Source organism: Nocardiopsis sp. KDC1DS13DA1 (assembly GCF_055632325.1).
On the sequence record NZ_JBVMUY010000035.1, the window covers coordinates 166,199 to 280,691 of the forward strand.

Annotated in this window: 96 protein-coding genes, 1 tRNA gene, 1 pseudogene and 1 riboswitch (2 of these 99 cut by a window edge); of the genes and pseudogenes, 52 read left to right on the plus strand and 46 right to left on the minus strand. The window is 72.0% G+C overall.

Features of this window, described 5'->3' with window-relative positions:
- On the plus strand, nt 1-62 hold the final stretch of the coding sequence (ispF, locus tag ACTVAJ_RS23580) for a 2-C-methyl-D-erythritol 2,4-cyclodiphosphate synthase (protein ID WP_470390535.1). The gene continues 409 nt to the left of window position 1, outside the view; 62 of the gene's 471 nt are visible here — the last part of the coding sequence; its start codon lies beyond the left edge, outside the window; its stop codon occupies nt 60-62.
- Nucleotides 63-253: 191 nt separating this feature from the next.
- A complete protein-coding gene (locus tag ACTVAJ_RS23585; RefSeq protein WP_470390418.1) occupies nt 254-1,276 on the plus strand; it encodes an endonuclease/exonuclease/phosphatase family protein in 1,023 nt (340 codons plus the stop codon).
- 15 nt (nt 1,277-1,291) lie between these two features.
- On the opposite strand, the gene ACTVAJ_RS23590 is transcribed toward ACTVAJ_RS23585, so the two are convergent.
- On the minus strand, nt 1,292-3,019 hold the full coding sequence (locus ACTVAJ_RS23590) for a DUF2637 domain-containing protein (protein WP_470390419.1): 1,728 nt from the start codon (nt 3,017-3,019) through the stop codon (nt 1,292-1,294).
- 270 nt (nt 3,020-3,289) lie between these two features.
- On the opposite strand from ACTVAJ_RS23590, the gene cysS reads away from it, so the two are divergent.
- The 3 genes from cysS (at nt 3,290) to ACTVAJ_RS23605 (ending at nt 5,897) form a co-directional block, all read left to right on the plus strand.
- On the plus strand, nt 3,290-4,684 hold the full coding sequence (gene cysS / locus ACTVAJ_RS23595) for a cysteine--tRNA ligase (protein ID WP_470390420.1): 1,395 nt from the start codon (nt 3,290-3,292) through the stop codon (nt 4,682-4,684).
- A gap of 114 nt (nt 4,685-4,798) precedes the next feature.
- Nucleotides 4,799-5,758, plus strand: coding sequence for a 23S rRNA (guanosine(2251)-2'-O)-methyltransferase RlmB (gene rlmB, locus ACTVAJ_RS23600; protein ID WP_470390421.1), 960 nt, complete (start codon nt 4,799-4,801; stop codon nt 5,756-5,758).
- A 66-nt stretch (nt 5,759-5,824) separates the two neighbouring features.
- Nucleotides 5,825-5,897, plus strand: a tRNA-Thr gene (locus tag ACTVAJ_RS23605).
- A gap of 432 nt (nt 5,898-6,329) precedes the next feature.
- Here the strand turns inward: ACTVAJ_RS23605 and ACTVAJ_RS23610 are convergent.
- Nucleotides 6,330-6,554, minus strand: coding sequence for a hypothetical protein (locus ACTVAJ_RS23610; RefSeq protein WP_470390422.1), 225 nt, complete (start codon nt 6,552-6,554; stop codon nt 6,330-6,332).
- Nucleotides 6,555-6,679: 125 nt separating this feature from the next.
- Between ACTVAJ_RS23610 and ACTVAJ_RS23615 the strand changes: the two genes are divergently transcribed.
- The 6 genes from ACTVAJ_RS23615 (at nt 6,680) to ACTVAJ_RS23640 (ending at nt 21,637) form a co-directional block, all read left to right on the plus strand.
- The gene (locus tag ACTVAJ_RS23615) at nt 6,680-7,876 is read left to right on the plus strand and encodes an AfsR/SARP family transcriptional regulator (RefSeq protein ID WP_470390423.1); all 1,197 of its coding nucleotides are present in this window, start codon (nt 6,680-6,682) and stop codon (nt 7,874-7,876) included.
- Between the two features lie 247 nt (nt 7,877-8,123).
- Nucleotides 8,124-17,309 carry a DNRLRE domain-containing protein gene (locus tag ACTVAJ_RS23620; protein ID WP_470390424.1) on the plus strand — a complete coding sequence of 3,062 codons (9,186 nt, stop codon included), beginning with the start codon at nt 8,124-8,126 and terminating at the stop codon, nt 17,307-17,309.
- A 49-nt stretch (nt 17,310-17,358) separates the two neighbouring features.
- Entirely contained in the window at nt 17,359-17,916 is a 558-nt protein-coding gene (locus tag ACTVAJ_RS23625) for a hypothetical protein (RefSeq protein ID WP_470390425.1), read from the plus strand.
- Between the two features lie 381 nt (nt 17,917-18,297).
- The gene (locus ACTVAJ_RS23630; protein ID WP_470390426.1) at nt 18,298-19,518 is read left to right on the plus strand and encodes an ISAs1 family transposase; all 1,221 of its coding nucleotides are present in this window, start codon (nt 18,298-18,300) and stop codon (nt 19,516-19,518) included.
- 364 nt (nt 19,519-19,882) lie between these two features.
- Complete coding sequence (locus tag ACTVAJ_RS23635) at nt 19,883-20,107, plus strand: hypothetical protein (protein WP_470390427.1); 225 nt, start codon at nt 19,883-19,885, stop codon at nt 20,105-20,107.
- Between the two features lie 450 nt (nt 20,108-20,557).
- Entirely contained in the window at nt 20,558-21,637 is a 1,080-nt protein-coding gene (locus ACTVAJ_RS23640) for a PQQ-dependent sugar dehydrogenase (RefSeq protein ID WP_470390428.1), read from the plus strand.
- A gap of 353 nt (nt 21,638-21,990) precedes the next feature.
- Here the strand turns inward: ACTVAJ_RS23640 and ACTVAJ_RS23645 are convergent, their stop codons facing one another.
- Entirely contained in the window at nt 21,991-22,161 is a 171-nt protein-coding gene (locus ACTVAJ_RS23645; protein ID WP_470390429.1) for a hypothetical protein, read from the minus strand.
- A 120-nt stretch (nt 22,162-22,281) separates the two neighbouring features.
- The gene (locus ACTVAJ_RS23650; RefSeq protein ID WP_470390430.1) at nt 22,282-23,139 is read right to left on the minus strand and encodes a haloalkane dehalogenase; all 858 of its coding nucleotides are present in this window, start codon (nt 23,137-23,139) and stop codon (nt 22,282-22,284) included.
- 287 nt (nt 23,140-23,426) lie between these two features.
- On the opposite strand from ACTVAJ_RS23650, the gene ACTVAJ_RS23655 reads away from it, so the two are divergent.
- The 4 genes from ACTVAJ_RS23655 to ACTVAJ_RS23670 all read left to right on the plus strand — a co-directional run bounded on the left by ACTVAJ_RS23655 (nt 23,427) and on the right by ACTVAJ_RS23670 (nt 26,931).
- A complete protein-coding gene (locus ACTVAJ_RS23655; protein ID WP_470390431.1) occupies nt 23,427-23,963 on the plus strand; it encodes a rhodanese-like domain-containing protein in 537 nt (178 codons plus the stop codon).
- Between the two features lie 203 nt (nt 23,964-24,166).
- Nucleotides 24,167-25,195: a 2-hydroxyacid dehydrogenase gene (locus tag ACTVAJ_RS23660; RefSeq protein ID WP_470390432.1), complete on the plus strand. Its 1,029-nt coding sequence runs from the start codon at nt 24,167-24,169 to the stop codon at nt 25,193-25,195.
- On the plus strand, nt 25,192-25,923 hold the full coding sequence (locus ACTVAJ_RS23665) for a hypothetical protein (protein WP_470390433.1): 732 nt from the start codon (nt 25,192-25,194) through the stop codon (nt 25,921-25,923). The genes ACTVAJ_RS23660 and ACTVAJ_RS23665 overlap by 4 nt, the downstream gene beginning before the upstream one ends.
- A 207-nt stretch (nt 25,924-26,130) precedes the next feature.
- On the plus strand, nt 26,131-26,931 hold the full coding sequence (locus tag ACTVAJ_RS23670) for an AfsR/SARP family transcriptional regulator (protein WP_470390434.1): 801 nt from the start codon (nt 26,131-26,133) through the stop codon (nt 26,929-26,931).
- Here the strand turns inward: ACTVAJ_RS23670 and ACTVAJ_RS23675 are convergent.
- The 6 genes from ACTVAJ_RS23675 to ACTVAJ_RS23700 all read right to left on the minus strand — a co-directional run bounded on the left by ACTVAJ_RS23675 (nt 26,873) and on the right by ACTVAJ_RS23700 (nt 30,976).
- The gene (locus tag ACTVAJ_RS23675) at nt 26,873-27,403 is read right to left on the minus strand and encodes a S26 family signal peptidase (protein ID WP_470390435.1); all 531 of its coding nucleotides are present in this window, start codon (nt 27,401-27,403) and stop codon (nt 26,873-26,875) included. The two genes, ACTVAJ_RS23670 and ACTVAJ_RS23675, sit on opposite strands and share 59 nt — an antisense overlap.
- The gene (locus ACTVAJ_RS23680) at nt 27,400-29,307 is read right to left on the minus strand and encodes an ABC transporter ATP-binding protein (protein ID WP_470390436.1); all 1,908 of its coding nucleotides are present in this window, start codon (nt 29,305-29,307) and stop codon (nt 27,400-27,402) included. Before ACTVAJ_RS23680 ends, ACTVAJ_RS23675 begins: the two co-directional genes overlap by 4 nt.
- On the minus strand, nt 29,300-29,860 hold the full coding sequence (locus ACTVAJ_RS23685; RefSeq protein WP_470390437.1) for a TlpA family protein disulfide reductase: 561 nt from the start codon (nt 29,858-29,860) through the stop codon (nt 29,300-29,302). The genes ACTVAJ_RS23680 and ACTVAJ_RS23685 overlap by 8 nt, the downstream gene beginning before the upstream one ends.
- Complete coding sequence (locus ACTVAJ_RS23690) at nt 29,748-30,413, minus strand: MauE/DoxX family redox-associated membrane protein (protein ID WP_470390438.1); 666 nt, start codon at nt 30,411-30,413, stop codon at nt 29,748-29,750. Before ACTVAJ_RS23690 ends, ACTVAJ_RS23685 begins: the two co-directional genes overlap by 113 nt.
- Before the next feature lie 59 nt (nt 30,414-30,472).
- Nucleotides 30,473-30,646, minus strand: a complete 174-nt coding sequence (locus ACTVAJ_RS23695) for a hypothetical protein (protein ID WP_470390439.1) — start codon at nt 30,644-30,646, stop codon at nt 30,473-30,475.
- Between the two features lie 159 nt (nt 30,647-30,805).
- Nucleotides 30,806-30,976, minus strand: a complete 171-nt coding sequence (locus tag ACTVAJ_RS23700; protein WP_470390440.1) for a hypothetical protein — start codon at nt 30,974-30,976, stop codon at nt 30,806-30,808.
- A gap of 519 nt (nt 30,977-31,495) precedes the next feature.
- Here ACTVAJ_RS23700 and ACTVAJ_RS23705 point away from each other — a divergent pair.
- Nucleotides 31,496-32,095 carry a DUF4352 domain-containing protein gene (locus ACTVAJ_RS23705; protein WP_470390441.1) on the plus strand — a complete coding sequence of 200 codons (600 nt, stop codon included), beginning with the start codon at nt 31,496-31,498 and terminating at the stop codon, nt 32,093-32,095.
- A gap of 78 nt (nt 32,096-32,173) precedes the next feature.
- Here the strand turns inward: ACTVAJ_RS23705 and fusA are convergent, their stop codons facing one another.
- The gene (fusA, locus tag ACTVAJ_RS23710; protein WP_470390442.1) at nt 32,174-34,267 is read right to left on the minus strand and encodes an elongation factor G; all 2,094 of its coding nucleotides are present in this window, start codon (nt 34,265-34,267) and stop codon (nt 32,174-32,176) included.
- Between the two features lie 216 nt (nt 34,268-34,483).
- Here fusA and ACTVAJ_RS23715 point away from each other — a divergent pair, with 216 nt between their 5' ends.
- Complete coding sequence (locus tag ACTVAJ_RS23715; RefSeq protein WP_470390443.1) at nt 34,484-34,978, plus strand: FBP domain-containing protein; 495 nt, start codon at nt 34,484-34,486, stop codon at nt 34,976-34,978.
- A gap of 90 nt (nt 34,979-35,068) precedes the next feature.
- Here the strand turns inward: ACTVAJ_RS23715 and ACTVAJ_RS23720 are convergent, their stop codons facing one another.
- The gene (locus ACTVAJ_RS23720; protein ID WP_470390444.1) at nt 35,069-35,263 is read right to left on the minus strand and encodes a DUF1918 domain-containing protein; all 195 of its coding nucleotides are present in this window, start codon (nt 35,261-35,263) and stop codon (nt 35,069-35,071) included.
- A gap of 260 nt (nt 35,264-35,523) precedes the next feature.
- Here ACTVAJ_RS23720 and ACTVAJ_RS23725 point away from each other — a divergent pair, with 260 nt between their 5' ends.
- The gene (locus tag ACTVAJ_RS23725) at nt 35,524-36,453 is read left to right on the plus strand and encodes an ABC transporter ATP-binding protein (RefSeq protein ID WP_470390536.1); all 930 of its coding nucleotides are present in this window, start codon (nt 35,524-35,526) and stop codon (nt 36,451-36,453) included.
- Nucleotides 36,450-37,280, plus strand: coding sequence for an ABC transporter permease (locus ACTVAJ_RS23730; protein WP_470390445.1), 831 nt, complete (start codon nt 36,450-36,452; stop codon nt 37,278-37,280). The genes ACTVAJ_RS23725 and ACTVAJ_RS23730 overlap by 4 nt, the downstream gene beginning before the upstream one ends.
- A 108-nt stretch (nt 37,281-37,388) precedes the next feature.
- Here the strand turns inward: ACTVAJ_RS23730 and ACTVAJ_RS23735 are convergent, their stop codons facing one another.
- From ACTVAJ_RS23735 to ACTVAJ_RS23745, 3 genes are all read right to left on the minus strand, one after another.
- Nucleotides 37,389-38,657, minus strand: a complete 1,269-nt coding sequence (locus tag ACTVAJ_RS23735; protein ID WP_470390446.1) for an alpha/beta hydrolase family protein — start codon at nt 38,655-38,657, stop codon at nt 37,389-37,391.
- A gap of 163 nt (nt 38,658-38,820) precedes the next feature.
- On the minus strand, nt 38,821-39,516 hold the full coding sequence (locus tag ACTVAJ_RS23740; RefSeq protein WP_470390447.1) for a response regulator: 696 nt from the start codon (nt 39,514-39,516) through the stop codon (nt 38,821-38,823).
- Nucleotides 39,517-39,525: 9 nt separating this feature from the next.
- Entirely contained in the window at nt 39,526-41,175 is a 1,650-nt protein-coding gene (locus ACTVAJ_RS23745; RefSeq protein ID WP_470390448.1) for a sensor histidine kinase, read from the minus strand.
- A 104-nt stretch (nt 41,176-41,279) separates the two neighbouring features.
- Here ACTVAJ_RS23745 and ACTVAJ_RS23750 point away from each other — a divergent pair, with 104 nt between their 5' ends.
- A complete protein-coding gene (locus ACTVAJ_RS23750) occupies nt 41,280-42,557 on the plus strand; it encodes a hypothetical protein (protein ID WP_470390449.1) in 1,278 nt (425 codons plus the stop codon).
- A gap of 13 nt (nt 42,558-42,570) precedes the next feature.
- Here the strand turns inward: ACTVAJ_RS23750 and ACTVAJ_RS23755 are convergent, their stop codons facing one another.
- Complete coding sequence (locus ACTVAJ_RS23755; protein ID WP_470390537.1) at nt 42,571-43,449, minus strand: alpha/beta fold hydrolase; 879 nt, start codon at nt 43,447-43,449, stop codon at nt 42,571-42,573.
- A gap of 206 nt (nt 43,450-43,655) precedes the next feature.
- Between ACTVAJ_RS23755 and ACTVAJ_RS23760 the strand changes: the two genes are divergently transcribed.
- A complete protein-coding gene (locus tag ACTVAJ_RS23760) occupies nt 43,656-47,042 on the plus strand; it encodes an ATP-binding protein (protein WP_470390450.1) in 3,387 nt (1,128 codons plus the stop codon).
- On the opposite strand, the gene ACTVAJ_RS23765 is transcribed toward ACTVAJ_RS23760, so the two are convergent.
- On the minus strand, nt 47,029-48,669 hold the full coding sequence (locus ACTVAJ_RS23765) for a nucleotidyl transferase AbiEii/AbiGii toxin family protein (protein ID WP_470390451.1): 1,641 nt from the start codon (nt 48,667-48,669) through the stop codon (nt 47,029-47,031). The two genes, ACTVAJ_RS23760 and ACTVAJ_RS23765, sit on opposite strands and share 14 nt — an antisense overlap.
- A gap of 75 nt (nt 48,670-48,744) precedes the next feature.
- Nucleotides 48,745-49,335 (minus strand): TetR/AcrR family transcriptional regulator, encoded by a 591-nt coding sequence (locus ACTVAJ_RS23770; protein WP_470390452.1) that lies wholly within the window; start codon nt 49,333-49,335, stop codon nt 48,745-48,747.
- A gap of 81 nt (nt 49,336-49,416) precedes the next feature.
- Here ACTVAJ_RS23770 and ACTVAJ_RS23775 point away from each other — a divergent pair, with 81 nt between their 5' ends.
- The gene (locus tag ACTVAJ_RS23775) at nt 49,417-50,307 is read left to right on the plus strand and encodes an oxidoreductase (RefSeq protein ID WP_470390453.1); all 891 of its coding nucleotides are present in this window, start codon (nt 49,417-49,419) and stop codon (nt 50,305-50,307) included.
- Between the two features lie 98 nt (nt 50,308-50,405).
- Here ACTVAJ_RS23775 and ACTVAJ_RS23780 read toward each other — a convergent pair whose 3' ends face one another.
- Nucleotides 50,406-53,066, minus strand: a complete 2,661-nt coding sequence (locus tag ACTVAJ_RS23780; protein ID WP_470390454.1) for a penicillin acylase family protein — start codon at nt 53,064-53,066, stop codon at nt 50,406-50,408.
- Between the two features lie 228 nt (nt 53,067-53,294).
- Here ACTVAJ_RS23780 and ACTVAJ_RS23785 point away from each other — a divergent pair, with 228 nt between their 5' ends.
- From ACTVAJ_RS23785 to ACTVAJ_RS23805, 5 genes are all read left to right on the plus strand, one after another.
- The gene (locus tag ACTVAJ_RS23785; RefSeq protein ID WP_470390455.1) at nt 53,295-55,085 is read left to right on the plus strand and encodes an immunity 49 family protein; all 1,791 of its coding nucleotides are present in this window, start codon (nt 53,295-53,297) and stop codon (nt 55,083-55,085) included.
- A gap of 71 nt (nt 55,086-55,156) precedes the next feature.
- The gene (locus tag ACTVAJ_RS23790) at nt 55,157-55,960 is read left to right on the plus strand and encodes an SAM-dependent methyltransferase (RefSeq protein WP_470390456.1); all 804 of its coding nucleotides are present in this window, start codon (nt 55,157-55,159) and stop codon (nt 55,958-55,960) included.
- 92 nt (nt 55,961-56,052) lie between these two features.
- Nucleotides 56,053-56,523, plus strand: a complete 471-nt coding sequence (locus tag ACTVAJ_RS23795) for an RrF2 family transcriptional regulator (protein ID WP_470390457.1) — start codon at nt 56,053-56,055, stop codon at nt 56,521-56,523.
- A 112-nt stretch (nt 56,524-56,635) separates the two neighbouring features.
- Nucleotides 56,636-57,859 carry an MFS transporter gene (locus ACTVAJ_RS23800; RefSeq protein ID WP_470390458.1) on the plus strand — a complete coding sequence of 408 codons (1,224 nt, stop codon included), beginning with the start codon at nt 56,636-56,638 and terminating at the stop codon, nt 57,857-57,859.
- Between the two features lies 1 nt (nt 57,860).
- Entirely contained in the window at nt 57,861-58,256 is a 396-nt protein-coding gene (locus ACTVAJ_RS23805) for a RidA family protein (protein ID WP_470390459.1), read from the plus strand.
- Nucleotides 58,257-58,319: 63 nt separating this feature from the next.
- On the opposite strand, the gene ACTVAJ_RS23810 is transcribed toward ACTVAJ_RS23805, so the two are convergent.
- Entirely contained in the window at nt 58,320-58,751 is a 432-nt protein-coding gene (locus tag ACTVAJ_RS23810) for a hypothetical protein (protein ID WP_470390460.1), read from the minus strand.
- Nucleotides 58,752-58,886: 135 nt separating this feature from the next.
- A complete protein-coding gene (locus ACTVAJ_RS23815) occupies nt 58,887-59,402 on the minus strand; it encodes an ATP-binding protein (protein ID WP_470390461.1) in 516 nt (171 codons plus the stop codon).
- 341 nt (nt 59,403-59,743) lie between these two features.
- Between ACTVAJ_RS23815 and ACTVAJ_RS23820 the strand changes: the two genes are divergently transcribed.
- Nucleotides 59,744-60,481, plus strand: a complete 738-nt coding sequence (locus tag ACTVAJ_RS23820) for a GntR family transcriptional regulator (RefSeq protein WP_470390462.1) — start codon at nt 59,744-59,746, stop codon at nt 60,479-60,481.
- 161 nt (nt 60,482-60,642) lie between these two features.
- Here ACTVAJ_RS23820 and argS read toward each other — a convergent pair whose 3' ends face one another.
- Both argS and ACTVAJ_RS23830 read right to left on the minus strand, forming a co-directional pair.
- Nucleotides 60,643-62,373: an arginine--tRNA ligase gene (argS, locus tag ACTVAJ_RS23825; protein ID WP_470390463.1), complete on the minus strand. Its 1,731-nt coding sequence runs from the start codon at nt 62,371-62,373 to the stop codon at nt 60,643-60,645.
- 90 nt (nt 62,374-62,463) lie between these two features.
- Nucleotides 62,464-63,009: a class IV adenylate cyclase gene (locus ACTVAJ_RS23830; protein WP_470390464.1), complete on the minus strand. Its 546-nt coding sequence runs from the start codon at nt 63,007-63,009 to the stop codon at nt 62,464-62,466.
- Between the two features lie 202 nt (nt 63,010-63,211).
- On the opposite strand from ACTVAJ_RS23830, the pseudogene ACTVAJ_RS23835 reads away from it, so the two are divergent.
- Together ACTVAJ_RS23835 and ACTVAJ_RS23840 are read left to right on the plus strand one after the other, a co-directional pair.
- A pseudogene (locus ACTVAJ_RS23835) lies at nt 63,212-63,454 on the plus strand (glutamate--tRNA ligase family protein); the annotation flags it as partial.
- A gap of 83 nt (nt 63,455-63,537) precedes the next feature.
- On the plus strand, nt 63,538-63,672 hold the full coding sequence (locus tag ACTVAJ_RS23840; protein ID WP_470390465.1) for a hypothetical protein: 135 nt from the start codon (nt 63,538-63,540) through the stop codon (nt 63,670-63,672).
- A gap of 52 nt (nt 63,673-63,724) precedes the next feature.
- On the opposite strand, the gene aspS is transcribed toward ACTVAJ_RS23840, so the two are convergent.
- The 8 genes from aspS to ACTVAJ_RS23880 all read right to left on the minus strand — a co-directional run bounded on the left by aspS (nt 63,725) and on the right by ACTVAJ_RS23880 (nt 76,167).
- Entirely contained in the window at nt 63,725-65,047 is a 1,323-nt protein-coding gene (gene aspS / locus ACTVAJ_RS23845; RefSeq protein WP_470390466.1) for an aspartate--tRNA(Asn) ligase, read from the minus strand.
- A 966-nt stretch (nt 65,048-66,013) separates the two neighbouring features.
- A complete protein-coding gene (locus ACTVAJ_RS23850; RefSeq protein WP_470390467.1) occupies nt 66,014-67,021 on the minus strand; it encodes an SRA domain-containing endonuclease in 1,008 nt (335 codons plus the stop codon).
- A 72-nt stretch (nt 67,022-67,093) separates the two neighbouring features.
- Nucleotides 67,094-68,116, minus strand: a complete 1,023-nt coding sequence (locus ACTVAJ_RS23855) for a nitronate monooxygenase (protein WP_470390468.1) — start codon at nt 68,114-68,116, stop codon at nt 67,094-67,096.
- Between the two features lie 81 nt (nt 68,117-68,197).
- Nucleotides 68,198-68,812 carry a TetR/AcrR family transcriptional regulator gene (locus tag ACTVAJ_RS23860; RefSeq protein WP_470390469.1) on the minus strand — a complete coding sequence of 205 codons (615 nt, stop codon included), beginning with the start codon at nt 68,810-68,812 and terminating at the stop codon, nt 68,198-68,200.
- Between the two features lie 10 nt (nt 68,813-68,822).
- Nucleotides 68,823-71,342 carry a PEP/pyruvate-binding domain-containing protein gene (locus ACTVAJ_RS23865; protein ID WP_470390470.1) on the minus strand — a complete coding sequence of 840 codons (2,520 nt, stop codon included), beginning with the start codon at nt 71,340-71,342 and terminating at the stop codon, nt 68,823-68,825.
- The gene (locus ACTVAJ_RS23870; protein ID WP_470390471.1) at nt 71,339-72,832 is read right to left on the minus strand and encodes an MFS transporter; all 1,494 of its coding nucleotides are present in this window, start codon (nt 72,830-72,832) and stop codon (nt 71,339-71,341) included. Before ACTVAJ_RS23870 ends, ACTVAJ_RS23865 begins: the two co-directional genes overlap by 4 nt.
- Before the next feature lie 173 nt (nt 72,833-73,005).
- Entirely contained in the window at nt 73,006-75,225 is a 2,220-nt protein-coding gene (locus ACTVAJ_RS23875; protein ID WP_470390472.1) for a hypothetical protein, read from the minus strand.
- A gap of 84 nt (nt 75,226-75,309) precedes the next feature.
- Entirely contained in the window at nt 75,310-76,167 is an 858-nt protein-coding gene (locus tag ACTVAJ_RS23880; protein ID WP_470390473.1) for an MBL fold metallo-hydrolase, read from the minus strand.
- A 190-nt stretch (nt 76,168-76,357) separates the two neighbouring features.
- Here ACTVAJ_RS23880 and ACTVAJ_RS23885 point away from each other — a divergent pair, with 190 nt between their 5' ends.
- From ACTVAJ_RS23885 to ACTVAJ_RS23900, 4 genes are all read left to right on the plus strand, one after another.
- A complete protein-coding gene (locus tag ACTVAJ_RS23885; protein ID WP_470390474.1) occupies nt 76,358-77,113 on the plus strand; it encodes an SDR family NAD(P)-dependent oxidoreductase in 756 nt (251 codons plus the stop codon).
- Nucleotides 77,114-77,204: 91 nt separating this feature from the next.
- The gene (locus tag ACTVAJ_RS23890) at nt 77,205-77,675 is read left to right on the plus strand and encodes a VOC family protein (RefSeq protein WP_470390475.1); all 471 of its coding nucleotides are present in this window, start codon (nt 77,205-77,207) and stop codon (nt 77,673-77,675) included.
- Between the two features lie 47 nt (nt 77,676-77,722).
- On the plus strand, nt 77,723-78,481 hold the full coding sequence (locus ACTVAJ_RS23895) for a MerR family transcriptional regulator (protein ID WP_470390476.1): 759 nt from the start codon (nt 77,723-77,725) through the stop codon (nt 78,479-78,481).
- Between the two features lie 189 nt (nt 78,482-78,670).
- Nucleotides 78,671-80,299: an AMP-binding protein gene (locus tag ACTVAJ_RS23900; RefSeq protein ID WP_470390477.1), complete on the plus strand. Its 1,629-nt coding sequence runs from the start codon at nt 78,671-78,673 to the stop codon at nt 80,297-80,299.
- A 124-nt stretch (nt 80,300-80,423) separates the two neighbouring features.
- Here ACTVAJ_RS23900 and ACTVAJ_RS23905 read toward each other — a convergent pair whose 3' ends face one another.
- Together ACTVAJ_RS23905 and ACTVAJ_RS23910 are read right to left on the minus strand one after the other, a co-directional pair.
- Complete coding sequence (locus tag ACTVAJ_RS23905; RefSeq protein WP_470390478.1) at nt 80,424-80,708, minus strand: HPr family phosphocarrier protein; 285 nt, start codon at nt 80,706-80,708, stop codon at nt 80,424-80,426.
- 37 nt (nt 80,709-80,745) lie between these two features.
- Nucleotides 80,746-81,687 carry a 1-phosphofructokinase family hexose kinase gene (locus ACTVAJ_RS23910; RefSeq protein WP_470390479.1) on the minus strand — a complete coding sequence of 314 codons (942 nt, stop codon included), beginning with the start codon at nt 81,685-81,687 and terminating at the stop codon, nt 80,746-80,748.
- Nucleotides 81,688-82,002: 315 nt separating this feature from the next.
- Between ACTVAJ_RS23910 and ACTVAJ_RS23915 the strand changes: the two genes are divergently transcribed.
- The 6 genes from ACTVAJ_RS23915 to ptsP all read left to right on the plus strand — a co-directional run bounded on the left by ACTVAJ_RS23915 (nt 82,003) and on the right by ptsP (nt 87,789).
- On the plus strand, nt 82,003-82,764 hold the full coding sequence (locus tag ACTVAJ_RS23915; RefSeq protein WP_470390480.1) for a DeoR/GlpR family DNA-binding transcription regulator: 762 nt from the start codon (nt 82,003-82,005) through the stop codon (nt 82,762-82,764).
- Between the two features lie 66 nt (nt 82,765-82,830).
- Nucleotides 82,831-83,937 (plus strand): mannitol-specific PTS transporter subunit IIC, encoded by a 1,107-nt coding sequence (gene mtlA, locus ACTVAJ_RS23920; protein ID WP_470390481.1) that lies wholly within the window; start codon nt 82,831-82,833, stop codon nt 83,935-83,937.
- A 27-nt stretch (nt 83,938-83,964) separates the two neighbouring features.
- Complete coding sequence (locus ACTVAJ_RS23925) at nt 83,965-84,273, plus strand: PTS lactose transporter subunit IIB (RefSeq protein WP_470390482.1); 309 nt, start codon at nt 83,965-83,967, stop codon at nt 84,271-84,273.
- Nucleotides 84,263-84,706, plus strand: a complete 444-nt coding sequence (locus ACTVAJ_RS23930) for a PTS mannitol transporter subunit IIA (protein ID WP_470390483.1) — start codon at nt 84,263-84,265, stop codon at nt 84,704-84,706. Before ACTVAJ_RS23925 ends, ACTVAJ_RS23930 begins: the two co-directional genes overlap by 11 nt.
- Nucleotides 84,707-84,811: 105 nt before the next feature.
- Nucleotides 84,812-85,852 carry a zinc-dependent dehydrogenase gene (locus tag ACTVAJ_RS23935; protein ID WP_470390484.1) on the plus strand — a complete coding sequence of 347 codons (1,041 nt, stop codon included), beginning with the start codon at nt 84,812-84,814 and terminating at the stop codon, nt 85,850-85,852.
- Between the two features lie 143 nt (nt 85,853-85,995).
- Nucleotides 85,996-87,789: a phosphoenolpyruvate--protein phosphotransferase gene (gene ptsP, locus ACTVAJ_RS23940; RefSeq protein WP_470390485.1), complete on the plus strand. Its 1,794-nt coding sequence runs from the start codon at nt 85,996-85,998 to the stop codon at nt 87,787-87,789.
- Nucleotides 87,790-87,886: 97 nt separating this feature from the next.
- Here the strand turns inward: ptsP and ACTVAJ_RS23945 are convergent, their stop codons facing one another.
- Complete coding sequence (locus ACTVAJ_RS23945; protein ID WP_470390486.1) at nt 87,887-88,528, minus strand: TetR/AcrR family transcriptional regulator; 642 nt, start codon at nt 88,526-88,528, stop codon at nt 87,887-87,889.
- Between the two features lie 141 nt (nt 88,529-88,669).
- On the opposite strand from ACTVAJ_RS23945, the gene ACTVAJ_RS23950 reads away from it, so the two are divergent.
- On the plus strand, nt 88,670-90,271 hold the full coding sequence (locus ACTVAJ_RS23950) for a DHA2 family efflux MFS transporter permease subunit (protein WP_470390487.1): 1,602 nt from the start codon (nt 88,670-88,672) through the stop codon (nt 90,269-90,271).
- 75 nt (nt 90,272-90,346) lie between these two features.
- Here the strand turns inward: ACTVAJ_RS23950 and ACTVAJ_RS23955 are convergent, their stop codons facing one another.
- The 4 genes from ACTVAJ_RS23955 to argJ form a co-directional block, all read right to left on the minus strand.
- The gene (locus ACTVAJ_RS23955) at nt 90,347-90,886 is read right to left on the minus strand and encodes a GNAT family N-acetyltransferase (RefSeq protein ID WP_470390488.1); all 540 of its coding nucleotides are present in this window, start codon (nt 90,884-90,886) and stop codon (nt 90,347-90,349) included.
- A 59-nt stretch (nt 90,887-90,945) separates the two neighbouring features.
- Complete coding sequence (locus ACTVAJ_RS23960) at nt 90,946-91,386, minus strand: hypothetical protein (protein ID WP_470390489.1); 441 nt, start codon at nt 91,384-91,386, stop codon at nt 90,946-90,948.
- Nucleotides 91,387-91,499: 113 nt separating this feature from the next.
- Nucleotides 91,500-92,489 carry an RNA polymerase subunit sigma-70 gene (locus ACTVAJ_RS23965; protein ID WP_470390490.1) on the minus strand — a complete coding sequence of 330 codons (990 nt, stop codon included), beginning with the start codon at nt 92,487-92,489 and terminating at the stop codon, nt 91,500-91,502.
- 60 nt (nt 92,490-92,549) lie between these two features.
- Nucleotides 92,550-93,707 (minus strand): bifunctional glutamate N-acetyltransferase/amino-acid acetyltransferase ArgJ, encoded by a 1,158-nt coding sequence (gene argJ, locus ACTVAJ_RS23970; RefSeq protein WP_470390491.1) that lies wholly within the window; start codon nt 93,705-93,707, stop codon nt 92,550-92,552.
- 168 nt (nt 93,708-93,875) lie between these two features.
- On the opposite strand from argJ, the gene ACTVAJ_RS23975 reads away from it, so the two are divergent.
- The gene (locus ACTVAJ_RS23975; RefSeq protein ID WP_470390492.1) at nt 93,876-94,910 is read left to right on the plus strand and encodes a serine hydrolase domain-containing protein; all 1,035 of its coding nucleotides are present in this window, start codon (nt 93,876-93,878) and stop codon (nt 94,908-94,910) included.
- Here the strand turns inward: ACTVAJ_RS23975 and otsB are convergent.
- Together otsB and ACTVAJ_RS23985 are read right to left on the minus strand one after the other, a co-directional pair.
- Entirely contained in the window at nt 94,879-95,706 is an 828-nt protein-coding gene (gene otsB / locus ACTVAJ_RS23980) for a trehalose-phosphatase (RefSeq protein ID WP_470390493.1), read from the minus strand. The two genes, ACTVAJ_RS23975 and otsB, sit on opposite strands and share 32 nt — an antisense overlap.
- A 167-nt stretch (nt 95,707-95,873) precedes the next feature.
- Nucleotides 95,874-96,158: a DUF3263 domain-containing protein gene (locus ACTVAJ_RS23985; RefSeq protein ID WP_470390494.1), complete on the minus strand. Its 285-nt coding sequence runs from the start codon at nt 96,156-96,158 to the stop codon at nt 95,874-95,876.
- 301 nt (nt 96,159-96,459) lie between these two features.
- Between ACTVAJ_RS23985 and ACTVAJ_RS23990 the strand changes: the two genes are divergently transcribed.
- Both ACTVAJ_RS23990 and ACTVAJ_RS23995 read left to right on the plus strand, forming a co-directional pair.
- Complete coding sequence (locus tag ACTVAJ_RS23990) at nt 96,460-97,689, plus strand: S8 family serine peptidase (protein WP_470390495.1); 1,230 nt, start codon at nt 96,460-96,462, stop codon at nt 97,687-97,689.
- A gap of 180 nt (nt 97,690-97,869) precedes the next feature.
- Nucleotides 97,870-98,505, plus strand: a complete 636-nt coding sequence (locus tag ACTVAJ_RS23995; protein ID WP_470390496.1) for a GrpB family protein — start codon at nt 97,870-97,872, stop codon at nt 98,503-98,505.
- A gap of 111 nt (nt 98,506-98,616) precedes the next feature.
- Here ACTVAJ_RS23995 and ACTVAJ_RS24000 read toward each other — a convergent pair whose 3' ends face one another.
- The gene (locus ACTVAJ_RS24000; protein WP_470390497.1) at nt 98,617-100,053 is read right to left on the minus strand and encodes an alpha,alpha-trehalose-phosphate synthase (UDP-forming); all 1,437 of its coding nucleotides are present in this window, start codon (nt 100,051-100,053) and stop codon (nt 98,617-98,619) included.
- A 295-nt stretch (nt 100,054-100,348) separates the two neighbouring features.
- Nucleotides 100,349-100,491, plus strand: a riboswitch (SAM riboswitch).
- A gap of 13 nt (nt 100,492-100,504) precedes the next feature.
- Here ACTVAJ_RS24000 and thrC point away from each other — a divergent pair.
- The 3 genes from thrC to ACTVAJ_RS24015 all read left to right on the plus strand — a co-directional run bounded on the left by thrC (nt 100,505) and on the right by ACTVAJ_RS24015 (nt 102,869).
- Nucleotides 100,505-101,764 carry a threonine synthase gene (gene thrC, locus ACTVAJ_RS24005; RefSeq protein ID WP_470390498.1) on the plus strand — a complete coding sequence of 420 codons (1,260 nt, stop codon included), beginning with the start codon at nt 100,505-100,507 and terminating at the stop codon, nt 101,762-101,764.
- 87 nt (nt 101,765-101,851) lie between these two features.
- Nucleotides 101,852-102,130: a ubiquitin-like small modifier protein 1 gene (locus tag ACTVAJ_RS24010; RefSeq protein WP_470390499.1), complete on the plus strand. Its 279-nt coding sequence runs from the start codon at nt 101,852-101,854 to the stop codon at nt 102,128-102,130.
- A 154-nt stretch (nt 102,131-102,284) separates the two neighbouring features.
- A complete protein-coding gene (locus ACTVAJ_RS24015) occupies nt 102,285-102,869 on the plus strand; it encodes a PadR family transcriptional regulator (RefSeq protein WP_470390500.1) in 585 nt (194 codons plus the stop codon).
- An 8-nt stretch (nt 102,870-102,877) separates the two neighbouring features.
- Here ACTVAJ_RS24015 and ACTVAJ_RS24020 read toward each other — a convergent pair whose 3' ends face one another.
- Nucleotides 102,878-103,891, minus strand: a complete 1,014-nt coding sequence (locus tag ACTVAJ_RS24020) for a hypothetical protein (protein ID WP_470390501.1) — start codon at nt 103,889-103,891, stop codon at nt 102,878-102,880.
- Between the two features lie 223 nt (nt 103,892-104,114).
- On the opposite strand from ACTVAJ_RS24020, the gene ACTVAJ_RS24025 reads away from it, so the two are divergent.
- From ACTVAJ_RS24025 to groL, 3 genes are all read left to right on the plus strand, one after another.
- Nucleotides 104,115-105,086: an ATP-binding cassette domain-containing protein gene (locus ACTVAJ_RS24025; protein WP_470390502.1), complete on the plus strand. Its 972-nt coding sequence runs from the start codon at nt 104,115-104,117 to the stop codon at nt 105,084-105,086.
- Entirely contained in the window at nt 105,083-105,898 is an 816-nt protein-coding gene (locus ACTVAJ_RS24030) for an ABC transporter permease (protein ID WP_470390503.1), read from the plus strand. Before ACTVAJ_RS24025 ends, ACTVAJ_RS24030 begins: the two co-directional genes overlap by 4 nt.
- Nucleotides 105,899-106,218: 320 nt before the next feature.
- Nucleotides 106,219-107,850, plus strand: a complete 1,632-nt coding sequence (gene groL, locus ACTVAJ_RS24035) for a chaperonin GroEL (RefSeq protein WP_017599315.1) — start codon at nt 106,219-106,221, stop codon at nt 107,848-107,850.
- 250 nt (nt 107,851-108,100) lie between these two features.
- Here the strand turns inward: groL and ACTVAJ_RS24040 are convergent, their stop codons facing one another.
- A complete protein-coding gene (locus tag ACTVAJ_RS24040; RefSeq protein ID WP_470390504.1) occupies nt 108,101-108,481 on the minus strand; it encodes a hypothetical protein in 381 nt (126 codons plus the stop codon).
- 405 nt (nt 108,482-108,886) lie between these two features.
- Here ACTVAJ_RS24040 and ACTVAJ_RS24045 point away from each other — a divergent pair, with 405 nt between their 5' ends.
- On the plus strand, nt 108,887-109,174 hold the full coding sequence (locus ACTVAJ_RS24045) for a ribbon-helix-helix domain-containing protein (protein ID WP_470390505.1): 288 nt from the start codon (nt 108,887-108,889) through the stop codon (nt 109,172-109,174).
- A 283-nt stretch (nt 109,175-109,457) separates the two neighbouring features.
- On the opposite strand, the gene ACTVAJ_RS24050 is transcribed toward ACTVAJ_RS24045, so the two are convergent.
- The 3 genes from ACTVAJ_RS24050 to ACTVAJ_RS24060 are packed head-to-tail and all read right to left on the minus strand — an operon-like array spanning nt 109,458 to nt 113,873.
- Nucleotides 109,458-110,213 (minus strand): SAM-dependent methyltransferase, encoded by a 756-nt coding sequence (locus tag ACTVAJ_RS24050; protein ID WP_470390506.1) that lies wholly within the window; start codon nt 110,211-110,213, stop codon nt 109,458-109,460.
- Between the two features lie 52 nt (nt 110,214-110,265).
- Nucleotides 110,266-112,140: an ABC transporter ATP-binding protein gene (locus ACTVAJ_RS24055; protein ID WP_470390507.1), complete on the minus strand. Its 1,875-nt coding sequence runs from the start codon at nt 112,138-112,140 to the stop codon at nt 110,266-110,268.
- On the minus strand, nt 112,137-113,873 hold the full coding sequence (locus ACTVAJ_RS24060) for an ABC transporter ATP-binding protein (RefSeq protein ID WP_470390508.1): 1,737 nt from the start codon (nt 113,871-113,873) through the stop codon (nt 112,137-112,139). Before ACTVAJ_RS24060 ends, ACTVAJ_RS24055 begins: the two co-directional genes overlap by 4 nt.
- A gap of 153 nt (nt 113,874-114,026) precedes the next feature.
- Here ACTVAJ_RS24060 and ACTVAJ_RS24065 point away from each other — a divergent pair, with 153 nt between their 5' ends.
- Nucleotides 114,027-114,493, plus strand: the 5' portion of a protein-coding gene (locus tag ACTVAJ_RS24065; RefSeq protein WP_470390509.1) for a lysostaphin resistance A-like protein. The gene runs 421 nt beyond the window's last position; 467 of the gene's 888 nt are visible here — the first part of the coding sequence; its start codon is at nt 114,027-114,029; its stop codon lies beyond the right edge, outside the window.

Consider the following 114,493-nt stretch of genomic DNA (forward strand, 5'->3'; position numbering starts at 1 on the left):
TGACCGGGCGCGGCGAGGGTATCGCCGCCGTGGCCACGGCCCTCTGCGCTCCCCTGGACTGAACCACGCGCAGGACCCGCGGGCCCGCGTCCCCGATCCGGGACGCGGGCCTTCGCGGTGCGCGGGCGGACGGGAGCGACGGCGTCGAACACCCCGCCGCTCGGGTAGTCTCCGGCACGCCCGCCGCCACGGCGGCCCATCCCCCACACGCAGCGCCGCGCGGCCCGGGCCGCCGCATGACCAGGGGAGGGCCATGACGGACGTCGACGACCGGGTGCCACCCGAACCGTCACCGGAGCGGTCCGGCCGGGCGGCGGAGGCGTCCCGGAGGATCCGCCTCCCGCTCGGGAGCCACGAAACCTGGCGGCGCGGCAGGCTCCTCGCCGGGGTCACCGTGCTGCTCGCCCTCCTCCTGGCCGTCCCCGCCCTGGTGCCCAACGCCCTCGGCCGTGCGGGCAGCCTGTTCGAGACCGTCCTGCCGTGGTTCGGCCTGGCGGTCCCGGCCGCCGCCGCGGCGGCGGCCCTCCGGCGCTCGGCCGCGGCCGGGCTGGCCGCCCTGCTGCTCGCGGCCGTGTGGGCGGGGGCGTTCGGCGGCCTGTACCTGCCGTCGGGTCCCGGCGTCGAGCCGAACCTGACCGTCGTCACGCACAACGTCGGCGCGGCCAACGGCGACCCGGAGGCGACGGTCCGGCAGGTGCTCGGCGCCGACCCCGACCTGGTCGCCCTCCAGGAGGTCACCTGGGAGGCGGACGCGTCCTACGCCCGGGCCCTCGGATCCGAGTTCGGGTACTCCGACCGGTGGGGCACCGTCGGGCTGTGGAGCCGGTACCCGATCACGGACTCGCGGTCCCTCGACCTCGGTCTGGGATGGAACCGGGCCATGCGCGCCGAGGTGGACGGCCCCAACGGGGAAATCGCCGTGTACGTCGTGCACCTGGCGTCGGTCCGGCTGGGCGGCGCCGGGTTCGACACGGCGCTGCGGAACCGGGGGATCGCGGCACTCGCGGACGCGGTCGCGCGGGAGCCGCTGGAGCGGGTCGTGGTGATGGGCGACCTCAACGGCAGCACCGACGACCGCGCCATGGCGCCGCTCACCTCGCGGCTGACCGCCGTGCGGGGCGCCGGGGGAGACGGGTTGGGGCTGAGCTGGCCCGCCGGGTTCCCGCTGGTGCGGATCGACCACATCCTGGTCCGCGGAGCCGTCCCCACCGAGACGTGGTCGCTGCCCAGGACGGGCAGCGACCACCTGCCGGTCGCGGCGCGCCTGCGGTTCTGAGGCCCCGGACGGTGGTCAGTCCCCCGGGGGGAGCGGTTCGCTGCGCACACGTCCGGAGGGCGGCCCCGGGGTCAGGTCGGGTATCGGGGAGCGGCGCGGTTTGAGCACCATCGGCCGCTTCTCCAGCGGAGGCCGGCGCCCCGTGTCGGTCGCGGCCGGTTCGGCGGGCGGTGCCACGCGTTCGGGGGCGCTGCCGGAGTCCGGCGCGGGGTCCGGCGGGAACTCCCGGACGGCCTCCTGGGCGAACTCCGGATCGGGGTCCGCCGTGAACTCCGGGTCGGCGGCCGGGGCGGCGGAGCCCGGGGGCACGGAACCGATCCCGAAGGCCGCGCGGACCTCGGGTCCGGTGTCGTGGTCGAGCACGGGGGTGGGCTCCGGAGGCGCGTCCGCGTCCCCGTCCGGGGTCTCCCCGGCGGGCGGGCCGTCGTCCTCCGGTGGCGTCCACTCCGGCGGAACGTAGTCCGTGAGCGCGTCGTCGTCGGGTGCGTCGGCGGGCGGCTCCCACAGGGCGGTGTCCGGAATCCGCGGATCCCCGACACCGCGGGGCCCGTCCTCCGGTTCCGCGGAGACGGGTTCCACCTCCGCACGGACGGCCTCGGGCGCCACGGCCACGGCCACGGCCGCGGACTCCACGGCGACGGATTCCGGTTCCGGTGCCGTCGGACCCCCGTCCCGGGCGTCGACCGCGTGCCCGGCGTCCGCGCCGGGCCCGGGATCGGCGACCGCGGCCTCGGCCTCGTCACTGACGGGGTCCCCGGGAAGGGCGTCGTCCTCGAACCCGTCGTCCGGCCGGTCGGTGTCCGGCGCGTCGGGCCCACGGGGGCCGGCCGGGGGCGCGGCCCCCGGAACCACCGGGACCTCCACGCCCGCCCGTTTGATCGGGTTGGTCCCGGTCCGGGTGCGCCGGGGCAGCGGAGCGGTGGCGGGCCCGGGAAGGCCGGTACCGGTGGGGGACTCCTCCGGTTCCGGCTCGGGCGCGGGGACGGCGGGTGACACGGAGACGACCTCGGAGAACTCGGGGTCCTCCCGTTCCCCGGCTCCGTCCAGCTCCAGCGGGGGCGGGGTCCGGTCGTGCGCGGGCGCGCCCCCGGACGCGTCGTCACTCCCGTCGCGGTCGGGTGCGACGGGAGCGGGGCCGAAGTCGAGCAGCCGGGTCGTGAGGTGGTCGTCGTCCGGTCCGGTGTCGTCGAGTTCGGACGGTGACACCGCGCGGCCGTGCAGCACCGTGGCCCGGTCGGCCGAGGGCCGGGGACGAGGGGGCGCCGTGCGGCGGCGCCGACGGATGTGCGCGCGGACCGTCATCCACAGCAGGAACGCGATGAGCAGGGCGGCCAGCGGGGCGACCGCGACGATGACGTTGGCGACCCCCTGGTGCACGGTCCCGACCAGCCCGAGGTTGCTCAACACCATGGCGGTCGCTGCCACCAGGATGAGCACGGGGATGAGCACGAGGTCGACCCACGCGCGGTCGCGGGGGTGCGCCTCGCGCAGGACGTAGCTCACCCAGAACGCCATGAGCAGCAGCAGGGTGTAGGTCACCGGGAACACGTGGGCCAGGGGACTGCCCTCGTGCCCGCCGTACTCCGCGAAGCGGAAGACACCGTTGTAGGAGATGACGAGGGCGCAGACGGCGATGAGGCCGACGAACAGCGCGCCACCGACGAGAGCACCGGCTCCCGCGCCGCGGCTCGCGGGTCGAGCGTTCCGTGTCCCTGTCTCGGGGGCTTTGTCGTAAGGGGCCATCGCAACCGCAGCGTAGCCGAGGAAGCCGCGCGAACACGAGATTCCGGCCGATCACCGCCCTCCTCCGGCGGCGCGGCGGGGCGGACGCGCCGCCACGGTGCCCTGATGGCCGTGGGGGACGGGCTTCCGCGCCCGGAAATCTCACATCAGGGCGGCTGTAATACGGCTCATCACATATGTGCCATGAAGCATGTCCGGGAGGGGCACAAGCCCGACAGGGTTGGTGGTTTGTGATCCGCGCGTGAGGGGAAAGCGGTTACGCTTGACAACGTGAGTCTGCGCTTCTATGACACCAGTGCCCGGCAGGTCCGAGACTTCGTCCCCCTCCGCGAGGGGTGTGCCTCGCTGTACCTGTGTGGTGCCACAGTGCAGGCACCACCGCACATCGGCCACATCCGCTCCGGCGTCAACTTCGACATCCTGCGTCGCTGGCTGACCTATCTCGGCTACGACGTCACGTTCTGCCGCAACGTCACCGACATCGACGACAAGATCATCAACGTCGCCGCCGCCGAGGGAGTGCCCTGGTGGAAGGTGAGTGAGCGCAACCAGCGGGCGTTCACCGAGGCCTACGACATCCTCGGCTGCCTGCCGCCCACCGTCGAGCCCCGGGCGACCGGCCACGTGCCGGAGATGATCGAGCTCATGCGCCGCCTCATCGACGCGGGCCACGCCTACCCGGCCGACGACGGCTCCGGTGACGTCTACTTCGACGTGGCCTCCTACGGTGCCTACGGCGAGCTGTCCAACCAGCGGCCGGACCAGATGGAGGACTCCGCGGAGGAGGGCCGGGGCAAGCGCGACCCGCGCGACTTCGCGCTGTGGAAGGGCGCCAAACCGGGTGAGCCCAGCTGGGACACCCCGTGGGGCCGGGGCCGTCCGGGCTGGCACCTGGAGTGCTCGGCGATGGCCACCAAGTACCTCGGCCCCAGCTTCGACATCCACGGCGGCGGCCTGGACCTCATCTTCCCGCACCACGAGAACGAGCTCGCCCAGTCCCGCGCCGCGGGCGACGGCTTCGCGCGCTTCTGGCTGCACAACGGGATGCTCAGGGTCGGCGGCGAGAAGATGGCCAAGTCGCTCGGCAACTCGATGCGCGTCCCGCAGATGGTCCAGAAGGTCCGTCCGGTGGAACTGCGCTACTACCTCGGCCAGGCGCACTACCGCTCCGCGATCGACTACTCCGAGGAGGCGCTGCAGGAGGCCGCCGCCGCCTACCAGCGGATCGAGGGGTTCCTGACCCGCGCGGTCGAGGTGGTCGGCGAGGTCGTGCCCGCCGCCACCGTTCCCGCCGGGTTCGCCGCGGCGCTCGACGACGACCTCGGTGTGCCCCAGGCGCTGGCCGTGGTGCACGGGCACGTGCGCGAGGGCAACACGGCGCTGGCCGCCGGGGGGAAGGACAAGGTGGCCGAGCTCGCCGCCGAGCTGCGCGCGATGCTGGGGATCCTCGGCGCCGACCCGCTCAGCGAGCGGTGGGCCGGCGGGGACGCCGGGCTGCGCGAGGTCGTCGACGCCCTGGTGGCGGTGGCGCTGGAACAGCGACAGGCGGCGCGGGGACGGAAGGACTACGCGGCGGCCGACGCGATCCGCGACCAGCTCGCCGAGGCGGGTGTCGTGGTTGAGGACACGCCGCAGGGGCCCCGTTGGGACCTCAGGCACGGATGACCCGGACGGTGGCGCGTCGGCACTAGTCTGGAGGTTTGCCACCGCTGGTGGCGGATCCGCCGGACGCCGACACGCTTCCGGCATGCTCGCGAGACGTACGGGGAGGCGGCGGACATGCCGGCGAAGAAGAGCAAGAAGGGCCCGACCAAGGGCAGCGGCGGCAAGGGGCGGCGCTCGCTCGAGGGCAAGAGCGGCACCCTGCCCGCCGAACAGCGGCACTGGTACGAGGGCAAACAGCGATCCCGCGCGGCCAAGCGGGCCCGCACGGCCGGTGAGCAGATGACGGCGGGCCGTCCGCAGCGCCGCTCCTCCGACTCCGACCTGCTGGTGGGCCGCAACCCGGTCGTGGAGGCACTGCGCGCGGGCATGCCCGCCATCCGCCTGTTCCTGGCCAACAGCCTGGACCCGGACGAGCGGGTGACCGAGGCGGCGCGCCTCGCGGGCGACCGGGGCGTCGAGGTCGTCGAGGTGACCCGCACCGAGCTGGACCGGCGGTGCGAGAGCAACGGCCAGCCGGGCGCCGCCCACCAGGGGATGGCGCTGCATGTGCGCCCGTACCGCTACCTGACCCCGGAGGACCTACTGGACCGGGCGCTGGAGTCGGACACGGCGCCGCTGATCGTCGCCCTGGACGGCGTGACCGACCCGCACAACCTCGGGGCGGTCGCGCGTTCGGCGGCCGCGTTCGACGCGCACGGCCTGGTGATCCCGGAGCGCCGGTCGGCCAGCGTGAACATGACCGCGTGGAAGACCTCGGCGGGAACCCTCGCCCGGCTCCCGGTCGCGCAGGCCACGAACCTGACGCGGGCACTGGAGGGCTTCAAGAAGGCGGGGCTGTTCGTCGTCGGCCTGGACGCCGGGGGCGACACCCGACTGCCGGAGCTGGAGCTGGCGACGGGGCCGCTGGTGATCGTCGTGGGGTCCGAGGGCAAGGGCCTGTCGCGGCTTGTGCGCGAGTCGTGCGACGTGGTGGCGAGCATCCCCATCGGCGGCGCGGAGTCGCTCAACGCCTCGGTGGCGGCGGGAGTGTCGCTGTACGAGGTCGCGCGCAGGCGCGGAGCCGGATCCGAGTAGGCCGCGCGGCTCAGGAACCGGTACCATTCGGATGGACGCTCCGAGGCCGGACGGCCTCGGACGCCCGCCAGCGTAGCTCAATTGGCAGAGCAATCGCCTTGTAAGCGATAGGTTAGGGGTTCAAGTCCCCTCGCTGGCTCTCACTATGTCTGACCTGGGACATCTTCAGGCGGAGCCGCTCGGCTGACCGCCGGACTACCCGGCGAGCAATCTCCTGTGGGCACCAAGCGCGTACGCCGGGGACCGCGCGACATGGCCGCCGGACCCCCGAAGCCCCACGTCGACTCCTTCGTCCTCACCCTGCGCGCCGCCGGGCGCAGCGAGCGCACCGCCACCATGTACAGCGAAGCGGTCCGGTGGTTCGCCGCCGAGCACTGGGGAGATCACCTACATCCTGACCACTCGGCCCCACGAACCCGCTGCGCCGAAGGAAGGGGAAGCGGAGAGCACCGAGCCAGTCGCTGACGAGGGGCCGAAGACCGATCCGCAGGGTGACGGAGGGTTTCATGGTGGCGAGCTGATTGTGGGAGCTGTCGTCGGGGGAGCCGCGGGAGTGATTGCGGGACGGCTGTCAGTGCCTGGCCGATGCGAGCGGAAGCCGAGGAAGGAGCAGGACGAGGGCGAGTCCGCTGACCTTGTCGAGGACGAGGAGCTTGACGGCGACGAGGTTCTGGGCAGTTCGGTGCCCGTCACCCGGGACACTGACAGAGGCGTGATCAGCGCGGAAGGGCACGTCCGGATCGCTGACAGCCTCAGCGTCAGCGCACGCACGGGTCTCGGCATCACGGGTGCTCACGCGGTGGGCGTATGCGCCTCTCTCATCGCCCGAGCCGTGGCCTCGCCGAAATCCGGGTCATCACCACCCGCCAAGTGATGGCTGAGGCGGGAGCACCATCGAATGCGTGCGTGCCCGGTGTGACCGTGAGCGCTGACACCGCAGTCGCCATCACGGAAGCGGAGCTGGCCAGCATCTCCGCGGCACCACGTGAGCAGGGGGAGGAACGGATTCTGTTGCTGGTGAGTGCTCCCGAACATGCCCTGGTCCGGGACCGACTGCTCACCCTGGCGCAGGCGGATGAGGACGATGTCCTGGTGGTGACCCTCGGCGCGGAGACAGGGTGCACGGAGGCGGTCTGTGACTCCTTCGACGAGGTCAGCGTCACCGCGCCGGACGGGAGCACGGCCACCTACATGGACCTGCGCTTCCTCCATATCGACCAGGCCACCTTGGCCGCGCATTTCATCGGGGAGGGTCAGGTACCGGAACCACCGCAACCAGAGCCGCAGGGCGCGGAGACGTCGGACGAGGAGGAAGTCCCACCGCAGCCCGAACCGGATGAGGGACAAGCCGCCCCGAGTTCGGCCCCGATGACGAAGGTGGACATCCGGCTCTTCGCACCGCACCCGCACATCAGCGTGGTGGGAACCGGCATCGGCCAGCGGATGCGTTCGTCATCCCGAAGGATGCTCGCCTACCTGGCACTTCATCCACGTGGGGTTGGCACCGAGCCCCTGACGGACGCGCTGACCCCCGACAGCACCGAGAGCAAGGCCCGGGCGCTGCGCAACACCGCGTCCAGCGACGTCCGCCGCGTCGTCCGCGACGCACTGGGAGACCCCGAAGCGGAGATCCTCCAGGTGGACTCGGGACGCCATCGGATCCGGCAAGAGGCCGTCGACGCGGACGTGTGGCGGTTCGACGCCGCGATGAAGACGGCAGGCGAGGCTGCGGACGCTGGGCCGCGTGAGGAACACCTGCGCCTGGCCTCAATCGAGTGCGCGCCGGTCCTGCTGTCTGAAGTCGACTTCCCGTGGATTGAGGAGAAGCGGCAGGCGTACCGGCGAGCCGCAGCCGACTGCTTCGTGAGCCTGGCGAAGACAGCCGAAACCCCTGAACAGGCGCTGGCCTGGCTCGAACGCGCGCGCGAGTCCGATGACCTGAACGAAGCTGTCTACCAGGAGATCATTAAGGTCCACGCGGCGCTGGGCCGCCCGGACGCGGTGCAACGCACCTTTCAGGACCTCTCTGAACGTCTCAAGGCCATGCGTGCTCGCCCGAGCGCCACCACGAACAAGCTCCTCCACACCCTGACGACGGACGTTGCTCTCAGTGAATAAATCCTGGCCTAAACCTTGAAGGGCTCTGTTTCTGGGTTACACAGAGGTCTCGCTGTGGGAACAGTGATGTTTATGTGCTTCGCGAGGTCTTGTGTACTGAGTTCCACCTTCTGCTAGTTTTGCCCTGGTTCTGTCAGTTTTAGATGGCGTTCCGGATCTGCGGGCTTTGGGGGAAGCGTGCGCACCATTTGGGGATGGTGTGCTTGCCGCTCCTGGTTCGCTTTGAGTGATCCGGAGGTGACCGGTCGTGCCGACCGGCCAGCAGTCGTTTGTGCGCGCGGTGTTTCAACGCATCGTCTCTCGCCGTGACTCCAACAAGCCGTTGCGCTCACGTGCGAAAAGCACGCTGCTGAAATTCACCGCAGTTGGTACTGGGCTTGTTCTCCTACTGTCAGACTCCGTCTCCTCCGTACCGATGTACACCGGCATGCCGCGCCTCACCCCGGTGTCCGCTGCGGACGTGGTGACCCCAGACCAGGGCGACGGTTCTGCTGACGGTCTCTCGCACGAGGCCGACAGCGCGTTGATCGAGGGCACCTCGACCGGCCAAGGGCCGGACGTGGATCCGCCCGACGGGGCTCTGCCCCAGGAATGGCCGAACCTGCCCGAAGACGCGGACACGCTCGCTCCTCCGGACCCGGAGCCTGCGGGTCGCACCGTGGAGGAGGAACCGGAGCCTGAGGTCACGGGCTTCGACCCGGACACGAGTGAGGAACTCGTCGAGGAGCGCGACGAGCATTCGCGCACGTTCGAGAACGAGGACGGCACTCTCTCCACCGACTTCTCCCTGGAGCCCCTCCACTTTGAGCAGGAAGACGGCTCATGGGAGGAGATCGACCCCAGCCTCGTCCCTGAGAATTCTCTGACCTGGACCAACTCCGCCGACTCCAGGGAGGTGGACTTCGCCGCGAGCGCTGACGCGGACGCGCTCGCACACATGGAGCTGGACGAAGAACACAGCCTGTCCTTCTCCCTCGAGGGCGCTCAAGGAGCTCAGGGTGAGGTGTCGGAGGACGAGCCCGACACGATCGTCTACCCCGAGGCGCTGCCGGGAGTGGACATCGAGCTGACGTCGCTGATCGGTGGAGCGGTCAAGGAAACCATCTGGCTTCAGGAAGCTCCCGTGACACAGGACGGTGCACGTTGGCGCTTCCCTCTGGAGCTGGGTGTCCTGGACCCGGTCCAGCTCCAGGACGGCAGCATCGACCTTGTCAACGCCGACGGAGACACGGTCGGTCACATCCCCGCCGGCTACATGGAGGACTCGAACCGGGATCCCCACTCCGGGGACGGTGCCTTCTCCGAGGCCGTGGAGTTCACCCTCATCGAGGAGTCCGACGGATGGGTCCTGGAGGTGGTCGCCGACTTCGAGTGGCTCACTGACGAAAACCGCGTCTACCCGGTCGCGGTGGACCCCACGTCGACCTGGAACTACAACGCCTCACAGGACACCTACGTCCAGAGCGGCTACAACACCTCCCGCTACACCGAGCAGCAGCTGAAGGCCGGAACCTATGACGGCGGCTCTCACCGAGCCGCCTCGTACCTGCGGTTCAACGCGATGGTCGACGAGTTGAGCGACCACAAGATCTTCGGGGCCAAGCTCTACCTGTTCAACCACTGGTCCTACTCGTGCACGCCGAGTCCGGTCTACGTGCACGAGGTGACCCAGTCCTGGTCCCAGAAGTCCATCTCCAACTATCCAGGACCGTCCTACAACTCCACCCCTCTGGGAAGCGAGAGCTTCGCGCGTGGCTGGATGCCGATCGGCGCGAGCTCCAGTTCCTGCCCCGCTCGGTACGAAGGCATCGACCTGGGAACGGGCGGCCGGGACCTGGTCCAGGCATGGGTGGACGGGGACAAGCCCAACCACGGCCTCAGCGTTCGGGCCTCCGCCACCGACAGCAACGGCTGGAAGAAGTTCGGCAGCCGGGAGTCGTGGGGCGCGCCGTACATGACGGTCACCTACAGCCCCTACCGAGCTGACTACGAGTTCGTCACCTCGCCGCCGGAGTTCGACCCGGCGCCCCACGCGAACCGTGGTACCTCGGTTGACGTCCAGGTGACCAACCGCGGCCACGAGACCTGGACCCCGGACAACGGCTACGAGCTCAGCTACCAGGTCTTTGACCAGGACGGGAACCGGGTCTACCACATCGCGCCCACCACCCCCATGCCCACGAACGTGGCGACGGGGGAGGCGGTGACGGTCAACGCCACGATCGATCCCCTGCCCCCTGGCACGTGGACCATCAAGTTCGACATGACCCACGAGGCTCAGTCGTTCGCGGCCTGGGGTGTCCCCAGGACGGCACAGGTGAGTCTGGAGATTCCAGACCTACCCCCACAGCTCCTGGACTACAGCCCCCGCGACGGTGCCCGGGTCGCGACGCTGACCCCGGAGTTCACCGCCCTGGGACAGAACAATGACGCCTGGCCGACCGAGGGCATGGAGTTCTGGTTCAACTTCTGTGACGGCGAGTGGCCCGACTGGGAGTGCGTGGACTCCGGGTGGCAGACAGAGACCTCCTGGCAGTTGCCCGACGGACTCATGGCGTGGGGCAACCAGTACTGGTGGAACGTCTTCGTCCGTGACGGAAGTCAGGAGGTCGAAAGCGGCTGGCTCCGGCTGATCGCCGACCCCGACCAGCCCGCCGTCACCTCCAATCTGTCCGGTAGTGACCCGGATGGGTATGGCACCGTCAACGCGCTCATCGGCAACTACACCCAGACCGTCACCGACGCTGTTGTACCGACCGTTGGTCCGCCGCTGAGCATCACCCGTACCTACAACTCCTCGAACCCCCGACAGGACGGCATTTTTGGTGCTGGCTGGTCCACCCGGTTCGACATGGACCTGGTACGCGACGTGGATGGCACCGGAAACGTCGTGATCACCTACCCCAACGGCAGCCAGCACCGGTTCGCGCGCAACGCTGACGGAAGCTTCACACCCCCGCCCGGTATGCACGCGGTACTCGCCGAGACGGCCACCGGTTGGCAGCTCATGGACAAGGCATCCACCTCCTACGTCTTCGATGACACGGGGCGTCTCCTCGAAGTCACCGATCACCAAGGCCGGTCCCAGAACATCGCCTACGACGCCTCCGGCGACATCTCCACCGTCACCTCGGACGGAGGCCGGTCACTCGACTTCGAATGGCAGAACGGCCGCGTCACCAGCGTGACCGCCCAAGGCGACGAGACCAGCGCCCAGTGGACCTATACCTACGACGGGCAACGACTGACCCAGGCCTGCAACCCCGAACTCGAGTGCACCACCTACACCTACGCGACGGGGTCGCACTACCGGGCCGCGGCCATGGACGCCAACCCCTACGGCTACTGGCGCTTCGAGGAGGGCACGGGCGAAACCTCGGCCAACGAGGTCCCGACTCAGCTTGGGGGTGAGGACGCCGAGATCACCGGTTCGGTCCTCGGCGCCCAGGGCGCGCTCGCGGGTATTACCTCCAACGCTCTGGCCTCAGGGCAGGGAGCCTACGCCGAACTCCCCAACTCCATCCTGCACCGCGTAGGCGCGCGCATCACCGTGGAGGCGTGGTTCTCCACCACCGCCCAGGGCACGGTCATCGGAGCCCTGGACAAGCCCACCGACCCCACCCAGCGCACACAGCTCGTCTACGTGGGCAACGACGGCAAACTCCGCGCCCAGTTCTGGACCGCTGACGGTGTGGACCCCATCACCACCGCACAGGCGGTCAACGACGGACAGTGGCACCACGTCGCCCTGACCTCGGACGGCACCTCCCAGACCCTGTACCTCGACGGTGAGGAGATCGGGTCGAAGACGGGACAGGTCGAACACCGCGACACCCGGTTCGTCTACGTCGGATACGGCATGGGCAACAGCGGGTGGCCCGAGACCCTCCCCTCGCTGGGAGACTTTCCCTTCGAAGGGCAGATCGACGAGGTCGCCGTCTACCAGCGCCCTCTTCACCCCGACACCATCGCTCTACACCACACTTCGGGCGTGGACCCTGCGGACCGGCTAGACACGGTCACCTCACCCGAGCTGAACCAGATCGCCGACCTGTCCTTCGACGAGAGCACGTCCCGGGTCAGCATCCACACCGACCACAACGGCGGTAAGTGGCTCTATTCAGACCTCCACTACACGGGTGATGTCAACAACGAGGAACCCGAGGTCACCGCCGAGGTGGCGATCACGGACCCCAGAGTCGAGCCTTCCGCGACCCGCTATGACGCGTTGGCCGGATACCGCAGAGTCGGGGACGTCGACCAACTGGGCCACGAAACCACCTACGCCTACGACACAGGCGGCTTCCTGGTGGCGACCACCATGCCCAGTGGCGCCCAACTGCGCTTCTACAACGATGAACGAGGCAACCGGATCGGGCAGATGAGCTGCCGGGACGTGGCCGCCACCAACTGCTCCTGGGAGTGGTTCGGCTACCACCACAACCCGGATGACCCCTTCGATCCCCGCAACAACCAGCTCACCGCACACCACGACGCCCGTTCCGCGGACCTGCTCGATCCCACCTACCGCACCTGGTGGGCCTACGACACGCACGGCAACCAGGTCTCCGAGACCAGCCCGGCCACCGCGGACTTCCCGGACGGCCGCACGGTCCGCTACTTCTATACCGACGGCACAGAGGAGGCCACCGGCGGCGGAACCGTTCCGGCGGGACTCCTGGCCGAGTCCTGGGACGCAGACGGAGGCACGACCCGCTACTCGTACAACGGCCATGGTGACATCACGTCGGTGACAGAGCCCTCCGGCCTGGCGACCGAGTACACCTACGACGGCCTCGGGCGCGTACTGACCACCACGGTCACCACCAGTGACCACCCGAACGGCATCACGACCACTCGGACTTATGACGACGCCGGGCGTGTGCTCACCGAGACGGGGCCGGCGGTCACCAACGAGCTCACGGACATCGCCCATCAGGCGCGGACCAGCTTCGTCTACGACAAGGACGGCAACGTCGTCCGCCAGGCCGTCAGTGATCTGACCGGCGGTGAGCCCGACCGAACCACGCTGTTCGCCTACAACCAGTACGGACACCTGGTCGCCCAGACCGATCCCGAGGGCCGCACCGAGCACTTCGGCTACGACTTCACCGGTGCGCAGACCTACCACCAGGACGCGTCCGGAACGGAGTTCCGGACCACCTACACCGCGCGCGGACACGTGGCTGAACGCACGATCGAAGGATGGGTCGGACACCCCGACGAGGACAATGCTCCAGCACAGCTGGTGCTCGAGTCCAACGCCTACGACCCGGACGGCCGCTTGGCCTCCACCACCGACGCTGTCGGACGCACCACCGCCTACACCTACTACGCCGACGGGCTTCCCGCGCAGACCATCGCGGTTGGGGCGATGCTCAACGACGCCAACGAACCGCGCGACGTGGTCCTGGAGGAGTACACCTACGACGCGGCGGGCAACCCCGTACGCACAGTGACCAACGACGGGGCAACCCGCGTCGACATGGTGTGGAACGCCGACTCCCGCCTCGTCAGCGAAACCCTCGACCCGGAGGGGCTCGCGCGCGTCACCTCCCACACCTATGACGGACGTGGCAACACACTCTCGATCGCGCTGACCGATCCCACCGGTCGCACTGAGCAGACCCGGTACGCCTACGACGCCGGCGGCCGCGTGATCGAGGAAGCGGTGCAGATCAGCGGTGGCGAGCTCGTCACCAGCTACGATGTCAACGAACTCGGACTGGTCACGGCCGTCACGGACCCGCGCGGGAACGAGGAAGGGGCCGACGCTTCCGCGTTCACGTCGCTGATGCGCTACGACGAACTCGGTCGACTGGTCGAGGAACAGCTTCCGCAGGTCGACATCGAGCACTACGGTGAGCCGACGGTCACCGAGCGTCCCACCAGCAGGTTCGGTTACGACCTGGTCGGCAACCTCACCCACCAGCAGGACGCCGAGGGCAACACCTCCGTCTTCGGCTACGACCTCGTCGGACAGCAGACCGACAGCCAGGCACCGAGCTTCACCGGTGCGGACGGCACCCAGATCACGCCTCAGGCGCAGACCACCTACGACGAGCTCGGCCGTATCGCTACGCAGATCGACGCGCTGGGCAACACCCGCACCTACACCTGGGACCAGCTCGGCAACCTCGCCGGTATCACCGATCCTCCGCTGAACGAGGGCGCCGAGCCTGGGCAATGGACGTTCGTCTACAACCCCGTGGGGGAGCTGCTCGCCACCACGAATCCGGTGGGCGCGCGCATCGAGGCCACGTACGACGACCTGGGCCGCCAGGTCACCGATACCCAGATCGAGCGCATCCCCGCTGCCGCGGCGTACACGACCAGGTACGCCTATGACGCCATGGGAAACACGACGTCCGTCACGGATCCTCTCGGCAACACCACCGCTAGCACCTACAACGCTGTGGGAGAGCTGGTCTCAACCACCAACCCGGTGGGGGAGACCACCAGCTTCGACCACGATCTCGCCGGGCGGACAAGCACGGTCACCGACCCTGTAGGCACCCAGGTCATCTCGGAGTTCGACCTGGCGGGGCGCCAGACCCGTACCGCGGTCCTCGCCCAAGACGGCACGGAACTTCGTGCGCAGAGCGTGACCTACGACGCAGCAGGACTCCCTGTCTCCGAGACTGATCCTCTCGGGAACACGGTGACAACGGAGTTCGACGCCCTTGGGCAGCCGACCAGCCGGGTGGAACCGGTCAGCGACACCGAGACCATCACCACCACCTTCGGCTATGACTCCCTTGGGCAGCAGACGCGTCTCACTGACGGTAGGGGTAACAGCACCCACACGACCTACACACCCAGCGGTCAGGTTGAGCAGCTGATCGAGCCCGCGACCGCTGCCACGCCAGCCGAGAGCGACCGCACCTGGACCACGTTCTACGACGCGGCGGGCAACCCGGTCCAGCAGCACGTTCCCGGTGGTGTCGTACGCCAACGCGAGTTCACCGCCCTGGGTGGACTGTCCAGCGAGAGTGCGACCGGAGCCGAAGCCACGACACAGGACCGCCACATCGGCTACGACCAGATGGGGCGACCCACGTCGATCGGCACCGCCAACGGTGGAGCGATCGAGATCGTCTACGACGACCGGGGAAACCAGGTCCAGTTCCTGGGGCCGAACACGGTCTCCTACGACGGCATGACACCTGGAACCACCATCAGCTTTGATGGCGCGGGACGCGCGACCACCCGTCTGGACCTGACGGGGACCACCACGTTCGGTTATGACGCGGCCGGTCGGGTCATCGAGCACCACGATTCGGTCACCGGTGAGGATCTGTCCATCGCCTACGACCAGGCGGGACGGACTGAGTCCATCACCACTCAGGACGGCACGGTCCGGAACTTCACCCATGATCCATTGGGCCAACTGACCGAGGACGTGCTCACCTCACCCTCGGGGGAGAGGCTTCTCGGAACCACCTACACCTACGACGCGGCCGGACGCATCACGGCGCGGACGACGGAGGGTGTGGCTCCGGCAGGAACGCACAAGTTCGACTACGACTACGCCTCACGGCTGACCTCGTGGACCGCTCCCGGCGGTGAGATCACCGAGTACGAATGGGACGCCTCCGGAAACAGGGTCCGAGAGGGTGACGAGACCTTCGCGTTCGATGAGCGCAACCGCCTCGTCTCCTCCAGCGGTGGAGACACCTGGAGCTACACACCACGTGGAACGGTCAGCTCCCAGTTCGTCGACGGTGGACTGCGTACCCCGGAGTTCGACGGATTCAACCGAATGGTCAGCTCTGGTGACGGCTCCGGTGAGTATGCGTACGACGCTCTGGGCCGCCTTGCTGAACGCACCACCTCCTCGGGTACGGAGTGGTTCGTCTACGCCGACCTCGAGAACGACCCCATCGCGGTTCTGGACGGTACGGAGACAACGGTCGCCCAGTACGGCCGGGACCCCTACGGCCAGGTGGTGAGCGTCTTCGACCGAGGCCAGAATGCGGCGTTGGCGTACAACAACTCGCACGGCGACCTGGTGGCGACCTACACCGGCACCGGGACGGTTACGAGTACAGCGGATTTCGGTCCCTTCGGCGAGCAGCTGGGAGCATCCCCCGTCGCGTCAGTGGGTTACCAGGGGGAGTGGACCGACCCGGCAACCGGTGACGTGAACATGCACGCCCGCTGGTACCAGCCGGGGAGCGGACGGTTCGCCTCCCGGGACACGATGACCCTGGAACCGAGCCCTTCGGTGCAGGCGAACCGGTACACGTACGGCAATGCCAATCCGGTGCTGTACACAGACCCGACAGGGCACAATCCCATCGCTATCGGGCTGGGAGCTGCTGCATTGTTGGCATTTGCATTTGCGGTAGCCACCGCAACTACAACTACGACCACCTATGCCCCACTTCCTAATTCGCCGTTCCCGAATATTTGGGAGCCGAAGAGGCCCGTGCCTGTGCCTCCGCCCGTTCTTCCGAACTGGGATTGGAATCTCAGAAATCACGCGCAAGGTGGGTCTAAGTACGGCAGTTCGCGCAAAATGAATAAGTTTAACCCCCGCGGTAAGGAATTTTCATGGAATGGGGGGAAGGGTTGGGGTGTCGGTTTGGTTGGCAAGGGGCCTGCTGGTGGTGGCAATGGCGGCGGTGGGGGTGGTGTCGTCCTCACGGCCTACGGGTTCAAGGCTGGCCGCTACGGCGCCTTTGTTGACACGGGATATGAAAATATCTTTGTCCTTCTTGTCGATCCTCGAAAGGAAATCCTTGAGGATATCCTGAACACCCCTCAGGAACGCCCGCCCATGGCCCCTGTGGCCTCCCAGGATGATGTTGCTAAGTATCGAAAGCGACGCGAGGAGGCCATTTCTGTCAATGGGCAAATTTCCTTTGATGTTAGCGATTACGATGGATACAGCGAGACGCTAAGCGGTCTGGATGGCGTTGCTGGGTTCGACGTCAAAAATGACGATGGTGAATGTCAATCTTTTATTGAACTCAGTAAGATCAATGGCAATCGACAGCGGGGAACTGCAGTCGGCCGGTTCTGCGGAAGTCAGGATGTTAATAGTGGACCTAGGTATGAGCCGAAGAATGATCCGCCTGGGTACGTTTATAATCAGGATAATAGGGCGCATTTGATTGCCAGTAATTTCTTTGGGTCTGGCCAGGATGAAAATGTTGTGGCCACCTACGCTCGGACCAACACCTCTGGCATGGGAACGGTTGAGCGCAGAGTCGCGACTATTCTGAGAGATAATCATGAAGTGATCTACGTGGTTACTCCCGTCTATGAAGATTCGGAAAATCGACCATGGGGTGTGCGCATGACTGGCATTGCAAGCAATGGGCAAACTTGGGACCATTGCATCCTGGATAATAACAAGTACTTCAAGACTGGTGGTAGAGTTGACGGGAGTGTATGCGAAGGCCCCAAGCCCGAAGATTTGTTCTGACTTTTAGGTGGCGAGGTGTGATATGGAATCCGTGAATAGAATTATCGACATGATCGGGGAAAGTGTAGTCCCCGAGAAGGAGCCGATCTCGTGGGAAGTACAGGAACAGTCGCTTGGATTGCTTCTTCCTCAGGACTACAAGGAGTTGGTATCCAAGTACTTCACCGTGAACCTGGGTCCCATTTCCGTTGTGACGCCGCGTGCGGGGACTCCTGGGGAACCGGACCTCTTGGCGGCTACAAGAGATAGCGAGATCATTTTCAGGGATTTCTTTATAGACGATCCCGATGAGGTTGCTGAGCCGAGGAGGCGCGATGGTTCGCCTCTCGCATCCCATCCTCAGGTCTTTGATTTCTATCCGAAGCTTCCAGGCCTATTGAAGTGGGGAATGGATTATTTGGGGGGTAGTTACTATTGGTACGTGGAGGGGGCGCCTGAGGAGTGGCTGATCGTGGCGCAGGCGAAGGAAGGGTGGTGGGATGGACATAGAATGTCCATGAGTGAATACTTGCATGGCATTGTATCCAGGACTCTGGAGTGCGATGTTGCCCCAAGAATGTTCAATGATGATAGAATATTCGTTGAGTGGCCTTGGCCCAGGGATTAGAAGGCACCTTCTTCTTTGGTGAGATTGGCCTAATCTTGCTCGGGCGGTTGGCCATATTGAAGAAGAAATCAGGTTGCTCAGAGATGTATAACTTCTTTTTCCTTTGCTTTCCTCTTGTGGGTGAAGGGATTGTGTCGTGTGCTCTGTCAGGGGTCCAGGGCCCCGGAGTTCTCGCGTTTTGCCGGGAAACGCACGAACGCCGGACCTGGACGGTTCGCACGGGCATGACCGGGTTCTGACATACGAAAACGGGCACGGGTCTGAAGGATCATGGAGTTGTCGAGAAACCACGATCCGTAAGGCCACATGCCCGCTGTGTCACCCTCCCGTACTCCGTGCTTCTCCTCAACCTCACCCGCGCAACCACCCACTCCCGCTCTGATGGACCACCTGGCCACCATCGACGCCCCCCGTGATCCACGCGGTCGCCGCTACGGCCTACCCACCCTGCTTGCCCTGTGCGTGTGTGCCCTGACCAGCGCGGGCCACGACACCACCTGCGCCATCATCGAATGGGCCCACAACGCACCCCGCCACACCCTGCTCGCCCTGGGCCTGCCCGTGTGCCCCTTCACCAGGCGGATCCACATCCCCGACGAACACACCCTGCGCAACCTCCTCACCCGCCGGAACCCCGCCCAGCTCACCCGCGCCGGCCTCGCCTGCCTGGACATGCGCACCCCACCCGAGAAAAGCTCACCCCGTACCCCCACCGGGGCACCCGAACGCAAACACCGCCGCTCCCACCACCAGTACCGGCACCGACCCCCGCACCAGGCACCCCGCCGCACCGCCTACGCCGCAGACGGCAAGACCCAACGCGGAGCCCGCGCACGCAAGGGCCAACGCTCCACGTCGGTGGTCTTCCACGCCGCCCGCCACCACGACGCGGCCGTGGTGGCCAGCACCCCAATCCGGAGCAAGGGCGCCGAGACAGGCGCCTTCACCACCCTGCTCGACCAGCTCGACGACGAACGGCTCCAGGGGGCACTGGTTGCCGCCGGTGCCCTGCACACCGTGGCCGACCACGCCACCTACCTGCGCGAACGCGGAGCTCACTACCTGATCTACGTCAAGGGCAACCGCCCCACGCTGCACGGCCAACTGGCCGCCCTGCCCTGGGAGGAGTTGCCCCTGGCCCATACGGAGGGGCCCGTGCACGCGCACGGAAGGGAAGAGCGCCGGGCTGTGAAGGTCGCCGCGGTGGACGGGCTGGCCTTTCCCGGGGTGTGTCAGGTGGTGCGCATCGAGCGTCACCGCCGCAGGCACGGCACCGCCAAGGGCAGCCGTGAGGTGGTCTTCGCCGTCACCGACCTGGACGCCCACCAGGTCTCACCCGCGGAACTGGCCGCCCATACCCGCGGGCACTGGACGGTGGAGAACCGAGTGCACTACGTGCGGGACGTGACCTTCAAAGAGGACGCGCGCCGCACTCGTACCGGGGCCGCCCCGGTCGTGCTGGGGTGCCTGACCGATATCGTCCGCCAGGCGTTGGCTGCCACGGGGTGGAAGAACCTCGCGTCAGGGCGCAGAGCCCACACCGATCCGGACAGGGCTCTCGAACTCCACGGCATCAGCCGAGACCAGCCTGTATGGATCTGAAACGCGAGAACTCCGGGGCCCTGGTCAGGGGTCGGTGAGGGGTCGTTCGAAGGGTGCCCCGTCCAAACGCTGACATAGCACGTCGGGTGGGGTGCTGAGGGGCGTCTGCGCAACCCCGACATATATACCTTTCGTGGGTCTCTGCTCTTCGTTGGCGGGGTGGGGCGGGCGACGGGGCGAGGTTGTCGGGGAGCCGGTGTCCAATCCGGGGTCGTGGGTGGCTTCTTTCTGGGGTGAAGGACGTTGTCGCCCCGGAAGGTGTGAGCTGATGCGGCGCTTGGACGAGAGCAGGCGGTGCCAGCATGAGCCGCGGCTGTACGCGGTGGGAGGACGAGGTCGCCGCCGGACGTTCGGACTGCGGAGCGTGTGTTCGCAGGCTGAGGGAGCCGCGCTGCGGGTCGCCGGACACTCCGAGTACCTGGCGCTGCTCGACGATCTGCGCAGGCTCGCCTCGTACCTGGAGGCGAACCCGGATCTGCCGGTGAGTGAGATGACGCGGGTGGAGGCCGTCTACGTCACCGAGGGGTGCGACGGTCACCAGCAGGACGCGGTCGCGCGTCTGGCGGACGCGATGGTGGCGGCCCGGTGATCGCGGCCCTCACGCTGATCGTCCCGATCCTGCTGCTCGTGACACCGTCCAGCCACCACCTGGGCTCACACGAACGCGGTCTCTGCCACCCCGTGGTCCCGGTGCTCTTCCACCCGGGCGATCCGTTGTTCCGCAACGAACAGGCCGACTCCTGGACGCGGGAGCAGTGCGCGGTCGCCCGCCGGGAACGGGCGGTGCTGACGCTGCTCTGGGCCGCACCGACCGTCCCCTCGGGGCGTTCGGCGTGTGGGGGCTACTGTTCCGGCGGCGGTCACCACGGGCGTGGGTGTTGCGTTCCGTCGAGCCTTCACGGTCATGCGGGCAGCGCGTCCGCCAGGACATCGGGGAACCCTGGCGCGCGCTGACGATATCTGCCCGTCGGTCGCGCTTGCCGGTGCTCCCCCGAGGGGCTGATCCTGGTCGTACGGAACCCGCCCCGGGAGGTGCGCCATGGACGTCCGGCACGGTGCCGCCGCGGTCGCCGCGGTGGCTGTGCTCTCCGGTTGCGCGCCGGGTGAGGGGGGCGACGGCGCGACCGGGACGCCGGGCCTCGGCGACGGCGTCGAGGTGGCCACCGGGCTCGACATCCCGTGGGGCCTGGCCTTCCTGCCGTCCGGCGACGCCCTGGTGTCGGAGCGGCACACCGGCCGGATCCTGCGGGTGACGCCCGACGGCGCCGAGCCGGAGGAGGTGTACGAGGTGCCCGGTGTGGCGGGGCCCGAGGGGGCGGAGTCCGGCTGGGAGGGCGGACTGATGGGGCTGGCGGTGTCACCGGACCACGCGGAGGACGGTTACGTCCACGCCTACCTCACGACCGGGGAGGACAACCGCGTCGTGCGGTTCCGGCTCGACGGGGGAGCGCCGGAGGTCCTCTTCGACGGCATCGCCAGGAACAGGTACCACGACGGCGGCCGGATCGCCTTCGGCCCGGACGGGATGCTCTACGTCGCCACCGGCGACGCGGGTCGGCCGGGCCTGGCACAGGATCCGGACAGCCCCAACGGCAAGATCCTGCGGCTGACCCCGGACGGGGATCCGGCACCCGGCAACCCCACCCCCGGATCCCCCGTGTTCAGCCTCGGACACCGCAACGTCCAGGGCCTGGCCTGGGACGACGAGGGGCGGCTGTTGGCCACCGAGTTCGGCCAGGACGCCTTCGACGAGGTCAACCTGATCGAACCGGGCCGCAACTACGGCTGGCCGGAGGTGGAGGGGACCGGCGGCACCGACGGCGGCCGGTTCACCGACCCCCTGCTCACCTGGACGCCCGACGAGGCCTCACCGTCCGGGGCCGCCGTGGTCGGCGCCACCCTGTACGTCGCGGCGCTGCGTGGTGAGCGGCTGTGGGCGGTCCCGCTGCAGGACGGCGGTCTGGGAGAGCCGTCCGCTGAGCTGGAGGGGCGGTACGGCCGACTGCGCACGGTCGGGGAGGCGCCCGACGGGGCGCTCTGGCTCACCACGTCCAACACCGACGGCCGGGGGGACGTGCGCGGTGGCGACGACCGGATCGTTCGCTTCGAGGTCTCCTAGGGTGGGTCCGCGGCACACGCTCCAGCCGCGATGGGCCGCGGGCAGCAGGGGGCTGTCGCCGTGGTGCGCCAGGACCAGCTCGCGGGTGACCCGGGCCAGCCGACGGGCCCGGCCGGGGTCGAAGGTGTCCAGGGACAGGTCGACGGGCCGCCCCCGGTCGACACCGGTCAGCCGGTCCCGGGGAGGGGCGACGATCCCCCTCGCCGGTTGCCGGAGGTGGGCGGTGCCGCCGAGGGTCCTGGTGAACCCGGGGTGGTGGAGGACCACGCGCGCCGCGCTGCTCGGTGCGTCGGCCAGGGACCTGCCGAGGAGGTCGTTCGCCCGCCCCGCCTGGAGCTGGGCGCGGATCGTCCCTACCCGCGTTCCGCCTGGAGGTCGTCGAAGTCCGCCCGGCCCGCCCGGAGCCCCGCCCCGGCGACGTCGACGGTCACGGGGGACGGGCTGGTCTCCTCCCTGGTCACGTTCGTGGAAATGGCCTGGCGCTGGTCCTGGGCGGACCGGATCCTCTCCGGGGGGACGTCCACGACGCGGGGGACCCCCTGGCGGAGGGCGAGGCCGACGCCGACCTGCGGGACCTGGTCCGGTGGATCGACCCGGAGGCGGAGTTCGCGGACGGGTTCCCGTTGGTGGAGTTCCTGTAATTGCTACCGGAGGCCGTGGCGGTCCGCCCACGCGGCGATCGCCGCTCCGATGGCCTCGGGCCGGTCCTCCGGTGCGTGGTGCCCCGCCGGCCCGCAGTGCTCCCTCTCCAGCGCCGCCATGTGGGACGCGCACCAGGCGGCCATCTCCTCGGTGACGAGCAGTGTCGGGGAGGAGTCGAAGGTCAGCAGGAGTTTGGGCACGTCGTCGCTGGCGCCGAGCCAGTCGCGATAGCCGTCGAGCCGCTCGGCCACGTCGGTCGGCTCACCGTCCAGGGGGAGGGAGCGGGCCCACGTGAGCAGCGGGCGCCGACTGTCCGGGGTCGGGTAGGGGGCCCGGTACGGCGCGATCTCCGCCTCGTCCAGCGGGTTGAGGACGCCGCGGGTGAAGGCCGCGTCCACGAGGTCGTTGCGGCTGAGCGCCCTCTGCCCTCCCTCCGGGGAGCGCAGGGTCTCGAAGCGCTCACGGGCCGGTGCGCTCAACTCCGTCCAGGACATCGGCCGGATGACGGTCTCCATGAAGGCGATACCGAGTACCCGTCCGGGGTGCCGCGCGGCCAGGTCGAACGCGAGCGCCCCTCCCCAGTCGTGCCCGACCAGTACCACCCGGTCCAGGTCCAGTGCGTCGAACCAGGCGTCGAGGTAGCGCGCGTGGTCGGCGAACCGGTGGTCCCCGCCGGGCTTTCCGGACCTCCCCATGCCGATCAGGTCGGGGGCCAGCAGGCGTCCGGGGGCGCCGAAGGCGGGCAGGACCCTTCGCCACAGGTGGGACGAGGCGGGGTTGCCGTGGAGGAAGACGACGGGCGTCCCCTGCCCGGTCTCCTCGTAGTACATGGCCGAGTCGTGGACGTCGACGAAGGGCATGTGCGCTCCATTTGTTAGTATTTCTAACGTTTGTTTCTCTAACGAATATAGGGCGGGGGAGAGGCCGACGCAAGAGACCGGCCCCGACACGTGACCGTCCCGCCGGGCCCCCGGGGCGGCGGAGGCCGACCGGGGGCGGATTCCCCGGCCCGCGTCCGCCGAGTCGGCACAACCCCTGACGAGCGGGTGCAACCCCGGTAATCTGGGACGACACGCGTGGACGGGGCCGGGCCCGGCGAACCCCGCGGACCCTGACCGCGTCCGAGGCCCACGTCTGGAGTTCCCCCATGCCCGGCACCTCGCCCGTCATCGGAGTCGCCGCCGTCCGCGCCCTCCTGGCCGCCGACTCCGACACCCTGCTGGTGGACGTCCGCACGCCCGCCGAGTTCGCGGGCGCCCGCATCGACGGCGCGGTCAACCTTCCCTCGGGAGAGCTCGACCGCCACCTGGACCGGCTCACCGCCGACCCGGGCCGCCGCCTCGTCCTGGTCTGCCGGTCCGGTGACCGCGCCACCCGGTGCCGGGACGCGCTCGCGCGGGCCGGTCACACCGGCACGCTGGTGCTGGACGGCGGCATGGCCGCCTGGGTCGCGGCGGGGGCACCGGTGGTCGGCGCCCCGTCGCGCTGGTCCCTGGAGCGGCAGGTGCGCCTGGTCGCCGGAGGCCTCGTCCTGACATCGGTGGTCACCGGCGTGTGGTGGCCGCCCGCCGTGTGGGGCGCCGCCCTCATCGGCGCCGGGCTGGTCTTCGCCGCGCTCTCCGACACCTGCGGTATGGCGATGCTGCTCGCCCGGCTCCCCTACAACCGACCGGTCCGCCGCTGACCCGGCGGCGCCGGACCCGATCCCGCCGCCTCCGCGTGTCACCGTGCGTCATCGCATGTCAGAGGGGTAACGGTGGGTGCGGGATGTGAACCTCCGGGGCGGAGTGTCCGTCCTAGACGCCAAAGGCACACCGGGGAGGGCGCGGGACGCGTGCCGACCCTCCCCGAGCAGCGGCTCCATGGAAGCCCGGAGGTCCACGCCGAATGAACCCCCCTCGTCTCGTGGTACTGAGCCGTCGCGGAAGGGACGCGCTCCTTCCCGAACACTGGACGGAGATCGAACGCTTCGCGCACACCACCGTCGTGCGGACCGACACGGCCCCCGACCGGGAGGAGGCGGTCCGCCTCCTCGCCGACGCCGACCTGCTCGGCGCGACCAACCTGTGTCTGCCCGGGATCGACGCCGACCTGCTCGACGCCCTGCCCCGGCTGCGCGGGATCGTGCTGTACGCGACCGGCTACGACCACCTCGACGTCCCGCTGCTGAGATCGCGCGGCGTCGGGCTGTCCGTCCTGCCCGACTACGCGACCACGGCGGTGGCCGAGCACTGTCTGGCGATGCTCTTCTCCCTGGCCACCCGCCTGCACCTGGCCAACGACCGCAGCCGCGACCGGATCGGACCGGGCGTCTCGCTGCGCGGTGTGGAGCTCTCCGGGCGGACGCTGGGCGTCGTCGGGATGGGGCGCATCGGCCGTGCGGTCGCCCGCCGGGCCCGGGCCCTGGGCATGGACGTCATCGGCACCGACCGCGACCCCGGGACGGCGGCGCGCGCACGCGCGGACGGGTTCACCGTGGTGGACGCGGACCTCCTGCTCTCCCGCTCCCAGGCGGTCGCCGTGTGCGCGAGCCACGACCACGGGTCCCCGCCCCTCCTCGGCCGGGCCGAACTGGCGGCGACGCGTCCGGGCGCGCTGCTGGTCAACGTGGCCCGCTCGGCCCTGGTCGACACCGACGCCGTCCTCGACCGCGTGCGCTCGGGGCACCTGCGGGGGTACGCGGTGGACGACACCGTGTTCGACCCGGTCCGCGACGCCGACGTCCTCACCGAGGGCCGTGTCCTGCAGACCGGGCACAGCGCCTGGTGGCGGGACGAGACGCTGGACCGCGGCGCCCGGATGTGGGGCGAGCGGCTGGCCGCAGCCGTGCGGGGCCGACCGAGGGACACGGTGACCTGGCCCGCCGGGGGCGCCGCGGCGCCGGTGGGCAAGCTCGCCCGGGAGGTGGTCGCGTGAGGCGGGCGCGCGTGCGGCTGGTCCTGTGCCTGGCCGCGGTCTGGCTGCTGGTCCCGGTGGTGCTCGCCGCGGCCCGCTGGCCGACGTACTGGGCCTGGATCGCCCCGGAGCTGACCCCGATGACCTGGGTGCAGAGCGTGGCCCTGGTGCTCGCGGGGGTCGGCTGCACACTGGTCGCGCTGGTGCTGGCCCGGGCCGGTGAGCGACCGCGGTGGATCTGGCCGCTGCTCGGCGCGGGCTTCCTCGCCCTGGCCGTGGACGAGCGGTTCGCCCTCCACGAGCGCGTGCGCGACGGCTTCCTGGCCCCGCGCGGCGTCACGGTCCCGTTCCTGCCGTGGGTGGCCCCCGGCGACTTCCTGATGCTGGCTGTGGCCGCGGTCGGGCTCGCGCTGCTGCCCTCGGTGTGGCGGGCGGTGCGCGGCGACCGCGCCTCCGCGGGCGCGCTGGCCGTGGGTGTGGTCCTGGCCGTCACCGCCGTGGGCATGGACTCCATCGACCCCGCCACCTGGAGCGTGGCGGCCGAACGCGTGCAGCAGTCCCTGGAGGAGGTCATCGAACTGGCCAGCGGACTGTCGTTCCTGGCCGCGGTGGCGCTGCGCCTGCTCGGGCTCCTGGACGTCCACCTCGCGCCGGCGCCCGGGGGCTCCCGGCCGCCCGCACACGGTACCGGGGGCACGGCGCCCGCCGGCGGAACGCCCGAGGGGGCGGGGCCCCGGGCCCGGGCCTGAGCGGGCCGCACCGGCGGGCCACCCGTCTCCGGCGGGCGGCCCGCCGCGTGCGGATCGTCACGGGAGGATCACGAAACCGGCGTCGACGCTGGAAAAACTGCGATGTACCGTGCTTGGGAGCGCTCCCAGAGTACCCGGAAGCATCGCGCCGTCGTACGTCGACATGCCCCGAGGCCCGTCTGCGCGACCGATCCCCCAGAAGGTCCCATGGGACTACTCCTCGGCTTACTCGGTCCCGTCCGCCTCCTCGACGACCCCTCCGCCCCCTCACCCGGAACACCCAAACTGCGCGCGCTCCTGACCGCGCTGGCGCTCCAACCGAACCAGGTGGTCCCCCTCGACCGCCTCGCCGCGGCCCTGTGGGAGGAGTCGCCGCCCCGCTCCGCGGTCGCGAACCTGCGCACCTACGTCAACCGGCTGCGCACACGCCTGCCCTCCGCGCACTGCTCGGCCGACCGGGTGCGGCTGGTCGCCAGCCCGCCCGGCTACATGCTGCGCGTGTGCCCCCGTGAACTCGACGTCCTCGCCTTCGCCGACCTCCACCGGCGCGGCCGTCACGCCCTGGCGGAGGGAGACCCGGAGACGGCCGTCTCCCTGCTGTCCGCGGCCCTGGACCTGTGGCGCGGTGCCGCGGCCGAGGACGTTCCGCGCGTTCCCCGGCTCGCCCCCCGGTTGGACGCGCTCGACGAACAGAGGTGGAGCGCCGCCGAGGACCTCGCGCGTGCCCGGCTCGACCTGGGGACCGACCCCGATCTCGTCACGGACCTACGTGCTCTGGTGGCGGACCACCCGTTCCGTGAGCGCCTGTGGTACAGCCTCATGCTCGCCCTCTACCGCTCGGGCGGGGTCTGCTCGGCCCTGGAGGCCTACCGCTCGGCCCGGCGGACCCTGGCCCAGCAGCTGGGGGTCGAACCCGGGCCGGACCTGGTCCGCCTGCACCGCGCCATCCTCAACCGCGACCCCGGACTCGGGGGGCCGAGGGAGGAGGCGGGTCTGCTCTGGCGCTGACCCCCGTGACCGGAGCCGTGCGTCGGCCGGTCACGCGTCTGCGGACGGTGCCCAGGACCCGGTCGCCGGGGACGGGACCCCACACACGCGAGTCGGTGCTGCTCCCGGTGTTGTCCCCCAGGACCACCAGGTGCCCGGGCGGCACCGTGCGGCCGCCCTCCGCGGGCACGCCGTCGGGGACCGGGTCGCCGGGCAGCGCCGCCACCCGTTTGACCACCCAGGGCGTCACCGGCCCCAGGAGCAGGCGCAGGTCCGGCAGGTCGTCGGTCGCGGGGCGGCCGAGGACGGCCACGTCCCCCACCCGCAGCCGCATGGCGGGGACCCGGCGGACGAGCACCCGGTCGCCGTGGTCGAGCGTGGGCGCCATGCTGTGGCCGACCACCTCCACGATCACCAGGGTGCGGTTGAGCCACAGCAGCACACCGGCGGGGACCGCCACGGCGACCCCTGCCACGAGGGCCCGGACCGTCACGGCCGCCCCACCTCCCGCACGGGTTCGGCGCCGGGCTGGTAGCCGCGGGCCTGGAGGCCGAACAGGCGGGCGTAGACCCCTGCCGCGGCCACGAGTTCGTCGTGGGTGCCGGCCTCCACCACACCGCCCTCCTCCAGGACCGCGATCCGCTCGGCCTCCCGGACGGTGCCGAGCCGGTGCGAGATGAGCAGGCTGGTCCGCCCCCGGCGGTGGGCGCGCAGCCCGGCGTGGATCTCGTGTTCGGCCTCGGCGTCCAGCCCGGAGCTGGGCTCGTCCAGGACCAGCAGGTCGCGGCTCCCGCGCAGGTAGGCGCGGGCCAGGGCCAGGCGCTGCCACTGTCCGCCCGAGAGCGGGACGCCGTTCTGGTCGCCGTCGTTCTCCTCGTCCGAACCGGGGAGGTCGAAGAACATGCGCGAGAGCAGGGTGTCGTAGCCGCGGGGCAGGCCGGCGACGACGGGGTGGGCGCCGGCGCGTTCGGCCGCGGAGCGGATCAGGTCCGCGCGCCGGTCGGCGGAGGTGCCGGGGTCGGTGAGGACGTCGACGTCGCCCAGCCCGATGTTCTCGGCGGCGGTCAGGTCGTACTCCATGTAGTCCTGGAAGACCGCGCCCACCCGGCGGCGCAGTTCCGCCGGGTCCATGTCCCGCAGGTCCACCCCGTCCCACAGGACCGCTCCGCGCTGGGGGTCGTACATGCGGCACAGCAGTTTGACGAGGGTGCTCTTGCCCGCGCCGTTGCGGCCCACCAGGCCGAGCGACCCGCCGTGCGGGATCACCAGGTTCACCCCGCGCAGGACCCAGGGGTGCTCGGGGGAGTAGCGGAACCACACGTCGCGGAACTCGACGCCGCGGCGCAGCGGGGGGACGGGGGCGGGGTCGGCCCGGACGGCGAGGTCGGGTCCGGCGTCCACGACCCGCAGGTAGTGGTCGAACATCAGCAGCTGGTTGTGGGCGAGGGCGACCTGGCGCACGAGCTGCACCAGAGCGCCCTGCACCCCGGCCACGGCGGAGACGAAGAGGGTGAGGTCACCGGGTGTGAGACGGCCGTCGACCGCGGCCAGGACCGCCCAGACCAGGCCGCCGCCGGCGATGGCGGCCGACACCAGGCCCAGCAGGGTCTGCGCGGACAGCTCCCGCAGGTCCATGCGGCGGCGCTGGGCGTTGGACTCCACGCGCTCCCGGCCCATCCGGTCCCGCAGGTACGGTCCGACGCCGAACAGGCGCAGTTCCTTGGCGGCGCGTACGTTCGACAGCAGTTCGCGGAAGAAGAACTCGCGGCGCTCCACGGGGCCGATCCGCCACATCATCCTGGCGCGTTCCCCGGACAGCCGCAGTTCCACGGCCAGGGTCGGCAGCCCGGCGGCCAGGACCACCAGTGCCATGAGCGGGTTGATCACCAGGAGCGAGGCCACGAACCCGGTGACGGTCACGATGCCGCTGCCCAGGGAGAAGACTCCGGAGACCACCTGGCTGGGGGTCTCTCCGCCGGACTGCTGGGCGAGCCGCAGCCGGTCCAGGAACGCCGGATCCTCGAACCGGGCCAGTCCGGTGAAGCGTTCCGCCGCCCGGAACAGGCGGTCCTGGGAGTGCAGACCGACCCGGCGGGTGATCTCGCCCTGCGCGTACTGGGAGGCGAAGGGGGCCAGGACGGTGACCAGGCCGGTTCCGGCCAGGGCCAGTCCCAGGACCAGGACCCGGCCGGTTCCGGCGCCGGAGAGCAGGTCGAGGATCAGTTTGGTCAGCCAGGCCACGACCACCGGTGCGGTGGCCTGGGCCAGGGCGAGCAGGCCCAGGGCGACCAGGAGATGGGGTCCGGTGCGCCACGCGAGCGCCAGGGCGGAGCCCGCTCCGCGCAGGGAGGCCCGGACGCCCCCGGAGAAGCGCCGCTCGTCGGTGGAGTCAGACACCGGCCAGGGCCTCCACGGCCTCGACGCTGTACCCGCTGGCCAGGATCCGTCCGTCGGTGTCGGCGCGGGCCATGGCGGGGAACCCGTTCACCCCCAGGGCACGGGCCACGGCGGAGTCGCTGTGGGACTCCCGGACCACACGGGCCACGGGGGCGAGCGCACGGACCTCCTCGGCGGCCTCGTCGGCGTCGCCCACCACGACGGCCAGCACCCGGTCCCTGCCGCCGGGGAAGGAGCCGGCCAGCTCGGTGAACAGGGGGAGCTGCACGGCGCAGGCGGAGCAGCCGGGGGAGAACACCCCCACCAGGGTCTCGCCTTGCTTCAGGGTGTCGCGGCTCACCGGGGCCCCGTCGACGGTCGCGGCGGAGAAGTCCCCGACCCGTTCGCCGGGCGGGAGCATGATCGGACCGGGCGGACCGGAGGCGGAGGAGCGCAGTTGCTCAACGAGTTCGGTGTGCTCCCTCAGACGCCGGATCACGCCGACGGTGAGCAGGATGTTCAGCAGGCACAGAGCTCCGATGAGGGCGGACAGCGTGATGGCGAACACGGTCATGGGGGGTGGTGCTCCTGGGGGTGAGGGGGGAGAGCGACAGCACGATGTCGTCGAGCAGGACGACGACCAGGCCGGCGAAGGCGCCCGCGGCGGCGGAGGCCGCCGCGGGTCCGGGGCCGGGGAGGGGGACGGCCGCGAGGGCCGGGGCGAGTCCGGCCGCGGCGGCGGTGAGGAGGGTGAGGTTGCGTACGAGGTGGATCGGTCGCAGCGGAGCCCGGGCGGCGCCGAAGCAGTGGCAGGCGACGCGTCGGCCGCCGCGCAGGGCACGGGCCACGGCGACGGTGAACGCCGTGAGCAGGAGCGCGGCCGCGGCCAGGCCCACCCGGGCCGTGGCGGGGACGAGCAGGAGGAGTACCGTCCCCGCCTCCGCCGCCACGAGGACGGCCGCGAGCCGGCGGGCGGCGGGCGGGGTGGCGGCCGCCCACCGGGGGGCCAGCCGGCGCACGGAGGACACGAAACCGTCGAAGGCCGCGCGTCCGCGTGTCTTGCCGATCGCGGACGCGCAGAACACGAGGGCCAGGAGGGCCTGGCACGCGACCTGGACGTGGGACATCGGCGGGTACCCCCGGTGGACGGGCCCCGGTCAGGGGCTGGTCAGGGCTCGTGAGCGGTTCAGCAGAGCCGGTAGCTCGTGCAGGAGACGGGGGTGGAGCCGGGCGGGTCGCAGCAGTAGCGGCAGGCCGGGCCCGAGTACTCGTACCAGCAGTAGGGGTTGGCGCGGGCCTTGGTCTGGGGGACGACGAGGCTGAGCAGCCGGTCGCCCAGCGATCCGATACGCGTGGACATGGGTTCCCTTCCGGGGCGCGGAACGGGTGGCCGCGCCCCCGACCGCTGTGCCGTCCAGCGGTCGTCGGCCACGCTAGGAAGCGGGCCTACACGCGTGATACACGCGTGATACAAGTGCTGGTCGTGGTGGGTGTGTCCGAGGGGAGGGCCCGGACGGCCTCAGCAGTTGTTCACCGACCACGGTCCGCACGAGTACGTGGAGTTGACGCAGCAGGTCCGGCAGACGACGCGCCCGTCGTGGTTCGTGCGCTCCTTGTAGCAGAAACCGGCGCTGGCCTCGGCCTTGGGGACGACGCGGGCGAGCAGGCGGTCGCCCAGTGATCCGAGCATGGGGTCCTCCGTAGGTGTTGGGGCGGCCGGGGAGGGCCGCGTGGGGTTGACGGGTCCGGTGTCCTCGGTGACCTTCGGGGAAGGGGCCGGGCGGCCCCTCGGGGTTCCGGGCCGTCCGCACCGGATCCGTGGCGGCCGCCGCCCACGCTAGGAAGTACGCCTACACGCGGGATACACGTGCGATACAGGGGCTGCTCACCGCACACGCGAGCGGCCCCGGCCGGTGGGCGCGCCCGTCGGCGTCGATCCCGCACCCCCTCCCCCAGGCCGGTGGCGTCCGGTGACACGCCCGGGCTCCCCGGACCGGGCACCGTCGGACGGGTGCGGGGCGCGGGTCCGTTCCGCTGGTAGGCGTAGTGGGATAAAGCATGATTCAGGTGGGTTCGTTCCTTTTGCTGTGGCGGACGCATGTCCTGTCCGCTACCGTCGGCACAGCCACGCGCTCCCGCTTCCGCGCCTGGTGACCCCCTCGCGGTTGCCGTTCCGCCGCGCCCCAGCGCCCGCACGAAGGAGTGACACGTGTCCTATCCGCCCCAGCAGCCCCCGTACGGCCCTCCGCCGCCGCCCCCCAAGCAGGGCATGTCCACCGGCGCGAAGTTCGCCATCTTCGGCTGCGGCGGGTGCCTCGTCCTGGTGATCATCGCCGTCATCGCGCTGTTCGCCCTCGGCCTCTTCGCGGCCTCCGAGGTGAACACCACGCCGCCCTCCTCCGTGGAGGCGAGCAGCTCCGAACAGGCCGCCGAGGAGCCCGCTGACGGCACCGCCGAGGAGCCCGCCACGGAGTCCGCGGTCACCATCACCGCCACCGACGCGGGCACGGTCGGGGACACGATCGACGACACCGTCTACACCGCCATCGACATCGAGGTCGTCAACGGCTCCGACGAGCCGATCGACGTCAACCCGATCAACTTCTCCGTGGTCCTGGCCGACGGAACGGCCGCCAGCGACTGGGCGGATGCGATCTTCGCGGACATCGACCCGCTCGAGGCGGTCACCCTCCAGCCCGGCGAGCGGACGAGCGGTCAGATCGCCGTCGTCGGCGAGGTGGACCCCGCCAGCGTCGAGATGGGGGACATCCTCGGCCTGAACGACCCGATCGTCGCCGACGTCCAGTAGCGGTCCCGCGCGCACCGGCCGCCCCACCCGCGGGTGGGGCGGGCCCCGGTCCGGTGGATCCGGGGCCCGCCCGGGTCGTCACGCCCCGGGAACCGCCGGGCGCGCCTCGGCGTAGGAGTCGAACTCCATCGTGAAGCCCGCCCTGCCGGAGGTCCGGCCGCGCAGGTCACCCACGTAGCCGAACGTCTCCGCCATCGGCACCAGCGCCGACACCACCTTCGCGCCGTACCGGTCCGACAGGGCCCGCACCCGTCCCCGACGGGCGTTGAGGTCGCCGATCACGTCGCCCATGTACTCCTCCGGGGTGGTGACCTCCACGGCCATCACCGGTTCGAGGAGGACCGGCTCCGCCAGTGCCGCCGCCTTCCGGAAGGCCGCCGCCCCGGCGATCCGGAACGCCAGGTCGGAGGAGTCCTCCGAGTGGAAGTCCCCGTCGAGCAGCGTCACCCGGACACCGGTCATCTCATGCTCCGAGAACACGCCGGCCAGCATCGCCTGGCGGCACCCCTCGTCCACGGCCGGGACGAACTCCCTGGGCACCCGTCCTCCCGTCACCGCGTTCACGAACTCGTACCCGGACTCCAACGGCTCCAGGGCGACGCGCACGCGCGCGTACTGCCCCCTGCCGCCGGACTGCTTCCGGTGGGTGTACTCGACCCCGGTCACGGACCGCCGCACCGTCTCGCGGTAGGCGACCCGGGGCCTGCCGATCCGGGCCGCCACCCGGTGCTCGCGCAGCATCCGGTCGACCTGGATCCGCAGGTGCAGCTCACCCATCCCGCCGATGACGGTCTGGCCGCTCTCGGCGTCGGTGCGCACCCGGAAGGAGGGGTCCTCCTCGGCCAGGCGCACGATGGCACCGGAGAGCCGGTCCCGGTCGGCACGGGACTCGGGCTCGACCGAGACCTCGATGACCGGATCCGGGAAGTCCATGGACTCCAGTACGACCGGGTGCTCCGGGTCGCACAGGGTCTGACCGGTGGCGGTCCGCCTCAGCCCCATGACGGCGACGATGTCCCCGGCACCGGCTGACGCGATCTCCTCGCGCTTGTCGGCGTGCACGCGGTAGATCTTGCCGACGCGCTCCCTCCCTCCCGTCACGGGATTGTGCACCCGGACGCCCGTGCCGAGCCGTCCCGAGTACACACGCACGAACGTGAGCCTGCCCAGGTGCGGGTCGCCGCTGATCTTGAAGGCCAGGGCGGCCAGCGGCGCGTCCTCCGACGGCTCCCGCGCGACCGCCGTGCCGGGATCGTCCGGCAGGTGACCGTGCGCGGCACCGGCGTCCACCGGGGAGGGCAGGTAGCGGACCACGGCGTCGAGCAGGGGCTGGACGCCGATGTTCCGGTACGCGCTGCCGCACAGCACCGGCGTGACCGTGGTGTCGCCGCCGACGGAGCCGAGGGTGGCGCGGCGGACCGCCGCGTGCAGCTGCTCCTGCGTGGGTTCCACACCTTGGACGTACAGCTCCATCACCTCCTCGTCGTGTTCCGCGACCGCCTCCACCAGACGGGCCCGCCACTGTCCGGCCTCGGCGGCCAACTCGTCCGGGATGTCCGCGACCTCGAACCGTTCGCCGTGCCCGTCGTCCTCGGTCGACCACACGAGCGCCCGCATCCGGACGAGGTCGACCACACCGCGCAGGTCCCGCTCCGCGCCGATCGGCAGGTGCAGCACCAGCGGCGCGGCGCCGAGCAGCGCGGAGATCGTGTCGACGCAGCGCGCGAAGTCGGCGCCGGCGCGGTCGAGCTTGTTGACGAAGCACACGCGCGGCACCCCGTAGCGGTCGGCCTGGCGCCACACCGTCTCCGACTGCGGCTCGACACCGGCCACGCCGTCGAACACCGCGACCGCCCCGTCGAGGACCCGCAGGCACCGCTCCACCTCGACGGTGAAGTCGATGTGGCCGGGGGTGTCGATGATGTTCACGCTGTGGTCGACGCCCTCCACCGTCCAGTGGCAGGTCGTGGCGGCGGAGGTGATGGTGATCCCGTGCTCCCGCTCCTCGGGCATGAAGTCCATGGCGGTGTCCCCGTCGTGGACCTCGCCGACCCGGTGGGAGACGCCGGTGAGGTAGAGGACGCGCTCGGTGGTGGTCGTCTTGCCCGCGTCGATGTGCGCCATGATCCCGATGTTGCGGACCGCGGCCAGTTCCTTGTGCTGGATGGCCATTCGCTGTTCCGTCCTTTCCGGTTTCGGGTGTGGCGGCGAGCGCGCGCAAGCATGGGGACCGTCCGTACGGTCCACCGCCTGGCGGGAGCGTAGGCGCCGGAGTGAGCGCGGTTCCACTGGTTTTGCGCCGCCCCGGGGCGGTCCGCGCGCGGGGCGGCGCCGACGCGCCGAAAACCCGTTGCCCCGTGTTTTGGCAGGTTGTTAGCGTCGGTGGACATGAAGGCCCTGACCGAGCGGGACATCCGCGCATCATTCATCAACTGCTCCAAGGGGGAGGCCACACGCCTGGCCCTGCCCCGGGACCTCGCGGAGCGTCCCTGGGACGACCTGGACTTCCTCGGCTGGCGCGACCACACGGCACACGAGCGCGCCTACCTGGTCGTCGAGGGAGGGGAGGGTCCGGTGGGGGTGGCACTGCGCATCGTCCCCGCGCGCGACGGGGTCCGCCCGACCCTGTGCTCGCTGTGCCTGACCACCCACCGGGGCGGGGGCGTGACCCTCATGTCGGCGCCCAAGGCCGGGAAGGCGGGCCGCAAGGGGAACACGGTCGGGCTGCGCATGTGCGCGGACTTCGCCTGTTCGCTCTACATCCGGGGGCGCAGGGAGCCCGGTCCCGGGGGAGGGCGGATCGTGGAGACGCTCACCGTCGAGGAGCAGGCCGCGCGGGCGAGGGAGAACCTCGGAGGGTTCCTGGACCGGCTGCGGGCCTGAGGCGGGCGCAACCCCGGGTGAACGTCGTGGAGGGTCGGCGGGCGTGACACCCGCCGACCCCCGGTGTGTCCGGAGGCCCGGTGCGGGGTGTCAGTCCCTCGGGAAGCGGGGCTCCACGATGGTGTTCGGTCCCGGGTAGATCAGCCGCTCCTCACCGTCCGGGAACCGCACGACGTACGGTGGCCCGTCGTTGGCGCCCCGCACGTCCACGACCCTCCCGCTGTGCTGCCCGTCGCTGCTGGCGACGCCGTGCGTGTGCACGTAGTCGCCGATCTTCGCCTTCATGCCGCCCCCGTTCGACGTCGGCCGCCCCGGCGCCGCCGCCGACCCCGGTCACCGGCCGTAACCAGGACCTACCCGGTTCGGTGAGCGGCCGAACCGTGCCGGTTCGGGTGCGTGGTCCCGGGGCGGCGGCGCCCGGTCCGGGCGCGGGACCGCGTCCTAGGCACAAGTGCGTAGTCGGCCGCGGACGAAGCGCCGATGTGCCGCCCCGGGGCCGATCCCTAGCGTGGTCGCACCACAGGCGACGACACAGGGGAGCGATGGTGCTCACGTTACGAGGACTGACCAAGCGCTACGGGGAGCGGACCGCCGTCGACGGCCTCGACCTCACCGTCGAACCGGGCCGGGTGACGGGCTTCCTGGGGCCGAACGGGGCGGGGAAGTCGACGACCATGCGGCTCCTGCTGGGGCTGGCGCGGCCCACGTCGGGCGAGGCTCTGGTCAACGGCCGCGCCTACGGGCGGCTCGCGGAGCCCGCCCGGGAGGTCGGGGCCCTGCTGGACCCCGAGGCAGCCCACCCCGGCCGCACGGCCCGCGCCCACCTCACGGCCAAGGCCCTGGCCTGCGGGGTTCCCAGGAAGCGGGTGGACACGGTCCTGGCCGAGGTCGGACTGACCCACGCCGATCGGCGTAGGGTCGGCGGCTACTCCCTGGGGATGCGGCAGCGGTTGGGGGTCGCCGACGCCCTGCTGTGCGACCCCGGCGTCCTGATCCTCGACGAGCCCGTCAACGGCCTCGACCTGGACGGCGTGCGCTGGATCCGCGACCTGACCCGGCGGCTGGCCGACGAGGGGCGCACGGTGTTCGTCTCCAGCCACCTGATGAGCGAGATGGAGCGGGTCGCCGACCACCTGGTCGTGCTCGGCCGGGGGCGGCTGATCACCGACGCCCCCATGGGCGAGGTCATCGCGGCCTGGTCGCGGACCCACGTGGTCGTGCGCACGCCCGACGGCGGGGCGCTGGCGGAGGAGCTGGAGCGGTCGGGGCCGGACACGCGGGTCGAGCGGGCCGAGGACGGCGCGCTGCGCGTGTTCGGGCTGTCGGCGGAGGAGGTGGGCGACCGGGCGTACGTGGCGGGCGCCCGGCTCCACGGCCTGTACCCGGCGGAGGCGTCGCTGGAGCAGGCCTACCTGGAGCTGACGGACACGGCGGTCGAGTACGGGTCGGGGACGGCGGAGCGGAGGGCGTCGTGAGTACGGTGGAGCGGACGCGGACGGAGAACGGGGCGGTCGGGCGGGGCACGGCGCGGGGGCGGCTCCTGCGCGCGGTCGCCGCGGAGTGGGTGCGGCAGGCGTCGTTGCGGTCCACGTGGTGGTGCGCCGCCGCGGCGGTGGCCGGTATGGGCGCGGCCGCGGCGCTGCTGGGCTACTCGGCCCTGGAGCGGATCACCGAGGGGGAGGCGGCCAACCCCCTCTCGTACGTCCAGCTGACCTCGCAGGGCCACTACTACCTGGTGCAGTTCGCCGTGCTCACCCTGGCCGCGCTGGCCGCCACCGGCGAGTTCGGCAACCGGAGCATCACCAGCACGCTGCTGTGGACGCCGCGGCGGGGGACGGTGCTGGCCGCCCGCACGCTGGTGACCGCCGCGCTGGCGTTCGTGGTCGGGGCGCTCGCGACCGTGTCGGGGGTGGTCGCCCTCGCCGCGTTCATCGGCGCCCACGTGAGCGTGGACGTGCCCGAGACACTGGCGACGGCGCTGAACGCCGGGGTGTGCATGGCGCTGTTCGCGGCGCTCTTCGTCGGGCTCGGGACGGCGCTGCGGAGCACGGCGGGCACGATCGCGGTGGGGTTCCTGCTGCTCATGGGGGTACCCCTGATCATGCAGCTCTCGGGTGCGCAGCTCCTGGACGACCTGGCCGCGCTGCTGCCGGGCCTGGCCGGGATCGAGTTCTACGCGGGCGGTGACGTCGGCTTCTACACGGCCCCGCACGACGGCTCCGTGAACGTCGCGGCGGTGGTCGGCTGGGCGGCGGCCGCGCAGATCGTCGGGTACACGGAGCTGCGGAACCGCGACGTGTGAGCCCGGGCCCCGGAGCCCGTCCGGGAACGGACGGGAACACCCGGGAACGGAGGTCCCGGCCGCCCGCCCCGCGGAGGGACGGGCGGCCGGGACCCGGCGCGTCCTGCGTCAGTCGACGAACTCCATCACCGGGTACTCCGGGGAGGGGCCGTCCAGCAGGGGCGCGTCCTCCCCGAGCAGGTGGGCGTCGAAGAACGCGCGGATGTACGCGCGCTGGGCGTCGACGGACTCCCGGGGGTCGACGGTGCTGACCCCGCGCGCGACGGTGCCCGACCAGGGTTCGTCGTCCGCCGGGTGGAGCCGGGTGAGCTCCGGGATGCCCCACTGGTGGTCGGTGTAGCTCATGTGCTCGCCGTCGGGCATGTACAGCTCCAGGAAGGGGCCGGTGGACGCCTCGCGGAAGAGCCGGAGGTCGGGACTGTGCTCGCTGGTGTGGGGGTACTCGCGGTCGCCGGAGACGCCCGCGCCGAGGTACGCGAACGGCCGGTCCACGCCGCGCGTGGTGGAGTCCGCCCACACCTCGTCCCCGACGTGGTAGCCGATGCTCCCGTCGAGGTCCATCCCGGCGTCGACGCGGTCGTCGACCAGCATCACCTCGGCGGTGGTCAGCCCGCCCGCGGAGTGGCCGAACATACCCAGCCGTTCGGTGTCGAGCGCGTCCGGCAGGCCGGGGGGGAGTTCCTCCGCGACGGCGTCCGCGCCCCCGTCCGCGAGGTCGTCCAGGGTGTCCAGGACCAGGCGCGTGTCGGCCACCCGCACCCCGATCGCCTGGCGGTAGGTCTCGGTCCCCAAGTCGGGCGCGCTGCCGCGCAGGACCCGTCCGTCGGGCAGGTCGACGGCGAGGGTCTCGTAGGGGTGGTCCGTGGACACGACGACGTATCCGTGTGAGGCCAGCTCCTCGGCGTTGGCGGTGTTGAGCAGCCGGGACATCCCGAACCCGGGCGAGAACAGCACGACGGGGAGCGGGCCCGCACCGGAGGCGACGTCCGCGTCGGCGAGCGCGTTGGCCCGGGCGGCGTCGTAGTCCACGGCGGAGCGCGGGATGCCGTACGACTCGAACCCGGCGGTGAGGGCCTGACCGAGCGAGGGGGTCAGGTAGGGCGCGCGCTCGCCGTCCGGTTCGGCGGGGTACCAGAAGCTGAGCATGAGGTCCCGGTCCGTGGCCCCCTCGACCCAGGGGTGCCCGCGCCCGGGGTCGACGAGGTGGACGTCGGCCCGGCCGACGGCATGCGGGCCGGCGGGCTCGGGCGGGGCGGGGACGACGGTGCCGGGGTCGGTCGCGGTGGCGTAGGCGGTCGGGACGGACAGGCAGAGGGCGAGCGCGAGGGCGGCCGCTCCGTAGGCGGTCGCCCGCCGCGGGCTGGTGTCGGTGGTCATGGCGGCATCGTCGCGGCGGGAGCGGGCCGGGCACATCGCCAGGACGGTGGCGGGCGGCTAGGCACAAAGGGGTAGGCGTCCGGCTCTGGACGGAGCCGCCGTCCGCCGGAGGCCGCGGACCGGGGGCGGCGGTTCGGACGGCGCGTCCGGCGGACGGTCCCGGTCAGCCGACCAGCCCCGCCTCGTAGGCCAGGATCGCCGCCTGGACCCGGTTGCGCACGTCGAGCCGGGCCAGGATCGACCCCACGTGCACCTTCACGGTGCCCGAGGCGATGTCCAGCCGCCGGGCTATCTCGTCGTTGGCGGCCCCCTCACCGACCAGCGCCAGCACTTCGCGCTCACGCCGCGTCAGCACCGCGACCCGGTCGCGGGCCGCGGCAGACCGCGACATCCGGGGGCCGGTGGCGTCGAGTTCGTCGATGACCCGGCGCGCGACCTCCGGCGACAGGTAGGCACCGCCCCCGGCGACCGCGCGCAGGCCCTCCACCAGCTGTCGGGGGTCGCCCGTCTTGAGCACGAACCCGCTCGCGCCGCCGGAGAGCGCGCGGGCGATGTAGGCGTCCTCGGAGAACGTCGTGAGGATGACGACCGCCGTCTCCGGGTACCGCGCGGTGATCGCCTCGGTCGCGGCCAGGCCGTCGGTGCCGGGCATCTGGACGTCGAGCAGCGCGATGTCCGGGCGCGTCGCCCCGACCAGCGCGACCGCCGCGTCGCCGTCCTCGGCCTCGCCGACCACCTCGACACCGGGCACGGCGGTGAGGATCGCGCGCATGCCCGCCCGCATCATCGCCTCGTCGTCGGCGACGACCACGCGCAGCGCACCGCCGTCGGCGCCGTCGGTTCCCTGTGTCCCGGACACGCGGACAGCCTACTGCTCGCGGTCGATCTCGGCCTTGTCGACGAGGACCCCGTCGGCGAAGCACAGGCGGTAGACCGGGGGCAGACCGTTCTCCCAGCGCGCGAGGTAGAAGCGGCAGTCCGCCCCGGCCGGTTCCGGCGGCGGGTCGTCGACCGAGTCCGCCGGGTAGGCGAACCTCGGCAGCTCCTCCTCCACCGCCGACCGGAGGTCGCCGACGGAGAGGCGCCCGTACCGTTCGGGCGGCAGGACCGAGTTGCCGCCGACCCACCCCAGTATCAGGAAGCCCGCGCACGCCACGGAGAGACCCAGGGCCGCGGGGACGGCCACGGCGGTGACCAGCAGGCGGCGGGAGTGGTCGCGGGCCTCGGCCTGGAGGCGGCGGGTCCGGGTCCCGTCGGCGAGGGCCGTCTCCGCGCCGTCCGGGGAGTCCGGGCCGTCCGAGGTGTCCGAGGCTTCCGCGCCGGTGTCGGGCACGGCCGCGCGGACCTCGAATCCGCCGCCCCGGGGCCCCGCCCCGAACCGGCCTCCCGCCCCCTCGACGAACGCGCGCAGCCCCGCCAGGCCCGAACCGGCGGCGTCACGCCCGGGTACGACCGACGCCCGGTCGGAGCCCGTGTCCTCCACACGGACCCGGACGCCGTCCCGGTCCCGCAGGACGTGCACGGTCACCTCCGCGCCGGGCGCGTACTTGGCGGCGTTGGTCAGGGCCTCCTGGACCACCCGGTGCACGGCGCGGCCAGCGCGGGTCGCCGGGTCGGGGTCGGGTCCCTCGCGCAGCAGGCGGACCGACAGCCCCGCGTCCGCGGCCCGCTCGACCAGTGCCGGGACCGGCTCGGGCGGGGGCGTCCCGTCCGGGCCCTCCGGCCCGCCCCGCAGGACGCCGATGATCTCGCGCAGCCGCATGTTGGCCTCGTGCGCGGACGCGCGCAGCTCGGCGGCGGCGCTCCGCCGCCCGGATTCCTCGGAGCCGTCGTCGGCGGTCATCTCCAGTGCGGCGGCGCGGACGGCGATCAGGGCGAGGTCGTGGCCGAGGGAGTCGTGCATCCGCGCCGCGATGCGGGCGCGCTCGCGCAGCCGGGCCCGGTCGGCGTCGGCGGCGCGGGCCCGCTCCATCCGTTCGGCCACGTCCCAGCCGCCCCGGGTCAGGCGTCCGTACCACCGCCGGTACCGCCCGAACAGCCACGGGGCCGCCACCGACAGCGTGACGGCCAGGGCGCCGCCCATCCAGTCGACCAGGCCGGTCAGGACCGCCCGGGTGTCGTGGTCGAACGCCACCGCCGAGGCCACCTGGACGGCGAGCGTCGCCAGGACGGCGGCCCCGTTCATGGTCGCGACCGGGCCGACCCGTCCCGAGCGGTGGCCGGTGAGGAACGCGAACACCGCCACGGAGAGCAGGGGGGTGAGCACCCCGGAGGCGAGGCCGATCCCGGAGGCGGTCATCTCGACCGTCGCCGCGGCCAGTACGACGCCCAGGGCGGTGTGCGGCCAGCGGCGTGACGTGTACGCGGCCGCGGCCAGGGCGAGGACGAGCGCGCCCGCCTCGGCGGCGTACGACCCGCCGCGCAGGCCGCCCAGTTCGACGACGGTGACCGTGCCGAGCACCACCCACAGGGCGGTGTCGGCGACCGGACGGATCCACCAGCGCCGTGTGTCGAGCATGGCCTCAGGGTAGCCACGCGCGTCGGCTCCGGCCGAGATCCGGGTGTCGCAGGAGAGCGGTAGGAAGGGATGCCGACGCGGAGAAGAACCATGGGGGAGAGCACGTGCCGAACCGATTCCACAGCCCGGGACGGTCCGAGGACCTGCCCGACCCGACGGTGCTCTGGGGGCTGGGGACGCTGACGGCGGCCCTGGCCGCCGGGAGTGACGACTTCTTCCCCGAGTACCGGCGGTTGACCGACGACTCCCTCTACATGGAGGACGGCGGTGGCAACTGGTGGCGGTTGGCGCGGGTCGAGGGCGGTCGGTTCCTCCTGCTCGGGTGGGACCGCACCGGAAGTACGGACAGCGGCCACCGACGGCCGGTCGACCTGTTCGCCGAGGCTCCGGAATGGCTTCCGTGGCCGTGGGTGGAGCAGGTCGAGGGAGAACGGGCCGTCGGTTTCGCCTACTGGTGGGACGGGTCGTGGGGACGGGCCCCGTACCCGGACGGTCTGGACGAGGACGGTCTGGGCATCATGATGCGGAGGTACTCGTCCCTGGACGCGGCGGTCGAGGACCTCGCGGACGTCGTCGACCAGATCGGTTTCTCCTACGAGACGGACGAGGACACGTGGCCCGGGGCCGACGAACTCTCCGCGATGGTCAGGGTGGTAGCCGTGCCCGTCATGGCCGGGCGGGTCGGTTCCGGCGATCTGGCGCCCCTGGCCGTCCTGCTCAAGGAGAGCGAAGCGGGTTTCGACGTGGACGCGGCGATGGCGGTGTTCGCGCGAGCCGGGCTGACGGAGGAGGAACGCCCCCTCCCGGAGGTGCCCGCCGGGAGCGGGCGTCCCGCAGACCGTCCGGGCCCCTGGGCGATCAGCCTGAACGAGTGGCAACACCTGGTGGCGCCGGTGGCGCGCGCCGCCCGGGAGTTGGATCGGCCCGCTCCACCGGAGACCGATCAGCTGAAACGCCTGTGCGGCGCCCTGAGCGATCTGGCGAAGAACCACGGCGGCCCGGTCACCTACTCCGCGACGTGCCTGGAGATGGCGGCCAGCCCACTGTTGGTGGACGACGCGGGTACCCGGTTGGAGGAGTTGAGGGGGATCGAGGGGATCCCCTTCGACCTGCGCCGTACCGAAGGACATCCCGAGCGGGGCATGTGGTTCTTCCTCCGCGTGCGCGCCACCGCCGACACCGTGGAGGTGGAGCGGGCCTACGACCACTGGCCGGAGTGGGGCGGGCGGTTCGCGGTCGGCGGGGGTGTCCCGATCGGGGACGTCCGGGCCGAGATGGCCCGCCGCGCCCCCGAGTGGCGGCCGGACTGGGTGTGGCTGCTCGACGACGCCATCCCCCTCGACCCGCCCGCCGACCCGTTCGTCCGGCCCGCCCGCGGATGAGAGCCCGGTCGGCTCAGCGCGCCAGGAGGGCCCGCAGCGCCCCGACGACCTCGGCCGGTGCCTCCTCCGCCATGAAGTGGCCGCACGAGACCGTGGCGTGGTGCAGGTCGGCGGCCCAGGCGCGCCACCGGGCGGCGGCGTCGAACCCCAGCGCCGCGCCCCAGTCCTGCTGGAGCACCGTCACCGGCATGGCCAACCGGTTCCCCGCCGCGCGGTCGTGCTCGTCGTGCCCGACGTCGACGCCGGCCGAGGCGCGGTAGTCGGCGACGATCGAGGGCACCGCCGCACGGCACGCCCGCAGGTAGGCGTCGCGGACCTCGTCGGGGATCGCCTCGGGGGAGTTCGACCAGACGTCCAGGAAGTGACCGAAGAACGCGTCCGGGGCCGCACCGATCATCTCCTCCGGCAGGCCGGGCGGCTGCGCCATCAGGTAGAGGTGGAACCCCACGGCGGCCGACACACCCTGCATGACGTCCCACATGTCCAGGGTCGGCAGGACGTCCAGCGACGCCAGGTGGGTGACCGTCTCCGGATGGTCGAGCCCGGCGCGGACCGCCACGAGGGCGCCCCGGTCGTGGCCCGCCAGGGCGAACCGGTCGTGGCCCAGGGCGCGGGCGAGCGAGACGACGTCCGCCGCCATCGTGCGCTTGGCGTAGGCGTTCCCGTCGGTGTCCTGCGGCTTGTCGCTGTCTCCGTACCCGCGCAGGTCGGGGCAGATCACGGTGTGGTCGGCGGCCAGGTCGGCGGCGACGTGCCGCCACATCAGGTGGGTCTGGGGGAACCCGTGCAGCAGGACGACCGGGCTGCCCGACCCGCCGACGGCGGCGTTCAGGGCGACCCCGTCCGCCACGGGTACGCGCTGGTAGTCGAATCCGCTGATCGTCGGTTCCATCATGGCTCCTCGTGGTGTCGGCGCCGCTTGGTCCGGCGGCGTGCCACGATCCTGCGCCGGGCGGATCAGCACCCGGTCAGCGGCGGATCAGCGCCGCCGGGGCGCGGGCCGCCGGGCCAGGCGGGGATAGGTTGGGGACCGTGGTCCCTACGGTGCGCCTGCGGCGTACGGTGCGGACCGGAACACGGGGCTGTACGGGGGTGGTCGTGTCGTCGGTGACGTTCGGAGTGCTCGGGCCGATCGAGGCGGCCGACGAGCGCGGGCCGATCAGGCTCAGGGGGGCGCGGCACCGGGCGGTCCTGGCGCGGCTCCTGGTGGCCCGGGGACGGGTGGTGCCCGTGGAGCGGTTCGTCGACGACCTGTGGGACGACCCCCCGCGCGGCGCGGTCGGCGCGATCCGCACGTTCGTCGGGGAACTGCGCCGGGCGCTGGAACCGGACCGGCCGCCCCGGGCGCCCGCGCGACTCCTGGTCACGGTCGGCCCGGGGTACGCGCTGCGCACCCCGCCGGAGTCGGTCGACGCCCGGCGCCTGGAGAGTGCTCTGGAGGCCGCGGGACGTCTGCTGGAGCACGGGGACGGGGCGGCCGCCCTGGCCGAGGCCGACGGGGCCCTGCGCCTGTGGCGCGGTCCCGCCTACGCGGAGTTCGCCGACGCCGACTGGGCGCGCGCCGACGCCGCCCGACTCGGTGAACTGCGGACACTGGCGGTGGACCTGAGGGCGCGGTCGCTGCTGGCGCTCGGACGGGCGGCCGAGGCCGTACCCGACCTGGAGGCGCAGACCACCGGCCACCCCTGGCGCGAGGAGTCCTGGCGGCTGTTGGCGCTCGCCCTGTACCGGTCCGACCGGCAGGGGGACGCCCTGGCCGCCCTGCGCCGGGCGCGGGCTGGGTTGGCCGGGGAGCTGGGTGTGGACCCCGGCCCCGGGCTGCGGAGCCTGGAGACCGACATCCTCACCCGGGCGGCGGTCCTGGAGGGGCCGCGGCACGCGACCTCCGAACGGCTCCCGGCCGGTCCGCCCGCGGTGCGCGGCCCGGCCGGTTCGGTCGGCCCGGGGGGACGGCCGTTCGTCGGCAGGGACGGGGAGATGGCGCGGCTGGTGGAGGTCGCCGACGGGGTTGTGTCGCGTCGGGCGCTCGGTGTCGCCCTGGTCTGCGGTGACGCGGGCGAGGGCAAGACCACGCTGGCCGAGGCGCTCACCGCGCGGCTGGAGGGGCGGGGGTGGACGGCGGCCTGGGGGCGCGGCCCCGAGCAGGAGGGCGCGCCCGGCCTCTGGCCGTGGACCCAGGTGCTCACCTCGCTCGACCGGGCCGGGCACCCGACGCCGCCGGAGGTCTCCCGGACCGTCGGGGACCCGGACCGGCTGACGCCCGGGGAGGCGGCTGCCGCCCGGTTCCGCGCCCACCGCGCCGTCGCCGACCACCTGGCCCGGGTCGCCGATACCGCGCCGCTGCTGCTCGTCCTCGACGACCTCCAGTGGTCGGGCGAGGAGACGCTCTCCCTCCTGGCGTTCCTGGCGGGTGCGGGGGTCGCGGCGCCCGTCGCGGTCGTGGGCACCTACCGGGCCACCGAGATCGGCCCGTCCCTGACCGAGGCGCTGGGGCGGCTGGCCAGGGCCGAACCGGCCCGCGTCCACCTGGGCGGGCTCGACGCGACGGCGGTCGGGGAGATCCTCCGCGCCACCCTGGACGGGCCGGTGGACGCCGCCACCGTGCGCGCCGTCCACCGGCGTACCGGAGGCAACCCGTTCTACACCGGGGAACTCGCCCGCCTGCTCCGCGACGAGGGGCCCGCCGCGCTGGAGGCGGTCCCCGCCGGGGTGCGGGACGTGGTCCGCCGCCGTGCCACCCGGCTCCCGGAGGCCGACCGGGGCGTTCTCCGCCAGGCGGCGGTGGTCGGCCGGGAGGTCGACACCGACGTCCTGTCCGCCCTCGCCGGGGAGGAGGAGGCGCTGCGAGCGGTGGAGTCCGCCGAGCGTGAGGGCCTGATGGTGGCCGCCGGACCGGAGCGGGCGCGGTTCGCGCACGACCTGGTGCGGGACGCGCTCCGCGAGGAGGTCGCCGGCGTCCGCCGGGCCCGCCTGCACGCGCGGATCGCCGAGGCGGTCGAACGGCTGCGCCCCCACGACGTCGACGCCCTCGCCCACCACTACGTGCGCGCCGGGAGCAGCGCCGAGCCGGGGAAGGCCGCACGGTACGCGCGTGAGGCCGCCCGGCGGGCCGAACGGGACTTCGCCCCGCACCAGGCGGCCCGTCTGTGGCGGGAGGCGCTGGCCGCCCGCGACCGGGGGACCGGTGCGGGCGCCGCGGAGGGCGGGGGCGACACGGACGGTACGGACACCGAGCCCGGTAGCGTCGCGCGGGAACGGCTCGACCTGGTCATGGGGCTGGTCCGCGCGCTCGCCTTCACCGGTGATCTGGAGGGCGCCCGCCGCCACCGGGGCGAGGCGGCCGCAATGGCGGAGGAACTCGGCGACCCCCTCCAGACCGCCGCCGTCCTCGGGGCGTTCGACGTCCCCGCGATCTGGACCGCCAACGACGACGAGGCCCTGTCCCGGCACGTGGTGGCGGCGGCCGAGCGCGCGCTCGCCGCTCTCCCGGAGCGGTACCGGGCGCAGCGCTGCCGCCTGCTCGCCACCGTCGCGATGGAACTGCGGGGCGTCCCGGGCGGGCGGGGCCGTTCGGCGGCACGCGGGGCCGAGACGCTCGCCCGTGAACTGGACGATCCGGAACTGCTGGCGTTCGCGCTCAACGCGCGGTTCATGCACTCCTTCGAGCGGGCGGGGCTGGCCGGTGCGCGGGCCGACCTGGGAACGGAACTGGTCGACCTCGCCCGACGGCACTCCCTGGTCGGTTTCGAGGTGCTGGGCCGCCTCATCCTGCTCCAGGCGCACGCGGCGCTCGCCGACCTGGACACCGCCGACGAGCACGCCGCCGCCGCGGACCGGCTGGCCCGGGAGTACGGGATCCCGCTCGTGGGCGTGTTCACCGAGTGGTACGCCGCCCTGCGTCTCGCCCTGGCCGGGCGCGTCGGCGAGGCGGAGGCGGCGTACCGGTCCGCGTCCGCGGGGCTGCGGCGGAGCGGTATGCGCGGGATGGAACGCGGACTGCTGCCGTTCGCCCTTCTCTGCCTGCGGATCCAGACCGGTGAGGGTGCCGGGGCCGCGTTCGCCGCCGGGGAGGCGGTCACCGCCGACACCGGGCCGTTCGCGCCCTGGGTCCGGGCACTCGACCTGGCGCGGAGGGGCGAGTTCACCGCGGCGACCGAGACGCTTCCGGAGGATGCGCCGCCGGACCTGCTCCTGGAGGTCCGCACGGCCCTCGCCGCGCTGGTCGCCCTCCGGACGGGCGACCGCTCGGCGATGGAACGGGCCTACGCACGGCTACTCCCGGCCGCCGGGGAGCTCGCGGGGGCGCAGACCGGGCTGCTCACGCTCGGCCCCGTGGCGGGGTACCTGGGCGCGTTGGCCGAGGCGCTGGACATGCCGGACGAGGCGGAGCGGCACCGGCGGCGGGCGCTGGCGGTCGCCGAGCGCGCGGGCTCCCCGCACTGGGCGGCCGCCGCGCGCCGGGCGCTCGGGCTCAGCCCTTCCTGAACACCGGGGCCAGGGCGGTCTCGAACCGGGCCAGCCACTCCTCGGCCCCGCCCTCGACCCACGGGCAGTCGCGGACGAAGTGCTCCCACCCCTGCCCGACGGCCCGGAGGGCACCGGACCCGCGCAGGTACCGCTCGTCCACCTCCTCGGCGTCCATACCCATCTCCTCCCGCGCCAGCGGCCCCAGGACCCTCAACATCAGGTCGCGGGACAGGGACGAGTTCTCGGCCAGGAGCACGGCGTCGTACAGGTCCTTGCCCTGCGGGTGCATGTCCGTGAACAGCCACAGGACCTTCCACGCCAGCGACAGCTCCGGGCCGGCCGCCAGGACCTCCGCCGGTCCGACCCGTGCCCGGACGGGCGGCTCCGGAAGCGGTTCGCCGAACACGACGTCGATCTGCACCGTGCCCCCGGGCAGGTCCTCCCGCGACCACGGGACGACGATCCGGCGCCCCTCGGCGCGCTCGTAGGTCCAGATGCTCTCCGACCGCGCCCCGTCGGGATGGAAGCGGAGGCCTGGGAGGTTGCCGATGGCGCCGTCGAACGCGCCCACCAGGTCGTCGAGCATCCGGGAGGCGTCCTCGCCGATCGGTTCCATGTCCGCCGGGACGACCACGAAGTCCAGGTCGCGGGCGCGCCGGGCGGCGTCGCCGACCCACACGGGCATGAGCATGCTGCCGCGCAGGACCAGGTGGTCGCCCCAGCGGGTGGCGGCGATCGTCCTCAGGGCCTGCTCCATGGCGTGCTGCTGGGTGTCCCACCACCGGGCCGTGAGATCCAGGTCGTCGAAGACGGGTTCGCCGGGCCGGTAGGCGTTCTGGAACTCCTTGAGGGCGGGGTCGAACACCCTCTCCTGGCTGGCGTGCGGTCCCGCGGTGTTCGGCAGGTAGGTGTCGGGGTAGCGCCTCTGCGACGACGACCACGGCCGACGCGAGGGGGGTTCGGTCCCGGCGGCCACCGGTGCGGCGTCCATCCACCCGGCGTCCAGGTCGAGCGCGCTGTCGTACACGACGAACTCGCGTTCGAGGTCGACGATCCTGCTCTCGGGTTCCGGTTCCCCGTACCGCCACACCCGGTCCAGGCCCTGCTCCCTCAGTTCCTCCCTGAGCCGTTCCAGGAGGGTCACGGCCGTCGGAAGGCCCACCCGCGAGCAGCGCTGGGTGACGAACCGCTCCTGGCAGCCGTCCGCGCGCACCCGGCGGGCGTTGCGGGAGAGCCGTGCGCGGTGCGGTTCGACGAGCCGGGAGAGCGCGTCGAGGTCTGCGTCCGGGGCGAGCAGCAGTTTGACGTGGTGCTCGAAGTAGCAGTGCGGCGGGAGGGCCAGCGCCTCCTCACGGGTGCGGGGGACGTCGACGTTGAACGGGGAGGCCTCGATCTTGGTGCGGGTCACCCCGAACCCGGCCCCTGCCAGGCGCCCGGTCCACTCCTCGGCGATCCTCAGCTCCTGGCTGAGCGTCCCGTGACCGTGGTAGGTGACCATGGGCTGGGAGGCGCGGGCACCCCGGTCGAGCTGGATGTGGGTGAACTTCAGCCCGTTCGCGCCCGCCCACGCGGCCGCCTCGTCGACGCGCTCCGGGGTGGGCGCGTCCAGGGTCAGATGGGTCTCGAAGTCGCCGGGGAACTCCACGGGGCCCTTTCCTCTGGTTTCTGGCCGGAGCCGGTTCGTCTCCGTGGGACGTGCCGGTGCCCGGCGCGGTTCGTTTCAGCGCGGGGCGATCCCGTCGTAGAGGACCCTCATCACGTCGGCGAGGTAGGCCTCGGTGTCGGCGGGGTCGGCGCCCGCCTTGAACATGACGAAGCCGTGCAGGGTGGCGGACACGGTCATCGCGATGGTGAACGGGTCCCCCTCGGCGATCTCCCCGGCGGCCTGCCCCTCCCTGATCGGGCTCACCACCGAGTCGAGCATGCGCCCGACCGCCGCCGCGAGCTGTTCGGAGACGTCGGGGTCGTGCTTGCGCGTGTACATGAGGTCGAGCAGGGCGGGGTGCTCGACGGCGAACCCCACGTAGGTGCGGGCCAGCCTGGTGAGGTTGGCGAGGGTGTCGTCCCCCTCCCCGTCCCCGGCCGCGCGCTCCAGGCGCTCGGTGAGCCGCTCGAACCCGCTGAGCGCCAGGGCGTCGAGCAGGGCCTGCTTGTCCCTGAAGTGGCGGCCGGGGGCGGCGTGGCTCACACCCGCCTCACGGGCGAGTTCGCGCAGGGACAGCGCGGCCGGGCCACGCTCGCCGAGGGCGCGTTCGGCGTTGGCGAGGAGGGCGGCGCGCAGGTCACCGTGGTGATAGGGGCGGTCGGGCATGGCACCAGGATAGGCGGGATGTTTCTGCCGCCAGCATTGTTGTCATTGACCACTTGGCTCGGGGTCGCCTACGGTGGCGCGATGAAGACGAAAGCGGTCACGATCCCCGACCTGAGCGGCCGCACGGCGGTCGTCACCGGGGCCAACAGCGGCCTGGGCCTGGAGACCACCCGCGTCCTCGCCGGCAAGGGCATGCGGGTGGTGATGGCGGTGCGCGACGAGGAGAAGGGGCGGACCGCCGCGAAGTCGGTCGGCGGCGACACGGAGGTGCGCCGGCTCGACCTCGCCGACCTGGGGTCGGTGCGCGCGTTCGCGCAGGAGTGGGACGGGCCGATCCACCTGCTCGTCAACAACGCGGGCGTGATGGCCCTGCCCCAGTCGTACACCAGGGACGGGTTCGAGACGCAGTTCGGCGTCAACCACCTCGGCCACTTCGCTCTCACCAACCTGTTGTTGACGCACGTCACCGGTCGGGTGGTGACGGTCTCCTCCGACCTGCACCGGGCGGCGCGCGGCATCGACTTCGACAACCTGCAGTTCGACTCCGGTTACACGCCGGGCCGCGCCTACGCCCGGTCCAAGCTCGCCAACCTGCTGTTCACGCTGGAGTTGCAGCGGCGGCTGGAGGCGGCGGGGTCGCCGGTGCTCTCGACCGCCGCCCACCCCGGGTACGCGGCCACCAACCTCCAGAGCCACGCCGCCAACCCCCTGGCCCGGGCGCTGATGGCCGTGGGGAACAGGCTGATCGCCCAGAGCGGGGCCGCCGGAGCGCTGCCCACGATCTACGCCGCCACCCAGGACGTGCCGGGGGCCGCCTTCGCCGGTCCCACGAAGATGGGGGGAACACGCGGCGCCCCCGGACTGTGCAGCCGGAGCGAGGCGGCGTGGGACTCGGTCGCCGCGCGGCGGCTGTGGACGGTGTCCGAGGAGCTCACCGGCGTGGGGTTCCCGGATCTGGTGCGGGGCGACTGAACCGGTCCGCCGCACCGCCTCGTCCCTGAACAGCCGCGCCCCCGTACGGTCGGAGAGCTCCGGACGGGGGCGCGGCGGCGGTGCCACCGGGGAACGGGTTACGGGACCAGGGTCAGCTCGTCCACCGCGGCCTCCGCCACACCCTCCCGGGAGACGGTGAACGGCAGGGTCTCGCCCGCGGCCCACGCCTCCAACTGGTCGTCGTAGTTGGGGTGGAAGGCGTGCCCCGAGTTGCCGGTGAGGTGGATCCAGGTGGAGGCGTCCCGGTCGGCGAGGTCCACCACCATGCGCATGGAGGGCACGGCGGAGATCTCGTAGCCCTCGGCCGTGTTCCAGCCGGTGGCGTTGACGATGCTGGACCCGCCCGAACTCTCCACCGGGCCGCGGTTGAGCAGCCACTCGACCGGGCCGATCCCGGAGGTGCCGAAGGACTGGTTGGTCGCGGTCAGGGTGTGCAGGTCGCCCCAGCGCCAGTCGGCCGGGTCCCCGCCCAGGCGCTCGGTGAGCTCCTCGGCGGCGGCGTCCATCGCGGCGGCCAGGACCTCGTCGCGACCGCTGGCGCCCTCGCCGTCCCACCAGGCGGACTCGGGGTCGGCCAGCAGCCGGTTGACCACGTACATCCCGCGCGAGCTGCCGCTCATGGCCACGCCGTCGCCCAGCTCGTCGAAGAGCAGCGGCAGCAGGTGGCGCCAGAACGCCTGGTAGAAGGCGGCGCCCGCCGAGTCGGGGCCGGTGTGGCCGTCCCAGCCGCGCAGCAGGTCCTGCGCCTGGGCCGTGACGCCGTCCACCTCGACCTCCAGCAGGTGGGGGAGGGCCTCGGCGGCGGCCAGGTGGTAGGAGTCCATGTGGATCGCGGACATGTCCGCCGAGGTCACCGGGCCCTCGGTGATCGCCTGGTCGAGGAGGTCGTTGATCCGCTGGCTCCGGTAGCCGTAGTCCCAGTCGTCGGTCAGGTGGTGGGGGTACTCGCTGTCCACGAGGGACTGGTTGGCGGTCACGATGACCCCGGAGCCGGGGTTGTACACGCTGGGAAGGTCGTCGAAGGCCAGGTAGTCGCCCCAGTCGTAGGCGGAGTCCCAGCCGGGGGCGGGCCAGCGGCCGTCGCCCTCGCCGCGCACGGGGACGCGGCCGGGCGCCTGGTAGCCGATGTTGCCCTCGGCGTCGGCGTAGACGAGGTTCTGCGCGGGGACGTCGAAGCGGCTGGCCGCCTCGCGGAAGTCGGCCCAGTCGCGGGCGCGGTTGATGGCGAAGATGGACTCGGCGGTGGTCCCGGGCTCCAGGGCGGTCCACTGGAGGGCGACGCCGTACTCGAAGCCGTCCGCGCCGTCGGCGGAGTCCGCCCCGCCGTCCTCCGCCTCCGCGGGTTCGGCGATCTGCGGGTTCTCGGTCACGGGGGCCAGGTGCGACCCGGCCTCGGCGTCGGAGATCAGCGGGCCGTGCCCGGTCAGGCGGACGGTGATGTCGACGTCCTCGCCTCCGGCGACGGCGATCGTCTCCTCGACGACCTCCAGGGGGACGCGCTCACCGTCCACGATGTGGTGGTCGCCGTCGATCCGCTCCACGTAGAGGTCCATGACGTCGGGGTTGAGGTTGGTCAGCCCCCAGGCGATGGACTCGTTCTGGCCGATGACCACGCCGGGCAGGCCGGAGAAGCTGAACCCGGTGACGTCGTAGGGGCAGGCGTCGGTGATCTCGTTGCAGTGCAGTCCGACCTGGAACCAGGTGGAGGGCATCGACGCGCCCAGGTGGGGGTCGTTGGCCAGGAGCGGCAGGCCGGACTCGGTGTGCTCGCCCGAGACCACCCAGGAGTTGGAGCCCAGGTCGGAGCTGGAGGCGGGGCCGAGGAGGCCGGGGATCGCCTCAAAGATCCGGTCGAGGCCGTCGACGGCGGCGAGGGCGTCCTCGGGGAGGCCGGGCCCCGTGGACGCGGCGGCGGGGGTGTCCGCGGACTCGGGGACGCCGGTCGTGCCGGAGGTGTCGGTCGGGGCCGCACCGGGGGCGCGGCGCTCGTCGGCCTGCGCGGCGTCGGTCCCGGCGCCGTTGAGCTCGTCGGTCGCGGTGATCGGCGTGTGCTGGTCGACGGGGTAGGCGGGGTAGAGCTCGTCGATCTGGTCGCGGGTGAGGCCGGAGGCGAGGAGGACGGCGCGCTCGGTCTCCTCGCTGAGGTTGCCGCCCAGGTCCCAGGCCATGGCCTTCAGCCAGGCGAGGCTGTCGGCGGGCGTCCAGGCCTCGATGGCGTAGTCGTCGGCGGTGACGGCGAGCAGGCCGTGCTCCAGGCTGGCGGCGGTGCCCTCGTGCTCCCCGATCCAGGCGTTGACGCCCTCGGCGTAGGCGTCCAGGTGGCCCTGGGTCTGCTCGTCGAGCAGGTCGTACTCCTGCTCGGCGACGCGCCGCCAGCCCATCGTGCGCAGGTAGGCGTCGGTCTCGACCTGGTCGGGGCCGAACAGCTCGGCGGTCCGGCCCGCGGTGACGTGGCGGCGGAAGTCCATCTCCCAGAAGCGCTCCTGGGCGTGGGTGAACCCCTGGGCCATGAAGAGGTCGTGCGAGGTGTCGGCGTAGACGTGGGCGACGCCGTACTCGTCGCGCAGGACGCTGACGGGGGAGTCGAGGCCGGGGAGGGTGAGCTCGCCCGAGGTCTCCGGGAAGGAACGGCGGACGGCCCATATCCCCAGCAGCGTGGCGGTCAGGGCCAGCACCACGACGGCTGCGAGAAAGCCCAGAAGTACGCGAACGAGGGCACGGCTGCGCAAGACACTCATGCCGGAACACTAGAGTGCGCGGCGCCACGTGATCCAGGTCTCTGGAGCGGTCGACCCAATTGTTACCTACGGGTAAATACCGTGCGGCGCAGGTTTCCCACGTTCCGGAGTCACCCGTCTCGTTCGCCCCGCCCGTCCTGTCGCCGCGCAGTGCCAGACTCCGTCGGGTGACCGGGCCCGCGACCGGGCGTCCGGTGCACCGCGCGACGGAAGGGACACGGGAGACCAGTGCGTATCGAACGGCACGAGGTGCGGGCCGAGGCCCTGGCCAAGGCCACGAGGGGCTTCGCCGACGAGATCGGCGGCGCCGTCCATCGGGAGCAGGAGGCGGGGCGGTCCCTCCACGGTTGGGACTTCATCGCCGGTGATCTGCTCGCCTACGCCGGAGCGCGGTCGGCGGAGCGGCCCGGGATCGACGCCGACGCCTTCACCGCCCTGTACTCGGCGGCCGAGGCCCGGATCGGGGCGCTCAAACTGGACCACGCGCCCGCCTCCGCCTCGTTCTCCGTGGACACCACCTACACGGGCACCGGAGTGATCTACGAGGGGAGGGGGGAGGGCACCAGCCCCAGCACTCCCTCGGCCTGGAAGTGGATCCGGACCCTGTACCTGTGCCTGGTCGCCGGGATCCACGAGCAGAACGCGAGTGCCCTCATCTCCCTCGCCTCGACCTTCGACGAGGGGGAGGTCCTGGCGCGCGCTCTGACCTACTACCTCTTCCCCGAGACGGGGGCCGAACGGGACCAGATCCTCGGCTACGTCGACACCGCGGTCACCGGGATCGCGGGTGAGGGGAAACTGCCCCACCCCGACCTGATGCAGCTGCACACGCTGCTGTCCGGCGAGGAGGAGCTCTTCCGGAAGCTGATGACGACCCGGATCCAGGCCCACCGTGACGGGGCGTCCGAGGATCACCCCGCGTCCCTCCTGCCGATCGAGGCGATCGCCTTCGCCGCGATGGCGGTCCGGATCGAGGGGTGGGAGCAGCCCCTGGACACCGACTACCTGCCCCGCCGCCTCGTCCTGGGGGAGGAGAGGTGGCGCGTTCCCCGCGTCGGTGCCTACGGCGCCGACAAGGACGCCGGGGCGCTGCGGGAGCTGGCCGAGGGGCGGTTGGCCGTGGAGCGAGAGGCCGACGTGCCCGAGCACATCGACCGGATCCTGGAGCGCTGCGACGAGTACAGCGCCGAGAACCTGGGAAAGGACTGGGCTCCCGGGGCGGTGCGGGAGCTGCGCCCGTGGTCGATCCACCGCCGCGCCGAGGACGAGCTCAGCTGCTTCCGGTACCGCTCGCTGGTCGACCCGCGGGCCCGCGACCCGCGTCAGCTGGAGGCCCTCACCCACGCCTCCCAGTACACCGCCGGGGTCTTCGCCGCCGTGACGGCCGAGGAGGACGTCGAGGTCACCTTCGGCCGGACCACCGGCTTCCTGCGTCCCATGAAGCCCAGCCGCGACACCAGGGAGGAAGCGCGCGTGGCCGCCGTCGAGTACGCGGTGCTCTCCGGCTCCCGGGAGCGGCTGGACGCGCTGCTGGCCCACCCCACGGGCACCTTCGACTCCGCTTCGGCCAGGATCGGCGTCAACGTCTACCAGCGGTACCGGGCGGCGTCGCTCGCGTACCTGCGCGCCGAGACGGCCCGGTGCGGCACCGCCGAACCCGGGGCGCGGGACGCCGCGGAGCTGGTGACGGAGGCCCGCGCGGCGACGGACGACGCGCTGACGGCCCTGTCCCGCCACCGGGCGGCCCCAAACTCCCCGCCACCGCCGGTCGTGCTGCTCTCCCAGTTGGTCGCCGGGGACCGGGAGGGGTTCGCCCTGGCGCTGGCCGACGCGCTGGAGGCGCACAGGGACGCCTACGGCGTGGGTGAGATGCGCGGAAGGACTGAGGGATACGTCAACACGCGTCTGCTCGCCCTGGCCTGCCTGGCGCGGGCCCGCGGCTGGGACGTCCCCGTGGAGAGCGACTACCTGCCGGCTGGCGTCCTGGACCACGCCGCCGGGCTCTTCGCCGGCGCCTGAAAGCCCTGTGGCGTAGGGGATCGGGGTGGTCTAGGTTGGCCGCGAACGACGGTCGACGAACGAAGGGCCCCATGACCACCCCCTCCCCGAACCACCCCCTGGACACGTCGGTGCCGCACTCGGCGCGCGTGTGGAACTACTGGCTGGGCGGTAAGGACAACTACCCGGCCGACCGGGCCGTGGGCGACCAGATCCGTGCCGCCAACCCGATGATCGCCGAGATCGCCGTCGCCCAGCGGGCGTTCCTCGTGCGCACGGTCCGCCACCTGGTCACCGAGGCCGGTGTCGACCAGTTCCTGGACGTGGGCACCGGGCTGCCCACCGCCAACAACACCCACGAGGTCGCCCAGGCGCACGACCCGGCCGCGCGGATCGTCTACGTCGACCACGACCCGCTCGTGCTCACGCACGCCCGGGCCCTGCTCACGGGCAGCCCCGAGGGCGCGACCGACTACATCGACGCCGACCTGCGCGACCCCGAGCGGATCCTCCGGGAGGCCGCCGGGACGCTGGACCTGTCCCGTCCGACCGCGCTGTTGCTGCTGGGCATCACCGCGCACGTGGTCGAGGACGGGGAGGCCTACGCCCTCGTCCGCCGACTCGTGGACGCCCTGCCCGTCGGCAGCTACCTGGTGCTGTGCGACGACACCGACGTCATCGCCCCCGCCGAGATGGACGAGATGATCCGGCAGTGGAACGAGGCAGGGGAGAACCCCCGGGTCAACCGCACGCCCGAGCGGATCGCCGGGTTCTTCGAGGGCCTGGAGCTGCTGGAACCGGGCGTGGTCTCCGTGACCGAGTGGCGTCCGGACCCGGCCGAGGTGGGCGCGGTCCGGCCCCTGGACGACTTCGGCGGGGTCGCCCGCAAGGGGTAGCGGGGTGCTGGTGTCGCGTCCGCGGCCGGGGGTCCGGCGGGGTTCGTACTTGCGCGATGGGACCTGGACATCTAATGTCCATGATTATGCGGATGTCCGAAGGGGTCGAGTGGGGCCTGCACAGCTGCCTCAACCTCACGTGGGTGGGCCCGGAGCGGGCGGTGCCCAGCGCCAGGCTGGCGGAGTTCTACGGGCTGCCCGCGGCGTACATGAACAAGCAGCTCCAGGCGTTGGCGCGGGGCGGGATCGTGTACTCGACCCCCGGTCCGCGCGGCGGCTTCCGGCTGGCGCGCGCCCCCGAGGAGATCACCCTCATGGACGTGGTGGGTGCGATCGAGGGGCGGGAGGAGGCGTTCCAGTGCACGGAGATCCGGAACCAGGGGCCGGGCGCGCCGGACGAGCCCCCGGTCGGTTCCTGCCAGATCGACCTGGCCATGCGCAGGGCCGAACTCGCCTGGCGGCGTGAGCTCGGGGCGCAGACGCTCGCGGAGATCAAGGCGTCGGTGGAGCGCACGGCGCCCGAGGCTCCGGTGCGCGTGCGGAGCTGGTTCGCGGCCGACTGACCTCGCGGCCGACCGACGACGACGGGCCCCTCCCCGGGAGGGGCTTTGCTTGGGGGTAATCCTGGATGTTTCCTATCTATGTTTATGAGTTCTCAGTGTTCGAGGTGGTGACGTGAGCGCCCCGAGCGGGGGCGTGCGCGGCGGAGACGTCTCAGGCGGGGACGCCGTCCGGACGGACGCCCCCGGCAGCCGTAACGCGTGGTTCGCGGTGTCGGCCGTGGCGCTCGGGATCTTCGCGCTCATGACCACCGAACTGCTCCCGGTCGGACTGCTCACCGTCGTCGGCGCGGACCTGTCCGTCAGTGAGGGGACGGCCGCGCTCATGGTCACCGTGCCCGGGCTCGTGGCGGCCGGGACGGCACCGGCGGTCGCCGTGTTCCTCGCGCGGGTCGACCGGCGCACGCTGCTGGCCGTGTTCATCGCGCTGATGACCGCCGCGAACGCCGTCTGCGCGCTCGCCGACCACATCGCCCCCGTCCTGGTCGCCCGGGTGCTCGTGGGGGTGGGGATCGGCGGGTTCTGGGCGATCGCCGGGGGGCTGGCGCCCCGTCTCGTCCCGGAACGCCACGTGCCGCGCGCGACGGCGGTGGTCTTCGGCGGGGTGTCCTCGGCGTCGGTGCTGGGTGTGCCGCTCGGGACGCTCGTCGGCGACCTCGCCGGGTGGCGGGCCGCCTTCCTCGCGGTGGCCGCTCTGGGGGCGGTGGCCCTGGTCCTCCTGCTCGTCCTGTTGCCGACCCTTCCCGCCCGGGCCGCCACGCGCCCGGCCGACCTGCCCACGCTGCTGGTGCGGCACCGGGGGGTGCGCACGGGGGTGGTACTGACGCTGCTGCTGGTCACCGGACAGTTCACCGCCTACACCTTCGTCCGGCCGCTCCTGACCGACGTCGCCGGGGTGGACGCGGCGCTGACCGGCGTACTGCTGCTGGTCTACGGGGTGGCGGGGATCGCGGGGAACTTCCTGGCCGGGAGCGGCCGGGACGTCCGCCGCACCCTCCTGTTCATCACCGCGGGGCTGACCGCGGCGCTGGGAACGCTCGCGTTCCTCGGCGGTGTTCCCGTCGCCGCCGTCGCGGCGCTCGTCGTCTGGGGCCTGGCCTACGGCGGGGTGTCGGTGGGTGTGCAGACCTGGATGCTGCGGCACGCGCCGGAGGTCCCCGAGGCCGCCACGGCGCTGCTGGTCTGCGCGTTCAACCTGGCCATCGCCCTGGGTGCGCTGCTGGGCGGGCGGGTGGCCGACGGGTTCTCCGTCGCCGCGACCCCGTTGGCGGGGGTCGTCCTCATCGTCCTGGCGGGCGCGGTGCTCGCCGGGTTCCGCACATCGAGTCGAAGGAGCTGACATGGCGCACACGCTGAGCAACCCCGAGGGCCTGCACGACCCGGTGCCGTTCGGGTACTCGCACCTGGCCGAGACCTCGGGAGAGCTGGTGGTCGTCGCGGGGCAGTACGGGTCCGACCCCCAGGGCGGGGTGGCGGTGGCGGACTTCGCCGGGCAGGTGGAGCTGGCCTTCGCCCACCTGGGCACGGCGCTGGAGGCCGCGGGGTTGGAGTACCGGCACGTCGTCCGGCTGGGGACGTACGTCGTCGACCACGACCTGGGCAAGCTGGAGGTCCTCGGGGAGCGCGTGCACGCGATCTGGGGCGGGAAGCCGCCCGCGCAGACCCTCCTGGGGGTGGCGACGCTGGCGCTGCCGGGGATGCTGTTCGAGGTCGACGCGTTGGCCGTTCGGGGCTGATGCTCGTTGTGCCGCTCGGGCGGCGGCCGTGCCGGTCGCCGCCCGAGCGGGAGGGCGTTCGGCTCAGGTGGCGGGGGAACCGCCGGTGGCGAGGTAGACGCGGACCAGGCTGGCGAGTTCGTCGAACTCACCCTGTCGTGGGGGAGGGGCGGGGACCGGGGCCAGGAGGTCACCGACCGGGACCCGTGGCCGGGGGATGGTCGCCGTCGCCCGACGCTGGGGGCGCGGGTACATGTAGGGGCGGACGAGTGCCCCGCCGGTCTCGTCGGGGTCGGTGGCCGAGGGCCCCGGGATCGCGGGGAGTGGCCTGGACTCCTTGGGTGCGCCGGGCGGGAGTTCGCGTCGGTCCGGAGTGGGGCCGATCGCGGTTCGAGTCGGCGTGCTGGGGACGAACACGCAGGCCAGGGCGGTCGCCAGCGCTGTGGTGACGAGGGCCCAGAGTTGGCCCGCGAGGGTTCGGTGCCGCCTGCGGTGGCGGCCGGTAGTGTGTGGCACGGTCGTCCTCCTGCTTGGTTCAGGTGGTTGATCACGCCCCGGCTCGGTGGTCCTAAGCACCGATCGGGGCATCTGTGTCTCTGTGGCCTGGGCGGGTGTCATCGGCCTTGTGGGGCTGCGCTTCCCACCAGGGCTTCAGGTGTCCAGGTCGCGATCGGGGTCGATCAGCGCCCACACGGTCAGCGGCCCGCCCGGGCACCCGGTCCACCACCACTTCTCCGCCAGCGCGGCTACCAGGCGCAGCCCGCGCCCGGACGGCTTCGCGTCGTCAACGTGCTCGGTCAGGGCCGGAACCGTGATCGGCCGCAGGGCCCGAGGGCCGTCGTCGGTCACGGAGACCAGGACGACCCGGCCGGGCAGCACCTCCACGGTGACCTTGACCCGACCGCACCGGCCGCCCGAGGCGGTGTGGACAACGGCGTTGGTCGCCAGCTCACTGACGACCAGCTTGACGACGGTGGTCGCTTCCTCGTCCAACCCGGTGGCCCCCGCGCACCAGGTTCGGATCCGGCCGACCTGCGCAGGTGTCCCGTCGAAGTACGCGGCGGACACCCCCAGGCGCTGGCTCCTGACACGGACCGGCAACCCACCCACCACCCGCCGGTCCTGGCTGTGGCCGCATCGCGGCCTCGGCACCTCGAATCCGGACATCGCAGCTCCTCGGGTATCAGGATCTGGGCCACTGCGTAGTCGGTGACCGCCAGGTCCACGACGGCGCGGTGGCCGGTACACGGAGGTTCAGCCGCCTGGGGCACACTGAGCGTGTGACCGACAACCGCTCCACCAACAGCGGTCCGCGCGGGATCGAGTCGATTTAGGGGGGCTAAACCTCGTCTTCGACGACAGTAGACCCACCTTTCCGCGATTGCAATAGGGGGGCTAAAGTCTGGTGGAGCAACCGATCATGAGGACGCACCTTGGACGCCAGGACATTGCACGACATCGCCGCCATCTCGGACCCGGTAGAGAGAGCCCGCGCGGCCTCCTCAGCAATGACCACTTTGCAGGGGCAGAGCGTGGAACTGTCACGGATCCGGCGTGGCGCCATCGTGGAGGCCCAGAGGTCGGGCATGCGCCAGGACGAGATCGCCCGGCAGCTCGGAGTCTCGCCGGGCCGGGTGAGCCAGATGAAGAAGGCGGGCAGCAGCACGTCCCACAAGGCGCCCGAGGGGCCACTCGAACCTCGCCCCCGTGTCCTCGTGCAGCGCGCACTCCCGACGCCGCCGAGTACTCGCGGATCCAAGAGCCTCTATCTCACCGAGGCCGAGCAGCAGGGGCTCGAACCGAAGCGAAAGATGCTCTTCGTCGGTCGAGAGCCCGCTTCCGAGCATGTCGCCACCGGTCTGCGCACGGAACCAGGCGATGATGTGGTCGCGCGGCGGAAGATGTTCTGGGCGAACGATGTCCCGGTGCGCATCTCGACCTCCTATTTCCGCCTCGACGTGGCGGAGGGGACCCGGCTGGCGGGGGAGGGTTTCGTCCTCCCCACCCTCCAGGACGCGATCGAAGGCCTCGGGCACGCCTTCGGGCACGCCACGGAAACCCTGACCGTCCGACCGCCGACGCCCTACGAGGCGGACCTCCTCGACGTGCCCGACGAGTGGGTCGTCCAGGTGCTCCGGGTCAGTTACTCCGCCGAGGACGTCCCCGTTCACGCTCTGGAGACGATCTGCGCCGCATCGCGGCATGTCTTCCCGATCGGCCAGGCCGTCGGTTCCGACCAGTTCTGACCCGGTGAGACTGGCGGCCTTGCCGTGGACGCCACAAGATGGCGCGAGAGCAGCTACAGCTACTCCAGCTCTGAGCGGACGGGCCTCGTCGCAGTCCTCAAAACGACGCAGGGGTAGCCGGAGCGGGACCCACACAGGGATCCCCGCCCCGGGACGGCTTCCTACAGTCGCTCGGGAGCGGTGATGCCGAGCAGGTCGAGCCCCCGCTCCAGAACGGCCGCTGTGTGCGCGGCCAGCGCGAGCCTGGACTCGCGCACCCGCCCCTCGGACTTGAGCACGGGGCAGTTCTCGTAGAAGGAACTGAACGCGGTCGCGAGGTCGAACAGGTACGTGGCCATCCGGTGCGGCTGGAGGTGGGCGATGGTCGTCTGCACCGCCTCCGGGAAGCGGGCCAGGCGCAGGGCCAGGTCGCGTTCGGCCTGCTCGGTCAGCGTCACCGGTGACCCGAGCGGCGGGGCCTTGTCCGCTCGGCGCAGGATCGAGCGGATCCGGGCGAGCGCGTACTGGAGGTAGACGGCGGTGTTGCCGTCCATGGCCAGCATCCGGTCCCAGTCGAAGACGTAGTCCTTCTCCCGGTCCGAGGACAGGTCCGCGTACTTCACCGCGCCGACGCCCACCGCTCGCGCGATGTCCTTCCGTTCCTGCTCGGGCAGGTCGGTCCGGTCGGCGCCCACGGCGCCAGCCCGCTCCACGGCCTCGTCGAGCAGGTCGGTGAGCTTGAGCGAGGCACCGGCGCGGGTGCGCAGCATCCGGCCGTCCTCTCCCAGGACGCTGCCGAACCCCACGTGGGTCGTCGTGGTCTCGGGACTGATCCAGTCGGCTTTGCGTGCGGCGGCGAAGATCATCGCGAAGTGCAGGGCCTGCGGGGCGCCCACCACGTAGATGAGGTGGTCGCCCTTGAGGTCCCGGGCCCGGTGACGGATCGTGGCCAGGTCGGTCGCGTCATAGCCGAATCCGCCGTCGCGCTTGCGGACGATGAGCGGCACCGGGTGGTCGTCGCGGCCGGTGAACCCGTCGAGGAACACGCACAGGGCGCCGTCGCTGTCCTGGGCGATGCCGCGCCGGGTCAGCTCGTCGGCGACGTCGTTCAACCAGGGCTGGTAGGTGCTCTCGCCCTTGTAGTCGTCGGGGGTCAGCCGGGCGCCGAGCAGCTCGTAGACGGCCTCGATGTGGTGCTTGGACTCGGTGAGCAGCCGGTCCCACAGCTCCAGCGTGGCGGGGTCTGCGGCCTGGAGGGCGACGACGCGGGCGCGGGCGCGTTCGGCGAAGTCCTCGTCGGCGTCGAACTTGGTGCGCGCCTGCTGGTAGAAGACGTTCAGGTCACCGATGCTGAACTCGTGTTCGGCCAGGCCCTCGTCGATGAGGTGTTCGACCAGCATGCCGAACGGGGTTCCCCAATCGCCGATGTGGTTCTGTCGGATGACCTCGTGTCCGGCGAACTCCATGAGTCGCACCAGGCTGTCACCGATGATGGTGGACCGCAGGTGACCGACGTGCATCTCCTTGGCCATGTTGGGCGAGGAGTAGTCGATGATGACCCGCTGTGGGCTGGTGGCCGGTACGTAGCCGAGGCGGACGTCGGCCGCGAGTCGGCCGGTGTGCTCGCCCAGCCAGGACGTGGACAGGGTGATGTTGATGAACCCCGGACCGGCCACCTCCGTCTCCTCGGCCATGTCGGCCAGGTCGAGGTGGGCGACGATGGTCTCAGCGACCTCGCGGGAAGGGCGTCGGAGTCGCTTGGCCAGCGTCATAGCGGCGTTGACCTGGTAGTCCACACCCTCACGCTGGGAGGGTCGGACCACGGCGTCCTCAAGCCCGCACGCCACGCCGAACGCGGCACCGACGGCGACTACGACACGCCAGCCGATCTCGTCTCCGATGTCCCCTGTCACGGTGACTCCGTTTCCTGTTGTGCTTCCCGGGGCCGGGCTCGAGGTTTGGCCCAGTGTGGCAGGCGCGTCGCGCCCGGTCACCTGGATATTTCAGGAGTCCGGATCGAAGCGCAGGTCGGTGACGGCGGACAGGTCGATGCCGTAGCGGGCGTAGACCTTGGTGGTGTTCTCTCCCGTCAGGTCGGCTTCGGTGTAGCCGAGCAGAGCGGCGACGCGCACGACCTCGGCGCGGCTGTCGGCCTCGATCTCCAGGTAGGCGGGGATGCGCGGCCAGGTGTCGATCTCCAGTCGGCCGCCGTCAAGGGTGAAGCTGTGCCGGTGGTTCTCCTGATAGGCCCTGGGGCGGTAGCCGAGCTTGCCCAGCAGGGTGTTGGCGGTCTCGAAGTCACCGACCTCGGTCTCGGTCTCACGGGTGCCGCCGATGGCGTCGGACTCGACCTCCTTGACCGTGAGCGTGACCCGGTCACCGGTGTCGCGCAGGCGCACCCAGCGCGAGGTGTCAGCGGGGTCGATGTCGTAGACGTAGCGGCGTTGCAGCATGTCGCCCAGATCGGTGCCGCCTTTGCCCAGGATGAGCCGGGCCACTTGGTCGGGGTCGATCTCCAGGACCTTGGCCTCGTACTCGATCGTGCTCATGGTGCCGGGTTCCCTCCTTGACGGGTGTGTGTTCACCGAAGGCCGGGGGAGGCGGTGGGCGGCTTCCTGGGTACGGTGCTCTCCCGTTCCCGAGGCCACGGTGCGCAGAACTCGATGGGGTTGCCCCATCACCCTCTTAACGTGAGCCGACAGCCTTTGGCCCATCGGAAACAACGAGACTCTACGGGGATAGAGTTTTCGAGTGGCTGACACCTCGATTCGCACCAGGTGCACCGTTCCCGACCGGGGCATGTTCCACGTGGGCAACGCCCGGTCCCTGCTGCTGAACTGGGTGGTCGCACGACAATCCGGTGGCCGTCTGGTGCTGGGGATCGAGGACACCGACGCCGCCCGCTCCCGCCCCGAGTGGACCGAGGGCGTCCTCGTGGCAGAGAACGCCGTCATCGGTAAAACCACAGCCGAAGAACCGCTCGCCCACAACGACGCTGAGCGTCTCTCCATCCGTAGTGAGCCGGGAGACATGCTGTGGAGCCACACTCTCACCCCGCACTGGGTACCCCGCTCAGCATGAGCATCAACCTCTCCCACGGAGCCCTGTGTCACCACGTCTTCTACGCCGAACGGGAAGTGGCCCTGCGCTGCTACTGGGATGATCATCCCGCCGAAGCCTGGCTCCACGACCTGCGCAATACTCGCTACTGACGGGAACCGGGGTGGTCCTGCCACGACGGGCAGGTCCACCCCAGGTGCGTCTCTACGGCGTCAGCCGGTTGGGGCCGCGGAAGAGGAAACTGGCCTCGCGGATGGAGTCCAGGCCGAGCAGGACCATCAGGACACGGCTGAGGCCCATGCCGAGACCGCCGTGCGGCGGGCAGCCGTACCGGAAGGTGTTCAGGTAGTCCTGCATGGGCCCGGTGTTCATGCCCTTCTCGGCGGCCTGTTTGAGCAGGATGTTGTGCCGGTGCTCGCGCTGGGCGCCGGTGGTGATCTCCAGCCCCTTCCACATCAGGTCGAAGCTGCACGTGAGGTCGGGCCGTCCGGCCGGACGCATGTGGTAGAAGGGCCGGATACTGGCCGGGTAGTCAGTGACGAAGACGAATTCGTGCCCTGTCTCCCGCTGGATGTGGGCGGCGATCCCGCGTTCCCCCTCCGGGTCCAGGTCCTCCTTGCCGCCTTCGGGGTCCCAGCCCTCGGTGCGGAGGATGTCCTGGGCTTGGGCCATGGTGATCCGCGGGAACGGCAGCGACGGGACCGTCACCTCGACACCGAACGCTTCCCGGATCGCCTCGCCGTGGGCGTCGGCGACTTTGGCCAGGGCGTGCGTGAGCATCTGCTCTTCGAAGGCCATGACGTCTTCGACGTCCGAGATCCAGGCCAACTCGATGTCCACACCGGTGAACTCGGTCGCGTGCCGGGAGGTGAAGGAGGGCTCGGCGCGGAAGACGGGGCCGATTTCGAACACCTTGTCGATACCGGCCGCGATCGCCATCTGCTTGAAAAACTGCGGTGACTGGGCCAGATAGGCGTCTCGGTCGAAGTAGCCGAGCTTGAACACCTCAGCGCCGGACTCCGAGGCGGTGCCCATCAGCTTGGGGGTGTGCATCTCGGTGCACCCCTGCTCGTAGGCGTACTCGCGCATGCCCTGTTCGAGGGTGGTCTGCACGGTGAAGAGCACCTGGGCGGGGAAGCGGCGACGCACGTCCAGGAAGCGCCAGTCCAGGCGCTGTTCGAGCCCGGTGTGCTCGTCGATGGGCAAAGGAGCCTCGGCCAGGTTCAGGATCTCGACGGACTCGGGGATGATCTCCAGTCCACCGAGCTTGACGATGGGGTTGTCGACCACACGGCCAGTGATGCGGATGGCTGACTCCGTGGTTAGGCGCTCCAGCTCCGCCTCAACAACGTCACCAGCGCCCCCTCGCTTGTGCGTGACCTGGGCCATGCCGGTGTGGTCCCTCACGACCACGAACTGGATCTTGCTCTGCAGGCGGAGGGTGTTCACCCATCCTGAGATCGAGACAGACTCTCCGACGTGTTCTCGCAGGTCAGCGACCAGTACACGGTTCGTCGGGTGGATCACAGCAGTCCTCCAAAGGACTCGTCATGATCCCTTGGGAGTGCGGGCGAGAAGGGCAACTCGCGGTGCCACCGCACTTTCGTCGCTCGGACGGCGACCTCGTTCGGGCCCTGTGACGGGAGCCATCCGGCGGAGCATGGGGCCGCAGAGGACCGTTCCTCCCCGCACTCGGGAGGGTCTTCACCGTGGGGCGCGAGACCGCCTTCCCAGCTACCGGCAGTTCTCTCGGCTCACGCGATCCCGCGGCTACTCGTCTCCGTCAACGCGTTGCGAGAAAGGATAGGAGACTGCAAGCGGCCAACGCAACGAGGCAAGACATGACTACTGAAAGTTGGGATTGGGCGAGGACTCGGTATACAGGTGTGGCCGATACCCGAATCACGGTTCTGATGTTCTTCCCCACCCGGAGGAGCCAGCTCAGCTCTCGTGGGGACGGGCGCCGCCGCGATCGCCGCTTACTCTGACGAGACTCTGACCTGGGGAGCTGAGTCCCTGAAGGGGCCCCTTGAGTGGTCCGGGGCTGCTTAAGAGCTCAAGCTCGGCAAGGCTCAGGCCCTGGTATGCGTGGTGATGCCCGGCCACACGGTCGGCCTCCCGTTGTTTGAGTCGCTGGAACTCCTCAGCCGTGCGCGCATGGTCACGACTCAAGGCCGCGTTTGACCAACTCAACTCCTGGCGGGCCGAGGCCAGACGGTGGTCCACCAGCCAGGAGGTGAAGACCTCCACGAGATTTGTCACTCGGTGATCACCCAGCGCACCTGGTCAGGATGTGGGCCCTGAGCTGTGCCCTCGATCCATCTGAGCTGACCGGGTACGAGTTCCACGACGTGGACACGAGTGAATCGACCGCCATCATCGGTCTCTCCCCCGGATTATCCACGCTGTCCGACGTGGGTTGGAGGGGACAACTTTTTACCTGGAGAACGGCCGAGCTGTTTCATGGATCGGCCACTCTCTGAGTCCCAAGAGCTAGTCCGGTGCGTGTGTGCTCATCGTCCACCCCTTGAAGGAACCCTCGTGCTGGTACACGACCCTGATGTCGAGGGAGCTCAGAAGGTCGAGCAGATCCTGATGTGGCTTCTTGGGAAGGAGTACAGCGAGGGTGGGGTGAGGAGGGGTGATGTGTCTCCGGTAGTCCATGAGCTGGCCGATCGCCATCCGGATGGCTTCGCGTGAGCTCGTGCCCTTCGCTTCGTACAGGACATGAGAACTGGCATCGTACAAGTCTGTCACCAGGCTCGATGAGAGGCCAGCGACTCTGATCTGAAATCTGCCGACCCTGTGCTCGTGCTGTTCGAGGAGCTTCTGAAATTCCTCAGACAAGGAAGCCTCGCGGCGGACCATGGGGGTGCGAGGGATCGCTGACCGGGTGATCGGCTTTCCCTTGTGCGACTCGGGTTCGATCAGTGAGCTGGTCGTAATGTCTGGGGGGATCGAGACAACTTCTGTCTCGGTTAGGGCCGCGATGGTGTCCTCTGGGCTGGGAGGGAGCGCATCGATGGGACGGAGCCGGAACACGATGACACGCCGTTGTTTGTCCTTCTGGTTGGGAGCATGGCGTAGGACGTATGGCTTCTTGCTATCGAGTTCAAACTTGCCGATGTATCTCTGGCGCTTCGCTTTTCTTCCAGGGATTGTCCCGACGGCTTTGAAAATGCGCAGGTCACGATCATCATCGATATGTGTGAGGATGGCACGGTTTCCTACGCCGTAGCGACCGAGGAAGACCTGGTCTTCTCCACCAGCACCCGTGTACTCGAAGATAGGTCCGAGCTCATCCCCCTCAGGAAGCCACCCATCGTAGTATCCCGACTTCTCGCCGGAGGCGGGATCTGTGTAGAGCAGCACATTGGCGCGTCCGGTCTCCTTGAGCACCTTGGTGCATGGTTGGATCCCTTGCCCTTGCCCACCATGAAAGAGGGCCTTCATCTCCTCGCGTGTTGTGAGTCGTCCGGGTTTGAGGGGATCGTCAGCCATGTGCTTAATGTACAGTTCTGCGCTGCATCCCGATCAGTGACGTAAGTCCTGGGTATTGCCCCGCAGCGTCTTCTATCGCGGCACTCCGGCCTCCTCGCGCACCCGCGCCACCACCTCCGCCGCCGGGGCGTCGGTCGCGGACCGGAAGCCCTCGCCCGCCCACAGCGCCATCCCGCCGGTGTCGCCCGCCCCGGCCGCCGCGGCGCGCAGCGGCCTGGTCATGTGGTGGACCTCCGGGTAGGCGGTCGGCGCCTGCGCGTGCTCCCACATGAACCGGTTGGCCAGCCCCCGTGCCGGTCGCCCGGTGAACGCCCTGGTCAGCGCGGTCTCCGTGAACGCCGGGTCCACCAGTGCCGCCTTGTGCACGGGGTTCGCCCCGCTCTCCGGGCACCGCAGGAACGCCGTCCCCAACTGCACGGCCGTCGCCCCCAGCTCCAGCGCGCGGGCGGCGTCGCGACCGTTCATCAGCCCTCCGGTCGCGATCACCGGCACGTCCACCGCCGCCACCACCTCGGGCAGCAGCGCGAACAGCGGCGACCCGCCCCCTCCGGCCGGGTCGAACACCGCGCGGTGCCCTCCGGCCTCCGAACCCTGGACGCACACCCCGTCGGCGCCGCGTTCCACCGCGATCCGCGCCTCCCCGACGGTCGTCACCGTCACCACGGTCGCCGAACCCACCGCGCGCAACCGATCCAGCACCTGGGCCGACGGGCATCCGAAGGTGAAGCTCACCAGCGGCACCGGGTCGGCCGCCAGGAGGTCGACCTTGGCCGCCCACGCGTCGTCGTCGCGGACCGGTTCGCCCACGGCCCCGCCGCGCCGCCCGGTCTCCGGGCCCAGCTCCTCCCGGTAGGCCGCCAGCACCTCCGGCGCGGCGGGCTCCCCCGAGGGCACGAACACGTTGACCCCGAACACCGCCGTCCCCAGCGTCCGCACGGCCGCGATCCGCTCCGCCAGGGCGTCCGCCGACAGGTACCCGGCCGCCAGCGACCCGAGCCCGCCCGCCCCGGACACCGCGGCCGCCAGCTCGGGCGTCGAACCGCCGCCCGCCATCGGCGCCTGGACGATCCACCGTTCCCGCAGCAGCTCCGCCAACACGAGTTCCCCGCCTTCCCCCACGTCCGATGGAACGGACGCTAACAGCGGTTCCCGCGGCGGGGGGTCACCGGCCCGGCCTCACGCCTCGGGCACCGTCCCGAACAGCGGCAGCAGGACCGTGTCCACGATCTCCTCGATCATCGCCTCGCCGATCGGCTCGTGGTGGAAGACGAAGTGGTTGCGCACCAGCGCCTGCCCCACGTCCAGCCGCATCGGGGTGACGGCGCGTGCGTCGACCTCCCCGCGCTCCACCGCCCGCCCGGTCACCTCCGCCATCATCCGGCGGCCCATCCCCTGCCCGTGCGAGCGCAGCTGCGCCGCGCGCTCCGGATCGCGCAGGACCTCGGCCATCAGCCCCCGCAGCCCCTCGCCCGCGGGGCCGGCCAGGGTGCGCGCGGTCCGCCGCAGCACCGCCAGCAGGTCCCCGCGCAGGTCACCGGTGTCCGGCAGCTCGCCGGGGGTCGGGACGACCGAGTACACGGCGTCCATCACCAGCTCGGCCCGGGTCGGCCACCGCCGGTACAGCGACGCCTTGCTGGCCTGGGCGCGTTCGGCGACCCCCTCCATCGTCAGCGCCGCGTAGCCGCGCTCCTCCAGCTCCTCGACGGTCGCCGCGAGGATGGCGGACACGAGCGCCTCGCCCCGGCGGCGGGGGCGTTTGCGGTGGTCGGTGGTCTCGGGATCGGCGGCCATGTCCCGCATCCTACGAAGCCCGGACGACGCGGCCCGCCGACCCGTCGACGGTGACCCGCGTACCGTCGGTGAGGACGGTCGTGCCCGTGCCCGACCCCATCACCGCCGGGATGCCGTACTCGCGGGCGACGATCGCGGCGTGCGACGCGACCGCGCCCGTGTCGACCACCACCGCGACCGCCCGCTGGAACAGCGGGGTCCACGACGGGTTGGTGTAGGGGCACACCAGCACGTCGCCGCTCTCCAACCGGTGGAAGTCGGCGGGGCCGCGCACCACCCGCACCGGGCCCGTGGCCGTACCCGCGCTGGCCGGGGTCCCCGACACCAGCGCGTCGCCCCGGTCCCCGGCCGGGAACACCCGCGCGGGGTCGATCAGCCGGACCCCGGTCAGCTCGGCGCGCCTGGCGGCCCGGACACGGACCAGGGAGCGCAGTCGGCAGACCTGGTCGTCGGGCATGTCCTCGACGTCGCCGACCTCCAGGACCTCCTCGATGCGCAGGTGGAACACGTCGAAGGGCTCGTCCACGACCCCCGCCGCCCGCAGCCGCGCGCCGATCTCCAGCAGCGCCCGCCGCAGGGCCGGGAGTCCCGCGGTGAAGTAGAAGTGCGAGTCCTCCCGGAACGCCAGGCCGTTCTGCGCGGCCCGCACCCACCGGGTCACCCGCGCCCGGGCCCGCTCGCCCCGCAGCAGGGGGTGCTCCAGCAGGGCGGCCAGCGCCCCCTCGGACCGGGACCCCGGATCGTCCTCGCGCTCCTCGCCGACCAGCACCCGGACCAGGCCGACCACGCTCTCCGGTGACTCGGCCAGGGTGGGCGGGCTGACCAGGAGCGGTGTGGTGGTCTCACGGCGGCCGAACTCGCGCTGGAAGGCGTCGAGGTCCTCGGCGAACGCCCCGATCGAACCCCGTCCCGACCGCAGCTCCCGCACCACGTGCTCCGGGTCGGCGGCCTCGAAGAGCGCGCGCAGTTCGGGTGTGGCGCGGACCGTGTCCGCCAGGTCCTGGAGCGCCCGGTTGGCGTCCTCGGTCCGCGTCCGGGCCCCGCCCAGCAGGTCGCCGAGCAGGGACCGCCGGCCGAGGAGCGCGGTGGCGGCGGTCAGCCGCGCCACCGACACCCCGGTGCTCGGCAGGTAGTCCAGGCGCAGGTCGCGGCAGTAGTCCAGGAGCGCGAGCACGCGGTCGGGCACCCGGACCACCTCCGCCCACGGCAGGGTCGCCGGGTCGAGGGCGTCCAGCTCGTCGGCGCGGCGTAGGAACTCGGCCAGCCGCGGGTCCTCCCGCCAGGTGCGGATGTCCGTCGTCCGGGCCCTGCGCGCCAGCCGGAAGGGCGTGGCCAGCGCGCGCAGTGTCGGCCGGGGCGCCCGCGGGGTGAGCTGGGTGACCACCCCGTCCTCCTCGACGAGGAAGTCCTCGAACCCCCCGGTGATCCCGTAGTCCTCGATGATCTCCCGCATCATGTTCGCCGGACCGCGGCCGAGCCAGGTGCTCACGTCCATCGGGTAGGGGCGCACGGGCAGGTACTCGGTGAGGACCGAGGCCAGGAGCCGCTGGCGCCGGTTGAGCGGCCCGGTCACCGGGGGCAGGGCGGTCATCGGCCGGGACTGGAGGATGTACGCGCGCCCACCGGTCAGGCTCCACTCGATGTCCTGGGGGCGGCCGAAGTGCCCGGCGATCGTGCGCGCGTGCGCGACCAGGACCGAGAGCTGGTCGTCGGTCAGCAGCCGTCCGGCGTCCCGGCGGCCCGCGGCATCCTCCCGGCCCCCGTCGCCGCGCTCCTCCCGCACGACCCCGCCCCCGGCCTCGGAGCGGATCACCACCTCGCCCCGGCCCGGGGCCCACGCCAGGAGGCGGCCCCCGTGGTCGAGCACGTAGTGGTCGGGTGTGACCAGGCCGGACACCACCGCCTCCCCGAGCCCGGCGCCGGCGTCGACGACGACGCGGTCGCGCTCCCCGCTCACCGGGTCGGCGGTGAACATGACCCCGGCCACGTCCGAGTCGACCATCCGCTGCACGACCACCGCGATCCGCACCTCCGAGGCGGCCACCGACCGCTCCGCGCGGTAGGCCACCGCCCGGTCGGTCCACAGCGAGGCCCAGCACCGGCGGACCGCGTCGACCACGGCGTCGGCGCCGACCACGTTGAGGTAGGTGTCCTGCTGCCCGGCGAAGGTGGCGCCGGGCAGGTCCTCGGCGGTGGCGCTGGAGCGGACCGCGACCGGGACCTCCTCGCCCAGGTCGGCGTAGGCGGCGGTGACCGCCGCGCGCAGGTCCTCGGGGACGGGTGCGGACTCCAGTTCGGCGCGCAGCGCTGCGGGGTCGGGGGTCGCGTCCGCGCCCCGTCCGGTGAGCCGCTCCTCCAGCCCGATCCCCGCGGCCACCCGCGCGTAGGCGTCGGTGGTGACCACGAACCCGGGCGGCACCGGTAGCCCGGCCCGCAGGAGTTCGCCGAGGTTGGCGCTCTTGCCGCCGACGGCCGCGAGGTCGTCGGCGCCGAAGGCGTCCAGGGGAGCGACGGAACGTGTGTGGGTCATCTGGGAGTCTCCCTGTCTGGATCCGCGTGCGCCGTGCTGCGCAGGGGGAGGTGGGGAAAGGCGAGGGTGAGGAGGAACGCCAGGCCCATGAGCGGCGCCATGGCCAGGAGGGCCGACGGCACGGCGGAGCCGAACGCCTCCGCCACGAGGGTCCGGGTCGGTTCGGGGAGGGCGGCGATGGCCTCCGGGGTGAGCGACCGGGGGTCGCCGACACCGGCGGGGACCCGGTCGCCGAACGCCCGTGTGACCAGGGCGCCCACCGCCGCGACGCCCGCGCTCGCACCGACCTGGCGCAGGAAGAGGACCGACGAGGTGGCGGCGCCGAGGTCGGCGCGGCCGACCGCGTTCTGGGCGGCGAGCATGACCACCTGCATCACCATCCCGATCCCGAGTCCGAGGAGGACGAGGAGCCCCGTGAGCGCCGCCGTGTCCGACTCCGCTCCGAACACGCCGATCAGCGCGAGCCCGGCCGTCGCGACGGCGGTCCCCGCGACCGGGTAGCCCCGGTAGCGGCCGGTGCGGGTGATCAGCCGACCCGACACCACCGTGGTGACGAGCGTTCCGGCCATGAGCGCGGTCACCAGCAGGCCCGCCCGTGTGGCGCTCATGCCCAGGGCGATCTGCGCGAACGCGGGTACGTAGGTGAGCACGCCGAAGAGGCCGAACCCCACCAGGAAGCCGACCGCGACGGGCAGGGCGAAGGCCCGGTCGCGCAGCAGGCGCGGGGGGAGGACGGGGTCGCGGACCACGCGCGCGGTGACCGCCCACAGGGTGAACGCGGCGGCGGTGCCCGCGGCCAGGGCGGGCAGGGCCCACGCGGGGTAGCCGCCGGGCCGGGCGAGGGCGTCGCAGAGCAGGACGGTCCCCACCACGGTGGCGCTCAGTGCGGCGGCGCCCGCGTAGTCGACGGAGGGGCGGTGCGCGGGGCGGGGGAGCCGGAGGGTGAGGCTGAGCACGACCAGGGCGGCGAGTCCGAGCGGCGGGTGGATCGCGAAGATCCAGCGCCACGACAGGTGGTCGACCAGCAGGCCGCCGACCAGCGGGCCGCCGACCGCCGCCAGGACGTACACCGCACCGAACAGGCCCAGGTAGCGGCCGCGTTCACGCGGGCTGACGATCTCCCCGACGGTCGCCTGTGCGCCGATCATCAGCCCGCCGCCGCCCAGTCCCTGCACCACCCGGGCGGTGAGGAACACGCCGAGGGTGTCGGCCGCGGCCGCGAGCAGGGCCCCGGCCGAGAACAGGACGACGGCCGCCCGGATGAGCGGCGCCCGGCCGTAGCGGTCGCCGAGTCGGCCGAAGACCGGCATCACGGCGGTGGCCGCGACCAGGTAGGCGGTGACGATGGCGGGCATCTGGTCGAGTCCGCCGAGGTCGCCCGCGATCTCGGGGAGCGCGGGCGCCATGGCCGTCTGGTCCAGCGCCGCGAGCAGCATCGCCATCAGCAGCCCGGGGAGCGCCAGGGCCACGGGGGTCGGCCGTCGCGGCACGGTCCTCGCCTCCTCACCCGCTTAGGAAACGGATCGTTCTCTAGTGAGAGTAGACCTCCATCTTAGGAAACGCAACGTTTCTTCTGGGTGGATCAGAGGGGGCGGTGGCGGGAACGCGAACGGCGCCGCTCCCGTGGGAGAGCGGCGCCTGGACGGGTCGGAGGTGATCGCGGTCAGTCTCCGGCGGGGGACTCCTCGGTTGATTCCTCCGGCAGGGCGGTGCGCAGACGTTCCATCGCGGCGCGGTCGCCGTCCTTGACGAGGTCGGGGAGCATGCGTTCGAGGTGCCCGAGGGCCGTGGCCGGATCCCCCGCGCGTTCGGCCGCCCGGCTCATCACCCGCAGGGTGTTCGCGTTCGGTGACCTTCGCGCCAGGTCCTCACGGGCGAGCTCCACGGCCTCGTCGTACCGGCCGAGCCGTTCCAGGACCAGCATCAGGGATATGCGGGGGTCGAAGATGGAGGCGTCACGAGGGTCAGCCCGGAAGCGGACCCCACCGGGCACCTGGGCGTCGTCCGTGAGTTGGAACCACTCCACAGCATCGCGCAGGACCTCGGCAGCCTCCTCGTCGCGGCCCTGGCCACTGAGTGATTCGCCCAGATGCCTCAGGATCCTGTACCGCGGCACACGCGGATCGAGGTCGTCCTCGTCGGCCATGCGCAGCAGTGGTTCGGCGGCCTCGTGGAAGCCCCAGGTGCTCAGCCATCGGCCCGCGCGCCAGGCCGGAGTGGTCAACCCCGCCTCCGCCGCGACGATCCACAGACGCACGGCCTCCTGGATGTCGTCGTGTCCGTCCCACTGGTAGGACTTGTCCGCCGCCCACCAGGCCGCCCGTGCGACGCCCGCTCTCGCGGCGTCCCGGAACCAGCGCTCCGCCTCCTCCTTGTTGTCGAAGGTGACCGCGCGCCTCGATCCCAGCATGAGCCGGGCCAGGTACTCCATGGCCTCGGGGTCGTCCGCCTCGGCGGAGGGCCGAACGAGATCGGTGACCGCGTCCGGCTCCGCGTGGCAGGACTCGTGCAGCATGCGGCCCAGCGCCAGTCCCGCACGGGTGTCTCCGACATCCAGGGCGCGCCGGTACAGGGAAGCGGCTTCGGGGCAGGCGAGGCTTCCGCGCAGCAGCTCGGCGGCCTCGAACGCGGCGGTGGTGTCACCGTCGTCGGCGGCCTCGCGCAGACCGGCGAGCCGGTTCGCCTGCTCTTGGGAGAGGGCCGCGTCGTCGGCCTTGGCCCGCCACCCGTCCAGGTACTCCTCGATCCGCTCGTCGGTGAGAGTGGACGGATCACGCTCGGGGTTGTCCCGCAGACGTCGCGACCAGCTCAGCGCCTCCGTGATTCGTCCCTCCCGCCCTGCCAGCACCACGAGTCTCCACTGGGCGCCGACGTGCCCGTCCTCCGCCACACGCTGGTACCAGCGCCGCGCCTCGCTCGTCCGGCCGAGGCTGTGGTTGAACTCGCCCAACTGGTACACGCCGTACCCGTTCGGGTCGGGGAACCGGTCGAGATGCTCCTCCACGATCGCGGCGGCGTCGGCGTACCGGCCCGCGTTCGTGTGGATCTCGCCGTACACGGCCACCCACTTGAGGTCGCCGAGGAGGCGCGACACCTCCACGTAGAGCGGCCGAAGCCCGTCCAGCTCGGACGGGACGGCCTGCCACACCCAGTCGAACCGCTTCTTGCAGAACACCAGTAGGAACTCCTGGAGCGCGGGGGCGAGGTCGCCGTCCCCCTCGGCCGCCGTCAGCGCGTCCTCGGCGGAGTCGGAGCAGAGGCCCTCCAGGTACTGGGCGGCTTCGGTGCTGAGCCCCTCTCCCCGTTCGAGGGACCGAAGCACCGTCCAGCACAGGTCCGTGTGGTCGTTGACCTCCCCGATGAGGGAGGTGAGGTTGTCCGCGTACTCGTCACACCTGTCCGACGCCTCGCTGAGCCATGGGGAGGATGAGCGGCCGAGCCGGGCGAGCAGCAGGGCTCCCCGGGTCAGGCACTCGTTCTCGCCGAGGTCGGCTCCGCGCCGGTACCACTCCAGGGCCTCCTCGGGATCGCCGACCCGGTGGAGGACACGGGCGAGCCCGAGGGCGCACCGGCCGTTCGTCTCGGCGCCGATCCGGTACCAGTGTTCGGCCGCCGTCCACTCTCCGCGTTTGAGGGCGAGGTCGGCCCTGTGGCACGCGGCGCCAAGATCGCCCGCTTGGGCTGCCCTCTCCCACCAGGGGATGGCCTGGTCGGTGTTGTGGGGGTGTGCCAGTCTCTCCAGGTGTTCGGCGTAGGCCCGCGCCTCCCGGGCTCCGCCCGCTGCGGCGGCGGCGCGCAGGTCCGGGTCGTCTCCGATGGGGGGTCGGTCCACCCGCATGGCCTCACGCGCCTTCTCGAACCGCCGACCGCTCTTTGTCCGCACCCAGCACTTCCCGTTCCAGTCGGATCCGTCGTCGTCGGGTGATGATGCACTCCAGCTCCGACAGGTTCCGCCCCGCGTCGTCCGTCACGCCCGTCCCGCGGCGGTCGGCCGGTCCACGAGGCGGCGCAGCTCCCACGGGTCGTGCGCGCAGAACACGGTCACCTCGTCCCCGTGCCGGCGGACCAGCTCCCGCAGTCGGGCCTGGTTGCCCAGCCGCAGTTCGGGGTCCACCTGCGCGGACTCCTGGACCAGGTCCGTCACCGGGTGCCCGGTGGGGCGGTCCGGGTCCATCTCGCCGTGGAAGTAGTAGGCGTCCCCGGCGTGCAGCAGCCACCGGCCGCCGTCCCGCACGGCCACCCCGCTGTGCCCGCGCGTGTGTCCGCCGAGCGGGACGAGCAGCACGTCCTCCGGGAGGCCGTCGAGCGGCCGGACCGCGTCGAAGCCGAACCACGACTCCCCGCCCGCCGCGCGGCTGGCGGGGTAGACCGACCAGCGGGGCCCGTGCGCCCAGTGCTCGGCCCGGTACCGCTCGGTCCCGGCCGGCAGCGCGTCGTCCCCGGTGGCCGCCGCCAACTCCTCCGCGTGGACGTGCACCCGGGCGTGCGGGAAGTCCGCCAGGCCCCCGGCGTGGTCCACGTCCAGGTGGGTCAGGACGATGTGCCGCACATCCTCGGCCGCGAACCCCAGTCGCTCCACCCGGCGCAGCGCGGTCTCCCGCGGATCCAGGCGCGGTGCGGCCATCGCGACGAAGTCCGGACCCAGCGTCCGCCCCCCGCGCAGGACGTCGTTCATCCCGAAACCGGTGTCGACGAGCACCAGGCCGTCGTCGGTCTCGACCAGCAGGCAGTGGTTGACGGCGGGCAGGGGGTCCAACGGGCCGAACGGCGGCGCGGGGGAGTCGAGTTCCAGCATGGAACCGCAGTTGAGGTGGTGGAGGGTCATCGGGTCTCCTTCGTCCGGTCGGGGCGGGGCGGAGCGGTTCCGCGGTGGGGCCCGCGCCAAGAATAGACCGACTGATCTATATATTTCTATCCCGGCCGCTGCCGGTTCGCCTCGCCGGGGCCGTCCCGCCCCGCCGCCGACCCGCGTGTACGCTCGGCCCGACACCGCATCAGCCCAGGAGGAACCCACCATGACCGCGACCGCAGTCGTCACCGGAGCAAGCAGCGGGATCGGCGCGGCCACCGCACGCGGGCTCGCCGCCGAGGGCTACGACGTGGTCCTCCTCGCCCGCCGCGCCGACCGGATCGAGACCCTGGCCAAGGAGCTGACCGAGGCCGGACACAGCGCCCGCGCCCAGGTGTTGGACGTCACCGACCGCGCCGCCGTCGACGCCTTCGCCGAGGCCCTGCCCGCCTGCTCGGTCCTGGTCAACAACGCGGGCGGCGCGGTCGGGACCGAGACCGTCGCCACCGCCGACCCCGCGGACTGGCGCACCATGTACGAGGTGAACGTCCTCGGCGTGCTCAACATGACCCAGGCCCTGCTGCCCAAGCTCGTGGCCAGCGGTGACGGCACCGTCCTGGTGGTCTCCTCCGTCGCCGGGCACGTCGTCTACGAGGGCGGCGGCGGGTACGTGGCGGCCAAGCACGGCGCGCACACGCTCGCGGCCACGCTGCGGCTCGAACTCGTCGGCCAGCCCGTGCGCGTGTTGGAGGTCGCCCCGGGCATGGTCAAGACCGAGGAGTTCACCCTCAACCGCCTGCGCGGGAACGCCGAGGCGGCCGAGGCGGTCTACGCCGGGGTGCCCGACCCGCTGTCGGCCGAGGACGTCGCGGACACCATCGTCTGGGCGGTCACCCGGCCCCCGCACGTCAACATCGACCTGCTGGTGGTCCGTCCGCGCGCGCAGGCCGCCCAGCACCGCATCCACCGGGTGGAGGAGTAACCACGCCGGGCGGCCGGGACCGACCGGCGTGGCCGGGGGCCGCGGAATCCGGCTTGACCCTGACGCCGCGTCAACTCCTAACGTCGGCGGCATGAGCGAGAACACCACTCCCGAGATCGACCGCACCATCTACCCCATGCCGATGTTCGCCACCCTCCGGGTGAGGGACCTGGCGGCGGCCGAGGCGTTCCACCACGCCGTCGGCTTCGTCTCCCTGGCCACCGTCCCGGGCCCGGACGGGTCCCCCGCGGTGGTGCACCTGCGCCGGGCCCGGTACCAGGACCTCCTGCTCGTCCCCGGCGAACCGCAGCGCGGCAGCACCACGGTGAGCTTCAACGCCGCCGGTCAGGACCTCGCGGAGCTGGCGGAGCAGATCCGCGCCGCGGCGACCGGGGGCGCCCGGGTCGAGGGGCCCGAGGACACCGCCTGGTTCACCACCGACCTGACCGTCGACGACCCCGACGGCAACCGGCTGATCCTCACCGCGCCCCGCGAGGCGGACACGGAGCGCGCCAGGGAGTGGGCGGCGACCTTCGAGGGCGACTACGTGGTGGAGGGATAGTCTCCGGCGACGTCCGCCCCCACCGCCGCCCGGTTACCCTGGCCCCCATGGAGTGGACCATCCACCAGGTCGCGGTCAGGGCGGGCGTCACCAGCAGGACCCTGCGCCACTACGACGCGATCGGCCTCCTGTCGCCCTCCCGGGTCGGCGCAAACGGCTACCGGTACTACGACTCCGCGGCCGTCGCCCGTCTCCAGCGCGTCCTCCTGCTGCGCGACCTCGGCCTCGGCCTGTCCCTCATCGCCGACGTCCTGGACCGCGAGGCGGACGAGGAGGCGGCCCTGACCGAGTACATCGCGCTCCTGGAGGCCGAGCGCGACCGCCTCGACCGGCGGATCAGCGCGGTCCGGTACACCCTCGACGCGCACCGGTCGGGCCGCGACCCCTCGATGCGGATGATGCTGGAAGGGTTCAACGACCCCTACGAGGAGGAGGTCGTCGCCCGATGGGGTGAGGACGTCTTCCGCAGGAGCAACGCCTGGTGGCACGGGAAGAGCACCAGGCAGCGGATCGAGTGGAAGCGGGAGACCGACGTCCTCGTCACCGACTGGGCGCGGGCATGGCGGGACGGCGCGGACCCCGCCTCCGGCCGCGCGCGGGAGCTGGTGGACCGGCACGTGGAGTGGCTCCGCCAGATCCCGGGGACCCCGGTGGCCGAGGGCGACCGGGAGCGCTCCGTCGAACTCCTGCGCTGCCTGGGCGACATGTACGTCCGGGACCCCGCCTTCGCCCAGACCTACGGGGGGCCGGAGGGCGCCGCCTTCGTGCGCGACGCCCTCCACGCCCACGCCGAGCGCTCCGTGTGACCCCCCGTCTCCGGTGACCCTCCCGGTGGCCGGTCGCCTCCGGTGCCCACCGGTGTCGGCGGCGGGCACCGCCCGCCTTCCCACCCCCGGAGGGCCCGTGATACGTGTGATGTGTTCCACACGGGCGGATTCCGCGCGATTCCGCGCCCCGGTTCCCCGCCCGTGTCCCGGCACGGCAAGGAGCCCGGATTGAGTTCTCGCGTTCCCCGGAGCAGTTACTCCTCAGGCACCTCCGACACCCCGCTCCTCGGCGACACCATCGGCGCGAACCTCGCCCGCACCGCCGCCGCACACCCGGACCGCGAGGCCCTGGTCGACCGCGCGGGCGGTGTGCGGCTCACCTACCGCGAGTTCGACGCCGTCGTCGACCGGGTCGCCCTCGGGCTGCTCGACCTCGGTGTCGCCAAGGGCGACCGGGTCGGCGTGTGGTCCCCCAACCGCGCCGAGTGGGTGTACACGCAGTACGCGACCGCCCGGATCGGCGCGGTCATGGTCAACGTCAACCCCGCCTACCGGACCCACGAGCTGGAGTACGTGCTGGGCCAGGCGGGCATCTCCGTCCTGGTGGCCGCGCCGTCCTTCAAGACCTCCGACTACGCGGCGATGATCGACGAGGTCCGGGGGCGCTGCCCCGACCTGCGCGAGGTCGTGCTGTTCGACACCCCGTCGTGGTCGTCCCTGCTCGCGGCGGGCGAGGCGGGGGACCGGTCGCGGCTGGCGGAGATCGAGGCGGGCCTGTCCCCGGACGACCCCATCAACATCCAGTACACCTCGGGCACCACCGGGTTCCCCAAGGGCGCCACGCTCTCCCACCACAACATCCTCAACAACGGGTTCTTCGTGGGGGAGCTGTGCGGATACACGCACGTGGACCGGATCTGCGTTCCGGTCCCCTTCTACCACTGCTTCGGCATGGTCATGGGGAACCTGGCCGCCACCAGCCACGGCGCGTGCGTCGTCCTGCCCGGCCCCGGTTTCGACCCCGCGGCGACCCTGGAGGCCGTCCAGGCCGAACACTGCACCTCCCTGTACGGGGTGCCCGCGATGTTCATCGCCGAACTGGCCCTGCCGGGGTTCGACGACTACGACCTCTCCACGCTGCGCACCGGGATCATGGCGGGTTCGCCCTGCCCCGTCGAGGTGATGCGCCAGGTCATGGGGCGGATGGGCATGCGCGAGGTGTCCATCTGCTACGGGATGACCGAGACATCCCCCGTGTCCACCCAGACCCGCCGCGACGACACGGTGCAGCGCCGCGTCTCCACGGTGGGCCGGGTGGGGCCGCACCTGGAGGTCAAGGTGATCGACCCGGACACCGGGACCACCGTCCCGCGCGGGACCCCCGGCGAGCTGTGCACCCGGGGCTACTCGGTCATGCTCGGCTACTGGGACATGCCCGACCGCACGGCGGAGGCGGTCGACTCCGGCCGCTGGATGCACACCGGCGACATCGCGGTCATGGACGACGAGGGGTACGTCAGCATCACCGGCCGGATCAAGGACATGGTGATCCGCGGCGGTGAGAACATCTACCCGCGCGAGGTCGAGGAGCTGCTGTACACCCACCCCGACATCCTGGACGCGCAGGTCATCGGCGTCCCGGACGAGAGGTACGGGGAGGAGCTCATGGCGTGGGTGCGCATGCGCGAGGGCGCAGAGCCGATCAGCGCCGACGGCCTGCGCGCGTTCTGCGAGGGGCGGATCGCGCACTTCAAGATCCCGCGCCACGTCCACGTGGTCGACGAGTTCCCGATGACCGTCACCGGCAAGGTCCGCAAGGTGGAGATGCGCGAGCAGGCGGTCCGGCTGCTCGGCTGACCGTGTCCGGCCGCCCCGCGCGACGCACGGGACGGGGCCTCCCCCACGGTGACACGCCGTTCGGACGGGGAGGCCCCGCGCGCGGGGCCCGGGACGGGGTCCCGGCCCCGGGCGCGCCGCGGGATCAGGCCCCGGACGGGGCGGTGTCCATGTCGGAGGCCAGCAGCTGGGCCAGACCGTCCAGGGCCTCGTCGGCGGTGTCGGTGTCGCCGCAGGCCAGGGTCACGGTCTCGTTGTGGCCCGCGCCCATGGCCATGACGGCCAGGACGCTGCGCGCGTCCACGGGGTCCTGGCCCTCGCGGGTGATGGTGACGGGCAGTCCCGTCGCGTTGACGGCCTGCACGAAGAGGGCCGCGGGCCGGGCGTGCAGTCCGAGGTGGGATCCGACGGTCACGGTGCGCTGAGGCATGTCAGTCCTTGTCTGGTCGAGGGGCGGAAGGGGCGGGTCACAGGTCGTCGATCCGCCACCGCGGGTCGGGGTCGGCCACGACGGTGGCCTCGTGCGCGGCCACGTCGTCCGGGGTCGGGATGGTCGTGCCGGGCAGGGAGACGGCGGCCGTCCCCCAGGACACGGCGCGGCCCAGCCCCTTGTCGGGAAGGCCGTCCTCGCTGAGGTAGCCCGCGAGGGCGCAGTCGCCCGCACCCACCGTGCTGCGGGTGCGGACCCGGGGACCGCGCGCCCACCAGGTTCGCTCGGCGTCCACGAGTATGGCCCCATGGCCGCCCAATGTCACGAGGGCCGTCTCGTTGCCCCAGGAGAGGACCTCGCGCGCGGCCTCGACGACCGCGCCCACCGTGGGGAGGTCGCGGCCGGTCAGTTCGGTGAGCTCCTCCTGGTTGGGCTTGAGCAGGGTCACCCTGCCCGCGTGCGCCGCCTTCGCGAGCGGTTCCCCCGAGGTGTCCACGGCGAGGGGGACCCCGTAGGCGGAGGCGAGTTCCGCGACGCGGACGTACAGGTCGGTGGGTACCCCCGAGGGGAGGCTGCCGCAGGCCACGATCCAGTCCGGGTCCAGTGACAGCTCCTGTTCCAGGATGTCGAGGAGGGCGTCGGTCTCGACGGCGGACAGGACCGGTCCGGGCGCGTTGAACTTGGTGGTGGTGCCGTCGGACTCGGTGACGGCGAGGTTGGCGCGGGTCTCGCCCCCGATGGGCACGGTGACCCGGGGCAGATCCCCGAGGAGGGCGGTGAGCTCGGCGCCGCCGCCCCCGCCGACGGGGAGGACGGCCCGTGTCGGGACCCCCGCGCCGAGCAGCGCCCGTGCGACGTTGACGCCCTTGCCGCCGGGCTGCGCGCGGGTGGCGCTCACCCGCAGGACCTCACCGCGGACGAGCGCGTCCACCTCCAGGGTGTGGTCCACGCTCGGGTTCGGCGTGAGGGTCAGGATCATGGCTCTCCCCGGTGTCTGTGCCCGGCCCGGTTCGGCTTGTGGGTATGCATTTGATTATGTTGTTTTGGTTGCGTATGTCAAGAGTGTCACTCGGGGGTGTGGGAGTCGGTGCGGACCCCCGTCCGGCCGGTGACCTGGATCTGACATCGGACATCTTTCCAGCTCATGCCCGTTCTCTCCGTGTCACTGGCGCGATCTTGGTCGACATCCCCCCTTGTTGTGTTTGTTGGGATATCGGACGGAGATGCCTCTTGTGTGTCCTGGGCAACACAGCTAAACTCACTGAAAACCACACCGAAACACAGGTGATCCAACATGTACGCGGAAGAACGCCAGAAGGTGATCCTCGAACACGCCCGCCGGGACGGCCGGGTCGACGTGACGGGGCTCATCTCGGAGTTCGACGTCACCTACGAGACCGTCCGGCGCGACCTCACGGCACTCGAACGCCACGGGGTTCTGCGGAGGGTCCACGGCGGTGCGATCCCCGTCGAGCGGTTGGGTTTCGAGCCCACCCTCAACATGCGGGATTCCGTGCTCACTGAGGAGAAGGAGCGGATCGCCAAGGCCGCGCTGGCCGAACTCCCGGACGAGGGCGCCATCCTGCTCGACGCCGGGTCCACCACCGGGCGTCTGGCCGAACAGCTGCCGGACGACCGCGAACTCACCGTGGTCACCAACTCCCTCTCCATCGCCCTCACGCTCACACCGCGGACCAACATCAACCTGATGATGCTCGGCGGTCGGCTGAGGACCCGCACGCAGGCCACCGTCGACACCTGGGCTCTGCGCTCACTGGCCGAGTCCTTCGTCGACGTGGCGTTCATGGCCACCAACGGAATCTCCGTCGAACGCGGGCTGACCACGCCCGACGCGGCGGAGGCGGAGGTCAAGAGGAGCATGATCGCGTCGTCCCGGCGCGCCGTCCTCCTCACGGACCACACCAAGGTCGGCAACGACCACTTCGCCCGGTTCGCGGGCGTCGAGGACCTCGACCGGATCATCACCGACTCCGGTCTCGCCGAGGGGCTCGCGGACGAGCTGGAGACCGCGGGTCCCACCGTCCTCACGGTCTGAACCCGACCACACACTGATTCGACCCGGCACGGACATCCCGCCGGCCCACCTCCCAGGAGGTCCCCCATGTCAGAACAGCAGACCACTACGAGACTGGCGTCGGCGCGCTCACGCGTCCAGCGGTTCGGCGGATTCCTGTCGAGCATGGTGATGCCCAACATCGGCGCGTTCATCGCCTGGGGCCTGATCACGGCCATGTTCATCGAGACCGGCTGGCTGCCCAACGAGCAGCTGGCCGAACTCGTCGGTCCGATGATCACCTACCTTCTTCCTCTGCTGATCGCGTACACGGGCGGGCACCTGGTCCACGACAAGCGGGGCGGTGTCGTCGGCGCGGTCGCCGCGACGGGCGTCATCGTGGCCGTGGACATGCCGATGTTCCTCGGCGCGATGATCATGGGGCCGCTCGCGGCCTACCTGATGAAGAAGTTCGACCAACTGGTCCAGCCGCGCACCCCCGCGGGCTTCGAGATGCTGGTCAACAACTTCAGCGCCGGGATCCTCGCGGGCGCCCTGGCGGCGGCGGGGATCTACGCGGTCGGACCCGTCATCGGCGCCGTCACCCGGGCGCTCGGGGCCGGGGTGCAGTTCCTCATCGACCTGACCCTGCTGCCCCTGGTGTCGGTCATCGTCGAGCCGGCCAAGGTCCTCTTCCTCAACAACGCCCTCAACCACGGCGTGCTGGCGCCGCTGGGGGTGGCCCGGGTGGCGGAGAACGGCAAGGCGATCGAGTTCCTCATCGAGACCAACCCCGGTCCGGGGCTCGGCATCCTCCTCGCCGTCATGTTCTTCGGATCCAAGATCAGCCGCGCCACCGCGCCCGGTGCGATCCTCATCCACTTCTTCGGCGGGATCCACGAGATCTACTTCCCCTACATCCTCGCCCACCCGAGGCTGATCCTCGCCGCGATCGGCGGCGGCATGTCCGGCCTGGCGACCTTCCTGTTCCTGGACGCCGGTCTGATCGCCACCCCCTCGCCGGGGAGCATCATCGCCCTGATGGCCGTCACCCCCCGCGGTGACCACATCTCCGTCCTGGCGGGGGTCGCGGTCGCCACCGTCGTCTCCTTCGTCATCGCCTCCGCTCTGCTCGGCTTCGGCCGGTCCGAGCGCAAGGCGGAGAAGGCGGAGCGGGTCGAGCAGGCCGAGAACGCGGAGTCGTCGGCGGCCTAACCGGAACAGAACCAAGGAGAGCACATCATGAGCAGCATCGAAGGCTCCGACATCAAGAAGGTCATCGTCGCCTGCGACGCCGGTATGGGCAGCAGCGTGCTGCTGACCTCCCAGCTCCAGCGCACGCTCAAGCCCTACGGTGTGGCCGTCGCGCACGCGCCGGTGGACCGGGTCCCCGACGACGCCGACCTGGTCCTGTGCCACACCGGACTGGCCGACCGCGCCCGCACCCGGGTGCCCGACAAGGTGGTCATCGCCTTCCAGATGTACCTGGGCGACCCGGTGTTCACCCGCGTCGAGCAGGCGATCCGGGACGGTGCGACCCTTGCCGACTGAACTGACCCTGACCGCCGACGCGGTACGGCTGGGCCGCGCCGCCTCTGACCGGGCCGACGCCGTCGACCAGTGCGGGGCGCTGCTGGTCGAGTTGGGCGCGGTCGAACCGGGCTACGTGCCCGCCATGCACGAGCGCGAGGCCTCCATCTCCACCTTCGTGGGTGAGGGGATCGCCATCCCGCACGGCACCGACGCCTCGCGGGCCCTGGTCAAGGAGACCAGGCTGGCCTTCCTCCAGTTCCCCGACGGGGTCGACTGGGGCGGGTCCACGGCCTACGTCGCGATCGGGATCGCCGCGTCCGGAGACGAGCACCTGGGCGTGCTCTCCTCCCTGGCGTCGGTCCTCACCGACCCGGAACGGGCCGCACGGCTGCGTTCGGTCGACGACCCGGCCGACGTGCTCGCGCTGTTGAACCCCGGCCAGGGCGGCTGAGGCCCCGTCCGGACCCATCCGGGGCGGACCGCCGAACCCGGTCCGCCCCGACACCGCGCGCCGCCGTCCTCGGCGCGCGGCCAGAACCACCAGAAAGGTCGCCACATGCTCGTCGCACGCTTCTACGCCCCCGGTGACATCCGCCTCGAACAGGCCCCCGAACCGACCGCCGGTCCCGGCCAGCTCAAGATCGCCGTCGCCAACTGCTCCACCTGCGGCACGGACGTGAAGATCTCGCGCCACGGCCACCACCACATCGACCCGCCGCGCGTCATCGGCCACGAGATCAGCGGCCGGATCACCCAGGTCGGTGAGGGCGTCACCGGTTGGGCCGAGGACGACCGGGTCCAGGTCATCGCGGCCATCCCCTGCGGTGAGTGCCACGAGTGCTCCTCCGGGCGGATGCCCGTGTGCTCGCGGCAGCAGTCGATGGGCTACCACTACGACGGCGGCTTCGCCGAGTACATGATCATCCCCGAGGCCGTGCTGGCGGTCGACGGCGTCAACCGCGTCCCGGAGAACGTGAGCATGGCCGAGGCGTCCGTGGCCGAACCGCTCGCCTGCGTGCTCAACGGCCAGGAGATCGCGGGGGTCGGCGAGGGCGACACGGTCGTCGTCATGGGCGCCGGTCCGATCGGCTGCCTGCACGTCCGCCTGGCCCGGGCCAGGGGCGCCGCCCGGGTGTTCCTCGTGGACATCAACCGGGGGCGCCTCGACATGTCCGCCGACATCGTCCGGCCGGACGCCGCGATCTGCGGCGAGGAGACCGACGCCGTCGCCGAGGTGCTGCGGCTGACCGAGGAGCGGGGCGCCGACGTCGTCATCACCGCCGCCGCCTCCGGCCGAGCCCAGGAGGACGCCCTGCGCATGGCCGCGCGCGGCGGACGGATCAGCTTCTTCGGCGGGCTGCCCAAGGACAACCCGGTCATCCGGTTGGACTCCAACCTCGTGCACTACCGGGAGATCTCGATCTTCGGAGCGAACGGCTCCAGCCCCGACCACAACCGCCGCGCGCTGGAGCTGATCTCCACCGGGGCCGTGCCGGTCGCGGACCTGATCACCGAGCGGATGGACCTGTCCGACGTGCACAAGGCCATCGAGACGGTGGCGTCGGGCACCGCGGTCAAGGTGACCATCGAACCCTGAGGATGACGTGTGCCCCGATCCGTGCCACTGGTGTTCCGGAGCCTTTCACGATTGGCTGTGTACGCGGCATTCGCACACACCCGTCGGCCCGGAAGGAAGGGCCGGGGTGGGCCGAGACCGATCGACGACCCGATCCAGGAGCGATGATGCCGAAGACCGGCCACCCGTCCCCAGACACACCCACCCCGCGGGAGGCGGCCCGCACGGGGTCCGAGCCGGGGGAGGCCACCACTGTGGGGACCGCCGCGGGAGGGACCGCGCCCACGGGCGCCTCCCGCCTGACGGGCGTCCCCGCCAGCCCCGGCGCGGCCGTCGGTCCCGTGGCGCGTATGGCCGCCCGGCCGACCCTGCCGGACCGCGCCCCCGCCGTGGCGGACCCCGCCGCCGAGGCGGAGCGGGCGGGTGCCGCGCTGGAGAGCGTGGCCCGGTGGCTGGACGCCCGAGCCGCCGGACTGACCGGCGACGGGGCGGCCGTGCTCACCGCGCAGGCGCTCATGGCCCGCGACCCCGAACTCGCCCGCAGGATCGGGGAGCGCGCCCAGGCGGGTGAGGCCGCCGCCTGGGCGGTCCGCGCGGCCGTCGGCGCCTACCAGGAGCTGCTCCTGGCGGCCGGGGGCTACCTGGCCGAGCGCGCCGCCGACCTCGCCGACATCCGCGACCGCGCCGTCGCGCTCCTGCTCGACGAGCCGATGCCGGGCCTTCCCGACCCGGGGCACGGGCACGTCCTGGTCGCCGACGACCTCGCGCCCGCCGACACCGTCCAGCTCGACACCGACCGCGTCCTGGCGATCGTCACCCGGCAGGGCGGCCCCACCAGTCACACGGTGATCCTGGCCCGCGCGCTCGGCATCCCCGCCGTCGTGGGGTGCGGGGCGGCCGACACCCTCCGGGACGGGACCGCCGTGGCCGTGGACGGGGACGCGGGAACCGTCGAGATCGAGCCCGACGCGGGGTCCGTCGAGCGGATCCGCGGCCGGGACGAGCGCCGTCGCGCGCTGCTGGCCGCGTCCTCCGGGCCCGGCCGTACCCGCGACGGCTCCTCCGTGTCGCTCCTGCTCAACGTGGGCGAGGGCGACCCGGAGGACGCGGCCGCCCACGACAGCGAGGGCGTGGGCCTGCTGCGGACCGAGTTCCTGTTCCTGGACCGGTCCGAGCCGCCGACGGTCGACGAGCAGACCGCCGTGTACACGCGGCTGCTCAAGGCCTTCTCCGGCCGCACGGTCACCGTCCGCACCCTGGACGCCGGGTCCGACAAGCCGCTGCCGTTCGTGGAGACCGGACCCGAGGACAACCCCGCCCTGGGCGTGCGCGGGTACCGGACCGCGCGCGACCAGCCGGGACTGCTGGCCGACCAGCTGACGGCCGTCTCGGCCGCGGTGCGTGCGACCGGTACGCGTACGCGTGTCATGGCGCCCATGGTGTCCACCCCCGACGAGGCGGCGGAGTTCGCGGCGCTGGCCCGGGACGCGGGGCTGGAGGAGGTGGGCGTCATGATCGAGGTCCCCGGAGCCGCGCTGCTGGCCGACCGGATCCTGGCGCACGTCGACTTCGTGTCGATCGGCACCAACGACCTCGCCCAGTACACGATGGCCACCGACCGCACCCTCGGCTCCCTGCCCGACCTGCTCGACCCGTGGCAGCCCGCCCTGGTGTCCCTGGTGGCGGCGGTGGGCCGGTCGGGCGAGCGGCTGGAGCGCCCGGTCGGGGTGTGCGGCGAGGCCGCCGCCGACCCGCTGCTGGCGCTGGTCCTGGTGGGGGCGGGGGTGAGCAGCCTGTCGATGTCGGCGCCCGCGCTGCCCGCCGTGCGCCACGCGCTCGCCCACCACACGCGCGAGGAGTGCCGCCGCCTGGCCGACCTGGCCCTGGCCGCGTCGGGCGCCGGGCGCGCCCGGGAGGAGGTGCGGGCCGCCGCGAACCCGGAGGTCGACCTCTGGTGACCGCCACCCCCTGACCCGTCGCGTCCGCTCCCCTTGCCTCAGGTCCCGGGAGCGGGCGCGGCGGTTCCGCCCGGGGCGGGTGGGGGGCCGGGCCCGCTCACGCCCCCCGCGTGCCCCAGTCGCCTCCCACCGCGTCCGGGATCACCGCGAGCCGTTCCCGGACGGCGGCGAGCAGGTCCTCGGGATCGGTGGAGCCGGAGGCGCTCCAGGCGTCGTGGGCGACGCCGAACGCCGCGACGAAGACCGCGGTCACCAGGTCGGGGCGCGGGTCGGTCGCGCGGTCGACCCCGGCGCGCTCGGCGACGGCCCGCGCGATCCGCTCCTTGCGGCTCCGCGCGTGGCACATGATCGCGTCGGCCACCTCCGGGTCACCCCGAAGGAGGGTGGCGGCCCGGCTCAGGAAGTCGTGCGTCTGGCGGTCGATGCTGGACCAGTGGTCCTGGGTGGCGTTGCTCAGCGCGGTCAGCGGCGGCTCGTCGGCCGGGCGGTCGCGCAGTGCGGACAGCAGCAGGTCGTCGGTGCCCTCCACCGCGGCCAGGATGATCTCCACCTTGGTGGCGAAGTAACGGAAGAAGGTCCGCTGGGAGACGCCGACGCTGGCGGCGATCTGTTCTGTCGTGGTCCCGTGGTACCCCTGTTCGAGGAACAGGCGCAGTCCCGACTCGATCAGGCTCTCCCGTAGGCGGGCCTTCTTGCGCTCGCGCAGCCCCACGGCCCCGGGCCCGTCCGCGTCCGTCATGGTTCCTCCCATCGTCGGCACTCCTCCCCTCCCGCTTCATTCCGCGCCGTGAATATTACGTCAGTCACAGTCAAAAAGCACTTGCTGCAATATGTCAGCCGCTGACAGACTTTTGTTCGGCATCGAAGATATGGGGGAAACATGACACTCGGGGACGCTCCGCCCTCGTCCAGGGCGGGCCGACTACGGGAGAGTCCGTGGTCGACACTGGTCGCCATCGCCTTCGGCGTGATGATGGTGGCACTGGACGGAACGATCGTGGCGGTGGCCAACCCGGCGATCGGGGAGAGCCTGGGGGCCTCCCTCGCCGAACTCCAGTGGGTGACCCACGGCTACCTGCTCGGCCTGGCGGTCTTCCTCATCACCGCGGGCAAGCTCGGCGACCGGTTCGGGCACCGCCGCACCTACCTCGTGGGCGTGGTGGGCTTCGTGCTGTCCTCGGTGGCGATCGGGCTGTCCGTCGGGGTGGTCATGCTCATCGCCTTCCGCATGCTCCAGGGGATCTTCGGGGCGCTGCTCCTGCCCGCCGCCATGGGCCTGCTGCGCGCCACCTTCCCCCCGGACAAGCTCGGGCGGGCGTTCGGGGTCTTCGGCAGCCTCATCGGCGCCGCCACCGCGGGCGGTCCCATCGTCGGCGGGATCCTCGTGGGGACGCTCGGCTGGCAGGCGGTGTTCTTCATCAACCTCCCGGTCGGCGTGGTGTCCCTCGTCCTCGGACTGTGGCTGCTCCCACCCAACAAGGCGACCGACGCCGGGGCGCGCATGGACGTACCCGGCATCGTGCTGCTCAGCGTGGCGATGTTCGCGCTGGTCTGGGCGCTGGTCGAGGCGCCGACCGCGGGATGGGCCGCACCGGTCACCCTGGGGTCGCTCACCGTCGCGCTCGTCGTCGGGGTGGCCTTCGTACTGTGGGAGCGCCGACCGCAGGACCCGCTGGTCCCGCTCGGGCTGTTCGCCCACCCCTCGATCGCCATCGGCGCGGTGCTCACGGCGTTCATGGCGGTCAGCCTCATGGGCGGGCTGTTCTTCGTGACCTTCTACCTCCAGGGCGTGCGCGGCATGTCCCCGGCCCAGACCGGCCTCCAACTGCTGCCGATGACCGCCACCATGGGTTTGACCTCCCCGATCGCCGGTCGGGTCCTGGACCGGGTGGGCTCCCGCGCACCGACGACCGCCGGTCTGCTGATGTCGGCGCTCGGGATGTTCATGCTGTCCCGCCTGGACGGGGAGACCGGTGTCCCCTACATCTCCGTCGCGTTCGTCCTGGTCGGCATGGGGCTGAGCCTGGTCATGACCGGAGCCACGGCCGCGATCATCGGCAACGCGCCGCTGCGCTTCGCGGGGGTGGCCTCGGCCGTGCAGCAGGCGGCCATGCAGCTCGGCGGTTCGCTGGGGACGGCGGCGCTGGGCGCGGTCATGTCGATCACCATCATGACGACCCTGCCCGGCCACTTCGCGGGCGCGGGGCTGGCCGAACCGGCCGGGGACGAGCTGACGGACATGCAGAGCGCCGTCGCCCAGGGCGGGGCCGTCGTTCCGGAGGGGGCCTCCGCCGAGACCGTGCGGGCGGTCACCGAGGCCAGCAACCTGGCCTTCATGGACGGCCTGCACCTGGCGTTCGGGATCGCCGCCGCGCTGATGCTGGCGTCGGCCGTGCTGTCGCTGTTCATGCGCCCGGGCCACCCGACCGGCGAGGACGCCGAGGGCTCGTCCGCCGGAGGCGCGCCCGCCGTCCACGTGTAGGCGGACCCGCTCCGGGGCGGGGCGGTCCGGGTGCGCGACACGGGTCGGCACCCGGACCACCCCGCCGGCACACCGTCAGCCCCGGGCCTGGCGGGCGATCCGGTAGAGCACGTTCGGCCGCAGGGGACCCTCCGGCGCGGCGGGGTCGTCGAAGTCGTCGGCCGGGTCCCGGGTCATCCCGATCCGGCCCATGACCGCCCGCGAGCGGAGGTTGGCGGCCGTGGTCACGGCGAGGATCTCGGGGAGGGCGAGGGCGCCGAACCCGTGGGCCAGGCACGCCAGCGCGGCCTCGGTCGCGTAGCCCCGCCCCCAGGCCGGGCGGGCGAGCCGCCAGCCGATCTCCACCCCCGTGAACGGCATGTGGCCGTCCACCTCGTCCAGACCGGCGAAACCGACGAACTCGCCCGTGTCCCGCACCTCCAGCGCCCACCACCCCCAGCCGCGCCGGTCGAGGTCCGCCTGGAAACGGGCCACGGAGGCCGCGCTCTGCTCCCGGGTGAGCGGGTCACCCAGGTGCCTGCGGACTTCGGGGTCGGCGTTCATCGCCGCCCAGGGGGCGAGGTCGGACTCCCGCCACGGACGAAGGGTGAGGCGGTCGGTGCGCAGTCGGCTCATGCGGTCCAGCCAAGACGGATCCGACCCCGTGCGCAAGCGCTGTCCCCCTGGGAACGGCCTCAGCCGATCCGGGTCATGGACGACTCGTAGCCGCCGCCCCCCGGGTAGGTCCACGGACCGCTCACCGTGTCGCCGTCCGGGCTGAACACGCCCCGGTAGAACGCGGGCGACCCCTTCTCCCCGGCCCAGATGGTGAGCGTGTCGCCCTCCAGTTCGTAGACGTAGTCGAAGGTGTTGCCCTGGGCGTCGTAGAAGCGCGAGCGGATGTCCTCGCTCGACCGTTCGGCGCCGAACGGCCTCTCCCGGCCGATGACCTCCATTCCGGTGATCTCCTGCCCGTGCTGGACGAGCCTGACGTCCTGGATGAGGAAGTGCCGCCCCGGCATCCACCGGAAGGTGACGGTCCCCTCGGCGCCTCCGCCGACCTTCCAGGTGCCCACCAGACGGCCCAGGGCGCTCAGGGCGGGGTCAGGGGCCGCGGTCCTCGTGTACTCGGTCATGGCGGTCGCCTCTCCTGCGTTCCCGGAGGCGGCTCGGTGCCGCCGCCTCGCTGTGACCCGTATGACCGTCGCGCTCCGGAAGAGGAATCGGTCCCGGGCGAGGAACCTCCGGGCTACCGCTCGCGGGTCGACGACAGCCCGAAGGCGGGCAGGATCTCGGGGCCGAACGTGGTGGTCTCCGCGATGAGGCCGTCCTCGACCCGCAGCACGTCGACGTTGACCGCCCGGTACACCCGTTCTCCCGGAGCGCGCTCGTAGTTGGCGGCGGCCGGCTGGCGGTTGGCGTCCAGCGGCACCGTGATCCACTCCCCCCACGCCTGGTCGCCGGTGAGGACCGGACGCCACAGGTCGAGGATCGCCGCGCGCCCGTCGTGGACGAGCGAGGCCGGAGGCATGGTCTGGCGCGCGTCCTCACGCAGCAGGGCGGCCAATCCGTCCAGGTCGGCGTTCTGGGACGCTTCCACGTAGCGGCGCAGGACGGCGCGCTCCTCCTCGCCGGGCGTCGTGGCCGGACCCCACTCCGCCCGGCGCGGCGGCAGGACGTCCCGCAGGGTGGCCCGGGCCCGCTGGAGCGCGCTCTTGACGGAGGGAACGGTCATCTCCAGCGCACTCGCGGTCTGGTCGGCGGGCCAGCCCACGACGTCGCGCAGGATGAGCACGGCGCGCTGGCGCGGCGGCAGGTGCTGGAGGGTGGCGAGGAAGGCGAGTTCGACGGTCTCGCGCGCGACCGCCCGCGCCTCCGGTCCCTCCGCCTCCGGCGCGGCGCGGTCCAGGAGGTCGTCCGGGTAGGGCTGGAGCCAGGTGACCTCGGTGAACGGCGAGGCGCCGGGCGCCGTGGCGTTCGGATCCCGACGCGGGCGGCGCCGGTCCAGCGCGTCCAGGCACACGTTGGTCGCGATCCGGTACAGCCAGGCGCGGAACGTGGAGCGCCCCTCGAAGGTGGCGCGGTTGCGCCAGGCCCGCAGCAGGGCCTCCTGCACCATGTCCTCGGCCTCGGTGAAGGAGCCCGTCATGCGGTAGCAGTGCACGCGCAGCTCGTGGCGGTGGCGTTCGGCGTGCTCGGCGAAGGCGGCCTCGTCGTCGGTCGCGCTGGTGTCCGGCACGCTCGGCCGCCCTCTTGAGGGAGCCCTCCCGCGGAGGGCTCCCACGTGTTCGTCGTCGGATCAGGTGGTGTAGTCGGCGTTGATCCGGATGTAGCCCTCGGTCAGGTCGCAGCCGTACACGGTGAAGGCGCCGTCGGCGATCCCCAGGTCCGCGGAGACCACCACCTCGTCGCCCTTCATGTGTTCGGCGGCGCGGGCCAGGACCTCGTCGCCGGCCTCGGCCGGGAACGTCTCCACGTCGCCGAACAGGATCCGCACGCGGTCCGGCTCGACGTCGGTCTCGTCCTCGCACTTGCCGATCGCCATCGCCACCCGGCCCCAGTTCGGGTCCGCGCCGTGCACGGCCGTCTTCACCAGCGGCGAGTTCACGATCGCCTTGCCGATCCGCTTGGCCTGCGCGTCGTCGCGCGCACCGGTCACGCGCACCTCGACCAGTTTGCTGGCGCCCTCGCCGTCGGAGGCGATCATCCGCACCAGCCGCAGCGCCACCCCGTACAGCGCCTCCTCGAACTCCGCGGCGTCCACCGGCCCGGCGAGCCCGTTGGCGAAGATCGCCGCGGAGTCGCTGGTGGAGGTGTCCGTGTCGATGCTCAGAGCGTTGAACGTCCGGTCCACCACCCGGCGGAACACCGCGTCCAGCACCGGCTGGTCCAGTTCGGCGTCGGTGAAGAACCAGGCCAGCATGGTCGCCATGTTGGGCTCGATCATGCCGACGCCCTTGGCGATGCCGGTCACCGTGGCCGGCCCCACCCGGGCCGAGGCCGTCTTGGGGCGGGTGTCCGTGGTCATCATGGCCGCCGCCGCACGGTCCAGGTCGGCCGGGGGGAACTCGGCGGGCAGCGAGTCCAGGTGTGCCCGCACCTTGTCCATCGGGTACGGCTTGCCGATCACCCCGGTGGAGGCGATGAGGATCTCCTCGGGGCCCACCCCCGCCGCGCGCGCCACGCGCTCGCGGACCTCCCGGGCGTTGGCCTCACCCGTCATGGTGGCCACGTTGGCGTTGCGCGCGATGACCGTCACTCCGCGCGCCCGGCCGTCGGCCGCCGCCTGGCGGCTGATCACCACGCTCGACCCGGCGAACCGGGACCTGGTGAACACGGCCGACACGTGCGCGGGAACCTCGGACACCACGGCGAAGAAGTCGTCCTTGGGGTCCTTGATCCCGATGTTGCCCGCGACGCCGCGGAATCCGGCGGGTACGGGGGTCTGGCTGCTCATCGTCCTCCTCCGAGCTCGATGGGCGACACCTTACTTCCTGCCCTGACCAGCGGGCATTACGGGCGCGGCCGATGAGGGTTTCGTACCGCGCCTGACCAGCGCGGGTGTGACAACGGGCGGGTAACGGGGTATCCGCCGAGAGGGTGACCACCACGGGGGAGGAGTGTCGTGCGTGACGGTGACTGGCTCACGGAGACCGGGGGGCGGATCCGCGGAGTCCTGAAGGTGATGGTGGACGCCGGATGGCTGCCGGGCGGCGCAGCGGTCATCGGGACCGGCGGGATGTGGGAGTTCGTGGCGGTCGGGAGGGTGGACGGGGAGGCCGAGACCGCCCCGGACGTGTTCTACGACGCCGCGAGCCTGACCAAGGTCATGGCCACCTGGCCGCTCGTGGGCCAGGCCGTCGGTGAGGGGGTTCTCGACCTGGACGCCCCGATGTCCGAATACCTGCCCGTGGGCGACCTCCCGGGCGCTGGTGTGACCACCCGCGAGATCCTCACCCACACGAGCGGACTCAACCCGGTGACCTGGCTGGAGCGCTACGTCGGCACCGACCAGGACCTGGCCGAGGCGATCCTGGCCGATCCCCTGGAGGATCGCGGCCACCACCAGTACATCGACCGCGGCTTCATCCTGCTCGGCCTGCTCCTGGAGCGCCGCTACGGCGTCCGCCTGGACCGGCTGGCCGGCGACCTGTGGGACGAGTTGGGGATGCGCTCCACGACCTTCGGTCCGCTGGCGCGCTCGCCCTCAGTGGCGCCGACCGAACGCCGCCTGGTCGGCGCCGCCCCCGCGTGGGGGGTGGTCCACGACGAGTCGGCCGCGCTCATGGGCGGGGTGGCCGGGCACGCCGGGGTGTTCACCACCGCGATCGACCTGGGCGCCTTCGCCCGCGAACTGCTCCGGATCGGCGAGGGCTGCGGCGGACCGGTCCCCTCGTCGTTCGCACGGGAGAGCTGGCAGCCGCACGTGGACGCGGGGCACCGGCTCTGGCGTGGGCTGGGATGGCTGCTCACCCCGGAGGGGGTCGTTTACCACAACGGGTACACCGGGACCAGCCTGTTCATGCACCCCGCCAGTGGCCGCTACGTCGGTGTGCTCACCAACGCCGTGCACTTCGGCCGGGAGCGGACGGGTCTGGGGGAGCTGCGTTCGGCGGCGCGGGCCGCGCTCACGCCCCAGGCCCACGGATCGACGCCGTGAGGTCGGCGAGGAGGTCGCTCAGCCCGGCGGGGCCGGGAACGACCAGGTCCGCGGCGTCGGCCACGGCGGTGACCTCGTCGGAGGAGGAGCACACGGTCATTCCGGCGACGCCCCGGGCGCGCAGGTCGGCCACGGCGTCGAAGGCGGGCAGGTCGCCGAGGTCGTCGCCCGCGTAGAGGACCGTGCGCGCGCCCGACTCCACCACCAGCGCGGTCAGTGCCGCGCCCTTGTCCACACCCTGTGGACGGAGTTCGATCACCATCCGCCCGGGCTCCACACGCAGATCCGCCCGCTCGGCCAGTGCCTTCAGGGAGGGGGCCAACAGGGCGAGCACGCCGTCGGGGTCGGCGGTCCTGCGGGTGTGGACCGCCAGGGAGCGGCCCTTGTCCTCGACCCACGTGCCCTCCGGCGCGCCGGCGCGGTCGATGAGGCCGGGGAGCTCACGCCGCACCAGGTCCACCCCGGGCGGCGGGTCGGCCGCCAGGACGCGCCCGTCGGTCCAGCGCTCGGCCCCGTAGTGCCCGAGGACGACGATGCCGGGGACCCGGTCGAGTCCCCCCAGGCGCACGGCCGTGTCGGCGGGGCGGCCGGTGATCACGGCGACGGTGCCGATGAGCCCGGCCAGGTCGGCGAGGCGGTCCACGATGCCGGGGAGGGGAGCGGAGTCGCGCGGGTCGGCGACGATGGGGGCGAGCGTGCCGTCGAAGTCGAAGGCGGCCAGGGCTTCGCCCGGCTCGGCCAGCAGGGAGTCGAGCGCGGCGCGTCCGGCGTCCGTGCTCGGTCGGGGCAGGGACATACGCGGGCCTTTCGGGTCGCGGAGGTCGGGGCCGTCCGGGCGGTCAGGCTACCCTCCGCCCGTCACCGTCCTCGGCGGACGTCTCCGGCGCGGTCGCCTCCCACCGGGTGGAGAGGGGGCACCCGCGGCGGAGGGCGGGCCGGGGTGACCAGGGCACCCGGACGGGATCAGAGCCGTATGCCGAGTTGGCGTGCGTTGCGTTGGCGCCGTCTGTCGGCCCGCAGCCGACGCAGGCGTTTGACGGTCATGGGGTCGAAGGCGAGTGCCTCGGGTCGCTCCACCAGCCCGTTGAGTAGCTGGTAGTAACGGGTCGCCGAGAACCCGAACTCGTCACGGATCGCCTGTTCCTTGGAGCCCTCGAACTTCCACCACTGGCGTTCGAAGGCGAGGATGCGTTGTTCGCGTTCGGCGAGGGCCGACTGACCGTCCTCGGTCGGACCGATATTTCGCATGGGACACCCCCTGGACGGGAAATTGGATGGTCCGGATCGGCGCGACTCATGCTAGCGACTCGACATGCCGGATGCGGAGCGCGGACGTGAGGACTAGCACGGGGGATACAGTTGCGTTTCCTCACCGTCTGGCCACTTGTACACGCCGGAATCCTGTGCTCGTGACAGAATTGCGGTGGTCCGGGGGAGGGCCGTGAGACGCCGACCGCAACGTTCGAGGGAGCCCGTCGTGCTCGGGGGCAACAACCGTAACAGGACACGCACACGTCGCTTCGGAGCCGCGGGATGCGCGGTCGTCACCGTGATCGGTCTCACGGCCGCACCGGCGGCGGCCGACGGCATCCCGGACCTGCGTCCCGAGCAGTGGGGGCTGGTGTCGATCGGCGCCGAGGAGACCTGGGAGATCACCCAGGGCCAGGGCGTCACCGTCGGGCTGCCCGGTGTCCCCGTCCCGGAGGAACACCCCGACCTCGTGGACAACGTCCTCGTCGACACCGAGTTCGGCGCCAACGAGGGCGACCTCGACGAGGGCACCGCCCTGGCGGTCCTGGTCGCCAGCCACGGACACGGGCGCGACGCCGCGGGCGGCGTGCTCGGCGTGGCCCCGTCGGCCCGCCTGCTGGCCCTGCCCACCGACGACGCGCTCGCGGACGCGGTCCGCAGCGCGGCCGACGAGGGCGTCCAGGTCATCCTGCTGCCCGAGGCCGAGGGCGGCGGGACGACGGACGGGGCCGCCGGGACCGCCGGTGCGACCGGGACGGGCGCCGTCGGGGGAGCGGCCGTCACCGGCGGCACGGGTACGGCGGGCGGTACGGGGACCGCCGGCGGCGCCGGGGAGATCAGCGCGGTGGACGCCCCCGACGACGACCTGCGCGCCGCGACGCGGGAGGCGACCGCCTCCGGCGCCCTGGTCGTGGGCCCCGCCGGGGGCGACGACCCCAGCGTCCTCTCCGTCGCCGGGGTCGACGAGAACGGCGCCCTGATCCCCGGCAGCCCCGCACCGGACACCATCGAGCTCACCGCCCCCGGCGCCGAGTTGGACGTCGCGGCACCGGACGGAGGGGAGGCCCGGGTGACCGGGACCCCCTACGCCGCGGCCATGGCCGCGGGGGCCGCGGCGCTGCTGCGCTCGGAGTATCCGCTGCTGGGCGTCGACCAGATCCGCCAGGCGCTCGTGGAGGGTTCCCAGCAGGGCCCCGACGGGCTGCCCACGCTCCACCTGCCCACAGCCCACGCCCAGGCCACCGAGAGCGCCGGGGACGTTCCGCTCGACGACCTGGCCGACCAGGCCGACGGGGGGCCGCGCGTCCCGCTGTGGGCCTGGTTCGCCAGCGTCGGAGCGGTGCTGGTCCTGGGTGTCCTCCTGGCCGTGGTGTGGGTGCGGCGCTCGACCGCCGACCCCTACGGCGTGCGCGAGGAGCGCCGCGAGGAGGAGGAGGGGATCGCCGCCGAGCGCGGCAGGGAGGCCAGGGAGCAGGAACCGCCGTCGCGCCGCAAGGGCGGTCGGCGCCGCAAACCGCGTGGGAGGTAGCCGGCTGTACCGGCCCGGGAGCCGGGATCCCGGGCGTGCGGCCCCCGCACGATCGCGCGACCTCCGCACGATCGCCTTCGGTGTCGCGGTGAAAGCCGAGGGTGACCCCTCGTGCGCGTGCATATGTAAGCACGCTCAGCTGTCTTGACGTGGGCGCGCCAGGGGAGAAGGCTTTGTGGAATGTCACCCCTTGAAGCGTCTCCGTTGCCCTCGCGAGGCGACACGGTGGCCGGGATACGCCCGGAGCACCGCAACCTCGTCAACGGGCGTGTGCACCTGTCCCCGTACGACCCCAAGTGGCCCTACCTGTTCAGGCGCGAGTCCGAGCGGGTCGGCTCGGCTCTCGGTGACCGCGTCCTGCGGTTCGAGCACGTCGGGTCCACCGCCGTGCCCGGCCTGGCCGCCAAGCCCTGCGTCGACCTCCTGCTCGTCGTCGCCGACTCCGCGGACGAACCCGCCTACCTCCCCGACCTGGAGGCCGCCGGGTACAGCCTCGTCATCCGCGAACCCCACTGGTACGAGCACCGCGTGCTCAAGGGCCCCGCCGTCAACCTCAACCTGCACGTCCTCACCGACGGCTGCGTCGAGATCGAGCGGATGTGCGCCCTGCGCGACCGGTTGGTCGCCGACGCCGACGCCCGCGAGCGCTACGAGTCCCACAAACGCGCCCTGGCCGAACGCACCTGGGACCGGATCCAGGACTACGCCGACGCCAAGTCCGAGGTCATCGAGGCGATCCTCGCCGAGGCCGGGGCGCCGGGCCCCGACGCCGGCCACGGAGGGAGCGGGCAGCACGCGGATCCGGCCGAGTTCTGAGCCCCGGCGCCCGTCGACGACCCGCCCGGGGCCGACCGTGCCGCCGCGGCCCGCCTGCTCCCGGTCGGCCGCGGGCCGAGGCCGACGGCGGCGGCACCGGGACCCGTCCCCTCAGCCCAGTGACCGCAGTTGGTCCTGGAACCACCGGCGGGGCGGCAGCGCCACGGCGGCCTCCCGGAGCCGCTCGCGCCGGGCCCGGCGCTCGTCCGCGCCCATCGACAGCGCCCGGTGCAGCGCCTCAGCGGTCTCCGCGGTGTCGTAGGGGTTGACCAGCAGCGCGTCCCGGCCCAGTTCGTCGGCCGCACCCGCCTCGCGCGACAGCACCAGCACCGAGTCCCGCTCCGACAGCACCGGACCCTCCTTGGCCACCAGGTTCATGCCGTCCCGGATCGGGTTGACCATGAGCACGTCGGCCAGCTGGAAGGAGGCCAGCGAACGCGGGTAGTCGTCGTTGACCTCCAGCACCAGCGGCGCCCACTCGGCCGTGCCGAACTCCTCGTTGATCTCCTTGGCGACGCGCAGCACCGCGTCGGTGTACTCCTGGTACTCGGGCACGTCCCCGCGGCTCGGGTAGGCGAACGCCAGGTGCGTGACCCGACCGCGCCACTCCGGGTGCGCGGTCAGCAGCTCCCGGTACGCCTCCAGGCCCCGCACGATGTTCTTGGACAGCTCCGTGCGGTCCACCCGAACGATCAGCCGGGTGTCCCCGACGACCTCCTCCAGCGTCTCCCGGCGCTCCGCGACGCGGGGGTCCGCCGCGCTCGCGCGCAGCCCCTCCTCGTCCGCGCCCAGCGCGTGCACGCCGACCTCGACCACCCGTCCGCCGTGCTCGACCGTGCGCTTGGCCGGGTCCACGTCGGCGTTCAGGATCTGCGCGCAGCAGCGCAGGAACGCGTCGGCCCAGCGCGGGCTGTGGAAGCCCAGGCGGTCGGCGCCGAGCATGCCCTCCAGCAGTTCGCGGGCGACCTGGTCGGGCAGCATCCGGAAGTACTCCGGCGGGGCCCACGGGGTGTGCGAGAAGTGCGCGATCCGCAGGTCGGGGCGGCGGGCGCGCAGGATCCGCGGCACCAGCGCCAGGTGGTAGTCCTGCACCGCCACGCGCGCGTGGTCGGCCGCCCCGGCCACCAGGGCCTCGGCGAACGCGTTGTTGTAGGCGGTGAAGTCCTCCCACCGCCGACGGAACCCGGAGCCGAAGGACGGCTTGTTCGGGGTGTCGTACAGCATGTGCTGCGTGAACCACAGGGTCGAGTTGGCGACCCCGGTGTAGGCGCCCGCGAAGGTCTCCTCCGGAATGTCCAGCATGTGGACGCGCATGCCCTCCAGGTCGTGCGCGCGGTCCAGACGGGCCCCGGGGGCCTCGGCGGCGGCGCGGCGGTCGGAGGGCGACAGGGCGGCGCACACCCAGAGGCCGTCGATCTCGGAGGCCACCGAGATCATCCCCGACACGAGCCCTCCGCCGCCCCGGCGGTACTCCAGGGAGCCGTCGTCGGTGGTCGAGAAGGACACGGGTCCCCGGTTGGAGGCGATGAGGATCTGTGCCTTGTCCACGTGCTCGTCCTCTCGGTGGCGCGGAAGGGTCTGCCGCCCGTGAGCGGGGGTGGCGCGGGGCGGGGTGTTCCCTGGAGTCTCGCCTGCGGGCCGGGGGCCCAAACCCGTGCGCGGGCAACGCGGGCGCGCGTCACACCGCCGAAACGGAGCACGTGCACCCGGACAGCCCTGACCAGGGGGCATCTCAGCATGTGAGCGGGTTCGTGTAATCCAGGTCACCACATGTGGAAAGCCGGTCAACGCGTCGGTTACAGTGACCATGCGGATTCGACAGGATCGGCGCACAATTTCATATTGCTCATCCAGAGGGGTGGAGGGACCGGCCCTGCGAAGCCCCGGCAACCATCTCAGCATGCGATACTCGCGCTCCTCGCGAGGCGGCTGGGGCAGGTGCCAACTCCGGCCTGGGGTCAAGGTGGCCACCAGGAAAGATGAGGGGAGACGCCTCGCCATGGCGATTGCCGCCACCGAACCCACCTCCGTCCGCTCCTTCGGCCCCGCGACCGCGCTGTCCTGTCGCGAGTGCGGCGAGCGCTACGACCTCACCCCCCGGTTCGCCTGCGAGTTCTGCTTCGGCCCCCTTGAGGTCGCCTACGACTTCGGGACCGTCACCCGCGCCGACATCGAGAGCGGCCCGAACAACATCTGGCGCTACCGCTCCCTCCTCCCGGTGCCGGCCAACGTCGCCGAGCTCCCGAACATGAACCCCGGCCTGACCCCCCTGGTCCGCGCCGACCGCCTCGCCGCCGAGCTCGGCCTCGACTCCCTCCACGTCAAGGACGACTCCGGCAACCCGACCCACTCCTTCAAGGACCGCGTGGTCGCCATCGCCGTCGAGGCCGCCCGCACCTTCGGGTTCACCACCCTGTCCTGCTCCTCCACGGGCAACCTCGCCGGTGCGGTGGGCGCCGCCGCGGCCCGCGCCGGGTTCGAGTCCTGCGTGTTCATCCCCGCGGGCCTGGAGGAGGGCAAGGTCGTCATGGCCGCCGTCTACGGCGGCAAGGTCGTGGCGATCGACGGCAACTACGACGACGTCAACCGCTTCTGCTCCGAGCTCATCGGCGACCCGGCCGGTGAGGGCTGGGGCTTCGTCAACGTGAACCTGCGCCCCTACTACGGCGAGGGCTCCAAGACGCTGGCCTACGAGATCGCCGAGCAGCTCGGCTGGCGGCTGCCCGAGCAGATCGTCATCCCGATCGCCTCGGGGTCCCAGCTGACCAAGATCGACAAGGGCTTCCAGGAGCTCATCAAGCTCGGCCTGGTCCAGGACCGCCCGTACAGGATCTTCGGTGCCCAGGCCACCGGGTGCTCCCCGGTGGCCAAGGCCTGGGAGGCGGGCCACGACGTCATCCAGCCGGTCAAGCCCGACACCATCGCCAAGTCGCTGGCCATCGGCAACCCGGCCGACGGCCCCTACGTCCTGGACATCGCCCAGCGCACCGGCGGATCCGTGGAGCACGTGAGCGACGCCGAGGTGGTCGACTCGATCAACCTCCTCGCCCGTACCGAGGGCATCTTCGCCGAGACGGCGGGCGGGGTCACTACCGGTGTCCTGCGCAAGCTCGTGCGCGAGGGCAGGCTCGACCCGAAGGCCGAGACCGTCGTCCTCAACACCGGTGACGGACTCAAGACCCTCAACGCCGTGGACGCGGGCGTGACCGCCACGATCGCCCCCTCCCTGACCGCGTTCGCCGAGGCCGGCCTGCTGTAACGGACGACGCGGCCACCCGCGACGAACCCGCGGGGCCCGGAGACCGTTCCCGGACCCCGCCCCACCCGACGAAGGAAGAACACCCACATGAGCGCCAGCGTCCGCGTGCCCACCATCCTGCGCACCTACACCGACGACGCCTCCCAGGTGACCGCCGAGGGTACGACCCTCGCCGAGGTCATCGACGACCTGGAGGCCAACTACCCGGGCATCCGCGCCCGGATCCTCGACGACGCGGGCAAGGTCCGCCGGTTCGTCAACGTCTACGTGGGAGACGAGGACGTGCGCTTCGAGAAGGGCCTCCAGACCGAGGTGGCCGACGGTGCCCAGGTCTCGATCATCCCCGCCGTCGCCGGGGGCTGCTGAGTCGCGGCCCGGACGGCGTTCCCGCGGCCGGGGCGGTCCCGCCTCCTTCCCCCCGGGGGAGACGGGGCCGCCCCGTCCGCGGTGTCCGGGGCCGGGCCGTCCCCGGTTTCGCCCCTCGTAGGCTGGGACGCATCGAGTTCGGACGAGGGTGGCGATGTCGGCGACACGGTTGTTGGTCCTGGGCGTGGTGCGGATGCACGGTCAGGCGCACGGGTATCGGGTGGGGCGGGAGCTGCTCTCCTGGAACGCCGGAGAGTGGGCCAACGTCAAGTGGGGGTCGATCTACCACGCCCTGCGCAAGCTCAGCCGGGAGGGCAGGCTCCGGGAGTTCGTCGCCGAGGGCGACGAGGTGGTGGACCGCACCTCCTACGAGATCACCGACGACGGCGAAACCGAGTTCCACCGGTTGCTGCGCGCGGCGTTGAGCCACTCCGGCCACGACCACGCACTGCTCTGCGCGGGGGTCACCCTGCTGACCGCGCTGCCGAGGGACGAGGCGATCGCGATGCTGGAGCGCCGTCTGGCCGGGCTGGAGGCGGTCGGCGCCGAGGTGGACGCGGAGCTGGGCCGGGAGCGCGGCAGGCCGCCGCACGTGGCGGAGCTGTTCGGGCTCTGGCGGACGACGGTCGGAGCCGAGACCGGGTGGACCCGCCAGCTCATCGCCTCGCTGCGTGAGGGGCGCTACACCATGGCCGACGACGGCCCCGGCGCCTTCGGCCTGCCTCCCGGCGCGGGCTGACCGTCTCCCTATCTCTCGCCGCCCGCGGTCCTGAGCAGCCACGCGTTGGCCTCGGCCGCCTCGTTCGTGCGCTGGGACAGGGCGAGCCGGGCGGCCCGGAGGGCGGTGTCGGAGGCCAGGTCCGGGGCTCCGGCCAGGGCTCCGTGGGAGCGCCCGCGGGTCTCGGCGAGGACGTCGGCGTAGGCGTCGCCGGTTCCGGCCAGCCGTTGGCACTGCTCCCACTCCTCGTGCGCGGCCAGCGCCCGGTCGACCGGTCTGACGTAGGACTCGATCCGCGCGACGGCCGCCCTGTGGGAGGCGCGCGCCTCGGTGAGCACCGCGACCTGGGGGCGCATGGCCGCGCGGACCCGGTCGGAGGCGGCTCGGGAGCGCAGCGCGTCGATCTCCTCCGCGAGCGGGGCGATACGCCTCATCGACTCGGCCAGCCGCCACTCCTCCTCCCGGAGCACCAGCAGCGCGTCCCGTCCGTCGAAGCCGGGCGCCAGGACCTCCCGTGCCCTCTCCACGCTGCCGGCGGCCCGCTGCACCCGCCGCAGGCGGGCGCGGTCGTCACCGGCCAGTTCGCCGGGGAGGACGAACCGGTCGCGGGGGACGCGGACCTCCCGGGCGGGCGCCTTCGAGATGAAGATCCCGCAGGTCAGGAGGTGGAGGCAGCCGAACGGGAGCCACGTCCCGAAGGCGGACATCGCCATGGCCCAGATCCACCAGGGGAAGATGCTCATCGCGCCCAGCCCCAGCGGGGTCCGCCACCGGCCCTCCTCCGCCCTGGACGGCAGGTAGAGGAACAGGCTGGCGCATCCGGCGCCGACCCCCCACCACCGCCCGAACAGGTGCTCGACGACCGCGATGAGCGCGATCGCGAGCACCAGGACGACCGCGCCGCGCACCGCCCGGTCCCGGCGGGCCCGGTGGACGACGGGCTCGGTTCCGGCCTCGGCGGGCAGGAGCGAGTCGGGATCCTCGCGCACGGCCTCGTGCATCGCCGCGGGAAGCGTCGGGTCGAGGATGGGGCGGTCGCTCATGTGGTGGCCGATCCGTGTCTGTGCGGCTCCGGGGGAGGGCCGCCGTCGTTGTGGATCGGACGCCCTGGCGGGGCCCCGGGTTCCGTCGGCGAACCACCGTGACGGTGTCGGCGCGCGGCCGTCGGCGGTGTCGGGTCGTCCGAGGGTTCGTATTAAAACTTGAACACCAGCTTCGGGTGGGGCACACTCGTCCTCGCATTCAAGTTTTAATACTGGAGCGAGGATGATCCACACACGAGAGCTGACCCGGACCTTCCGGGTCGGCAAGCAGACGGTCGAGGCCGTCCGAGGCGTCGACATCGACGTCGGGGAGGGCGAGTTCGTCGCCCTCCTGGGGCCCAACGGGGCGGGTAAGTCCACCACGCTGCGCATGCTCACCACGCTGCTCGAACCCAGCTCGGGCACCGCGCGCGTCGCCGGACACGACGTACGCGCCGAGCCCGCCGAGGTCCGCCGCCGGATCGGGTTCGTCGGCCAGGGGCACGGTGCGGGCGACGACCAGCGGGCCCGCGACGAGCTGTACACCCAGGGCCTGCTGTACGGGCTCGACCGGCGCACCGCCCGCCGCCGCACCGGCGAACTGCTGGAACTGCTGGAGCTCGACGGCGCGGCCGACCGGGTGGGCAACGCCCTCTCCGGCGGCCAGCGCCGCCGCCTCGACATCGCGATGGGGCTGATCCACCGGCCCGGGCTGCTGTTCCTCGACGAGCCCTCCACCGGACTCGACCCCCAGAGCCGCGCCAACCTGTGGGAGCACGTCGCCCGCCTGCGGGAGGAGTTCGGCACGACCGTCGTGGTGACCACCCACTACCTGGAGGAGGCGGACGGCGCGGCCGAGCGGGTCCTGGTCATCGACCACGGCCGGGTCATCGCCGACGGCACCGCCGACGAGCTCAAGGGCGGGGTCTCCGGCGACCTGGTCACGTTCACCGCGGAGGACGGGTCCGCAGCCAGGCTGGGGGCGGAGGTGGCCGGGGCGCTGCCGCGGGCGGGCGCGGCCGAGGTCGTCGAGGCGCCGGGGCGCGATCCGGAGGTCCGCGTCCGCGTGGAGCGCGGCGACTCCGCCCTTCCGGGGCTGCTCCGGTCGCTCGACGCGGCCGGGGTCGCCCCCCGGTCCGTGAGCGTGCACCGGCCGACGCTCGACGACGTCTTCCTGACCCTGACCGGACGCAGCCTGCGCGAGGAGGAGCGATGAGCACGCAGACGAAGCCCGCGGCACGGCCGACGGGCGCGCCGACGGTGGCGGCGCGGGGGAGGACGACGGTGGCGCGCGACGTCTGGATCGTCTTCCAGCGGCAGGGGAGGCTGGTGCTGCGGCGTCCGGCGCTGATCCTGTTCGGGATGTTGCAGCCGGTGCTCTACCTGGTGCTGTTCTCCCCGCTCCTGGACGGGCTCGGCGGTCCGACGGGAGAGGGGTCCTGGCGGTGGTTCGTGCCGGGGCTCCTGGTCATGCTCGCGCTGTTCGCCAGCGGGTTCGCGGGGTTCGGCCTCCTGCCCGAGCTGGCGTCGGGCGCGCACGAGCGGCTGCTGGCCTCACCGGTGAGCCGGGTCGCGCTGCTGCTCGGCCGGGTGCTGGCGGACGCGACGATGATGTGCACGCAGATGCTGCTCATCCTCGTGCTCGTCGTCGCGTTCGGGTTCCGGATCCCGCCGCTGGGAGCCGTCGTGGGACTGGCGCTCCTGGTCGTGCTCGGGGTGGGACTGTCCACCCTGTCGTACCTGGTGGCGCTGGCGGCCGGGCAGACCTACGTCTTCGCGCCGATCGTCCAGGGGGCGCTGATGCCGCTCATGCTGCTGTCGGGGGTGCTGCTGCCGATGGACCTGGCGCCGGGGTGGCTGTACGCGCTGTCGCGGCTGAACCCGGTCTCGTACGTGGTGGACGCCGAGCGCGCCCTGTTCGCGGGCGAGTGGGGGTCCGCGGTGGGTGTGGGATGGGCCGTCGCGCTCGGCCTGGCGGCCGCGGCACTCACCCTCGGCGCCCGCTCCACGCGCAGGTCGGCACGGTGAACCGGCCGGTCCGCCGCACGGCGGACCGGCCCGCACGTCCGTGTCCACTCAGCGCGAAATCCGCACGTCGCATCGGATCGTCGCAGGTAAACGCTGGTGAGAGGGCTGTGGAAATCGTGACCACATCGTTTGCACTCTCCATGGGCGAGTGCTAAAAAGGGACCTGGTTAGCACTCGACTTTCCTGAGTGCTAAGCCGGATCGAGGCTGCGAGATCGCGGTTCCCGACAGCGGGGTTGTCGGGGTGGCCGCGGTCGTCCGTCGCGGGCGCACGCCTCGTCCCATCGCGTATCAGCCCGGTCACGGGAGGACAAGAACTCAATGGCAGCCAAACTGATCGCGTTCGACGAGGAGGCCCGTCGCGGCCTCGAGCGCGGTATGAACCAGCTCGCTGACGCCGTCAAGGTCACGCTCGGCCCCAAGGGCCGCAACGTCGTCCTGGAGAAGAAGTGGGGCGCCCCCACGATCACCAACGACGGTGTCTCCATCGCCAAGGAGATCGAGCTCGAGGACCCCTGGGAGAAGATCGGGGCCGAGCTGGTCAAGGAGGTCGCCAAGAAGACCGACGACGTCGCGGGTGACGGCACCACCACCGCCACCGTGCTCGCCCAGGCGCTCGTCCGCGAGGGTCTGCGCAACGTCGCCGCCGGCGCCAACCCGGTCGGTCTCAAGCGCGGCATCGAGGCCGCCGTGGCCCGCATCAACGAGGAGCTCGGCAACCTCTCCAAGGACGTCGAGACCAAGGAGCAGATCGCCTCCACCGCCTCGATCTCCGCCGGCGACACCCAGATCGGCGAGACCATCGCCGAGGCGATGGACAAGGTCGGCAAGGAAGGCGTCATCACCGTCGAGGAGGGGCAGACCTTCGGGCTCGAGCTGGAGCTCGCCGAGGGCATGCGCTTCGACAAGGGCTACATCTCGCCCTACTTCGCCACCGACCTTGAGCGCATGGAGACGGTCCTCGAGGACCCCTACATCCTCATCGTCAACTCCAAGATCTCCAACAACAACGAGTTCCTTCCCGTTGTGGAGAAGGTCCTCCAGGCCGGCCGTCCGCTGATGGTCATCGCCGAGGACGTCGAGCAGGGCGCGCTCCAGACCCTGGTCGTCAACAAGATCCGCGGCACCTTCAAGTCCGTCGCCGTCAAGGCCCCGGGCTTCGGTGACCGCCGCAAGGCCCAGCTCGGCGACATCGCCGTGCTGACCGGCGGCCAGGTCATCACCGAGGAGGTCGGCCTCAAGCTGGAGAACACCGAGCTCGACATGCTCGGCCGCGCCCGCAAGGTCGTCGTCACCAAGGACGAGACCACCATCGTGGACGGCGCCGGTGACGCCACCGCGATCGCCGGTCGCGTCAACGAGATCCGCAACGAGATCGAGCGCACCGACTCCGACTACGACCGCGAGAAGCTCCAGGAGCGTCTCGCCCGCCTGGCCGGCGGCGTGGCCGTCATCAAGGCCGGTGCCGCCACCGAGGTGGAGCTCAAGGAGCGCAAGCACCGCATCGAGGACGCCGTCCGCAACGCCAAGGCCGCGGTCGAGGAGGGCATCCTGCCCGGCGGTGGCGTCGCCCTGCTCCAGGCCAGCGTCCCGGCCTTCGAGAAGCTCGACGTGGACGGCGACGAGGCCATCGGCGCCGACATCGTCCGCCGCGCCATCGCCGAGCCGCTGAAGCAGATCGCCGTGAACGCCGGCCTCGAGGGCGGCGTCGTGGCGGACAAGGTCAAGAACCTGGAGCCCGGGTTCGGCCTCAACGCCGCCACCGGTGAGTACGCCGACCTGTTCAAGGAAGGCGTCATCGACCCGACCAAGGTGACCCGTTCCGCTCTGCAGAACGCCGCCTCCATCGCCGGTCTGTTCCTGACCACCGAGGCCGTCATCGCCGAGAAGCCGGAGAAGGCCGCGGCTCCCGCCGCCGACCCGACCGGTGGCATGGGCGGCATGGACTTCTAGGCTCCGCCTGGAGTCCGAGGTCCGGATACGCGACCTCGCCCGCGACGACCGGGTGGCCCCTTCCGGGGCCGCCCGGTTTCGCTGTTCCCGGGGTCCCCCGCCGACCGGACGCACGCCGGGGGCCGCGCCCGAGAGCCCGGGCGCGGCCCCTGTGCGGATACGGCGAAGCCCGGCGCCGTCCTGCGGGGAGGGCGGAACCGAACGCGGGGGCTGGGGTGGCGGGACTGGTGGCGGCCGGTCCCCGGACGTGTTACCGGTCGCGCGTCGCGAGGAACGCGACGAGCGAGGACAGGAGCCACACGGCTCCCGCCAGTGTCAACGTGACGGTGGTGGGGGCTCCGGCGACGTGGGCCAGGCCGCCGAGTGCCAGAGGCGGGAAGACCGTGCCGAGAAGGGCGAGGAGCGCGGCTGACGCCCTCTCCACCGGCGAACCGGAACGGGCCCTTCCCTGGAGTCTGCCCCAGGCCCCCTCTGCTCCGATGCTCCCTTCCACCGAGTAGGCCACGGGAGTCCTGTCGAACTCCACGTCGGCGCGGACGCGTGGATCCTCCTCGTCGAGGCGGATCTCCCTGGCGTGGGTCTCATCCCGAGTCTCCCGCGACTGCGGGAACCGTCCCCGGGGTTCTCCCATGGGCCCTCCAGCGTTGAGTTGTGATCGCAGGTTCGGTGTCCGGCGGTGTGCTCGGGGCCTGCCGTCGGCACCGCGTGACGCCGCGGCGTCGAGTGTCCACGGTTGGATCCTAGCACGGGAGGCGCTTCTGATGCATTTGATATACATCAGAAGTATGCTCTTGACACGGTCAATCAGATGCTGTTTATACTGATGACTGCTACAGAGATCGATGTCTATTGATCACCGCGCGGATGCGCCCGCGGGTGGTGAGGGGGGTCGGCGTTCCTGGTGACGGGTCGACGATTCTCGCCGTGTCCCCTTTCGGAGGGCTGGTCTCCGCACGCGAACGGTGCGCGGAGTGCCCGGCGTGTCCTCACGAACTCTGTCGTTCCCCGCAGTCGAACCCCGGAACGAGGTCGTGTCATGTCGCCCAAGAGCACGGGAAGCGAGTTGAGAAACGCCTCCCAGAGCGCCGGACGCCCTGGTGGGCGCCGACCGGGAGGCCCGCAGGTGCGGGTGACCGTCAACCTGACCGCGCGCTCCGCCAAGGCGCTGGAGGAGGCCGTGGCGGCGACGGGCGACACCCAGACCGACGTCATCAACCGTGCCCTCCAGGTGTACGCGTACCTGGAGGAGTCCATGGCCCAGGGGGACCGGATCTACGTGGAGAACGCCGAGCGCCAGGAACGCGAGCGGCTCCGGTTCTTCTGAGCTGGCGTTCCTCGTGTGCCCGGACTCTGTGGTGCGGAGGGGGCCCTCGTTGGCCGGGCGCACGCCCGCGGAGAGGCGCACCTCCGGCAGAGCGCGTCGGGTGTCCACAGCTCCCGCTCTCCGCCCGAACCCGCACGCTCCACAACCGCGGAGGAGGCGGTTCCGCCACGGGATCCGTGATGCCGCGGCGGCACCGCCTCCGGACCCCTTCGACCCGGAGCCGGACACCTCCCGGCTCCCCGGCCCCGACCGGTGGTCTTCCCGACCCCTTCCGCGTGGCCGGTCAGACCCGGATGAGCGTCAGGTACGCGAACCCGAGGGTCTGGCGCATGCCGTGGACGCGGGCGTGCCGGTGCCGGTCCGCCCGTTCGCGGACCTCGTCGGCGTTCGGCGCGCCGGGGTGGTGCGCCAACCACTCCTCCCAGCCCAGCGCGTGACGGTTCTCGAAGTCGTCCCACTCCTCCGCCGAGGCCTCGGACAGCGCGAGCAGGCGGAAGCCGTGCGCCAGGGCGAGGTCCACGAGTTCGGGCAGCGGCCGGTACTGGGCCGGGGGGATGAAGGGCATGGCCGCCGCCTCGGCGTCGGTCGGCGGACGCCGCCAGAAGCACTCCCCGAACAGCAGTCTGCCGCCGGGGCGCACCAGGCCGCCCAGGGCCGTGAGCGCGTTCGCGGTGTGCTCCAGGGGGTCGCCGCCCCACACGTGGGTGGCGCCGCTGTTGACCACCACGTCCGCCGGTTCCCCCTCCCACGCGCCGGCGTCGGCCGCCACCAGCTCGACCCGGTCCGCCAGACCGCGTGCCACGGCGTTGGCCCGGCCGTGTTCGAGACTGCTCTCGTCGAGGTCGACACCGAGGCCGGTGGCGGTGGGGTCGGTCGCCAGCGCGCGCAGCAGGAACTCGGCCCATCCGCAGCCGAGGTCCACCACGCGGCGGTCGGTGAGCGGGCCGAGCGAGCGGATCAGCCGGGCGGCGTGTTCGTCGCGGAGCGGGGCGTTGAAGTCCGCGTTCCGGTACAGCGGCGGGATGTCCGGGGTGGTCAAGGTTCCTCCTGGAGCCGGTGTCGTGGGTCGTCGGGTTCGTTCCGGTGCGGCCTCAGCCGCCGTGCCAGGCGCGCCACAGCCGCGCGTAGGTCCCCGCGCGCGCGAGCAGCTCGTCGTGGGTGCCCAGTTCGCTGATCCGGCCCTCCTCCACCACGGCGATCCGGTCGGCGTCGTGCGCGGTGTGCAGGCGGTGCGCGATCGCGACCACCGTGCGCCCCGCGAGCACGCCGCCCAGGGAACGCTCCAGACGGCGGGCCGAGCGCGGGTCGATCAGCGACGTCGCCTCGTCGAGCACCAGGACCTCCGGATCGGCCAGGACGAGTCGGGCCAGCGCCAGCTGCTGCACGTGGGACGGGTCCAGTGCGGTGTTCCCCGAGCCGACCCGCGTGGCCAGCCCGTCCGGCAGCGCGCGCACCCAGGTGTCGGCGTCCACGGCGGCCAGCGCCTTCCACAGCGTGTCCTCGTCGACCTCCTCGCCGTCCTGCGCGAGGGCCAGGTTCTCCGCGATCGTTCCGCGGAACACGTGGCTCTCCTGGCTCAGCAGGATCGCCCGGCGCCCGCGTCCCCCCGACGGCGGCACCGTCGGCTCCGTGCCGCCCGCCCGCGGTCCCGCGCCGTCCCCGATCGGCGGCACCGGCGCGGTCCCTCCGATCCGGACGGTGCCCGAGGTCGGCGGGTGGACGCCCGCGATCAGCTTGCCCAGCGTCGACTTGCCCGCCCCGCTCGGCCCGACCACGGCCAACCGCTCCCCGGGCCGCACGACGAGGTCGACCCCGTGCAGCACCTCGGCGTCCGTGTAGGCGAACCGCACGTCGTCGACCTCGACCGTCCCCGGGGCCGTGCCCGTGCCCGCGTCCGCGGTCGCGGTCGCGGCCGGAGCGGGGGTCTCCTCCTCGACCAGCCCGACCCCGAGCAGCCGCCGCAGGCTGGTGAAGCCCATCATCACACTGTCGATCTCGTCCACCAGCTTCTCCAGCGGCCGCGCCAGCTGTGAGCTGAGGAAGACCGCGGTCGCGATCTGGCCCACGCTGACCGCGCCGTCCAGGTGGAGGGCCCCCGCGGTCAGGAACGTCAGCGCCACGGGGAACTGGTAGGAGAACTCCAACGGCGGATACCACACGCTCCGCAGCCAGAGGGTGTACCGCTCGGCCAGGTAGGCACGGTGCACCCGCTGGTCGTTGAGCCCGATCTGACGGGCCTGCCGTCCGAGCGCCTCGATCGTGCGCGCTCCCTCCACCGTGTCCGACACCCCCTGGGTGAGGTCGGAGTAGGTCGCCAGCTCACGCACGTACCCGTCCGGTGCCCGCCTGACGTACCACCGTGTGGACACCCACAGCACGAGGACGGAGGGCACCAGGGCCAGCAGCAGCATCGGGTGCACCACACCGATCGCGGTGACCACGACCACCACGGTCACCACGCTCACCACCATCAGCGGCACCGAGTGGCGCACGGTGTGGCTCAGGTGGCCGATGTCGCGTCCGGTGCGCGCCACCAGGTCACCCGTTCCGGCGCGCTCCACGGTGCCCAGCGGCAGGCGCAGGACGTCGTGCACGAACTCCTCGCGCAGCTCCGCCAGCACCCCCTCGCCGAACCGGATCGACAGCGCCACCGACACCAGCACGAACACGGCGTTGACCAGCAGCGATCCGATGATCGCCACCGCCAGCAGATCGACGCTCCCCGCCGGCCCGCCGGCCCGTACGGTGTCGATGACCCGGCCGAGCGCCCACGGGGCGACCAGGGCGCTCAGCGCCGCCACCCCGTACAGGCCGACGACACCGGTGAGCGTCCACCCGTGCTCGCGTCCCGCGCGCCGCAGCCGCCGCCAGACCATGGCGGCCGGGGCGACCGGAAGGCCGTCGACCGGCTGCCAGTCGGCGGCCTCGGGCAGGTGCGGAGCCGGACGTTCCGCGGTCCGGGTCATGGGATCTCCTCCGTCGTGACCTCGCGCAGGACGGTGTCGGCGTACTCGGGCACGTTCGCGAGGAGTTCCGCGTGCCTCCCCTGGGCGACCGTCCGTCCCTCCCGGACGAAGAGCACGTGGTCGGTACGGGCCAGCAGCAGAGGGCTGGTGGTGAACAGGGCGGTCGTCCGGCCGGACCGCTCCACCGGGAGCTTCCGCGCGATGGCGGCCTCCGAGTGGGCGTCCACGGCCGAGGCCGGTTCGACGAGGACGAGGATCTCCGGGTCGAGCCCCAGCGCCCGGGCGAGCCGCAGCCGCTGCTGCTGCCCGCCGGAGTACTCGCGTCCGCGCTCGGTGAGGACGGCGTCCAGCCCCTCCGGCGACTGGCGCACCACGTCGTCGGCGTGCGCGGCGTCGATCACCCGCGCCAGCCGCTCGTTCGACAGCCCGCCGTCCGGGGACAGTTCGTCCCGGAGCCTGCCGGACAGCAGGTGCGCGTCGTTGGTGGCGACCAGCACACGGTCGCGCACCGTGCGACGCGGCAGGTCCCGCAGGCGCACCGCGCGACCGGTGGAGCGTTCGACCAGCTCCGCGTCCCCCTCCTCGCGGTAGCGGCCGAGGCGTTCGGCGATCACCGTCGCGTCGGAGGGGTCGGCGCACACGACGCCGGTCGTCCGCTCCGCCGTGACCGTCACCCCGCTGGCCGGGTCGCGCAGGTCGCACGGGGCCTCCGGTGCCCGGGCCGGGACCGCGGGGTCGGGGTGGTCGTGTTCCAGTGACAGGACGCCGACGATCCGGTGGGCGGCGACCCGCGCCGAGACGTAGAAGGACGCCGTGAAGGTCAGATGGCGCACGGCCGTGCTCAGGGCGGTGGTGTAGCCGTAGAAGGCGACCAGTTGGCCCACGGTGAGCTCGCCCGCCAGCGCGAGCCTGGCCCCGTACCAGACGATCCCCACCAGCAGCAGCCCCGGGAGCAGCTCACGTACGGCCTGGAGGGTCGCGTCGGTCCATCCGACCCGCACCCCGGCCGCGCGCACCCGCTGGGACTCGTCCCGGTACCGGCGGCCGAGGGTGCGCTCCCCGCCCACGCCGCGTAGGACGCGCAGTCCCGACACCAGGTCGCCGGCGATCGTGGTCAGTTCGGCCTGGCGGTCGCGCTGGTGCTGTTGGCGCCGGGAGAGCACCCGCAGCACCGGCACCGTCGAGAGCATGATCAACGGCACCGCGACCAGGACGACCAGGCCGAACGTGACGTGCGACGCCAGCATCAGGGAGCTGGTGACCGCGATGGTGATGACCGCCCCCGGCAGCAGGGCGTTCATCTCGTAGAAGTCGCCGATCCGGTCGATGTCGTCCGTGCCGACCGCCACCACCTCACCGGAGGGCAGCCGCCGGGTGAGGGTCGGGCCCAGGTTCACCGATCGGTCGGTCACCGACTGCACGGTGCGGTAGGCGGAGGCGTACCAGTTGAACGCCTGGGCGCGGTGGAGGAGGTGGAGGAGGGCGACGCCGGCCAGGACGAGGGCGGTGAGGACCCCGAACCAGGACAGGAGGGCGCCGGTGTCACCGTCGGTGAGGCCGGAGTCGACCGCCGCGCCGAGCGCCGCCGAGACGAGGACACCGCAGGTGGTGAAGGCGCCCGCGGTCAGGGCGGCCCATGTCAGGGGGCCCCGCTGCCGGCGGGCGAGCCAGAGCAGGTAGCGGTCGGCGGACCGGTGGTCGGGAACCCCGGGCGGTTCGGGAAGTACGCGCACAGTACAGGGACCCTAACCAGGGGTCCACCGCATCGGCCACTGGTTTTCCGGCCCGCGCTCCGGGGCGCGGAGGGAGCGTTCGCCCCGGATTCAGGGAAGACCCAGGGGGATGCCGGATGCCGGTCGGGGCACCGCCGCGGGACCGTGGAGGACATGAACGGTATCCACGGATCCGGGCGCGCGACGACGGCTGCCCGGCCGGAACGCCCTCCCCTGCTCGTCCGGGTCGTCCTGGTGACGGCGGGCGCCCTGCTGGTCTGGCTGCTGATGGCGTGGGTGGACCGCACCCTCCTCCCGGCCGAGGAGGTGACCACGGCCGGCCGCGTGGTGAACGCGCTGGTCGTCTTCGTCCTGGCCCTACCCCTGGTGTGGGCCGCGCGCCGGTTCCTCGACCGGCGTCCCTGGAGCGGGCTCGGGCTGACCGGGGGCAGGCGGGGCCGCCGGTCGTTCCTCGTCGGCGCCGCCGCCTGGGCACTGCCCGGCGCGGCCGGGGTCGCGCTGTGCGTCGCGATGGGGTGGTCGTCCGTCACGGCCGCCGTGCCCTGGACCGAGCTGCTGCCCGGGGTCCTGCTGCTGGCCGTACTGGTCCTGGTGTTCGAGGCGGTGCCGGAGGAGCTGAT

What these genes read in the sequence shown, in the direction of transcription:
- ACTVAJ_RS23585 (WP_470390418.1), top strand. Translation starts at nt 254, where the DNA reads ATGACGGACGTCGACGACCGGGTGCCACCCGAACCGTCACCGGAGCGG.
- ACTVAJ_RS23590 (WP_470390419.1), bottom strand. Translation starts at nt 3,019, where the DNA reads ATGGCCCCTTACGACAAAGCCCCCGAGACAGGGACACGGAACGCTCGA.
- rlmB (WP_470390421.1), top strand. Translation starts at nt 4,799, where the DNA reads ATGCCGGCGAAGAAGAGCAAGAAGGGCCCGACCAAGGGCAGCGGCGGC.
- ACTVAJ_RS23625 (WP_470390425.1), top strand. Translation starts at nt 17,359, where the DNA reads ATGATCGGGGAAAGTGTAGTCCCCGAGAAGGAGCCGATCTCGTGGGAA.
- ACTVAJ_RS23630 (WP_470390426.1), top strand. Translation starts at nt 18,298, where the DNA reads ATGGACCACCTGGCCACCATCGACGCCCCCCGTGATCCACGCGGTCGC.
- ACTVAJ_RS23640 (WP_470390428.1), top strand. Translation starts at nt 20,558, where the DNA reads ATGGACGTCCGGCACGGTGCCGCCGCGGTCGCCGCGGTGGCTGTGCTC.
- ACTVAJ_RS23650 (WP_470390430.1), bottom strand. Translation starts at nt 23,139, where the DNA reads ATGCCCTTCGTCGACGTCCACGACTCGGCCATGTACTACGAGGAGACC.
- ACTVAJ_RS23655 (WP_470390431.1), top strand. Translation starts at nt 23,427, where the DNA reads ATGCCCGGCACCTCGCCCGTCATCGGAGTCGCCGCCGTCCGCGCCCTC.
- ACTVAJ_RS23660 (WP_470390432.1), top strand. Translation starts at nt 24,167, where the DNA reads ATGAACCCCCCTCGTCTCGTGGTACTGAGCCGTCGCGGAAGGGACGCG.
- ACTVAJ_RS23670 (WP_470390434.1), top strand. Translation starts at nt 26,131, where the DNA reads ATGGGACTACTCCTCGGCTTACTCGGTCCCGTCCGCCTCCTCGACGAC.
- ACTVAJ_RS23685 (WP_470390437.1), bottom strand. Translation starts at nt 29,860, where the DNA reads ATGACCGTGTTCGCCATCACGCTGTCCGCCCTCATCGGAGCTCTGTGC.
- ACTVAJ_RS23690 (WP_470390438.1), bottom strand. Translation starts at nt 30,413, where the DNA reads ATGTCCCACGTCCAGGTCGCGTGCCAGGCCCTCCTGGCCCTCGTGTTC.
- ACTVAJ_RS23695 (WP_470390439.1), bottom strand. Translation starts at nt 30,646, where the DNA reads ATGTCCACGCGTATCGGATCGCTGGGCGACCGGCTGCTCAGCCTCGTC.
- ACTVAJ_RS23700 (WP_470390440.1), bottom strand. Translation starts at nt 30,976, where the DNA reads ATGCTCGGATCACTGGGCGACCGCCTGCTCGCCCGCGTCGTCCCCAAG.
- fusA (WP_470390442.1), bottom strand. Translation starts at nt 34,267, where the DNA reads ATGGCCATCCAGCACAAGGAACTGGCCGCGGTCCGCAACATCGGGATC.
- ACTVAJ_RS23715 (WP_470390443.1), top strand. Translation starts at nt 34,484, where the DNA reads ATGAAGGCCCTGACCGAGCGGGACATCCGCGCATCATTCATCAACTGC.
- ACTVAJ_RS23720 (WP_470390444.1), bottom strand. Translation starts at nt 35,263, where the DNA reads ATGAAGGCGAAGATCGGCGACTACGTGCACACGCACGGCGTCGCCAGC.
- ACTVAJ_RS23735 (WP_470390446.1), bottom strand. Translation starts at nt 38,657, where the DNA reads ATGACCACCGACACCAGCCCGCGGCGGGCGACCGCCTACGGAGCGGCC.
- ACTVAJ_RS23745 (WP_470390448.1), bottom strand. Translation starts at nt 41,175, where the DNA reads ATGCTCGACACACGGCGCTGGTGGATCCGTCCGGTCGCCGACACCGCC.
- ACTVAJ_RS23755 (WP_470390537.1), bottom strand. Translation starts at nt 43,449, where the DNA reads ATGGAACCGACGATCAGCGGATTCGACTACCAGCGCGTACCCGTGGCG.
- ACTVAJ_RS23770 (WP_470390452.1), bottom strand. Translation starts at nt 49,335, where the DNA reads ATGCCCGACCGCCCCTATCACCACGGTGACCTGCGCGCCGCCCTCCTC.
- ACTVAJ_RS23775 (WP_470390453.1), top strand. Translation starts at nt 49,417, where the DNA reads ATGAAGACGAAAGCGGTCACGATCCCCGACCTGAGCGGCCGCACGGCG.
- ACTVAJ_RS23780 (WP_470390454.1), bottom strand. Translation starts at nt 53,066, where the DNA reads ATGAGTGTCTTGCGCAGCCGTGCCCTCGTTCGCGTACTTCTGGGCTTT.
- ACTVAJ_RS23790 (WP_470390456.1), top strand. Translation starts at nt 55,157, where the DNA reads ATGACCACCCCCTCCCCGAACCACCCCCTGGACACGTCGGTGCCGCAC.
- ACTVAJ_RS23795 (WP_470390457.1), top strand. Translation starts at nt 56,053, where the DNA reads ATGTCCGAAGGGGTCGAGTGGGGCCTGCACAGCTGCCTCAACCTCACG.
- ACTVAJ_RS23805 (WP_470390459.1), top strand. Translation starts at nt 57,861, where the DNA reads ATGGCGCACACGCTGAGCAACCCCGAGGGCCTGCACGACCCGGTGCCG.
- ACTVAJ_RS23815 (WP_470390461.1), bottom strand. Translation starts at nt 59,402, where the DNA reads ATGTCCGGATTCGAGGTGCCGAGGCCGCGATGCGGCCACAGCCAGGAC.
- ACTVAJ_RS23820 (WP_470390462.1), top strand. Translation starts at nt 59,744, where the DNA reads ATGACCACTTTGCAGGGGCAGAGCGTGGAACTGTCACGGATCCGGCGT.
- ACTVAJ_RS23830 (WP_470390464.1), bottom strand. Translation starts at nt 63,009, where the DNA reads ATGAGCACGATCGAGTACGAGGCCAAGGTCCTGGAGATCGACCCCGAC.
- ACTVAJ_RS23840 (WP_470390465.1), top strand. Translation starts at nt 63,538, where the DNA reads ATGAGCATCAACCTCTCCCACGGAGCCCTGTGTCACCACGTCTTCTAC.
- ACTVAJ_RS23850 (WP_470390467.1), bottom strand. Translation starts at nt 67,021, where the DNA reads ATGGCTGACGATCCCCTCAAACCCGGACGACTCACAACACGCGAGGAG.
- ACTVAJ_RS23860 (WP_470390469.1), bottom strand. Translation starts at nt 68,812, where the DNA reads ATGGCCGCCGATCCCGAGACCACCGACCACCGCAAACGCCCCCGCCGC.
- ACTVAJ_RS23865 (WP_470390470.1), bottom strand. Translation starts at nt 71,342, where the DNA reads ATGACCCACACACGTTCCGTCGCTCCCCTGGACGCCTTCGGCGCCGAC.
- ACTVAJ_RS23880 (WP_470390473.1), bottom strand. Translation starts at nt 76,167, where the DNA reads ATGACCCTCCACCACCTCAACTGCGGTTCCATGCTGGAACTCGACTCC.
- ACTVAJ_RS23885 (WP_470390474.1), top strand. Translation starts at nt 76,358, where the DNA reads ATGACCGCGACCGCAGTCGTCACCGGAGCAAGCAGCGGGATCGGCGCG.
- ACTVAJ_RS23890 (WP_470390475.1), top strand. Translation starts at nt 77,205, where the DNA reads ATGAGCGAGAACACCACTCCCGAGATCGACCGCACCATCTACCCCATG.
- ACTVAJ_RS23895 (WP_470390476.1), top strand. Translation starts at nt 77,723, where the DNA reads ATGGAGTGGACCATCCACCAGGTCGCGGTCAGGGCGGGCGTCACCAGC.
- ACTVAJ_RS23905 (WP_470390478.1), bottom strand. Translation starts at nt 80,708, where the DNA reads ATGCCTCAGCGCACCGTGACCGTCGGATCCCACCTCGGACTGCACGCC.
- ACTVAJ_RS23910 (WP_470390479.1), bottom strand. Translation starts at nt 81,687, where the DNA reads ATGATCCTGACCCTCACGCCGAACCCGAGCGTGGACCACACCCTGGAG.
- ACTVAJ_RS23915 (WP_470390480.1), top strand. Translation starts at nt 82,003, where the DNA reads ATGTACGCGGAAGAACGCCAGAAGGTGATCCTCGAACACGCCCGCCGG.
- mtlA (WP_470390481.1), top strand. Translation starts at nt 82,831, where the DNA reads ATGTCAGAACAGCAGACCACTACGAGACTGGCGTCGGCGCGCTCACGC.
- ACTVAJ_RS23925 (WP_470390482.1), top strand. Translation starts at nt 83,965, where the DNA reads ATGAGCAGCATCGAAGGCTCCGACATCAAGAAGGTCATCGTCGCCTGC.
- ACTVAJ_RS23935 (WP_470390484.1), top strand. Translation starts at nt 84,812, where the DNA reads ATGCTCGTCGCACGCTTCTACGCCCCCGGTGACATCCGCCTCGAACAG.
- ptsP (WP_470390485.1), top strand. Translation starts at nt 85,996, where the DNA reads ATGATGCCGAAGACCGGCCACCCGTCCCCAGACACACCCACCCCGCGG.
- ACTVAJ_RS23945 (WP_470390486.1), bottom strand. Translation starts at nt 88,528, where the DNA reads ATGACGGACGCGGACGGGCCCGGGGCCGTGGGGCTGCGCGAGCGCAAG.
- ACTVAJ_RS23950 (WP_470390487.1), top strand. Translation starts at nt 88,670, where the DNA reads ATGACACTCGGGGACGCTCCGCCCTCGTCCAGGGCGGGCCGACTACGG.
- ACTVAJ_RS23955 (WP_470390488.1), bottom strand. Translation starts at nt 90,886, where the DNA reads ATGAGCCGACTGCGCACCGACCGCCTCACCCTTCGTCCGTGGCGGGAG.
- ACTVAJ_RS23960 (WP_470390489.1), bottom strand. Translation starts at nt 91,386, where the DNA reads ATGACCGAGTACACGAGGACCGCGGCCCCTGACCCCGCCCTGAGCGCC.
- argJ (WP_470390491.1), bottom strand. Translation starts at nt 93,707, where the DNA reads ATGAGCAGCCAGACCCCCGTACCCGCCGGATTCCGCGGCGTCGCGGGC.
- otsB (WP_470390493.1), bottom strand. Translation starts at nt 95,706, where the DNA reads ATGTCCCTGCCCCGACCGAGCACGGACGCCGGACGCGCCGCGCTCGAC.
- ACTVAJ_RS23985 (WP_470390494.1), bottom strand. Translation starts at nt 96,158, where the DNA reads ATGCGAAATATCGGTCCGACCGAGGACGGTCAGTCGGCCCTCGCCGAA.
- ACTVAJ_RS23995 (WP_470390496.1), top strand. Translation starts at nt 97,870, where the DNA reads ATGTCACCCCTTGAAGCGTCTCCGTTGCCCTCGCGAGGCGACACGGTG.
- thrC (WP_470390498.1), top strand. Translation starts at nt 100,505, where the DNA reads ATGGCGATTGCCGCCACCGAACCCACCTCCGTCCGCTCCTTCGGCCCC.
- ACTVAJ_RS24010 (WP_470390499.1), top strand. Translation starts at nt 101,852, where the DNA reads ATGAGCGCCAGCGTCCGCGTGCCCACCATCCTGCGCACCTACACCGAC.
- ACTVAJ_RS24015 (WP_470390500.1), top strand. Translation starts at nt 102,285, where the DNA reads ATGTCGGCGACACGGTTGTTGGTCCTGGGCGTGGTGCGGATGCACGGT.
- ACTVAJ_RS24020 (WP_470390501.1), bottom strand. Translation starts at nt 103,891, where the DNA reads ATGAGCGACCGCCCCATCCTCGACCCGACGCTTCCCGCGGCGATGCAC.
- ACTVAJ_RS24025 (WP_470390502.1), top strand. Translation starts at nt 104,115, where the DNA reads ATGATCCACACACGAGAGCTGACCCGGACCTTCCGGGTCGGCAAGCAG.
- ACTVAJ_RS24030 (WP_470390503.1), top strand. Translation starts at nt 105,083, where the DNA reads ATGAGCACGCAGACGAAGCCCGCGGCACGGCCGACGGGCGCGCCGACG.
- groL (WP_017599315.1), top strand. Translation starts at nt 106,219, where the DNA reads ATGGCAGCCAAACTGATCGCGTTCGACGAGGAGGCCCGTCGCGGCCTC.
- ACTVAJ_RS24040 (WP_470390504.1), bottom strand. Translation starts at nt 108,481, where the DNA reads ATGGGAGAACCCCGGGGACGGTTCCCGCAGTCGCGGGAGACTCGGGAT.
- ACTVAJ_RS24045 (WP_470390505.1), top strand. Translation starts at nt 108,887, where the DNA reads ATGTCGCCCAAGAGCACGGGAAGCGAGTTGAGAAACGCCTCCCAGAGC.
- ACTVAJ_RS24055 (WP_470390507.1), bottom strand. Translation starts at nt 112,140, where the DNA reads ATGACCCGGACCGCGGAACGTCCGGCTCCGCACCTGCCCGAGGCCGCC.